Below are 115,343 nucleotides of genomic sequence, written 5' to 3' on the forward strand. Positions count from 1 at the left end.
AATGACGATCTTTTCCAAAGATTAGAAAGTATTGGAATCAAGTGTTATGAAAGTAATATTAATGAGAAAAAAATAAATCCATTTCAGTTCGCTTGTGACTGTTTACGGGCATTTAAACTATTAAACAAACTAAATCCTGACATATTACATTGCATAACTATTAAACCAGGGGTAATAAGTTGTTTATGGTGCAAAATAAGAAAGAAGCGCTTAGTATATAGCTTCGTTGGATTAGGGCGTGTCTTTGAGAATACATCCACAGTATATAGAATCTTACGCTACATAATAATTCATCTATATCGCGTACTGTTTTCTGGAATTAATTGCAAACTTACATTTGAACATAAAGCCGATCAAGATAGAATCTTGAAATTAATAAAAATGGAACCCCATAAGACAGTTATTATTGATGGTGCTGGGATTAACTTAAAACATTTCTCATATCATGAAGAAAGTAACGATTTACCGGTAAAGGTACTATTTGCTAGTCGTATGTTATGGAGCAAGGGGCTGGCAGATTTATTAAAGGTAAAAAAAATACTTGAGTTAAATGGGACCAGTTTTGAGATTCTTGTTGCTGGGATTATTGTGGAGAACGATAGTGATGCTATTAGTTTAGAACAGATTGAATCATGGAGTATTGCAGGAGATATCACTTGGTTAGGCACTCGTAGTGATATTAGTGAGCTTATACGTGCTTCAAATATAGTTGCATTGCCTTCTGTATATGCAGAAGGTATACCGCGCATCCTCCTCGAAGCGGGTTCTGTAGGGCGGGTTGCCATAACTTATAATATTGGTGGATGTAGTAGTTTAATACAAAATGGTGTAAATGGTATTGTTATTGAGAAAAAAAATATTATACAACTGGCTGAAAAACTCCAATGGCTAATAGAGAATCCAAAAGTTAGACAAGAAATGGGATTAAAAGCTAGAGCACTCATTGAATCTAAATATTCCTCAGAAATTGTGATTAAACAAACCCTGCAGCTATATTTGTTTTAAAATATATAATAAATGCAATACTAATATCATTGCTGCTTATTATCGTCTCAATATGACTCTATATCTCCAATTATTATGGATAATTACTTCCATACTTATTGAGTATTCATGCTTGATATGAGGTTTGTTGAGTTTTTTGTAACGGTATGAACAATTGTTCTTTATGAGACCTATAAATTACTGATGCTGACAATAAGATTGCTCGTAAAAAATGAATTTGTTATCTCTCCAATATATCAATTTAGACAAAATTGCACTCTGAAATTATTCTAATGTTTAGAATATATTTTTCCCTGAGTATTGGAATAGCCTTGGTTCCACGCTCTAAATAATATCTTGATAAATAATCCTATGAATGAATAAGGCTATCAAATTTCTATGTTATAAGATAATTACAATGATAAATAACGCTTCACTTGTTAAGCAACTTTTTTCAATAAAAATATAGAGATTCAATTTGGGAACGTAGGTTGCTCATTAGTGGAAACCGTTATAAATGATGAGTAATTATTTTAGAATAAATGTAAATTTAAAGAGTTCTGGTTATCCTCTGTGAAGAGCGTGCTAAAGGTTTATTCTCTGTGTCTGGATTTGGCGCGCTAATGCCACCTAGTGTTTAGGTGGTTTTTTATTAAGTTTTAACCATATTATTGAGAAGGTTAAGTATGTATCACTCTGTATTACAAAGACTTTTTTGGCCTGTTTTTAATAGTCAAGAAGAACGTGATTTATATTTTTCAGGCACAGGTTTTTCCATTCAGGAAAATAAAAAATTATTTGTCTTTAAAGGTGGCTTGGTTAATTTTAATTCATATTTTAATGCATTCCCACTCAAAGTTTTTTTGGAAAAAACTTCTATTGACGATATTGAAGTTAAATTACACTTACTTAAAGGGAAGGGCGTTTTACGCATTTTTGGCCAGAATTTGAATGGGAAAACATTAATACTGGAAAAGATGATAGATGGCGCTTTCTCAGGGGTTAATATACCTTTTGATATTATCTCTAATAAATATGCGACATTATTTGTAGAGTTTATGGCATATGAAGACTCAATAATTTCAGGGGTTGAATATGTAACATATACGGAGAAAAAAAGAGAAATATATCTTGGCATAGTCACCACAACATTTAATCGTCAAGAGCAAGTTCTAAATTTAATAAAAAAATTGTCAGATAATGATGAACTTTTATCTCACACGAAACTATATGTGATCAATAATGGAGAAGACATTCCTTTTTCAGGAAATGATTTTGTCACAGTTGTGAAAAATGAGAACACTGGCGGTAGTGGTGGATTTATGACGGGACTATTGAATAGTCAAGAAAGAAATCATACTCATACAATGTTTATAGATGATGATGCTTTATGTCATCCAGAGTCAATTGTAAAAGCAATATCATTTTTATCATACGCACTTGATCCGAATACTTCTTTGGGTGGAGCTATGCTCTATGAAAAGAAACCATATATACAGTATGAGGCCGGCGCCAAAATACAAGGTTTCAATTTAGTACCAAGAAATATGAATATGGATCTACGTTATGAATCGAATCATTTTTTCAATAACTTTGTCGAATCCGCCGATTATGGGCCTTGGTGGTTCTTTATATTTCCAAATATTCAAGGGTTGAAGTTTTCATTTCCTTTTTTTGTTCGAGGCGATGATGTTACATTCTCTCTTCGAAACAAATTTAAACCAATTATGTTGAATGGTCTTTGTTCATGGCAGGAGTCATTCGATGCAAAAATATCTCCTACGGTTGAATATTTAGCCTTTAGAAGTTTTTTAATGATAAACATTGTATATTCTGAGCGTTTGAGTAGTGCATTTTCATTATTTATAAATATTCATAAACGTATTCTTTTTGAACTACTAGGCTTTAAATATACAATCGCCTCAGCTCTTAATGAGAGCATTAAAGATGTTCTAATAGGCCCTGATTTCTGGAAAAAAAATATCAAAATGGCTACTCGGCTGAAAGAAATTTCAGATAAGGCTGGTAGCATAGAGTCTATTAGTGTTTCTGGTTATGATTTCAGGTCTTCTGGTATTGGATATGGTCTGAAAAAGAAATTTTTAGTGGCATTAACTCTTGGTGGCAACTTGCTTCCACTAGCTGTAAATAAAGGTCGAAAATATATTTATGGAATGACGGCTAATCCATATGCATCCTTAAGAACACAAGAAATAGTTTATTTCTCACCTGAACTCGAAAAAGGATTTTTAGTGAGAAGAAATAGACCTTTATTCTGGAAGCTTTTTTTAAAATCTATTTATCTTTCAGCCAAAATTACATTCAAGAGAAAAAAACTCCGCAAATTGTATCTTTCTTCTTTAACAACGTTTGAGTCAAAAGATTTCTGGGAAGGTAAGTAATGAATATTCTTTATATCAACTGGGTTCCTAGCCGCTTCTTCCATACTAAAGGTGGTGGTGTTAGTATATATCAAAAGAATCTAATTGACTCCTCGATTAATAAAGGACATAAAGTTACTTACCTCACGGCAGGGTATATTTATTCGCCTATATCACCCGGTGTGAAAATAAGGCATGTGAAATCTCCTTTATTTGAAAAGTTGGACGAGTATGAGATTATTAACTCCGAAGTCATGGCGCCAAGTTTTTATTCTTTTGATGAGGTAAATAAATATTTTTCGGAAAATAAATCGCGTGATGTATTTTTTGATTTCTTAAGAAAAAAAGGTGGATTTGATGTTATCCACTTTAATAACATGGAGGGATTCCCAGCTACTTGGCTAGATGCTAAGCATGATTGGCCAAATACCAAATTCGTTCTTAGTTTGCACAATTATTTCCCTTTTTGCGCTCAGGTTAATCTTTGGCATAAAGATAGAGAGAATTGTATTGATTTTGCTGATGGGAAAAAATGTTTAGATTGTAATATTTTTAAGGTTAACACATCTGTCATTAAAATTGAGATTATGATAGAAGATCTTCTCGGAGATAGGCCTATAACCCATAAATTGAAGCGTTTAATTTATCCTACCAAAAAAATAATGCACAAAATTATTTCTAGAAATGATATTTCTAGAAATGAGGATGTTTTATTACCGGATCATAGAATTAGACGAGAGAAGTTTGTTCATTATATCAATAATAGTTTTGATTCTGTCTTAGCAGTTTCTGAGAGAGTTAAGCAGATTGCTGTTAATATGGGGGTTAATAGCGATATTTGCCAGGTTTCTTATATCGGGACGAAGCATGCTGATAAAATGAATGATAACTATAAAGTATGCCAAAAAAACAAAGACCATTTGACTATCGCTTATTTAGGATATATGCGCTTTGATAAAGGTTTTTATTTTTTGTTAGATACATTAGAAAAAATGCCTCAAAGCTTAGCCAAAAATATTTCCTTTATCTTGGCTGCTCCGATTACTGATCCGCAGTCCTATGACAGGCTAATGAATATGAAGTCCAAATTCTATTCAATTGTCATCTATGACGGATATTCTCAGTCAGACATATCAGAAATTTTGCGGCCAGTTGATCTGGGATTAGTTCCTGTTATGTGGGAGGATAATTTACCACAAATTACTTACGAATTTGTGTCGAATGGAGTTCCTGTTCTTGCTAGCAATTTAGGTGGGGCTTCTGAGCTGAGTTCTTCTAATGATTTTATGTTCAAAGCTGGTGATTCGGATTCATTTATCAATAAAATAGAAGCACTCTTAAACTCTGATGTATCTTTACAGGATTATTGGAAGCATTTTCACCGTGATAGAGTTAAAACGATGGATGCACATGTTAATGAGCTAATTTCTAATTACTATAGTTAATTTTGATTATGCACTGTCTGCTCTGGTAGTTTATTATATAATTCTGAGAAAATAATTTACAATGATGTTTCTATTGATTTAACTTTAAACCAATATTAGCCAGTTTGGATGGCGTTTTATTATTTAATGATTTATAACTTGTGATTCCCTTGTTGTGAGGGACTTGATTTTTTCATATTAAATTGAAGAATAAATTTCTGGATGACTAACGGAATTCTCAATGAAAAAAAATAATAAGATACAAAACATAGAAGCTTTGCGTGGTTCTGCAATTGTTTTGGTAATAATCGCTCATTCTTTTTTTATTTCCCCTCTTTTTGAGTTGCAGCACTTTTTTGACTTTGGTCGAGGTGTTGACGTTTTCTTCATAATATCTGGCTTTTTGATGGGGAGTACTTATTTATCAAAAGTAGATTTACATCATTTTGATCTATTAAAAGCATACAACTTCTACGCCAGACGATTTCTGCGTTTATTCCCAGCGATGCTTTTTTGGAGTGCTGTAATATTAATTATGTCCAAATATTGGATCAATATAGGTATTTTCCAAAATATATCTGATGTTTTTAGATTTGTTTCATCAAATTTAGTATTTATGGGTAATTTCTTTAATAACAACCACCAGAATGCTCTTGGGTATTGGTGGTCCCTTGGTCTCGAAGGTCAGTTTTACTTGGCCCTTCCTATTATTATTTATTTGTCAGGGCCTTGGTTCTGGAAAATTGTTGTTAGTATATGTTTGATATTGTCGTTGTCGGCCATATGGACATTTGATTATTTTTGGATGTTTAGAATTCATGGGCTGTTTATAGGATTGGTTATGTGGAGAATTAGCCAGGAAAATGTATTCTTACTTATTAAGGATAAGATTGGATTACTTTCATCTTTGCATTTTAATATCATTGCTCTTTTCTTGATTTTTTCTGGAATCTTAATCCCAACATCAATAACATCGGCTCAACCTTTTGTAAGCCTTGTCGTAAGTATTATCTTTGGCATGGTGCTGCTATTGGCATTGTGTAATGAAAATAAGTTGTTTGGGGCCTTGAATTTTGTCTTTGTCTTCTTCGGGAAGATATCATACTCACTGTACTTATCTCATCTTCTGATATTTCATGTAGGGTTATATATTATAAATAGATATGGTTTAGTCTGGATGGAAAACCATAAAGTGAGTTTGTTGTTTATATCCATCGCAGTGGCATATCTAAGTTATAAATTTATTGAGAATCTTATCAATAAAGAAAACTATATTATTCGGTAACCCTTTTTATTTTTTTGTGTGATGCTTGAGCGTTACTTCCAAAATTTAAAAAGAACAACTCACACAACTTTTTTGTGTTTTCTTATAGGTTGTGTTTTGCTGTCAACTTTTACCGTATTGTCGGTATTCTGATTCTTACGTCTGAGTAACTGAAAGGGTAGATTGAATTACTATATAAGTTGTTAGAAAAAGCTAATGCAACAGTTATTCCAAGGGTATTATAAAACCCACCTATCTTCGATAGTGGGTTTTATAAATATAAAAAAATAATTATTTATTGAGTGGTTATTTCATCTTTGCTTCGCTTTAATTTACTTATGCCGTTCCCGCAAATTCTCAATCACCGCCGTCAAATCCAGCTCCTGATCCTGCAACAGCACCAGCAGGTGATACATCAAATCCGACGCCTCATTTTTCAGCTCAAACTTATCGTGCACCGTGGCGGCCAGCGCGGTTTCCACGCCTTCTTCGCCTACTTTCTGCGCGATACGCTTGGTGCCGCTGGCATACAGCTTAGCGGTGTACGAACTTGCCGGGTCGGCGCTTTTACGCTCAGCCAGCAGCTGCTCAAGCTGATACAGGAACAGCCACTGGTGGCTGGTGTCGCCAAAGCAGCTTGAGGTGCCTTTATGGCAAGTCGGGCCAATCGGATTGACCAGAATCAATAGGGTGTCGTTGTCGCAGTCGGGCGCGATGCTTACCACATTGAGGAAGTGGCCTGAGGTTTCACCCTTGGTCCACAGGCGCTGTTTGGTGCGCGAGAAAAAGGTCACTTTGCCCGTTTCCTGCGTTTTGGCCAGCGCTTCCTCGTTCATATAGCCCAGCATCAGCACTTCACCGGATACCGCGTGTTGGATAATGGCGGGCATCAGTCCGTCGGTTTTTTGCCAGTCCAGTTGTTCAGTTAACATACCCGAATCTCCACGCCCTGTGTTGCCAGGTACGCTTTTAGTTCACCAATATTAATAATCTGTTTGTGGAATACCGAGGCTGCCAGCGCGCCGTCAACATCGGCATCACGGAACGCTTCGAGGAAGTGTTCCATGGTCCCCGCACCGCCAGAGGCGATCAGCGGTACGCGGCAAACATCGCGCACTTTTTTCAACTGCTCCAGGTCGTAGCCGTTACGCACGCCGTCCTGGTTCATCATATTGAGGACGATCTCGCCCGCGCCGCGTTTCTGCACTTCCTGCACCCAGTCCAGCGTTTCCCATTGGGTTACGCGGGTGCGGCTTTCATCGCCGGTGTATTGATTGACGTGATATTTGCCGGTGTCTGCATCATACCAGGTATCAATCCCCACCACGATGCACTGCACGCCGAAGCGGTCCGCCAGACGGGTGATCAGCTCCGGGTCGGCTAACGCCGGGGAGTTGATGGAAATTTTATCGGCGCCGAAGGAGAGAATGCGCGCCGCATCGTCAATGGACTTAATGCCGCCCGCCACGCAGAACGGAATATCAATCACTTCGGCAACACGGGAAACCCAGCTTTTATCAACCACGCGGCCATCGCTGGAGGCGGTGATATCGTAGAACACCAGTTCATCCGCGCCTTCGTCAGCGTAGCGTTTGGCCAGCGGGACGATATCGCCGATGATCTCGTGATTGCGGAACTGCACGCCCTTAACAACCTGACCATCACGCACATCAAGACAAGGAATTATCCGTTTTGCCAGCATTGGATGGCCTCCGTTACGTTGAATTTACCTTCCAGCAGCGCGCGGCCGACAATCACGCCGCGCACGCCGGTGCCGCGTAGGGCGGCGATATCGTTAAGATCGCCAATGCCGCCGGAGGACTGGAACGCCACCTGCGGATAGCGGGCGCAGACCTCTTCATACAGCGAAACGTTGGAACCTGCCAGCGTGCCGTCGCGGGAAATATCGGTGCACAGCACGTGCTGAAGCCCCACGGGCAGATAGGTCTCAACCAGCTCTTCCAGCGTGACGCCGGAATTCTCCTGCCAGCCGCTCACCGCCACCTGTTTGGCGCCGCTATCGTCGATGCGCACGTCCAGCGCCAGCACCAGGTGCTCAGCGCCAAAGCGCTGGAACCAGCATTTCACCACTTCCGGCGATTTCACCGCCGTTGAGCCGACCACCACGCGCGCCACACCCGCGTCCAGCAGTGCCGCGACGTCATCTTCGGTGCGCACGCCGCCGCCAACCTGTACCGGCACGTTCACGCCGGCAACCAGGGTTTTCAGCAGCGGAATCTGGCGCTGTGCCGGGTCTTTCGCACCGGTTAAATCAACCAGGTGCAGCACTTCGGCACCCTGAGCCGCGTAGTCCTGTAAACGGGGAAGCGGATCGGTGCCGTAGTCGCGCTGCTGTCCGTAATCACCCTGATGCAGGCGTACCACGGTGCCGTTAATCAAATCTAAAGCCGGAATGATCATTACATCTCCAGGAAGTTTTTCAGCAGCTGTGCGCCCGCCGCGCCGGAGCGTTCGGGGTGAAACTGCACGCCGTAAAAGTTATCTTTCTGTACTGCGGCGGTAAACGCTTCACCGTAGTGGCATTGCGCGATGGTGTATTCATTGACCGGCATCGCGTAGCTGTGAACGAAGTAAAAATACGCGCCGTCCTCAATACCGCGGAACAGACGGTCGCCCGCCTTTGGATAAACGCGGTTCCAGCCCATGTGTGGCAGCGGCAAGCCGTGGTCGGTCATTTTCGGCACGTCCTGGTCAATAATTCCCAGCAGGTCGACGCCGTTTGTTTCTTCACTGCGGCGTCCCAACAGCTGCATGCCGAGGCAAATGCCCAGCACCGGCTGGGTGCAGGCTTTAATCAGCTCGACCAGGTCGCGTTCGTGAATCTGATCCATCGCCGCCTGCGCGGTGCCCACGCCGGGCAGGAACAGTTTGTCAGCGCGCAGCACCACATCCGGGTCACGGCTGACCACCGGCTCGTAGCCGTGACGGGCAATCGCCGCTTTCACCGAATTGAGGTTGGCGCAGCCGGTATCAAGGACAACCACATTCATCACAGCACTCCTTTTGAGGAGGGAAGGGCATTGCCGTCCACTCGGATCGCCTGGCGCAGCGTGCGGCCAAAGACTTTAAACAGGCTCTCCACACGGTGGTGATCGTTTTTGCCTTTGGTTTTCAGGTGCAGGGTGACGCCCATGGCATACGAGAGCGAGCGGAAGAAGTGCTCGATCATCTCGGTGCTCAGGTCGCCTACGCGCTGATAGGTAAACTCGGCTTTGTACTCGAGGTGCGGACGGCCGGAAATATCCAGCGCACAGCGGGCCAGGCATTCGTCCATCGGCAGCACGAAGCCGAAACGGTTAATGCCGCGCTTATCGCCCAGCGCGACTTTCAGCGCTTCGCCCAGCGCCAGGCCGGTATCTTCCACCGTGTGGTGATCGTCAATATAGAGGTCGCCTTTCACGGTAATGTTCATACGGAAACCGCCGTGGGTGGCGATCTGGTCCAGCATGTGGTCGAAGAAACCAACGCCGGTGTTAATTTTGCTGCCGCCTTCGCGATCCAGCCACACTTCGACATCAATCTGCGTTTCGCGGGTGTTGCGCTCAATGTGGGCGTAGCGGTCGCGGCGGGTCAACTGCTCGCCAATCGCCGCCCAGTTAAGCGTTTCGCGGTTGTAGCGCAGGCCGGTGATGCCCATATTGTTGGCCAGTTCGACGTCGGTGGCGCGGTCGCCAATCACGTAGCTGTTGGCAGCGTCCATCACGCCGTCCGCCAGCCAGGCGGTAACCATCTGCGTTTTCGGCTTGCGGCATTCGCAGTTGTCGGCCGGCAGGTGCGGGCAGATCAGCACATCGTCAAACACCACGCCCTGCGAGGTAAAGACCTGCATCATCAGGTTGTGCGGGCCGTCGAAATCCGCCTGCGGGAAGCTGTCGGTGCCCAGCCCGTCCTGGTTGGTGATCATCACCAGCTTAAAACCCGCTTTTTGCAGCTTCAGCAGTTCGGGAATGGCGTCCGGCTCGAAGGCCAGTTTATCGAAACGGTCTACCTGATAGTCGCTCGGCGGTTCGGAAATCAGGGTGCCATCGCGATCGATAAAGAGAAACTTCTGGGTCATACGGTCTCCGCTTTCAAAGCGTCAATCACGCGCTGGCTCTCTTCGCGAGTGCCGATAGTGATGCGCAAACAGCCGCTTAAAGAAGGTTGTTTATTCTGGTCACGTAAGATAATGCCTTGATCCCATAAAGATTTAAATACGCTGCTTGAGGCTTTAATACGAGCCAGTACGTAGTTGGTCTCGGAATCAAATACCTGCTCGACGCAGTCGATGGTGCGCAGCGCATCCACCAGGTACTGACGTTCATTCAGGATTTGCGCGACGCGTTCGCGCATGGCGGCGATTCCTTGCGCGCTAAGCGCCTGGGCTGCAATATCGGCAACCGGGGTCGAGAGCGGGTACGGCGCAATCACCTTCATTAATAGCGCGATCACCTCTTCATTTGCCAGCGTAAAGCCGCAGCGCAGCCCCGCTAGCGCAAAGGCTTTGGACAGCGTGCGCAGAATTACCAGATGCGGGTACTCGGCCAGCCAGCCGGCCAGCGTGGCCTGCGGGCAGAACTCAATATAGGCCTCATCGGCGACAACCAGCGCTTTGTCACGGGTCATCTCCAGCAGCGTACGGAAATCCTGTGGGTTGATAATCTGCCCGGTTGGGTTGTTCGGACTGCATACGTAAACCACTTTCACGTTGGCCAGACTGTCGGCAATCGCCGGCAGATCCAGCTGCCAGTCGGCTTTGGTCGGCACGGTGCGGCATTCGACGCCGATGGTCTCAGCGCTGACGCTGTACATGCCGTAGGTCGGCGGGCAGAACAGCACCGCATCGCGGCCCGGTTCGCAAAACGCGCGTACCAGCAGTTCAATGCCTTCATCCGCGCCGCGGCTAACCAGCACCTGCTCCGGCTTGACGCCCGCATAGGCAGCGTAATTTTCAATCACCGCTTTGGGCTGGCATTCCGGGTAGCGGTTCAGCGTTTGCTGGCTGAGTTCGAACGGCACCGCCGTCGGATATTCGTTGGCGTTCAGCCAGACGTCGCCTTTACCGCCAAGGCGGCGCGCCGACTGATACGGGGTCAGGGCGCGAACGTTGTCGCGGGCTAACTGTTCAATGCTCATGCTTGCTCCTTCAGGGCGTTCACGCGCAGGGTAACGGCATTTTTATGGGCGGTCAGCAGCTCGGCGGCGGCCAGCGTTTCAATGGTGGCGGCAATGGCCGAGAACCCGTCACGGGATAATTCCTGAACGGTCATCCGTTTCTGGAAATCCGCCAGTCCCAGGCTGGAACAGGTGGATGTGTAACCGTAGGTCGGCAGCACGTGGTTGGTGCCGGAGGCGTAGTCGCCAGCCGATTCCGGCGACCAGTCGCCAAGGAATACCGAACCGGCGCTGGTGATTTCATCAACCAGTTCACGCGCGTTGCGGGTCTGAATAATCAGGTGTTCTGGGCCGTAGGCGTTGGAGATCGCCACGCACTGCGCCAGATCGTTGGCCACAATCAGGCGGCTGGCAGAGAGGGCCTGACGCGCGGTATCGGCGCGGGAAAGCTCGGCAAGCTGGCGTTCTACGGCCTCGGCCACGCCTTCGGCAAGTTTCGCGTCCGGCGTCAGCAGAATCACCTGTGAGTCCGGGCCGTGCTCGGCCTGAGAGAGCAGGTCGGAGGCGACAAAGTCCGGCGTGGCGCCGCTGTCGGCGATGACCAGTACTTCAGACGGGCCTGCTGGCATGTCGATGGCCGCGCCGTCGAGACGCTGGCTGACCTGGCGTTTCGCTTCGGTGACGTACGCATTGCCTGGCCCGAAGATTTTATCCACCTTCGGAATAGACTCGGTGCCCAGCGCCAGCGCGGCAATGGCCTGTGCGCCGCCGACGTTAAATACCTCTTTGACGCCGCACAGCTGCGCCGCATACAGAATCTCATCGGCAATCGGCGGCGGCGAGCACAGCACCACTTTTTTACAGCCGGCGATGCGCGCCGGAGTGGCCAGCATTAATACGGTGGAGAACAGCGGCGCTGAACCACCCGGAATATAAAGCCCCACGGAGGCGATAGGGCGGGTGACCTGCTGGCAGCGCACGCCCGGTTGAGTTTCGATATCCACCGGCGGCAGAATCTGCGCGGTGTGGAAGGTATCGATGTTGCGCACCGCAGCCTGCATCGCCTGCTTCAGTTCGTCGCTCAGACGGCCTGCGGCCTGCTGAATTTCTTCCTCAGTCACGCGCAGCGCGCCAACCTCGGTTTTATCAAACTTCGCGCTGTATTCACGCAGCGCTTTATCGCCGTTATTTTTAACGTTTTCCAGAATTTCGGCCACCGTACGGGTGATGCTGTCGGAAGCGGAAATGGCCGGGCGCATTAACAGCGCCTGCTGTTCTTCGGGGCTACAGCGGTTCCAGTCAATCAGGGTATTGAAGCTCATGGCGGTTACTCCATCATCTTCTCAATCGGCAGTACCAGAATCGAGCTGGCACCCAGGGACTTCAGTTTTTCCATGGTTTCCCAGAACAGGGTTTCGCTGCTGACCATGTGCATCGCCACGCGCTGCTGGTCGCCTGCCAGCGGCAGAATGGTTGGGCGCTCGGCGCCAGGCAGCAGGGCAATCACTTCTTCCAGGCGTTCGGTTGGCGCGTGCATCATGATGTATTTCGATTCGCGCGCCTGAATCACGCCCTGAATACGGGTTAACAGACGGTCAATCAACTGCTGCTTGGCGTCGCTCATCTCGCCGTCGCGTTGAATCAGGCAGGCTTTAGAGCGGAACATCACTTCTACTTCACGCAGGCCGTTGGCTTCCAGCGTCGCGCCGGTTGATACCAGGTCGCAGATGGCGTCGGCCAGACCGGCACGCGGGGCCACTTCAACAGAGCCGTTCAGCAGGCAGGATTTAAAGCTGATGCCTTTCTGGTCGAGATAACGTTTGAGCAGGTGCGGGTAAGAGGTGGCAATACGTTTGCCGTCGAGCGCAGCCGGGCCGTTCCAGGCTTCATCCGCCGGGGTCGCCAGCGACAGACGGCAGCCGCCGAAGTCCAGACGACGCAGGGTAAAGTAGCGCGGGTCTTCGCCTTGAGCGCGGCGGCTCAGCAGCTCTTCTTCCAGCACGTTTTCACCGATAATGCCGAGATCGACCACGCCATCCATAATCAGCCCCGGAATATCGTCATCGCGAACGCGCAGGATATCGATCGGCATGTTCTCCGCCATCGCGATCAGGCGCTGGGTGTGGAGATTGATTTTGATACCACAACGGGCCAGTAATTCGCGTGAATCATCGCTCAGGCGGCCTGATTTCTGAATAGCTATGCGTAAACGGCTGTTATCTAACATTCTGTATTCCTCATTACCCTGCTGAATTTGGTTCAAAAAAAAAGCCCCCGGAAGATGATCTTCCGGGGGCTCTCTTGCGTTCATGCACCACTGGAAGATCTGAATGTCTCCCAGCACACATCGCCTGAAAGACTAGTCAGGATGATGGTGATGATGGTGGTGTTTAAATTGAACGCGGCTCATAAATTTCTCGTTGAATGACTATTCACTTGATGTCTTTTAACCTAAACCACTTTTGTCGTTGAGCGCAAGTGCTTTTTTCATTCATTAAATCAATTCATGTTACCACTATAAATTGTCAGTTTTCTCGCTGTGGCGTAGCCTTATGAGAGGAGTGCAGGATGAACCAGGAGATAGCGCAATGAAGAAGGTGGCAATTGTCGGTTTAGGGTGGCTGGGTATGCCGCTGGCGCTGTCGTTGATGGCGCGCGGCTGGCAGGTAACGGGCAGTAAAACGACAGAGGATGGCGTGGAAGCCGCACGGATGTGCGGGATTGATAGCTATCCGTTGCGGCTCGATCCGCAGCTGGTCTGTGAGGCTGATGACCTTGATGCCTTAATGAATGTTGACGCGCTGGTCATTACGCTCCCCGCGCGCCGCAGCGGCCCGGGCGAAGATTTCTATCATCAGGCGGTGCAGGAGATTGTGGACTCCGCGCTGGCGCACCAGATTCCGCGCATTATCTTTACCAGCTCCACTTCGGTCTACGGTAAAGAAGAAGGGCTGGTAAAAGAGAGCACGCCGCGTGAACCGGTTACCGCTAGCGGCAGGGTATTAAAAGAGCTGGAAGACTGGCTTCATCAATTGCCGGGGACGTCGGTGGATATTCTGCGTCTGGCGGGGCTGGTGGGGCCGGATCGGCATCCGGGACGTTTCTTCGCAGGTAAATCCGCGCCGGATGGTCAGCACGGCGTGAATCTCGTCCATCTGGAAGATGTTGTTTCTGCTATTACGCTTTTATTACAGGCGCCGAAGGGTGGACACATTTATAACATTTGTGCGCCGTTGCATCCCGCTCGCGGTATTTTCTATCCGCAAATGGCGCGCGAGCTGGGGTTAGCGGTTCCGAGCTTTAGCGACAGCGGTAATGGAAAAGGCAAAATCATCGACGGTAATCTCATTTGCCGCGAGCTCGGCTTTGAGTATCAGTATCCTGACCCGTTACGTATGCCGATGGAATAATCGCCTCTGTTTTAGCAAATAGTGCTATTGATGAGATTTATGATTCGGGAGTTGCTGAATTATCAGTCGTTTAGACGAGAAGACGTGCTGATTATGCTCTCAGCGGCTTGTCTTTTTGCTACCGTTTGGGGCAAAATATGTCGAATGTAAAAAATTGAGATTAACCGACGTGCTTGCCGCGTCGGTTATTTTTTTTACATCAAAACAACCATCAAATTAAAGAGGCCGGGCTTCGTACCGGATAGATACTTACTTAAAAAACGACAGTCGTTGTCGCTGAGGAAACAGAAAAAAAATGGGGCAATTTTTCAATTTTGCGCCGGCCATCGCCGTAATGGAGACTGACCGTGTCGCATAACGTTACTCCAAACACCTCTCGCGTGGAATTACGTAAAACGCTTACGCTTATTCCGGTTGTTATGATGGGCCTGGCCTATATGCAGCCGATGACGCTGTTTGATACGTTCGGTATCGTATCTGGCATGACCGATGGTCACGTGCCAACAGCTTATGCCTTCGCTCTGGTGGCGATTCTGTTCACCGCGCTGAGCTACGGTAAGCTGGTGCGCCGTTATCCTTCGGCGGGCTCTGCCTACACTTATGCCCAGAAATCCATTAGCCCGACCGTTGGCTTTATGGTGGGTTGGTCTTCGCTGCTCGACTATCTGTTCGCGCCGATGATCAACATTCTGCTGGCAAAAATCTATTTCGAAGCGCTGGTGCCGTCGATACCGTCATGGGTATTCGTGATTGCACTGGTTGCCTTTATGACCGCCTTTAACCTGCGCAGCATCAAATCTGTCGCCAACTTTAACACCGTGATCGTGGTGTTCCAGGTGGTACTGATTGCCGTGATCCTGGGTATGGTGATTTATGGCGTGGCGCACGGCGAAGGTGCCGGTACGCTGGCAAGCAACCGTCCGTTCTGGTCGGGTGATGCGCACGTGATCCCTATGATTACCGGGGCCACGATTCTGTGCTTCTCCTTTACCGGTTTTGACGGTATCAGCAACCTGTCCGAAGAAACCAAAGACGCTGAGCGTGTGATTCCGCGTGCTATCTTCCTGACGGCGCTGATTGGTGGCCTGATCTTTATCTTCTCCACCTATTTCCTGCAGCTCTACTTCCCGGATATCTCTCGCTTCAAAGATCCGGACGCCTCACAGCCTGAAATCATGCTGTACGTGGCGGGTAAAGCCTTCCAGGTTGGCGCGCTGATCTTCTCCACCATTACCGTGCTGGCTTCCGGTATGGCGGCGCATGCGGGTGTGGCGCGTCTGATGTACGTGATGGGTCGTGATGGCGTGTTCCCGAAAAGCTTCTTCGGCTATGTGCATCCAACCTGGCGCACCCCGGCGATGAACATCATCCTGGTTGGCGCGATTGCGCTGCTGGCGATTAACTTCGACCTGGTGATGGCAACGGCGCTGATTAACTTTGGTGCGCTGGTGGCGTTCACCTTCGTGAACCTGTCCGTTATCTCTCAGTTCTGGATCCGTGAGAAGCGTAATAAGACGCTGAAAGATCACTTCCAGTACCTGTTCCTGCCAATCTGCGGCGCGCTGACCGTTGGCGCACTGTGGGTGAACCTGGAAGAGAGCTCTATGGTTCTGGGCCTGATCTGGGCCGGTATCGGTCTGATCTACCTGGCCTGTGTGACCAAAAGCTTCCGCAACCCGGTTCCGCAGTACGAAGATGTTGCATAACTGAATTTAAAAACGATGGTTGCAAAACCGGAGGTCTGGGCCTCCGGTTTTTTTTTGTCTTACGTTTGTGGAGTGATTAAAAAATCAATATTAATAACCGTCGGGAATAATATAGAGCTTTTGGTTATTGGAGCCGTCCGGCGGGGTCAGGAATAATTTTAAGACTGATAATATTGAGTTAATTGATTCTTATGTTGCACATGATAATAAGTGGCATGATTTGCGGGGCTTTACTGGGATTCGTTATGCAGCGCGGTCGTTTCTGCCTGACGGGTGGCTTTCGCGATATGTATATCACCAAAAATAACCGCATGTTTTACGCACTGTTGATTGCTATCTGTATCCAGAGTATCGGCGTGTTCGCGCTGATCCAGCTTGGCCTGGTGCAGTACGACGCGGGCGCATTCCCGTGGCTCGGCACCGTGGTGGGCGGATTTGTTTTTGGTATCGGTATCGTTTATGCGGGAGGCTGCGCCACCGGCACCTGGTATCGTGCCGGGGAAGGGCTGATTGGCAGTTGGATTGCACTGGTCACCTATATGGTGATGAGCGCGATTATGCGTTCACCGCACGCGGCTGGGCTCAACCAATTCCTCGGTCAACACACGACAGCCCACAACGGCATTGCCGAAACCCTGAATATCTCCGTCTGGCCGATTATTGCGCTGCTAGTGGTGGTGACGCTGTGGTTTGTGCGCAAAGAGCTGCGCAAACCAAAGCTCAAGGTTGCCTCTCTGCCGCCGCGCCGCACTGGCCTGGCGCATCTGCTGTTTGAAAAGCGTTGGCATCCGTTTGTGACCGCGGTGCTGATAGGCCTTATCGCCCTGCTGGCCTGGCCGCTGAGTGAGGCCACCGGACGTATGTTTGGCCTTGGCATTACCTCGCCGACCGCCAATATCCTGCAGTTCCTGGTGGGGGGTGACAGCAAGTACCTCAACTGGGGCGTCTTCCTGGTGCTGGGGATCTTTATTGGCTCGTTTATCGCCGCGAAAGCTAGCCGCGAATTCCGCGTCCGCGCTGCCGATGCCAGCACCACGCTGCGTAGCGCCAGCGGCGGCGTGCTGATGGGCTTCGGTGCCAGCATTGCCGGCGGCTGCTCGATCGGCAACGGCCTGGTGATGACGGCGATGATGACCTGGCAGGGCTGGATTGGCCTGGTATTTATGATTCTCGGCGTGTGGTGCGCGTCGTGGATGTTGTATGTTCGCCCGCAGCGGAAAGCAAAACTGAAAACCGCGACGGCTTAAGGAGTAGAAAAAATGGTTGTGAAGAAACTGGACGTAGTCACGCAGGTTTGCCCGTTCCCGTTAATTGAAGCGAAGGCGGCGATGGCGGAACTGGCCAGCGGCGACCAGCTGGTGATTGAGTTCGACTGTACTCAGGCGACGGAAGCCATCCCGCAGTGGGCGGCGGAAGAGGGCTTTACGGTCACGGACTATCAGCAGTCTGGCGATGCGGCGTGGACCATCACCGTACAGAAATAATGCCCCAGGCATCAAGCGACGCCGGGAAGATTTTCCGGCGTCGCTGCGTTGAATTAAACAATCTCCTGCACGTACTGATACAGCGCCTTCAGCAGCGATAGCTTCTCGTTATTCCCCTCATACTGACCGTACAACATCTCCAGTTGCTGGGCGTAGGCCTGTAAAAATTCCGGGGTGAAGATCTGCCGACGGTGTTCCAGCCAGCGCTGTTGCTCGTTTTCATCCAGCGTGCCGGGGAAATTGCGCGCGCGGAAGTTAAACAGCAGCTTCTCAATACGCGGGTCGGCGAAGGTAATGTCCAGCGCCGGCAGATTGCGCGGTTCAGTCTCCAGCACGATTTTCATCGCCGCGCGGTCGGCGTCGCTAAAGAAACCGTTATATAGCTGGGCGTCGACGTTGTCCGATGCGACAAACGGCTCGGCTTCAGCAAATATCGCCACCACCTTCTCGCGCACTTGCGGGTTATCGCGCAGCAGTTTCAGGTTATCCAGGCAGTGCTGTCGGTTAATGCCTAAACGGTCGGCGTCTTCTGGCCGTAGGGTATTGGCCTGTGCCAGCACCGGGCACTTATTCAGATGCACCAGCTTAATCGGCACCGGCGAGGTGTCGCCGAGCTCGGCCTTCGGCGTATACAGACGCTCGCGCAGCGTATCGGCGTCCAGCTCGAGCAGCGGGGCAATGTCGCCCGCCAGGTCGACCATGATCACCGCATTGCGGTTATCCGGATGCCAGGCCAGCGGCGCAATCCAGCTGGTGTTTCCGCGCCAGGCGCCAAACATTCCCGAGACATGCACCAGTGGTTTCATCTGCGGGACGTCAATCAGCGTCATCAGCTTGTTTTTGCCCCGGTAGGCATACAGATAATCAAAAAGCTTCGGCTGCTGGGCCTTCACCAGCTTCGCCATGGCGATGGTCGCGTAAACGTCGGCCATCGCATCATGGGCGTTGCTGTGCTCAATGCCGTTGGCCTTGGTGAGATGTTCCAGGCGGAAGCTCGGCAGACCGTCGTCGTTTTCCGGCCAGTTGATGCCGTCCGGGCGCAGGGCATAGCAGGCGCGCATCACGTCAAGCAGATCCCAGCGCGAATTGCGGTTTTGCCAGCTCCAGGCGTAAGGATCGTAAAAGTTACGGTAGAAAATATTGCGCGTCACTTCATCATCAAAGCGGACGTTGTTGTAGCCCACCACGCAGGTTTCCGGCACCGTGAAAATATCGTGAATACGTTTGGCAAATGCCGATTCATTCTCGCCTTTGGCGCGCGCTTCCTGCGGGGTGATGCCGGTAATTAACACCGCTTCCGGCTGCGGCAGATAGTCGTCCGCCGGCTTACAGTAAAAAACCTCCGGCTCACCGATGATATTGAAGTCCTTATCGGTACGAATAGCGGCGAACTGCGCGGGTCTGTCGAGGGAAGGGCTGGTTCCGAACGTTTCATAGTCGTGAAACAGGAATCCCGGCGCGCTGGAGGTCTCTTGCATGGCGTTAACTGTGTCCGTGTATGGCATTGAATGTCCATGGTAAACGATTTAGCCTGGCATCAGAAGCGCCAGAACCGTTTCTGGAATCCGTCACGCAGGGGATTTTTTTGTGTGAAAATAGAGATATGTCATATTTTCTTGCAATTTAGCCCTGTCATGAGGCACAAACTTCCGTAAAAAGGACGGCGAATTTGTAAAAGTTGAGGATGTTCCGTTGAAAGCCCGTTTTCTTGTTGCCGTTTCTTTGCTCGCTTCGAGCGTTTCGTGTGCATTTGCCGACAATATCGCAATGCCTGCTGTCACCCCGCCCGCGATTAAAGCGGGTTCGTGGGTACTTATGGATTATACAACCGGGCAGATTTTAACCGCAGGTAATGAACATCAGCAGCGCAATCCAGCCAGTCTGACTAAGCTCATGACCGGCTACGTGGTGGATCGGGCTATTGATAGCCATCGCATCACGCCGGACGACATCGTCACCGTCGGGCGTGATGCCTGGGCGGCGGCTAACCCGGTGTTTAATGGTTCGTCGCTCATGTTCCTGAAAGCGGGCGACCGCGTTTCGGTTCGCGATCTGAGCCGTGGCCTGATAGTGGATTCCGGCAATGACGCCTGTGCGGCGCTGGCGGACTACGTGGCCGGCGGCCAACCGCAGTTTGTCAAAATGATGAATGACTACGTGCAGAAGCTGAATCTGCGCGACACGCACTTTGAAACCGTCCATGGCCTTGATGCACCGGGCCAGCACAGCTCGGCTTACGATCTGGCAGTGCTTTCGCGCGCGATTATTCACGGCGAGCCAGAGTTCTATCATATGTACAGCGAGAAGAGCCTGACGTGGAACGGTATCACCCAACAGAACCGTAACGGCCTGCTGTGGGAAAAAACCATGCACATTGACGGCCTGAAAACCGGGCATACTTCCGGTGCCGGGTTTAACCTGATCGCGTCATCGGTGGACGGCCAGCGTCGTCTGATTGCCGTCGTGATGGGCGCCGACAGCCCGAAAGGTCGTGAAGACCAGGCCCGCACGCTGCTGCGCTGGGGCCAGCAAAACTTTGATACCGTGCAGGTTCTGCAAAACGGTAAAAAGGTCGGGACCGAGCGTATCTGGTATGGCGATAAAGAAAAGATTGCTCTCGGTACCGATCAGGATTTCTGGTTAGCGCTGCCGAAAGCCGAAGTGCCGAATATTAAAGCCAAATACGTGCTGGATAAAAAAGAGCTGGAAGCGCCGCTGGCTGCTCATCAGCGGGTGGGGGAAATCCAACTGCTCGACCGCGATAAAGTGGTGGCGCAGTGGCCGCTGGTGACGCTGGAGAGCGTTGGCAAAGGTGGGCTGTTCTCGCGCTTAAGCGATTACCTGCATCACAAAGCCTGATGTAAACTCTATTTAATCGATTAGCGCCCCTTTTCAGGGGCGTTTTTGCGCTCCCGGTGGTCGTTGCCTGACGGAGCAGGTACAATTTGCCCTTTCGTTTTTTGTGGAGAGTGGGTGTGCGTCCGGATAAGTCACTCAGCCCGTTTGAAATACGCTTATATCGACACTATCGTACCGTGCACGGCGCACGCATTGCGCTGGCTTTTGTCCTGACGTTTCTTATCGTCCGCCTGCTTGGCATTCCTGACGGCTCCTGGCCGTTGATCACGCTGGTGGTGGTTATGGGGCCGATTTCGTTCTGGGGCAACGTGGTTCCACGCGCCTTCCAGCGGATTGGCGGTACGGTGCTTGGCTCCGCGCTGGGCCTGGTCGCCCTCAAGCTGGAGCTTATCTCACTGCCGCTGATGATCATCTGGTGCGCGGCGGCGATGTTCCTCTGCGGCTGGCTGGCGTTGGGTAAGAAACCGTATCAGGCGCTGTTGATTGGCATCACGTTGGGGGTGGTGGTCGGCGCGCCGCCGGGGGATATGACCACCGCGCTCTGGCGAAGCGGCGACGTGATTTTCGGCTGTCTGCTGGCGATGCTGTTTACCGGTATCTGGCCGCAGCGGGCGTTTATCCACTGGCGTATCCAGATGGCGACTTTCGTCACCCAGTTTAACCGTATCTACCAGGCGGGTCTGTCGCCTAACCTGATTGAGCGGCCGAGGCTGGAAAAACACCTGCAAACGGTGCTTAACGACGTGGTGAAAATGCGCGGTCTGATCACCCCGGCCAGCAAAGAGACGCATATTCACAAAGGCATCTTTGAGGCCATTCAGACCGTGAGCCGCAATCTGGTGTGTATGCTGGAGCTGCAAATTAACGCGCACTGGGCGACCCGCCCAAGCCATCTGTTGATGCTCAACGCCCAGACGCTGCGTGAAACTCAGACCATGACGCAGCAAACGCTGCTCTCCATCGCCCACGCGCTGTACGAAGGTAATCCGCGGCCTATTAAGGCCAACAGCGAGAAGCTCAACGACATTGTCGCCGAACTACGCCAACTGGTGAATGACTACAAGGGCGATAACCTTTCGGAAACGCCGATTCATGGTTACGTCTGGCTGAGCATGGAACTGGCGCGGCAACTGGAGCTCCTCTCCAGTCTGATGTGCCGCGCATTGCGTAAATAAAAGGCAGATGCGCAGGGTTTTTCGTCTGGTTGTTTCGATTCAGCTGGATTTAGGGTTATGATGAACTCAAAGCAAAAATGATTGTTTGCCGCAACGGTGATACGCGAAGTCATACTGGTTGAAGGGGATATCAGTAATGTGTACCTTATCGTGTAGCCGTTGTTTTAACGAATCCGACTCTCAACTATCAGGGGTATAAAAATGGAAACCACGAAACCTTCGTTTCAGGACGTACTGGAGTTTGTACGTTTGTTCCGTCGCAAGAACAAACTGCAGCGCGAAATCCAGGACGTTGAGAAAAAGATCCGTGACAACCAGAAGCGTGTCCTGCTGCTGGACAACCTCAGCGACTACATCAAACCGGGCATGAGCGTTGAAGCTATTCAGGGCATCATTGCCAGCATGAAGGGCGACTACGAAGATCGCGTTGATGACTACATCATCAAAAATGCTGAACTGTCTAAAGAACGCCGCGACATCTCTAAGAAACTGAAAGTGATGGGCGAGCAGAAAGGCGAGTAACCGTCCTTCTCGGGTGGCGGCGCTGCCGTCACCTGGCCATTGTTTTTCCTTCCCCCTAATCCCACCGCCACAACCTCAGTGACATCGCGAGCAATGCGGAGTATAAAGCTCTGTGTTTGATATATTAGCCACAGTTATGTGGGAACATATTGATATCAAAGGAACTCGCTAACAATGCAGCAACATCAGGAAGCGCAATCATGATGCTGGTGACCGGCGGCGCGCGCAGCGGCAAGAGCCGCCACGCTGAATCGTTACTCAGCCAGTACTCCCGGGTTTGCTATATCGCGACCTCGCAAGTTTTCGACGCCGAGATGGCCGAGCGCATTCAACATCATCGGGACAGTCGCCCCGCGCACTGGCGCACCGAAGAACGCTGGCAACATCTTGCCGACATCATTACACCCCACAACGATCCCTGCGAAGCCATCTTACTGGAATGCATCACGACGCTGGTGACCAACATTCTCTTTGCCTCGGGCAACCCGGACGAGATTGAGCGATGGGACTTCGACGCGCTGGAACGCGAAGTCAACGCAGAAATCGACGCGCTGATCGCCGCCTGTCGAGCATGCCCGTCACCGGTGGTGCTGGTGACCAACGAAGTGGGGATGGGCATCGTGCCCGAGAATCGTCTGGCCCGGCATTTTCGCGATATTGCCGGGCGTGTGAACCAAAAGCTGGCGCAGGCGGCGGATGACGTCTGGCTGGTGGTATCAGGGATTGGAGTCAAAATAAAATGAGCCGACTGTTTTTCGCTACCCTTTCGTTTATGAGCCGTCTGCCGGTGCCGCAGCGCTGGTCGCAGGGGCTGGATTTAGACCGCTACGTCAGCGGCGTGATCACCTTTCCGTTTATTGGCTTGCTGCTCGGGGCGCTGAGCGGCCTGGTATTTATCATCGTTCAGGCCTGGTGCGGGATCCCGCTGGCGGCGTTTTTTGCGGTACTGGCGCTGGCGCTGCTGACCGGGGGCTTTCATCTGGATGGGCTGGCGGATACCTGCGACGGTATTTTCTCTGCTCGCCGCCGTGAAAAAATGCTGGAAATTATGCGCGACAGCCGCCTGGGCACTCACGGCGGCCTGGCGCTGATCTTCGTTCTGCTGGCGAAAGTGCTGGCCGTCAGCGAACTGGCACTACGCGATACGCCGATGCTCGCCGCCATTGCCGGCGCCTGTGTTGCCGGGCGCGCGGGGTCGGTGCTGATGATGTACCGCCACCGCTATGCGCGGGAAGAGGGGCTGGGCAATCTGTTTATCGGCAAAATCAGCTTCCGCCAGACCTGGGTTACGCTGGTTATCGGCGGCGCGCTGGTTACCGCCATGCTGGGTATGCATGGCCTGCGTGCGTTGCTGGTGGCGTTTATTGGCGTCTTTATTTTAGGCCTGTTGCTGAAACGCACGCTCGGTGGACAAACCGGCGATACGCTGGGCGCGGCCATTGAGCTAGGCGAAGTGATTTTCTTGCTGGCGCTACTGTAAGCCAGCGTTTAACGGGGTAAATAATAAAATATGCAAACACTGGCTTCATTATTAGCGGCGATTCCTGACGTCGATAACGCCGCGATGGCACAATCACAGCAACATATTGATGGGCTGCTGAAACCCACCGGTAGCCTTGGGCGGCTGGAGATGCTGGCGGTGCAGTTGGCCGGTATGCCGGGGCTGCACGGTACGCCGCAGGTGGCGAAGAAAGCCATCCTCGTAATGTGCGCCGACCACGGGGTCTGGCATGAAGGGGTCGCGGTTTCGCCGCAGATTGTCACGGCAATCCAGGCGGCAAATATGACTCGCCATAACACCGGCGTCTGTGTGATGGCCGCTCAGGCCGGTGCCGACGTGCACGTGATAGATGTCGGTATTGATGCCGATCCGATTCCCGGCTTGATTGATATGAAGGTCGCGCGCAGCAGCGGCAACATTGCGCAGGGGCCGGCGATGAGCGCGGAGCAAGCGCAGTCGGTTCTGATGGCAACTATTCGCTATACGCGTCAACTGGCGGAGCAGGGCGTGACGCTGTTTGGCGTGGGCGAGTTGGGCATGGCAAATACCACCCCAGCGGCGGCGATGGTGAGCGTGCTCACCGACAGCGAGCCGGAAGCGGTGGTTGGCGTAGGGGCAAACCTGCCGCAGACGCAGCTGGGGCATAAAGTTGAGGTTGTTCGCCGCGCTATCGCTGTGAACCAGCCTAACGCCGACGATGGTCTTGATGTGCTGACGAAAGTGGGTGGTTATGATCTGCTCGGGATGACCGGCGTGATGCTCGGCGCCGCGTCCTGTGGCCTGCCGGTGGTGCTGGATGGTTTCTTATCCTATGCGTCGGCGCTGGCCGCCTGCCGGATAGCGCCGGGGGTGAAACCGTATCTGATTCCTTCCCATTTCTCCGCTGAGAAAGGGGCGCGTATCGCGCTCGCGCATCTCGAGCTTGAGCCGTATCTGCACATGGAGATGCGCCTGGGCGAGGGCAGCGGCGCGGCGATGGCGATGCATATCGTCGAGTCGGCCTGCGCCATGTATAACCGTATGGGGACGCTGGCGGGGAGCAACATCGTCCTGCCGGTATAACGGGTTATTTGGTTATCATCTGTCGCAGCAGCCATTCCCGCAGCGCCAAAATATCCTGGCGCTGCGCGGTTTCTTCGGTTGCGACCAGATAGTAGTTCGCGCCGGGCAACGTCATGTTGAACGGTGCGGTGAGCACTCCGCGTTCCAGCAGATCCCGCGCCAGCAGTTCGCTGGCAATCACCACGCCCTGGCCCGCGACTGCGGCCTGTAGCGCATGCGTTTCATCGCTAAAGGTTAATCCAGTCTGAATGTTTAATCCTTCAGGTCCATAGCGCTTTTGCCAGTTTTCCCAACTCGGTTCCGCGGCTGGAACGCGGCGATTCTCTACATGGAATAAGGTCACCGCCTGCAAATCCTCGGGTTTGCATATCTTCAGCGTCGGGCTGGCGACGACGATAAAGCGATCGGTATACAGCAGCGTGCAGTGCAGCGCCGCTTCCGGCGTCTCGCGGTAGCGAATTGCCACGTCTACGGTTCGCTGGCTGAGATCGACGCGCTCGACGCTGGTGTGCAGACGCAGGTCTATGGCTGGGAATTCCGCTTTAAAGTCCGCCAACCTGGGCACCAGCCAGTGGGTTAAAAAATTGGACGTGGTGGTGACCGTCAGCGAGGGCGGCTGCTGAGCGCGAAGTACCTGTGTTGTGGCCTCTTCGAGCGCGGCAAAGGCGCGCTGAGTGCCTGCATAAAGCACTCGGCCACTTTCCGTCAGACTCATGCCCTGCGCGCTGCGCTCGCAGACCCGGCACCCAAGCACTGACTCCAGAAGTTTGATTTGATGGCTGACTGCCGTAGCGCTCACACCCAGCGTGTCGGCAGCCCGTTTAAAACTCTGGCTTTCGGCGACTGCGTGAAACGCCCGCAGCGCGCCAAGTGGCGGGAGGCGTATTTTTTTCATACCTGAGTTTTTCTCATCTATAGCTGAAAACTATGCGTTTGTTTAAGCCATTATACAGGGCGTAGACTACCCGGCATGTAAAGCGAGAAATGAATTATTCTCATGATGATGTCGGGAGTCGAAAATGAGTACAGAGATACATAACGCTACGTTGCCGGGCGAAGCGGGTGCGCTACGCGCCATTGCGCTAGGTTCCGGGATCGCTGCGGGTGGCTTGTTGCTGAAAATGGCGACGATTGTTGGTGTGGGCATCAGCGTGATCCTGTTGACCGCTTTGGTGGCAAGTGCTGCTCTGGGCGTTGTGCTGGCGCGTCAGCGGGGGATCGCGCGTCACGGCTTTCTACTGGCCGCGATGGGCTGGCTGTTGGTATTGCTGACCACGTTGAATGCGCATCCAGGGATGGCACTGTTGCCCGGCATTCTCATCGCTGGCGTAGGGCTGGGGCTGGCCCACGGTCAGCACGCTGTCGAGAAACGGATGGGCACGATGATGAGTTGCGCCGTGGCGCTGGCGGCAGCCTTACTGATTCAGGCTTGCGCAGCACCAGGCTTGATGGGGTACGTCTTTGCGCTTGCGTTGCCTGTCGATCTCGCCTTGCTTGGCGCATTGCTGGTTCGAATTGCGGAACAGGAAAGGCGTTAAAAGCAAAAATCCCGCTTAAGTTTCCTTAAGCGGGATTTTAAAATGTGGCTCCTCTGACTGGACTCGAACCAGTGACATACGGATTAACAGTCCGCCGTTCTACCGACTGAACTACAGAGGAATCGTTGTGGAGTCGTATCTTAGCGGCGAAAAAACTTTTGTCAAACGCCAATTATCGCTTTGTGGTGCAGTTGCCTATTCCATCAACAATTTGTCGTCATTCCAGACAAAAATTAAGGAAAAATGTTTTGCAGGATCGGTGATTCTCCCTCATCATTTGAAATGGAGTTTCAACTTTCAGAACTAAGGTCCATTTTGAACGTCACCGCCGTGCTTCGCCAGGCCGTCTCGCGCACGCCCTGGTATAAAAAACGCAAAAGTTATCGAGTTCTCTTCTGGCGTGAAATCACCCCCCTTGCTGTACCCATTTTTCTGGAAAACACCTGCGTTCTGCTGATGGGCGTGCTGAGTACCTTCCTCGTCAGTTGGCTGGGAAAAGAGGCTATGGCAGGTGTCGGTCTCGCCGATAGCTTCAATATGGTGATTATGGCGTTCTTCGCCGCCATTGACCTTGGGACAACGGTGGTGGTGGCGTTTAGTCTCGGCAAGCGGGATCGCCGCAAGGCACGTGCGGCGGCGCGGCAGTCGCTGGTGATCATGACCCTGTTTGCGGCGATTCTGGCGGCGGTCATTCACTATTTTGGCGCCGGGATTATTAATATCGTTGCCGGCGACGCGACGCCAGAAGTGAAGGCGCTGGCGTTGACCTATCTCGAGTTGACCGTTCTGAGCTATCCCGCCGCCGCGATTGCGCTGATTGGCAGCGGTGCGCTGCGTGGCGCCGGGAATACGAAGATTCCGCTGATGATTAACGGCGGGATGAATATCCTCAATATTATGATCAGTAGCGTGCTGATTTACGGCGCATTTGGCTGGGACGGCCTTGGCTTTGCCGGGGCGGGGCTCGGGTTGACCATTTCACGCTACATCGGCGCGGTGATGATCATCATTGTGCTGATGGTGGGTTTCAATCCGGCCCTGCGCATTCCGCTTAAAAGCTACTTTAAGCCACTGAATTTCGCGATTATCTGGGAAGTGATGGGGATTGGGATCCCGGCCAGCGTCGAATCGGTGCTGTTTAACGGCGGCAAACTGTTGACCCAGATGTTTGTCGCCGGGATGGGGACTGATGTTATTGCCGGTAATTTTATTGCCTTCTCGGTGGCGGCGCTGATAAACCTGCCCGGTAACGCGCTGGGCTCGGCATCGACCATTATCACCGGTAAACGGCTTGGCACCGGTCAGCTCGCGCAGGCCGAACGGCAACTGCGTCACGTCTTCTGGATGTCGACCATTGTACTTACCGTGATTGCGTGGGGGACGGCGCCGTTTGCCGGGCTGTTTGCGTCGTTTTATACCCATGAAGAGGATGTCAAAGAGGTGGTGAAAATCCTGCTGTGGATGAACGCTGCCTTTATGCCCATCTGGGCGGCTTCCTGGGTGCTGCCGGCGGGCTTTAAAGGGGCGCGCGATGTGCGCTTCGCCATGTGGGTTTCCATGCTGAGCATGTGGGGCTGCCGCGTGGTGGTTGGTTACGTGCTGGGTATCCTGCTTGGCTGGGGAGTGGTTGGCGTCTGGATGGGGATGTTCCTCGACTGGGCAGCGCGTGCCGCGCTTTTCTATCGCCGTCTGGTGACCGGGCGCTGGGCGTGGAAATATGCGCCAGCCAAAAAAGAAGATGCCGCATAACGGCGAGTTGCGGGTAAAATCGGCAAAAATCGTCAGTTTTCAGCCTGATTGCAGATTAAATCAGCAAACGATTTATTTTCTGCAAATCAGGCTTTGACAACCACGGGGTACCCCGATAATATGCGCCTCGTTCACACGATTCCTCTGTAGTTCAGTCGGTAGAACGGCGGACTGTTAATCCGTATGTCACTGGTTCGAGTCCAGTCAGAGGAGCCAAATTTAGAAAAGCCTGCTTTCGAGCGGGCTTTTTGCTTTTCTGCGTTCAACCACTTCCTCGGCATCGCCGTGGCGAGCCGAGGAAAGGGGTTAACGGAACGGCGGTTCGTTGAAGGTGCGTAACTTACGTGAGTGCAGACGGTCGCCTTCAGCACGCAGCAGGTCGATGGCGCGAATGCCAATCTGCAGGTGCTCGGAAATCGCCCCTTCATAGAAGCGGTTAGCCTGACCGGGCAGTTTTATCTCTCCGTGCAGCGGCTTGTCCGACACGCATAGCAGCGTGCCGTAGGGGACGCGGAAACGATAGCCCTGCGCGGCGATCGTTGCGCTTTCCATATCAATGGCCACCGCCCGGCTAAGGTTAAAGCGCAGTGCGGATGCCGAATAACGCAATTCCCAGTTGCGGTCATCGGTGGTCACTACCGTACCGGTACGTAATCTTTGTTTTACTTCCTCTCCCGGCATGCCGCTAACCTGCTTGGTGGCGTCGTACAGGGCTCGCTGTACCTCGGCGATACTCGGGATCGGAATATCCGGGGGCAGCACGGCGTTGAGTACGTGGTCGTCACGCAGGTAGGCATGCGCCAGCACGTAGTCGCCAATCGACTGACTTTCGCGCAGGCCGCCGCAGTGACCAATCATCAGCCACACGTCCGGACGCAATACCGCCAGATGGTCGCAGATATTTTTGGCGTTGGATGGGCCGACACCAATATTAATCAACGTAATTCCCTGACCGTCTTTCGTGAGCAAATGCCAGGCCGGCATCTGGTGCTTTTTCCACGCCAGATCGGAAATCGCTTCCTCCGGCGCTTCGGTATCGGCGGTGATCCAGATCCCGCCCGCGCAGGAAAGCGATACGTACGGGCTGTCAGGATCGAGGATCTGGCTGCAACCCCAGCGCACGAACTCATCGACGTAGCGGGTGTAGTTGGTGAACAGCACAAACGGCTGGAAGTGTTCGACCGGCGTACCGGTGTAGTGACGCAGGCGCGCCAGCGAGAAGTCGACGCGGCGGGCATCGAAATGCGACAGCGGATAGAACTCAGTGGCATGGGTTAAGCCATCCGCCGTTTCATCGCCAATCTGCGACAGTTCGGTCGTCGGGAAGAAACGCGTGAGATCGGCGCTCATGGAGCGATCGAGATTGAGACCGTCTATCACGTAAGGATAAGGGATCTCGTGCTGCGACAGGCTAACTTCAATATGCGCATCGTAATCCTCATGCAGCAGCGACAATTGTTCCAGCAGATAGCTGCGAAATAGCGTTGGGTGGGTGATGGTGGTGGTGTAGCAGCCGGAGTGGGTAAAGCGGCCAAACGCGCGGGTTTTCTGCGCCTTGTGCGCGCAGCCGCTCCAGGAGACCGAGAGCTGTGGGTAGACAAATAATCCGTTGGCCCGCGCTTCGGCGCTGGGCAGTGAGCGATCGTCAATAAACAGACGGATGGCGTCACGTAATGCATTTACCGATTGATCGTACAGCGCCTGGAGTTGATCCAGCGCCTGCTCAGGGGTCAGACTCACGCCCGTATTACTCATCGTTCGCTCCTTGTGTCAGGTCTGCAGCTTTTCCCGATAGTATGTCAGCGGATGATGAAACAAAAGCGCTAGCCGGTTCCCATATAACAACTGGTTAACCTTTAACCATATTCTTCGTACGCAACGGGAATAGCAGCGCGGTGAGTGAAAAAAGCTATAATTAACCGATATCTGCCGTGAATGAGGAAAGGGAAATGGGACCTCGTGTAAAACTCTGGTGTGCGTTAATTCTGGCGACGGCTAGCCATAGCGCCCTTGCCGTAACTTATCCGCTTCCCCCGGAGGGAAGCCGTTTAGTGGGCAGCACGCTGAATATCACGGTGCCGCAGGATAACCGGCTGCCGCTGGAGGCATTTGCGGCCCAGTACGGGCAAGGGCTGAGCAATATGCTGGAAGCGAATCCGGGCGTTGACGTGTTTTTGCCGAAATCGGGATCCTCGCTGGTGATCCCGCAGCAGCTGATTTTGCCCGACACCGTGCGTCAGGGGATTGTGGTGAATGTGGCAGAAATGCGCCTTTATTATTATCCGCCGGACAGCAATACCGTTGAAGTGCTGCCGATAGGCATAGGTCAGGCCGGACGCGAAACGCCGCGTAACTGGGTGACGGCGGTGGAGCGCAAACAGGAGGGGCCAACCTGGACGCCGACGGCGAACACCCGTCGCGAGTATGCAAAGCGCGGAGAAAGTCTGCCCGCTTTTGTGCCTGCCGGGCCGGATAACCCGATGGGGCTGTATGCCATCTATATTGGGCGGCTTTATGCCATTCATGGCACCAATGCGAATTTCGGCATTGGCCTGCGCGTCAGCCAGGGCTGTATCCGTTTGCGAAACGACGATATCAAGTACCTGTTTGATAACGTGCCTGTGGGCACGCGGGTACAGATTATCGACCAGCCGGTGAAGTACACCACCGAGCCGGACGGTAGTCGCTGGGTAGAGGTGCATGAGCCGCTGTCGCGCAACCGCACAGAATATGAATCAGATAACAAAGTTCCGTTGCCAATGACGCCCGCCCTGCGTAGTTTTACTGAAGGGCAGGGAGTAGATGTGAATCGCGCAAAATCGGTACTCGAGCGACGCTCGGGTATGCCAGTGAATATTAGCGTCTCACATAACACCCTTTAAGCGAGCAATACATATCGTCAGGCACGCTTCGTGCGGGCTTTTTGCTGGGTATTTCCAGGGAGAATGAGATGAGCACCGTCGTGAATTGGGGCGTACTGGGCTATGCCCGAATCGCCAAAAATTCGGTTATTCCGGCCATTGCCCGCGCGGATAATGCGCGGCTGTACGGCGTAGCATCACGCAACCAGGCCGACCTGCCAACCGGTGAATGGGAACAGAGCTACGGCGATTATGCCGCGCTGCTTGCCGATCCGGCCATTCAGGCCGTTTATATCCCGTTGCCAAACTCGCTGCATAAGGAGTGGGTACTTCGCGCGCTCGAAGCGGGTAAGCACGTGCTGTGTGAAAAACCGATTGGCCTGACGGCCGCCGAAGCGCAGGAGATGCAGCAGGCCGCGGTACAGCATAACCGCCTGCTGATGGAGGCGTTTATGTATCAGTACACCGACCGCGTACGGGTGATCAAACAGGTACTGGAAAGCAGCGCGCTGGGTGAACTTCGACATATTAACGTCTCGTTCCGTTTCTTGCTGGATCGTCCAAATACCATCAAAATGCAGCCTGCGCTGGGCGGCGGGGCGCTGTACGACGTGGGCTGTTATCCGGTGAACTTTATCGGCATGGTGACCGGACGCTTGCCGGTACGCTGCAAAGCGCTGTGCGAAACGGACCAGGGCGTTGATACCAATCTCTCGGCATTGCTTCAGTATGAAGATGGGCTGATTGCGAATATTCACTGCGGTTTTAACGCTTATGGCCGCAATTACGCGGAAATTATCGGCACGAAAGGCATGCTGATTGTTGATAAACCGTTCCTCGACGATGCCGGCGCGCTGCACCTGCATACCGCTGAAGGCGTGCGTGAACTGCCGGTTAGCGAGTCTGACCGCTATCAGGCCGAAATTCGCCATTTCTCCAGCGCGGTGCTCAACCAGCCTTCGCGGCTGATTCCGCTGGATGAGACCGTCCGCAATATGCAAGTGCTGGATATGATTCACGCCGCGCTGTAATCCCGTCTCGCGACGCTGGGCGTTCCCGGCGTCGCGTTATCGCGCAAACCGCCGCGACCCGATCACACACAAAATCACGCCGAGCGTCACCATCATCATCTGCGGGCTTATCGCCTCGTGAAGCAGGATGGCCGAGAGCAGCAAACCTAAAAATGGCTGTAATAGCTGTAGCTGTCCCACGGCGGCGATCCCGCCCGCCGCCAGCCCCTTGTACCAGAAAATAAAACCAATCAGCATGCTGAATAACGAGACGTAGCCCACTGCTGTCCAGGTCGAAAGGGAAAATGCATCCAGCACGGGTGGTCGGGTGATAAAGGCGGCGAGCAACATGGCTGGCAATGATATCACCAGCGCCCAGCCGATGACCTGCCAGCCGCCCAGTTCACGCGTTAGCGTTGCGCCTTCCGCATAACCCAGGCCGCAGGCCAGAACGGCGGCAAGCATCAGCACATCACCGGTCAGAGATAGCGTTGCGCTTTGCCAGAGCGCAAACCCGGCCACCAGCAGGCTGCCGAGCAGTGAGAAGATCCAGAAGGCGATACGTGGCCGTTCGCCGCCACGCAGGACGCCGAAAATCGCTGTCGCCAGCGGAAGTAGCCCGATAAATACAATGGAATGGGCGGCGGTGACGTAGCGCAGTGCAAGCGCGGTCAGCAGCGGAAAGCCAATAATCACCCCCAGAGAAACAATGAGCAACGGCAGGATTTGCCCGCGATGTGGCCTGGGCTGACGAAATACCTTCAGCAGCGTGACGGCGACCAACCCTGCGATAGAGGCGCGTAAAAAAGTCAGAAAGAACGGATCCATTTCCAGCACCGCTATCCGCGTTGCCGGTAGCGAGCCGCTGAAAATAATCACCCCCAGCAACCCGTTGAGCCACCCGGAATGCGCCTGCTGTTTTGCGTCTACGATATTCATCCCTTGCTCCTTGTCGTTGAGTCATTGTCGCGGCGATGGTAGTTTCTTCTATTCGGTACAATCAAATTATTGTCATGGATACATTGCATGAAGGCGCGATACAAAACGCTGGTTGACGCCTATGCTCAGGCTATTCGCAGCGGGAAACTGATGGCGGGTAGCCGTTTACCCACGCATCGGCAGCTGGCCGCCGAGCATCATATTTCGCTGGCGACGGCGACCCGGGTGTATGCCGAGCTGGAGGCGATGGGGTTAGTGAGTGGGGAGACCGGGCGCGGCACCTTTGTACGAGAAATCGCGCTCGCCGTGGGGCACGGTATCGATCAACAGGCGATCGCCGCAGATGTGCTCGATCTTAACTTCAACTATCCTGCGTTGCCGGGGCAGGGCGATCGGTTACGTGAAGGGTTGCGGCAACTGGCTAACGTTGGCGATATTGAATCGCATCTCCGTTATCAGCCCCACGCCGGGAGGCTGGGAGACAGGGACATTATTGCCCATCACCTCAGCGCTCAGGGGCTGGCCACGCGGGCAGAGAACGTGTTGATTGTTAACGGTGCTCAGCATGGGCTGGCCGTTTCGGTCATGGGGTTGCTGCGTCCCGGTGATGTGGTGGCCGTCGATGCCTTAACTTATCCGGGCTTCAAAGCGCTAGCCGCACTGTATCAGCTGGAGCTGCTCGCCATTCCGGTTGGCGATGAAGGCCCCGATCTCGACGTGCTTGCCCGTCTATGTCAGATACGTCACGTGCGCGCTGTCTATACCATGCCAACGTTACACAACCCTCTCGGCTGGGTGCTGAGTAGCCGTCAGCGCCGGCGGTTGGCTTCTATCGCCCGCCAGTACGACCTGCTGGTGATTGAAGACGCAGCCTACGCTTATCTGGCTGCACGTGCGCCGTCACCGGTAGCCAGTTATGCGCCGGAAAGAACGGTTTATGTGAGCGGTTTTTCAAAAGATGTCGCCACCGGAATCCGCGTGGGGATGGTGGTCTGCCCCGATGCCTGGCGTCCTGCGCTTGAACGTGCCATACGGGCAACTACGTGGAATACCCCTTCGGTGATGAGCGCGCTGGTTTGCCAGTGGATTGTGGACGGAACCGTCTCAAAGCTGGCGACGCAAAAAAGGCGTGATGCTCGTCTTCGCCAGCGTCTCGCCCGCGATATGCTGGGGCCGCAGCCCTGCATCAGCCACCCGGACTCGTGGTTTCTCTGGCTGCCTCTGGCTGAGGAGAGTCGGGCCGATCGGGTGGCGAAATTACTGATGGATCGACAGATTTCTGTCTCAACCGCCGAACCCTTTTGCGTGACACCTAATGTTCCGCAGGCCATTCGTGTGGCGCTGGGTTCGGTTTCGATGGAGCAGCTTAGCGTTGCGCTGGCGGCAGTACGCGCAGCGATTGAATATGAGCAGAGCCGGTAGCAGAAAGTAGAAAAGCAAAAAGCCTGCTCGAAAGCAGGCTTTTCTAAATTTGGCTCCTCTGACTGGACTCGAACCAGTGACATACGGATTAACAGTCCGCCGTTCTACCGACTGAACTACAGAGGAATCGTGTGAACGGGGCGCATATTATCGATGTCCCTACGGCTTGTCAAAGGGTGAAAAGCGCGAATAAGTTCGTTTGCTGACAATTTCAGCAATTTAGGTTTTATTGCTCATTTTCTCCGCAGCTTGCACCGTGAAAGTGCATATTTACCCCTTATGGGGCATAGGGCAATCTTCTGACCGGGGCAAAAAAGGGCGCCAGCGATAGGATTACCCGGTTTCAGCACGATTTTTAAAACTGGCAAGCATCTTGCAACTCCTCCGATTACTTAACGCCAGCGTGGCAGTGGATCTCGTACCGGAGGCAAAAATGAACTTAAGACGGCTGAAATACTTCGTGAAAATCGTCGATATCGGCAGCCTGACTCAGGCGGCTGAAGTGTTGCATATCGCGCAGCCTGCACTGAGCCAGCAGGTCGCAACGCTGGAAGGTGAACTTGACCAACAGCTGCTTATTCGCACCAAGCGCGGCGTGACGCCAACCGAGGCTGGAAAGGTTCTGTATACGCATGCCCGCACGATTCTGCGTCAGTGTGAACAGGCGCAACTGGCGGTGAACAATGTCGGTCAAACGCTCAGTGGCACCGTTTCAATCGGGCTTGCGCCGGGAACGGCGGCCTCGTCAATTACCATGCCGCTGCTGCAGGCGGTGCGTAACGAACTGCCGGATGTGCTGGTGTATCTGCATGAAAACAGCGGCACCGTGCTGAATGACAAGCTACTCAACGGCCAACTGGATATGGCGGTGCTGTACGATCGCGCGCCGCTGGCGGGGATTATGAGCCAGCCGTTACTGAAAGAAGATCTTTATCTGGTGGGCACCCGCGATTGCCCGGGGCAGAGCGTGGATCTGACCGCCGTTGCTGAAATGAACCTGTTTTTACCCCGCGACTATAGCGCCGTCCGCGCCCGCGTTGACGAAGCTTTTTCGCTGCGCCGCTTAACGGCAAAGATCATCGGTGAAATTGAGTCAATCTCAACGCTGACCGCCGCCATCGCCAGCGGTATGGGGGTGACTGTTCTGCCGGAGTCGGCGGCTCGATCGCTATGCGCCGCGGCGAACGGTTGGATGGCGCGCATTACGACGCCATCGATGAGTCTGCCTTTATCGCTCAACGTTTCGGCGCGAGGCCAGTTATCGCCGCAGGCGCAGGCGGTGAAAGAGATTTTGATGTCGCTGGTGAGTCGGCCAATGCTGGATAACCGTGAATTGCAGCTTGTGAGCTAAGCTTATATTCCATTCAGGAATATGTTGCTGGTTTTTATTATTTGTTTGTCAGGTCGACAAACTTTAACAATAGCGTCATATCTGACTGAATCGGGGTGACGCGTGAACTTCCAGCAACTTAAAATTATTCGCGAAGCGGCACGGCAGGATTACAACCTGACCGAAGTCGCCAATATGCTCTACACATCGCAGTCTGGCGTAAGTCGACATATTCGCGAGCTTGAGGAAGAGTTAGGGATTGAGATCTTCATTCGTCGCGGGAAGCGCTTATTAGGTATGACCGAGCCGGGCAAAGCCCTGTTGGTGATTGCCGAACGTATTCTGAATGAGGCCAGCAACGTTCGCCGTCTGGCCGACCTCTTTACCAATGATGCCTCCGGCGTACTGACCATCGCCACCACCCACACTCAGGCGCGCTATAGCCTGCCGCCGGTGATCAAAGCCTTTCGTGAGATCTTCAAAGATGTGCGCCTGGAGTTGATTCAGGGCACGCCGCAGGAAATCGACGCGTTGTTGCACAGCGGCGGCGCCGATATCGGTATCGCCAGCGAACGGCTGAGCAACGATGCCACGCTGGTGGCTTTCCCATGGTTCCGCTGGCATCACAGCCTGCTTGTTCCCACCGATCACCCGCTCACTCAGACCACGCCGCTGACGCTGGAAGCGATTGCCCGCTGGCCGCTGATTACCTATCGTCAGGGAATTACCGGGCGCTCGCGCATTGATGAAGCGTTTAACCGTAAGGGGCTGACGCCGGATATCGTGCTCAGCGCGCAGGATTCGGATGTCATCAAAACTTACGTCGAGCTGGGGCTGGGAATTGGGCTGGTGGCCGAGCAGTCGGGCGATGCGCAGGAGTCCGGTAGCCTGGTGCGGTTGGATACCCATCATTTGTTTGATGCCAATACCGTCTGGCTGGGGCTTAAACGTGGTCAGCTACAGCGGAACTACGTGTGGCGCTTTATCGAACTGTGCAATGCCGGATTGTCGCTGGAAGAGATCAAACGCCAGGCGATGGATCTGGAAGAGACGGTGCTGGATTACCAGATTTGATGGTGTGTCGTTTGGCGATTTTGCGATGGAGTGTCGCAGAAAGCCTGCTTTTAAGCAGGCTTTCTGCCTGGCGAGGCTCAGCCATTAGCTGTTTGACAGGCAATCGCAATTAAGAACTCCAGGGTATCATCGTCGCCAGATTAACCACGATAATCAGCAGTCATACTGTGAAAGATCGCTGATTCACGTTATTACCAGGAGCACCATTTACAGGGGGTCGTATGCATCCAATCAGAACTTAGCGGGGAGTTTATTCAAACTGATGAGGAATCCGCGATGGATTTCAATATAGCCTCCCGCTTTGAGATAGGTGAGAATGCGCATGATGCCACTCCGTGAGAGGTGTGTTTTTCCCTGAATATAATTTACCACTGTAATGGATTTCCTGTAGGTCTCATTTTCAGACATCAGCTGCAACAGGATGAACTTAATTAATTCATACGAGGTGGGAGCGCTCATTTGCTCATTGATAATATACAATTTACTGGACAACACCATCATATGCTGCGCTACAGCTTTCCATAGGTGATGTTCTTCAATGATTTCAATGGCTTTGTCCAGGGACATGATGCCAATGGTGGCAGGGGTTAACGTTTTGATATAGGTGATAATATTTTCGCTGGCGATATAGTTTAGACCAAAAAGGGTAGGCGCGGTGGCTGTCAAAACCGCAATGTCATTTTTATCACGGTGGTATGTCACATATCCTTTCAACAGAAGATAACAGTAATATTTACCCCCTGACTTTGGATAAAGACGTTTACGGGGGGATATATTTTTTATTTCACAGTATGGTTCTAATTTTTCGATAATACACTCAGTAAAAGGAGACGGTGTCATTAATTTTGTGGCCCAAAAACTATCGCTCATGTTCCTGTCCAGAATTGTGTTGATTTGTCCTTATATTATAGCGTATGAATAAATAGTCTAACCTACAATGGGTTATTGCCAATAAATTGTTATGAATCAATATCTTGGCGGTAATTGCTTAAGTTCAATTAGTACACCTTTTTCCATAGAAAGTAATCCTGCACTTTTAAGGTCACTGATGATACGCATGATACTGCTTCTGGAAAGATAAGTTCGCTCTTTTATATAAGTAGCCGCAGTAATGTTGGTACGAAAGCTGGGTGATTCATTCATTAATTGGTTTAGCTGAAATTTCACGATGTCATAAGAAGACATTTTCGCAATCATTGTGCAATGTTCAAAAATGCGTGATGATGTGTAAATAAGTAAAGCACAGGTACTTTCCCAAAGAGCATATTTTTGCACTAACAGATTAAATCTTTCCAGCGGTAAGCGGGTTAATTCTGATTTCTCCAGGGCCCGAACGTAAAGTCGATCGCCGTAAGCAGACTGGTTGCTGACGCCCATGATAAAAGGGGACTTTTCACTGTTCAAAACCATACCGTCCCCCCTTCTGTTTAAGCTAATGCTGCCGCTCTCCAATAGATAACAGTAGCGCTTTCCATTGACCTGGTAGCGTAAAACCTCGCCTTTTACTGGCGTGATTTTTTCACCATATGGAGCAATTGAATCCATTAGGGTTTTAATGTGTTCCAGTGGTTTTTTAGCCAGCGTAGAATTTAAATAGTCCAAAGGCAGGCCTTTAATATCATTTGAAGTCAATTTCTTATCTCTGCTAAGAGTAATTGGAAAAATCTTAGTAAAACTTAGTATGAGATTGCTTTTTTATATTTAGAATATAAAAAGATGTTCTTTTTGGACTCAATGAGTAACATATTTTTAATAAATTTAATTGAGAATCATTTCTGTTGATGAAGTTCTACGAGAAGATATGATGATTGACGGAAAGGCGAGCTTACTGTGTTAATTTAGTGTTAATAACAGAATCCAGGAAAAACAAATATAAGAATTGCCACATTAAAATTGTTTCTATAAATTGCCGTTTAGCAAGTGTGTTATTTCACCAGGGAAACAGTAAGACTCAGGAAAACGCGATAAAAGTATACTCATAGTAATGCTTCTACAGGTTAGTGATATTTGTATAAGAGCAGCGTACGGCCAATGTTTTATGACATGAGTCATCCCGGATGTCACTCGCTAAAATAAGCGTTGAGTTTTTTATTAAGGAATAAATAGTATGAATAATAAATTGATAGCTGTCGCTTTTACCACCGCCGCCGTATTAGGTACTGTTTCTACTACCGTAAATGCGGATAATACTATTAAGTTTCAGGGTGAAGTTGCCGATCAAACCTGTACTGTAAATGTGAATGGTAATGCGTCTTCTCCTCTGGTCTTATTGCCAACGGTTCCTGCCTCATCTTTAGCCACAGCGGGAACAACGGCAGGCACGACTAATTTCACAATTGATATTTCAGGATGTACGGCTTCAACTTCCGATACGGCGATTAAAACTATTTTTGTCGGTAATAACCTGACCAGCAATGGTCGTATGGGAAATACGGGTTCCGCGACAAATGTCTCTTTACAACTGGTCGACCCGGCGACGCCATCGACTCCGCTTGATTTGACAGGGCAGACCGGTGCACCGGGTTTAAATCTGGTCGCAAACGCCACGTCTGCCTCTCACGATTTTGCCGTGCAGTACTACTCAGAAGGCACTGCAACGGCGGGTTCTGTACTGGGTAGTGTTCAGTACGCTATTTCTTACCAGTAATGCTGTCACCCCTTCCGAACTCTCGGAAGGGGGGTTTACCAAGAGTAATTTAAAATGACTACAAGAGCATTTTGCCGACTTATTATTTTTATCCCGGTTTGCATCCTGATGCTCTGTTCACCGGTGATGGCTAGCGTGGTGATGCTGAATACCAGGGTTATTTATCCGGCAGATACTCAATCTCAAACACTCCAGTTTTCTAATAATGACAATATTCCATATGTAATGCAGGTATGGTCAGATGTGAACAATCCCGCTTCAACGCCAGATACTACCGATGCGCCCTTTATGTCGGTTCCGGCACTGTTCCGTATTGAGCCACATACCGGACAGTCTGTCAGACTGATCTTTACGGGTAAAGATTTACCAAAGGATCGGGAGTCCTTATTTTATCTTAACTCAGTGCAGATCCCTCCAAAAAATGCGATTAAGGGAAATCAGAATCAAATGTCTGTCATTCTGCGTAATCGCTTAAAAATATTTTATCGACCTAAAGATATTGTTGGTAACCCGGATGGTGTTGCCCAACAGATCCATTTCTCTTTAAAAGAAAATAATGGGCATTGGGGACTGGTTGCAGAAAATACATCTGGATATTATGCCTCTGTCATTAGCGCTTCTCTCGTATCCGGCACGCAAATCATACCGTTTCAGACCAGCATGATCCCGCCAAAGACAACGGTAACCTGGCCAATGAATAAGAAAGGACAGTCAATATCAGCGGCTAGCAAAGTGAAGTTTATATTAATAAATGATTATGGCGGCCAGACTCACGCGCAGGCGGAACTCGGCAGATAAGATTTACCCTGATAAAAATATTGCTTAGGATTTTTATATGCAGGGGATAGGGATGAATATGATTAATAAAATACCCCCTCAGAAATTTTTTATTGAAAACAAAAATATCGTTAATTTTGGACTGCCTTTAGAGTGTAAGACCCGGCTTAAACCTTTGGTATTGCTTTTGTGGATGATGACACCACTTATGGTTTCAGCGTCGAATATGCCTGCTCCTGCGGAAACAGAACCATTTGAGTTTGATAACAGTATGTTGATCGGTGCGGCTAAAAACCAGAATATTCTTGCTCGTTTTGATAAAGCGGATTCGGTTGCGCCTGGAGAGTATCAGGTAGATATTTTCATCAACGGAAATTTTTATAATCGTCAGGCGGTATTGTTTTCTGCAGATAAACAAAACAAGGTTTCTCCCTGTTTTTCGCGCGAGCAGCTTATTGCTATTGGCATTATGCCAGGGAGCATTCAGGCCAAAGATGATCATGATACCTGCTTGCGGGTGACTGAACAGGTTCAGGGGACCAGCGCTCAATTTGATTTTTCCCAGCTGCGCCTGAATATACTTATTCCGCAGGCGCAGATGATGCATACGGCGCGCGGGGCGGTGCCTCTGGAGAGTCTTACTGCCGGTGATAGCGTATTTTTTACCAACTATGACACCAACTTTTATCGCACCCAGGCAAGCGGTAATTACAACAGCGATTCGACTTATCTTGGGCTTAACTCCGGGATAAATATGGGGTTATGGCAACTTCGCCAGCTATCAAATTATACCCGCTATTCCACGAACAATGGCCCGGACAGCAGTCATTGGAAATCGGTCAGAACCTATGTTCAGCATCCCATCCCGGCAATCAATAGTGAATTGACGTTGGGTGACAGCTACACCTCCGGCAACTTTTTCAGCAGTCTTGGCTTTCTTGGCATCCAACTGGAAACCGACGATCGCATGATTCCGGAATCTCAACGTGGCTATGCGCCGACAATTCGTGGTATTGCCTCGACAACGGCTAAGGTCACGGTTAGCCAGTCGGGCACGCAAATTTATCAGACAACTGTCGCACCTGGTGCCTTTGTTATCGACGATCTTTATCCGACCAGCTACGAAGGTGATTTGGTGGTCGAAGTTCAGGAAGCGGATGGCCGCGTGTCGTCATTTACTGTTCCCTTCGCGGCCGTACCCGGCTCAATGCGGCCTGGTCGTTCGCACGTCAGTCTGTCGGCAGGCCAGGTGCGAGATATTGGCGATAGCGACGATATGTTCGCCGATGCCACCTGGCAGACCGGCCTGACTAACGCCATCACCGCTAACTCGGGGGTGCGTATTTCCGATGGCTATCAGGCTTTACTGGGCGGCGCTGTCTTTGCGAGTGAACTCGGGGCGTTTGGTGTCAACGCCGTTTATTCCCGGGCCAATATGTTTGGCAACTACCTGACAGGTTGGCGATTTGGTGCCAACTATAGCCGTACGTTTGTACCGACATCCACAACGCTGGCCCTGGCGGGTTATCGATATTCAACTGAAGGATATCGCGACTTAACCGACGTATTGGGGGTTCGTAGTGCGGCGAATAGCGACAGTACCTGGACGTCAAGCACCTACGAACAGAGAAACCAGTTCGTTGTGACATTAAGTCAGGGGCTTGGTCAGCTAGGGCAGACCTATATTTCAGGTTCAACCACTACCTACCATGGCGGGCGTGGTCGCGATACGCAGTATCAGGTGGGTTATTCCAATCATTATAACTCGCTCAGTTACAACCTTTCGTTGAGTCGGCAGCAGACAGGACGTACGCGGTATGGTGTACAAAGTACAGACGTTAATGATGGCGGTGGTGTCAGTAACAGTCGCACTGAGAATGTCTACATGTTTTCTGTCTCTCTCCCGTTGGGGGCGGGATCGCGTTCACCGATTCTGACGTCAGGATATAGCCATCAGTCAGACAATGGCGGCCACGATAGCTATCAATCGTCGCTGACGGGTACCCTTGGGGAGTCGCAAAACACCGCTTATAGCCTTAATGCCGCTTACGATAACGGCGGTAGCAGCGCGGGCGCCAGTCTCACTCAGCAACTGCCTTTTGCAACCATCGGAGGGAGTCTCTCGCACGGCAAAGATTACACCCAGTATGGCGCGAGCGCGCGTGGCGCGGTGGTGGCTCACGCGGGCGGCGTAACGCCGGGGCCATATTTATCCGATACCTTTGCATTAGTTGAAGCGAAGGGGGCCAGCGGTGCCCTGGTGGGGGGAGGAATGGGAGCGACGATTAACGACTCCGGTTATGCGCTTGTTCCTTCGGTGATTCCCTACACCTTTAACGATATTACCCTGGATGCCAAAGGGATCAGTAATCCCAACGCCGAACTGGTCGACAACCAGCAACGTGTAGCGCCTTATTCTGGAGCAATGGTGAAAGTGCACTTCAGAACGCTTGAAGGCTATGCCCTTTTAATCAAACTTGCGCCGGGAGGAGGGGAACCGTTACCGCTTGGTGCAGAGGTTTACGATAGCAAAAATCGGGTTATTGGCCTTGTGGGGCAGGGTAATCAAATTTATGCGCGAGCATCCAGCCGACAAGGCACGTTAAAGATCAAATTGGGAGATGCCGCTGGCGGGCAGTGCCTTTTGAACTACGACCTTCGTGGCCAGGAAATGAATAAGTCAATGTATCACCTGACGCTGCCGTGTCGCCGGAATTAATGTGAGTAACAGCGAATGAAAAAGTATCTCTCTATACCAATACTGCTGGTCGTTGGGATTGGCTTGCCGCAGCTCTCCTGGGCAATGTGCTACCGTATTACCGGGACGAACACAAACTCGGCCTCAAACTATTATACCGAGCCGGGGAAAGGGACGGCGGCCTCCTGGGATGGGATGCCGGATGGCGCTGGCTCTATAGGGACGCTGCCTACCGTGGTGAATATCAATAACAGCGCTTTTCAGCCAGACGGCACGCTGTTAGCCACGGGGATTGTTCCGATGGTCGGGAACCAGGTCTATAACCCGGAACAGATCCTGTTTCGCTGCCAGGCTGCTGATATTAATAATCTTTATGAATATTACGCGACCAACGGTGATTCAACTTATGCGGGTCACGTGGAGGTAGGGACGGCTGCGGGTTTACCGCAAAGCTACCAGACTTATGTCCCCGGAATGGCGCTGCGCGCAACCAATATGCTGACGGGGGAGTATTACAGCCGTTACTGGAAGGCTCGGCAGCTTACCAATCTTGATACAGATTCGCAGGGTTGGCTTTTAGTGAAAGCGAAGAATTTCAGTAATACCAAAGTGGAGCTGTTTCGCCTCAGCACCAGCGCTGGCGGGTGGGGAGCCACCAGTACCGGCATTTATCCCCAATCGCAACCGGCTACTTATATCGCTTTTAAGGGGCCGGGATTTTCTAACGGTTTGAGCGTAGGCGCTGATTCTAACTCGCAATATGATGGCTGGTATGGCTACTGGCCGGGGGGCGTTAACCTCTATAACCGTCTGTATATCCGCCGCTCTGCGACCTGTGTTGTCAATAATGTGACGCCATTAGTCCTCTTCCCGACGATTTCTGTTTCCCAACTGCAGGCGGGGGCAACAGTACGACAGCCCATTAATATTTCATTTAATTGCCAGACAGGGAGCCCGGCTAACAGCGGGGTGACATCATTCACGAGTGGTGTCGCGGTAAATCAGACCGCAATGGGTATTCTGGTTAATCCGGGTAATGCCGCGACGGCAACGTCATTAGGCCTGACAACAGGCTCTGGCGTCACTTATTTGGTTTCAGATAACTACGGTACGGATCCTTCGGTCGCTACCGGGGTAGGGATTCAGATAAGCAGAACCAACGGAACGCCGCTTAATTTACTCAGTTCGTTAAGTGGTTCGGTATTGGGTGGAAACGCGGCGGGCTGGTATCCGCTTCTGGATGATGCCGTAGGCGGGAGTGTGGTGAGCGGCGTGACGACCTATTCCAAAACGTTAAATGCGACCCTAAAAGCGTTACCTGGAAAGACGGTTACCGCAGGTAAAGTGAGCGCAACCGCGCAAGTAATTATTCAGGTGCAGTAATGAACAAAATAAGTATAACGGTTGCGGGGGTGTTGCTGCTATTGCTGAGTCAGCTGGCGTTAGCCGGCGTGATGGTGGAATCGTCTCGGGTGGTCTTTTCCGCTGCTGACCCTGAGCGTTCGCTGATGCTATTCAATAGTAATGCATACCCGGTTATCGTCCAGAGCTGGGTTGATGATGGCTCACCAGACGGTACGCCAGAAAAAGCGGTCAACTCACCGGTTATGCCGCTGCCCGGTATTTTTCGTCTCGAGCCTGGAGAGAGGAAAAGTCTACGATTACTGGCGACACAGATGCCGTTACCTACCGACCGTGAGGTGTTGTACTGGCTTAATATCTATGAAATTCCGCCAGCGGATGCCCACCTGCCGAAAGAGGCGATGTTGGTAAAAGTTGCGGTACGCTTACAGTTGAAACTGTTCTGCCGTCCCGCTCATCTCGAATTGTCCGTCGATGATGTGGCGGAGAAGCAGCAGTTCAGCCTTATCCGACAACCCGGCTCGCTGGCGCTGAAAGTGATAAATCCTACGCCGTATTACGCTACTTTTGACCGCGCCGAGGTGACAGATGGCACCAAATCACAGCAGGTAAATATTGGTATGTTGGCGCCCTTTGCCAGTAAAACGCTGCTGCTCAATGGGAATCTGATCGCCTTGCCAAAAAGAATCCATTTTCTACTGATAAATGATGATGGGAATCGTGTAGAGAGGAATGACTCCCTATGAGAGATGCTTTTGTTGTATCGCATATCTCTAGGTTTTTTACGCGTTGTTAAAGAATCGACTGTGGCCACTCTGATTGGATACAGAGTAATCATGTCCTGATGAAGATTGAATACTCTATTGTCGTCGAATATTCATTCGACTCGGCGATATAAAAAAGACGCTCGCGGGTTGAGGATTCAACTCTGCTGAGGATGGGTTTAATTAAGTTTTGGCATAAGTAATGATTAATATTGTTATCAAAGATTCAGATGTGTTATTTCAGCGTGGGCTGACCTGGTTTTTCAGTGATTTCTTTTCCAATGAGCAGATGAAAATTGAATTCAATTATAGCCTCACGTCCGAAAGTGTTAAAGTGGCTGACATCATTGTCCTTTCCTTGTGTCCCGGAGAGTGTTTTATTTGTTTACCTGAATTACAGCTACGCAAAAAGGGGATTGTGATTGGCTTTATTGATGATGAAACACGAGTTTCAGCTCAGCGTTCCTGTTTTCAGGATATTATCTTTATTCCTCGCCGGGCGCCCGTGACGCAGGTACGCACAGCATTCAATTCGGCCTGGCGGAGAGTACAGCATGAAGGCTATCGCCAGTCATCGGTCTCATGTTTTGACTGTCGGCAGCAAACCCTAACCGCTCAGCAACTTCGTATCATGATCGGTTTATACAAGGGGATGTCGGTTATGCAAATTGCAGGCGAGTTAGTGATTAGCGATAAAACAGTATTCACGCATAAATATCGCGCTATGCGGAAATTTAATTTGCGCAGCGATTACGAGTTAATGCGACTACTTGATGAAATGGGAAACAGGAATGATTGGCAAAATATGTCCATGAATATATAAAACGATCGTATAAAGAGAGTAGTAGGTTGCCGTTGAGTTTTTCGCTTAGGGCTATAATGCGGTTGTTGTCGGGAGTATCAGTAAGCCGAGAGAGGGGATGGAGAGGCGTTGTACTTCGGATTCGGATGTCGGTAACGGCGATAGAGGGGGGCTTCTATACACTTTCCCTCCCAAATCCACACGCCAGGAAGTCGTTTTCCAGACAAACCCGCTGAATCAAAAGCAAAAAGCCTGCTGAGTTTCCTGAGCAGGCTTTTCTAAATTTGGCTCCTCTGACTGGGAGCGCCTTAGCCATTAACTGGCTGACGATTAAGCTAAATCATAAATCTGGTTCTGTCAAGACCACCAAAATGACCACCTATTTTGATCATGTAAGCATTCAATTAGTTAGCTTAATAGGTTCAAAGATTCTATGTATTCTTAGCATGACAAGACTTGTTCTGGTATACAGACTGATACTATTGTAATGACTGTATAAGATACTATATTTGGGCCTTTCCTGTTTTGTCTGAATGATGTACGATATGTAAATATATTTTTAATATTGTAACACTCTCTCTGAAGAATAAACCGAAGTTTTTAAAATATATGGTTAACAAAATAATAGTTTCTTATGAGTATTGCTGTTGCTATGGGTATTTGTAGCAACAGCTTCGTTATAGTAAATATTAATGTCACTATTGAGTTAAATCGCAAATATTCCAACCTGCAAGCTCATGCTTTGAAATATGTTCAGCCGGAAACCCTGATTTATTCATTGCAATACACAATAAGTATTTAGGTCTTGTGAGTGCAACATATATTTGCTTCATAAATTTCTTTTTTCTGGCTTCTGTCGGTTGTGTTAGATTTTCTAAAAGAATGTAGTCAATTAAGGTTGTTATATCATTAGTATGATATTTTGTTTCTAGAAGTAAAGTTGCAGCATGCGTCTCCCCTTTTACAGAATGAATTGTTGCAATTTGATTCTCTATAACCCTTCCCTCAATTTCAAAAGAGATAATATTTCTAGTTGGACTATCAAGGGTTTCATTTATTAGATTACGCTCAAAAGATAAAAAGATGTGATTTCGATTAGATATATTAATACCTAAGTAAGACAATAACAAGACAACAGAATCCCCCCAAGTTTCTTCAGATATTTCATTAGTCATTAAGCTCATAACTAACAAATTGAAATCAACAAAAAGTGAAGATAATTTAAGGTGCTTTTTTATGTTTGCAACTGATATATCAGATTGTGAACCATCTTGCATTGTGATCTTAACATTAGATACTCTCCCAAAATGAATAATGCCATCAAGGATTGTACGGTAAGATTCACTGTTACGATTTTGTTGGCGGGCAACATATATATATTGAATTAACTTAGTATTTTTGAATCCTACCGTAGAATCAGTTTTTTCAAAACTCTCATAATAACTGCAAATCGTTAAAGAGTTTTCACTTCTTTTACCAATTGCACCAACAGATTTTATTGGATATTCACAGTTAATCGGAACTGCTTGCGAGCATAAATTAGCGAAACGCTCAAATACATTAGTGCGAGAACTATCATCAACAAGAAATATTGTATGTAGTGATTGATTAGGATGAGAGATTTCTGATGTTAAATTTATGCGATTATAACTTAGATTTCTAGCAATTGATGCGATAGCGCTATTAAAGCGATGACTATTCTGTACTTTTTCTAACTCTGCTTGATTATAGGTTTGGTTCTCTTCCTCATTAGTCCCATAAATAGCTTGGTCAGGATCGCCAAATCGTTGCATCTTAACTTGAATATTATCATTTCTAAATATCGTGTTTAAAAATTCATCTTGAAATTTTTGGGTGTCTTGCATTTCGTCGATAAAAACGATGGGGAAACGAGATTGAATCGCTTTTATAATATCAGAGTTATGGTAGATATACTCTTTTGATATTTCATACATTTCGTGATAAAAGAAATAACCTTCTGCCATAAGTGTATTTTTTACATTTATCAAATCTTGATAGCTGTTCGACTGTGATTCTCTACGGAAACCAGGGATGTTAAGCTCAAGACATCCATCTATAAATTTATATTGCATATCTTGAATGGATGTTATTCTATTTCTTTCAAGGTAATTTTTCGTTCCTCTATTAAGAAAACTCCAGCCCCTTGCACAACATATTTCATCATCGATATGAGTTATTTTAAATCCTTGAGAACGAAGATAAGGTATTGCAAGAAATTTATTAACGAACTCTTGAATAGTGCCGATGAAATGTGGTGAAGTTAACAACTTTCCACCATGTATACTTGTTTGGAGACGCTCTATAATTTCTTTTTTAGCTACATTAGTATGCGTTAGGACGCATACACCTTGATGTAAACTCATCCATTTTTTTGCAATGATTAACAACTTGGCTGCTACCATTGTTGTTTTTCCGCTACCAGGACAAGCCTGGACATCATTATATGATTGTATTATCTCTCGTCTGGCATCATCAAATGACAAGTTTAACTCTTGCTCTATATCGTTGATGTCCCTTTCACTAATTTCAATGTTCATTCGGCATCTCCTCGTCATCAGAGAACTCTTCGGTCACGTATTCGATGGCTTCTATAATATAAGGAGGTAGCTTAGATCTTAACTCTGAAGGTCGTCCACTATATTTCGATAAGATCTTTGCAAGAAGATAACTCACTTCGCTTTTTCCATCACCTTTATTTTCGATTTGTCCATATAATTGAACAGCCTTTATTTGTGCATTAGTACTAAGATTTTCATAGCCAATAAGGTCACCATGAAGGGCCTCATATAATTCTTCACTTAACCCATATTTGGCAAGGCAAAATTCAAATGTCCAGTCATTTGATATAAATGTTTTAACAAGCTCTCCATCAAACTCGGCTTTACTATTTTTTTTCTGGTTTATTTGTTCTGGCGTCAACTCACTCAGCCAATGTTGAAGGTTTCCCCCTCGGCCGGTGGTTTCATTAGGCTGTATTTTTTGTTTAAACCCATAACTGTTTGAGGTTGTTACCTCCGCTTCATCTGGCCATAGGTCTAAATCAGTAACACACCCAACTTTAATTGGGAGATAAGAAGGGGCCGTTGAAGCGGCGTTAGAACGATAAACTTTAGCGTACCTCTTTCTGGATAAACCATTGACATTAACCAATGACACGGCATAGTCTTCTAGGGGGCGTCCTAGTAATTCAGCTATTTTAGGTATTAACACCATCTCTGCAATACCCTCAACAATCAATATACCTCTTGCAAAAAACATATTTGCCTTAGTTGAGTCTAAGAATTTCTCAAGAAATATATAGTCATCACCACTTAGAGCGGTGCATTCCTTTCTTAAAGGAAATGCCTTTCCATCTTGCATTAAAATTAAGCTTTCCAATGGGGCTTTTGATGAAAGCACTGGACTGTGAGTGGATAGAATACATTGCAGTTTACTATTTTCAGTTCTGAGGTAATTAATGAATTTCAACTGTAGTTGGGGATGAAGATGAGCCTCTGGTTCCTCAACCAGTAAAAGTGAATACTGTTCTTCCTCCTGACGAATTAACATTAGTTCTGTAGCCATAAACAATAGACTGTTGTAACCTAATCCATGCTTAATTCCTGAAGTGTTGAGTTCAAGTGATAATTTCTCTAAAATGGATTTGAGAGCAAACGCTTTCTCCGGGGTGCTCATTTCAGTATACTCTTTACTCCCCAATAAACTTAAAAAAGGTGTAAAGGTATTGGATTTGAATGTTAAAGAGTTCAAGAGAGTTGAAATTTTCTCTTGAGTCATTTGAATAGAAGAGTCATTTTGAATTGCCTGTGTGGCGTGAATTAATAACTCAATAATCCGCTGGGTCGCCTCTTCATCTCCAGCTAAACTGACATTGCTCCCTAAAATCTGGGAGAGCCTTGAGGTTCGCCCTGCTGATAGTTCAACCTCAGCATCGCGTAGCGGTTTTAAATATGTTGTAGCAAGATATTCTCTGATATCTCTTTCTATGATAGGGCCATCATTACTCAAACCAGATCGAATATCCGTCTTGATAAATTGAGTTTTTTTGAATGGATTAATTGTTATGCTTGCTGAGAGATTTACATATAAACAGCTCTTGTTAACATCAGTTGTTACTTCTTCGTTGGTTAAATATTCTAGAAATAACCCTAACTCACGAGTTGACAGATCTTCAAATTTTAATTGAATATATAGTTCATTCTTGCCGCTAAGGAAATCAGTGCTTTTTATACTCACCCATTCTACAGACGTAGTATCAAGAACAATCCGGACTGCATCAATGACGGAACTCTTTCCTGCATTATTTTCACCAACAAGTAGATTAAGTCCTTTATTTAACTTTAAGGAAAAATCTTCGAATTGTCTGAAGTTGTTTATTTTTAGATTTGATAAATACATATTCCCCACCAATGTGTTTTAACTGTGTATAATTTAACTTGCTTTCGGAGTAATCCGTTTTTATATATTGAGATATACGAAAAGATAGCACTGAGAACTGAATCGTCGCAATGTCGAAGATTCAGTTGAGATCAGTTTATCAGCTTTAGTTCTTTGTCAGTTATTCCAGCCGCAACCTCTCCCTAAGTTCTTTCACCAGTGACACATCATCAAGCTCTGCGCTAATCTCATGACGAATAGCATTACTGAACTGTTCACTACGCTCGCAACTATCATGATAACCATGTGACAGCCAGTTCCAGCTCCCGAGAACAATGTAGCGGCCATCGATCATCAGCACCTTTTCATGAGTACCTTCGGTCAGGCGGATAACATTGTCTTTTCCCAGTTGTTCGCGGTACTCAGCAATCAGAGTTTCATCATTATCCTCTGCACGGTCCAGACGTTGATGGTAATACCCGTAATAGACTTTAACGCTGACACCACGCCGCTGTGTTGCCACCAGTTGTGCCAGTTCCGGCCTTTGATATTGTTTACCGCCCCGACGGATCCATGGAGTGATAATAACCAGCTCCTGTTCACACTGGCTCGCCAGAGCACTGAATGCGGCGATATGTTCGCAGTCGCGGTAATAACGCTGCAAACGTGGTGTCTGGCTCAGGCTGGCGAAATTTGGATGCTGACTGCCCTGTTCAAGAATGAAATCTTCAGCAACAGTGTCCGCAAGAACTTTCAGGTATCCACCTGCCTGCCGTAACCGGTGGTGGTTTCCTACTACGATAAACTGCTGTTTTGCGCGCGAAACCACGACATTCAGCATGTTTGGCGCACCGTTCTGAAAATTTGGATTATCAAGGGGATGAAAAATTACCGGGCTGTAAATGATGACCTCAAAGCCCACACCCTGGAACTGATGCACTGTACCAATGCAGTTTTTCTGCCAGTGATTCATACGCTGGGCAAGGCGCTTGATCAGTAATGATTTCTGGTTGCTATAGGGAGTGACGATGCCCACATCGGCAGTCAGATTGTAACCAGCTTCTTCCAGCTTATTCAGCAGTTGCTCAATAGCATCGACTTCATCCAGATTGGTGTTAACCATATCGCCTTTCTGGCCCTCGACGCTGTAGAACATCAAATGATGCCCACCAGACTTCTCAAAGGCGCTGGCAATGCGGTCGGAAGGGGAGGCCGTTTCCACGCTGACGCCTTGATAGCCCGCCAGCCGGATAAAGAGATCGGCAATGGGTTTCTGGCACCGACGATGCTCATCGAGAATAATACCGTTGCCGGTATCATCCACTCGTCCAGAAAGTGTACCTGCCGCGCGGTGCCAGCCTGTAACGCTTGCAGGTGAAACCCGCTCATATAACGTATTATTGTCAGCAAAATGACGTTCGCGCAGTTGTGTTTGCAGGTTTTCTGACAGGTTTCTGATGGGTTCGATTTGCAGAGGATCGCCGACGATCATCGCTTTCTCGCTACGACTCAATAGTGGCACCAGGGATTCAAGCGAAATCATGCCTGCTTCATCGCACAGTGCCAGATGCCAGGGTTTGTGCCCCTTGAGTTCATCAAGTTTACGATAACCCGCCACTTTCCACGCGGAGACCAGTGTGGTTGCCATTACCGGATACACTAGTGACAGTGCACGATAGAATTCATCCAGCTTATCCAGCCAGCGGTAGTAGCCTGCACTGCGGCGATTACTCATCAGAGCCCGCCAGTGAGTCAGCACCTCTTCCAGCTCAATTTTTCGCTTCAGTTGTTCCTGCCAGAGATAGCCGATAGCAGCTTCAAACATTTCCCGGTGCTGCCTGATGAAGCGTTTACGCAAAATGTCACACCAGTTACCTTCGGGGTAATGCTGTTGATACTGCGCTGTAACCTGTTGTGCCCGGATGACCCGCTGCCATTGTTTCCGGAGCGTTGCGATATCAGCACACAGGCTCACCAGATTGTCTTCCTGCTGCTCATCGGGTTCGTCCTGCATGAGCAGTTCCAGCAGGGCCAGATTGTCTGGCTGATGTGACAGCATCTCTCCCGCATCAGCCAGAGCCGCTAGCTGGCGATGGGGCAGGGAAGAAAGACTGAAATGCTGAAAGTCCTCCGGTGCAGCAAGATTCATTTGTTGCAGCCGTGCCGGATATTTTCCCTCGAACAGTCGGGCCAGATGACGCTTTATCCCTTTACGCGGATAGTCGCGGTAATGCAGTTCCAGAGCGGGGCGTAGTGGTGAATCCATCCAGCGCAGTATCTGCGGCAGATTATGTTGCTGTGGCCATGTCGCCTGCAATGTCTGATAAATTCTGCTGGCCTGTAGACGCTGTGCTTTTATCCCGCGAAGTTCCTGCAGGCGTTGTTCCAGCAGGCAGGTTAAGTTGTCCAGGTCGTCGGGATGATGCAGTGAAACGTCAATCCCCAACTGCTGTGCCTGAGCGGCTACCGCGGGCATTTTTGCCATAAAACGAGCCGGGAGCTCTTCTGCGTTTGTGGTGTTCAGATCACAATCCACAACAGACTGTATCGCGGTTGCCTTTTCATTCAGATACGCCCGGTAACAGGCGTTCAACTTGTCGCGATGCCTGAGCAGAACAGCTAAAAAATCGCGCTGGTGTTGTTCGTCATAGCTTTCCTGCCGCCAGCGGCTGATCAGTTGCTCAAGCCGGGTAAGCTCATGCTGAACCTGTTCGTTCGAGCCGCTATGAAACCATAACCAGTCAAGATCCTGGGTTGCAGGGTCACTTCGCAGATCGTCAATGATATTCTCCACCGCTTTTATTGCCGTGGACGTTACCAGCATGCCGAAGTTCTGATCCTTTCCATCAGCAATTGCCAGCGCTCTGGCAACCAGCTGTTGTGCAATGAGTGACTTGAACAGTGTTGTTTTACCCGTACCTGGTGCGCCCTGCACGGCAATCAGGCGCTCATCCTGATTAATGGCCTGTATTGCCGCCATCTGTCCATGACCCAGCGGGTATTGTGTTTCAAACAAGCCACCGGTTACCACTTCGTATATGTCAGGGGCATTCCCGTCATGGTGAATATGGTTGAGATACTGCTCCAGCAGAGGGAAGTCACCAGACGCGTTATTGCACAACCAAGTGAAGTCTTCCGCATCCCGCTTGAGGTTGTAATCCTCATTATGCAACGGAGCAACCAGGGCGTTAAATGCAGTTTCCAGTCCCTGATATTTACGGTTTGATTGCTGAGCAACCCATACCTGGAGAGCCTCAAACGCCTCAAGGAAGGTGTCATATTTACGCCCGGTGAGAGCACTAACGATACTCATCATATGGCGGTTCTCACCCAGTTCATCCAGCTGGATGCCAAACATTTCGCGAAAAGCGAAGGGGAATGCGCTGACCAGTTGTCCGTCTTTAACGGGAACCAACAGTGAGGTATTGCCCTGTTCAAAGAAGGATTTGGGGAGTGGAAAAGAGAACAGTGGCAGGTATTTTACGCTGGCCTTGCCACGCTCATTCTCGATACAGCGCAACACCGGAAACAGCAGATTGACAGGTTCGATATGAGTAATCTCACCCTTTTCACCATACTTAACGAAACGCCTGCGCCAGTTTTCGCGCATTTCTGGCGTAACGCGGAGCACTACGCCGCTCTGGTTTTCTTCACAGTTATCTTCACCGAGCATAAGTTGATGGTGCTCATGCACCTGGCTGGCCGGTATTTTACTCTTTTCCGCACCGCTGAATTTCAAATAATCCTGCCATGCACAGAGGATATCGTTAGAGGAATTTTTCATTATTCTGATAGTGCCTTGCTTAGCTCAACTCCCTGAAATTAATGACAACAGGATAACACAGGCTTGATGGTTTTAACCTGGGCCATATGTCCTTCTCTGTATAGAAATACGATTTTAGTTACAACATCCATGATGGTATATTTGTTCCTAACAGGTCTTTCAGCCTCCAATAGGTAAAGATGCTAAGTCAGGATGAATCAGGGGACGCCACAACATGATTTGGTTATGGTTATCTCTGACCCCAGAGAATCATTACTCGTGTTATCGGTGAACTAATCGGGTATGAAGAATAATTGAGCACCTTGATCTGAACGATGTTTTGCACTTAGCTGACAGCTCAGTGCATTGTCCATAAGGCATCTCTTTAGCAATTTCTTCTTTATCCATTTTTGAGAGTGTAAAAAAACACATAAGACCTCATTGAGTCGGGTAGGTTTTATCTTTATCATCAGTATTTCATCCTCGGCGGAATACCCATTTCTTTGCGGACAGGGTTCTCATGTTTTTTGACATTATTCATTTGCCCTGGTCCGTTATCTTTTTCGCCCATTGCATGCCCCATTTTATGGACGATAACTACACTTAATGGTGTAGGTGTCAGTTTACATACTTTACCTTTTCCTTGATATTGGCATGAGGCATGGTCAGAATCTTTTTCAATATAGAAAATATATTTGGAGGGATCATAGCACGTATGCTCCATAACCAGTTCAGGTGGGAAGGTCACGTTCGCTTCCTGCTGAAATTTCTCCGCCAGCGTGGGGCGAACTGTTTTTGTCAGCCCTATGGTTTCTATTTTGGAATAATTCATTTTGATATTTTTATTCAATAGAATCGGCCCATTTTTTTTCCCTGATACTCATTTCTATCATATGCAATGTAATAGGGCGGTAATTTGCATATATTCCATCCACTTTCTCTTTTATATTTAGAAAATGTTTTCTTGCAATAGCATTAAATTTAAAGAATAATAATGTGTTAAGCTTGTCTATGTGTTTGACATCTTGGGAATATTCAGTAGGGAAGTATTTGTCGAATTTAAAAGATGACATGTCAACATTAAATTCTCTTTGAAGAATTTCTAAAATATTTTCAGCAGTGTCGCCAAATAAATCCAAGTCATGAAATAATCTTGTGTCATATGTAAGTAGAGCGATCTCCTTTTCAGAAAATCTGGCTGTTTTTAAAAAATAGATTATTATCGGACCGAGTTGTCTTGAATGCGGATTCATAATTTGTATCTCATTCATCTCGTGCACTTAATCATCGCAATTACTAGCATCATAAAACTGATATAGAGTAATAGCAGTTCCCACATATGGTATTGCTTTAGCTACTCGTCTTCCTCCATTGCGGAGAACTCTTGTGGTCTCCTTATTGATAACTTTGTTTTTATAAGCATTATGAACCGTCTTGCTGTAAACGGATGTTTTATTTCCTGATGGCCCACCACCGGCGATACCACCACGAGGTCTATTCTCAAACCCACCAAAAGTTCCAACTGCTGCTCCACTTGCTGCATTTCCTGCTTGGCCAAACGCAGTATCTGCGTCAGGGTCTTTACAGTGTTCTTCTTTCCATTGATCTAATGCATAATCGAATACTAAACCACATGCTAATCCAACCAAAATAGGAACGAATAACCCCAATGGGTCAATATCAGTTATCGGATCTAACGGATACTGATATAAATTCCACCCGCCCAGCAATCCAATTGGGTCCTGCGTGGTATACCTACCCTGTAACGGATCATAGTAACGATGGCGGTTATAATACAGACCCGTTTCTGCATCATATTGCAGCCCCGGCAGACGAATGAGCTGTTTCAGATTGTGCGGGTTATTCTCACTGAGCATATTACCCCATGCATCATATTCTGCTGACCAGTCGATTTTTCCGTCGCTGTAATTCATCTGCCAGTCGTTGTTTTCCCCGGTTTCCATCCCGGTAATGATGCCGTGGAGATAGCGCTGTGGGGTGTTACCCTGCCAGATGGTCAGCGTGGCGTTTTTCTCGAGAAAACTGACGGCGGTGAGGCCGGACCGGTCGCTGGCAATATCAACACTGAGAAGAAAAGGCGTGGAGAGATTCTGGTAGAGGGTAAAGCTGACGACAGCTGTTGCCGTCGGCGTTAATCCGTCCACATCCAGCGTAAAACGCAGGCCTTTTTGAGACATAAATCCCCCTCTTATACGTGACAATACTGCCAGTGAATGCCAGAACAGAAATGGTAGATATATAAGTAATATGAAACATTAGAGGTTTTTTTTAACTGATTTTTTTTGACGAAAGTCTCTTTTATTAAAAGGCGTTATAAATTAATTATTATTTTCCAAATAATTAATATTTACCGTGGATGACTTTGCTGGCATAAATAAAATTTACTAATGATACATCCGTTATTTTGCTGCTCTCATAGAGTGGCAATAGTCTGTTAATTTGAAAAATAGATGTTGGGATGGCTACGCTGATCACTCACAGAGGAAATATGGAGTGGTAATTCATTAAAAATGACAAAATTTTCAAAGCAAAATTCAGTTTCTTCTTTCAGTATTCGCATACAGAATGTAATTTCCTGCCTGCATTCTGTTGTCTGCGGACGACGCCCTTTGCTTCATGGCCTGAAAGAAGCACCTGAATTATTCAGGATGGCTATTCCCTTTACCGGTGCAAACCTCGTAACACGCCGGGTCACAGAAAGTGTGGCAGAGGTCATTTCTTCACTTCTGATGACCGCCCTACCAGGCGGGCTGCGGGCTGCATTGCCGTCAGGCTTTGCTGCCGCGTGGCCGTAAACCTGCACCAGACCCGTGCGTCACTTTAACCGCGCAAAGCGGGAAAGTGACGCACGCAGCCCTTTAGCTCTGGGCCAGAGAAATCCACTGCACCAGCCCATCGCGGGATTCTGACACCGCCTTTTCAGGCCATTTCACGCATTAAGGAGAACACAAACCGATATCGAGGAGGATCAGGACGATCCGGGGGATGACCCGCTCAGGCGGGCGGCTGCTCAGAGAGCACAACCGACACCCCACAACACCTCAACGGCTGCCGCCCCGGCGCTCAGGTATCGTTCGCAGCCCCGACAAAACTCAGGGGCTACTGGCCTGCGCGCCGGGGAAAGCTGTATCAGTGTTGGGTTATGGATTTGAGGCATCATTAAAAGGGGAAAATATGGGGGTTCTGGTGCAGGAAATGACGCGGCTGGCGAAACTGGCGGGCGGCAGTCACAAGACCGTTCACGACCGTATCGCGCTGGCGCAGCGTTTTTGTGAGCGTCTGGCGATGGCGCAGAATGTGCAGGTCCGTCGGGTGGAGCACCTGAAAGCGCGGCATATTGAAAGCTACGTCCGTGAACGGCTGGCGCAGGGCATTACTAAACGTTCCCTGCAAAACGAGATGGCCGCGATCCGCTGCATGTTGAAACAGGCCGGGCGTGGCAAACTGGCAGACAGTGAGCGGATAAGCAATTGCTCGCTGGGGCTGCGTTCGCAGGAAGCGGTACAGAGCGCGCAGTCGCTGAAGACATGGCGGAAGGCTCTGGAGCGCGAAGAACCCCGGTTAACGGTGGTGTTTGGCACCAAAGGCGGACGTCCGCGGGAAACCGTTATTCTGGATGTTGTGGCGGTCAGAAAGGCACTCGATAAGGCATTATCTGTCGCAGAAAACCGTCATGACAGGCTGCTCGATAAACCGGATCTCAGAAGTGCGATGAAATACTGGCACAGCCAGGCGTCACGTATTGGTTTAAGGGGCGTGTATTCCGGGTAGTTTCTGGTGCAGATAAACGATGATATTGAACTGGTGCAGCTATTGCGTTCCAGCAAGTCGGTTGCTGGTGCTGATTGTCTGACAGTTGTTGCGCAATGTAAAAGCAGATCCGGATTAAAGCAGGATCTGCTTTTTCATTTTCAACAAAATATGCAGTCTCTGGCTCAGGCCGCTTTATGCCGCCGCGCACAGATATAGGGTGCAACGTACCCCTCGCGGCTTACGTCAAGATAGTCTGACCACCACTGCATCATGTCCTTGCGTGCATCGAGATGTTCAGCACGGTGGATATATGCTGCCCGCACGCTGTTGCGTTCCTGGTGACTCATCTGCCGCTCCACTGCATCCCGCGACCAGAGTTCAGATTCCACCAGTGCGCTACAGGCCATTGCCCGGAAGCCATGTCCGCAGACGTCGGTTTTGGTATCGTAGCCCATCAGACGCAGCGCCCGGTTGATGGTATTTTCACTCATTGGTTTATACGGATTATGGTCGCCGGGGAACACCAGTTCCAGATGGCCGGAGATTTCCTTTATCTGCTTCAGAATGGCAAGCGCCTGATGAGATAGCGGGACAATATGCGGGGTACGCATTTTTGCGCCACGGCCCGAGAAACGAACTTTCTCTATCGTTTCCCTTGTGGAGGGGATGGTCCAAATTTTGTGTCTGAAATCAATCTCGCTCCAGCGGCAGGGCGGGATAGTGATTTTTAACCGGCGGTGCGGTGACGCCTTCCAGATGCTGCGCTGGGTTGCTTTCGGTCAGCCCCTGCTGCACGGCGTAGCGCATGATGGAGCAGAGCTGCTGCCGGGTACGGGATGCGACTTCCAGAAAACCTTTATCCTCGATAACTCTCAGCAGTGCCGTGAAATGCTGCGTTTTCAGCATCGTGACGGGCAGATGACCAATTGCCGGAAAGATATGATTTTTCATACTGGCAAGAATGCGTTCTGCATAGTCAGCCGACCATTTCTTGTTGGTTTTATGCCATGCCACCGCAACGGCCTCAAAGCATTTTTCCGGTGATGCGGCAGCTTTTTCAGTCATGCGTTGTTGTGCTGGATTGATATTCTGTGCCAGTAGCTTACGGATATCGTCGCGCTGCTGGCGGGCGTCGGAAAGCGAGACTTGCGGATAGGCACCTAAGGCAATGCGGGATTCTTTTCGGTTGAAGCGATATTTGAGATACCAGAGGCGTGAACCGCCCGGATTGACAAGTAGATACAGACCATGAGAATCGGTCAGTTTAAAGGGTTTATCAGAAGGCTTGATAGTGCAGTTTTTCGCGTCGGACAGGGACATATGGTGGTCACTCCATTATCGAACTGAAATGACCCCAAATCAGACCACCAATTTTGCCGGATGCTCAGGGAAAACCAGATACGCATCGGGAAATATTTTCACGCTAACTTATTGAAACCTAATTAAATAGGAACCTATAAGCACGCCTGAAAACAGGAATTTGGCTCCTCTGACTGGACTCGAACCAGTGACATACGGATTAACAGTCCGCCGTTCTACCGACTGAACTACAGAGGAATCGTGTGAACGAGGCGCATAGTACTGGGCACGAATATTTGTGTCAACACTAAATTTAACTTGCTGATTCAATTGGCTGAATTTAGCACAAGGTGTTGTTTTAGTGTACTGCCGGGGGATTTTCATCCTGCTGGCTATTATCTCGCAACCGCTGTAATGGGTCCTGTCCATAGAAACCGCAAAAACGTTGCCACAGCGCCGGGAAGCGTGGAGCGAAAAGTTCAGGCGCGCTGAAAAAGTACTCCGAAAGCACCGCAAAACATTCTGCCGGGTCGGTCGCGGCGTAGGCATCGATGCTGGCGGCGTTTTCGCCAACTAAATCAATCTCATCCTGGATATTATTCATGGCGGCATGCAGGTCGTGTTCCCAACCCGCCACTTCACGCAGCGGAATAAACGGCACGCCGCTGGCTCGGTCACCGTTGCGCGTATCGAGCTTATGCGCGACTTCATGAATAATCAGGTTAAAACCGGAGGCATCGAAGGAATCCTGAATATCGAGCCAGTTGAGTACGATAGGCCCCTGTTGCCAGCTTTGCCCGGACTGAACTATCCGCTGGTTGTGCACCAGCCCAATATCATCCTCCCATTCGTCGTCGACAATAAACGGGGCGGGGTAAATAAGAATTTCATGGAAACCGTCGAGCCACTCTAAGCCAAGCTCCATGACCGGCAGGCAGAACAGCAGCGCAATACGCGCTTCGGTGATCGGTTCAACGGTTAGCCCCTGTAAAAACACCATCCGCTTTTGCTGGAGGAAACGATCGGCAAGCTGGACCAGCTTCACCTGCTCGTCCGTAGACAGATTGGCTAACAGCGGGATCGCCAGGGCCTGCGCCCACGGCAAATCAGCTTTATCGGCAGTGTCACTCGCTTTCCAGGGCCATTTAATCATCATTCTGCTCGTAAACTCGTCACTTGAACGTAATTGAAGAGACTGGGTCTGTTAAAATGCCAAAATTCCTGGCATGATGGCAACCATCAAAACGGAGAGATGCCGGAGCGGCTGAACGGACCGGTCTCGAAAACCGGAGTAGGGGCAACTCTACCGGGGGTTCAAATCCCCCTCTCTCCGCCACTATTCAAGCACTTACGTCGTTTCATTTCAGTGACTGAAATCCCACTGAGAAAATCCTTCGAGAAAACAATGCACCGGAAATGGCTTCCGGCGTGTATCTATTTTACCCCTTTTTGTTCGATGTCGGGCTGATCTCACCGTACGAGCATACACTCATAAGTGCCTTCCTGAATGGAAACAGAACATTGGGGGCGAGGTTAATACGGATTGCGTTTTAAATGAGCTAATAAAAAGCTGCCCGTAGGCAGCTTTTTACACAGCGGGGATTACGGCGTGACGATATTGAACCAGAATTCAAATTTGTCCATGTAGCCCAGCATCTCATCAAGCTTAGCACCGTTGCCGGTGACCTTAACTTCACCTTTCTCTTCAGCCTGCTTGAGCGTTTCTTCTTTCAGGATGATCTTATTTAGCGTCGCGCGGTCGAGCGCGATGGTCGCATCGGCATCTTTCGCTTCTGCGTTCGCCGTGTGGTTCAGCACGCCGTTTTCCAGCTCCAGCTTGTATTTACCGCCATCGCTGCCAAGATCAATGTTAAACACCGACTTCGCTGTGCCGGCTTTCTCGCCGTTAATATGGACCGCCAGATAGTCGAAGAACATCTCTGGTGTCATCGCGCGCACGGTATCCGGACTGGCCGTATTTGGCGTAGGTCCTTTCACCACGCCGTTACGCAATTCCTGCGCGCCGGTCAGGTAGAAGTTACGCCACGGGCCTGATTCTGCCTGATAACCCAGCTGTTCCAGCGCATCCGCTTCAAGATTACGCGCGTCCTGGTTATTCGGGTCGGCAAACACAATTTTGCTGACAACCTGAGCCACCCAACGGTAGTTGCCCTGATCGTAGTCCTCTTTGGCCTTCTTCATGATGGCGTCTGCACCGCCCATATAATCAACGAACTTCTTCGCCGCTTCTTCAGGTGGCAGTTCATCGAGGGTGGCCGGGTTGCCATCGAACCAGCCAAGGTACAGCACATAGGTCGCCTTCACGTCATGACTCACGGAGCCATAGTAACCACGGTTTGCCCAGGTGTGTGCCAGGCTATCCGGCAGCTTGAAGTTGGCGGCAATTTCATCACGGGTCAGGCCCTGGTTAGCCATGCGTAACGTCTGGTCGTTGATATAACGATAGAGGTCTCGCTGGCTCTTCAGCAGGTTAACCACATTTTCGTTGCCCCAGGTCGGCCAGTGGTGTTGGGCCATAATGATTTCAGCTTTGTCGCCCCAGCGAACAATCGCTTCGTTGATGTACTTAGACCACGGCAACGGCTCACGAATTTTCGCGCCGCGCAGAGAGTAAGTGTTGTGCAGGGTGTGGGTTACGTCTTCCGCAGACTCGATGAGTTTTTTCTCTTCGATATACCACAACATTTCAGACGGAGCTTCAGAACCCGGCGCCAGCATGAAGTCGTAGGTCAGGCCATCAATCACTTCTTTCTGGCCGTCTTTGTCGATGATATTGGTGGGGGCAATCAGGGTAACCGTACCCGCTGAGGTCGTGGTACCAAGACCCGCGCCAACCTGTCCCTTCGCGTCAGGTTTCAGCAGGTTGCCGTACATGTAGCTGGCACGACGGCTCATAACGTTACCGGCCATGATATTTTCCGCCACCGCGGCTTCCATAAAGCCTGCCGGCGCATACACCTTCACTTTACCGGATTTCACATCGGCTTCATCCACCACGCCGCGTACGCCACCATAGTGGTCAACGTGGCTGTGGGTATAAATAATCGCGACAACCGGTTTTTTACCGCGATTTTTGTAGTACAGGTCCATCCCGACTTTGGCGGTTTCGGCAGAAACCAGCGGGTCAACGACCGTAACGCCTTCTTTACCTTCAATGATGGTCATATTGGAGAGGTCGAGGTTACGGATCTGGTAGACGCCGTCGGTGACTTCAAACAGGCCGCTGATGTTGATCAGCTGAGACTGGCGCCACAGACTTGGGTTGACGGTATCGGGGGCCTTTTCACCTTCTTTGATAAACGCATACTGCTGGGGATTCCAGATGACGTTACCCTGTTCGCCCTTGATAACGTCAGCAGGCAGAGCGGCAATAAATCCCTTATGCGCATTAGTAAAATCGGTATTGTCAGAGAATGGTAATTGGTTATACAGCGCGTCGTTGGCTTTTTTGGTGGTGTCGGTTGCCTCTTTGGGGGTGATATCAGCATAAGCCGGCAGAATGACCGTTGACATCAGCCCGGCAAGCGCCAGACTTTTGACAATAAGCTTCAGTTTCATTGGAACCCTCTTTGACTTGTTGGACCGGATAATACATTTACGACACTAACTTCTTAATACATCTACAGATATTTATGTTTAAACATAACCTTATTTTTACATTTGGCAATGTGAAGCCATTAAAAACTTGCCTTAACGTGATAGTAATATTGTTTTTTTGAAGTAAATAGTCGGCTTCTTTTTAAGTGATTGAAATTTATGTATTTTATTTTTAATTTTACATTATATTTGAATTTGACTAATTATGTTTTTTCTACTAGCAATGCGCGTTTATAAAGTTCGGAAATAATGAGTAAATTCCGTGAAATTAATGAGTTGTTAACAAGTTATTGGGTTTTGTGAGTGTGTCTCAAGAAAAGATGTATCGGAAACAGGCTCCATAACGTTATTTCACAAAAGAGACTGTTAACCATACTGTTAATTTAGTGGTGGTATTATTCTGAATCAGAAGGGATAGCTGCCGTTCGTGCTGGTGGCGCAGTCCGACATTTTTGCTCTGCTCATCGCTTTTGCCCGCTGATTTTGTTCGTGGCAGATTTTCTTTGCTAAGATTTTTGGGCTGCGGATTTCTGATGCCGCGGTCATCGAACGAAACGTTTAAAGTAACCTATGGTCGGGTGAGCAAAGATGAAGTACATCATTCTGCTGATAATTATTATTTCCGTGCTCTATGTGCATTTCCGGGGAAAGGTGCGGTTTCGCTTCTGGCGCCAGCTTTCCGATCATTCGACGTTCACGGCACCGTTGAATGGTTTTATGTATCTTTTCTCGCGCGTCGACAATACGCCATATCTCCGCCCAGACGCTTTTCCCGAGCTTGCTGTGTTACAGGAACACTGGGAAGTGATTCGTGACGAAGGGGTCCATCTGCAAAATATGGAGAAAATTAAAGCGGCCGAAAAATACAACGACGCTGGCTTTAACTCATTTTTTAAAACCGGATGGAAACGTTTCTACCTGAAATGGTATGAGGAAGCGCATCCGTCGGCCAGCACACTGTGCCCGAGAACCACCGAACTGTTGCGTAGCATTCCCTCAGTGAAGGCGGCGATGTTTGCTACGCTGCCTGACGGTAGTCGCTTACCGCGTCATCGTGACCCTTATGCAGGCTCATTGCGTTTCCACCTGGGTCTGTTGACGCCCAATGACGATCGTTGCTTTATTGAGGTCGACGGCGAACGCTATAGCTGGCGTGATGGTGAAGGGGTTCTGTTTGATGAAACCTATATACACTACGCAGAAAATACAAGCGGTGAGAATCGCCTGATTTTGTTCTGCGATATTGAGCGCCCTATGCGTTACCGCTGGGCGCAAAGGGTAAACCATTGGCTGGGACGCAATTTAATGAGTGCGGCGGTAGCGCCGAATGACGTCGGCGACCGTATCGGCGGCATTAATCGTAGTTTTCGTTATATTTATCAGATTCGTATTGTGGGAAAACGGCTGAAAAAATGGAATAAGGCGGTGTACTACATCGTTAAATGGGCGCTATTTGCGGGGATCGCGGTACTTATCTGGCGAGCATTTTGAGTCGGCGACCCTGGTCGCCGTTTCTATAATGATAGGCCAGGGAATTGCTTACTTTGTTTAGATTTAAACAAAGTTGCGGTTTATCGCGGGTTCGGGATATGCGTAAATGCTTAATTGTGCAATTTTTACGGACATCCTGTTGCGCTCTATAATCGTAAGGAATGGAACTAATCAGGTATTTCTATGCATATTTTACCGCCTATCCGCCCGGAACAAAGTATCCAGCGTTTGACGGCACTGCTTGAGCCGATTGCCGAAAAAATGAAGGTTGTGCCGCGAAAGCGCATGACCTGGACATACAAAAACCAGCCCCAGCTGTACCTGTTTCAGCAAGGTGAGCTGTCAATCCTCAGGGCTTCCGACGGGCTCTTGATTGTCTCCGTTTATGACCCGCACCTGTTTGGCATTGCCGAAATGATCCAGCCCGTACGGGGCCATTTGCTGCGTGCCGAAACCGAGTCCACGATCCTGCGCGTCGATGCAAACACCGCGATGGAGATGTTTCGTCAGCACGGGGTGTGGGAAGACGTTGCCGCGCTGCTGTCTTACCACACTGCCTATCTTTTTTATCGCGATGCGCTGGTGGTTCAGCAGCGGACCTACTCGGTGATTCGTAACCATTTGCTGGATATGAGCCAACTGCCGGAAGAGATGCGCATGCGCGTATCGATTCTTGATTATATTCAGGAACGTACGCACCTGTCGCGCAGTAGCATATTAAACGTGCTATCAGCATTGAAGAGCGGCCACTATATAACGTTTAAACGTGGCGGCTATCTTACGGAACTGCATAATTTACCGGAACGCTTTTAATAAAACGTTCCTCCTAAAGATTAAAGGCTACCGCCTCAGACGGTAGCCTTTAATCATACCTCGGTAAGAGGTCGAAGGACCTCATTGACTTGCTGTAATCCAGCCGCGTTCTGCTCCTTCAAATAGAGGTTGTTCATCAGTCGAATTTGATCAAGTTTTGATAGAGAGATATAAACCTGATGCGCCTGACTGTGCTCGTCAAATATTTCCGCCGTTTTCACATTCAGCAGATAGTCCGTCTTCAGATTCAGCGTTGTATTATCAAGAATCGATTTATTCTGCTGATAGAGTGAACTCATTGCAGCAACGTCAGCTGATGGCGAGCCATTTTGTACGACAGGAATTTGGATCGCGTCAATTTTCGTCAGCATGGCGGGAGGTTGTGAAGTGCAGCCCGCTAGCCAGAATGTCAACACCATAAGCAGCAGTTTACGCATTAGTTTTCCTGAGATAAATGAATATGCTGCTCATTATCTTTTTTCGCTGCGATATCGCGAGTGTTGATTTATCCATTTTTAAATGATACGAAGTCTTGACGTCCAAATTTAAATTTAAATGACTTATCTTTTCCTCTGTATCTCTGCCGGTGCTAGCTTAATGCCATTGTTATTTTCGTTAGATGTCACCTGCCGCTGATTATTTATATCAATATTTTCTTTCCTGTGCGGCGAAATGTAAAAACAGAGGTTTTATGAAACTGAATAAAATGGTTGGCTGGATGGCTATTGCCGGCGTGTGCTCAACATCCCTGATTTCTCTGCCTGTTATGGCACAGGAAATGGGAAACGATGCCACGGTACAGACCAAAACGAGCAATGACGCGCTGTACAAAACCCTGCCGTTCGCCGACCAGACCGACTTTATGAATGCGCATAAGGGTTTTATTGCTCCACTGCCACAGGAGTTGATTAAAGGCGCAGCCGGCAACGTGGTATGGAATCCTCAGCAGTACAACTTCATCAAAGAGGGAGAGAAAGCACCGGATACTGTCAACCCGAGCCTGTGGCGTCAGTCTCAGTTGATCAACATCGGCGGCCTGTTTGAAGTCACCGACGGCGTCTACCAGATCCGTAACCTCGACCTCTCCAATATGACCATCATGGAAGGCAAAGAGGGGATCACGGTCATTGATCCATTAGTTTCCGCCGAAACGGCGAAAGTCGGGATGGACCTGTACTACAAAAATCGCGGTAAGAAGCCCGTTGTTGCGATTATCTATACCCACAGCCATGTGGATCACTACGGCGGCGTACGTGGCGTGGTGGATGAGGCCGACGTGAAATCCGGTAAGGTAAAAGTTTACGCGCCCGCAGGCTTTATGCAGGAAGCCGTGTCGGAAAACATTATGGCCGGCAATGCCATGAGTCGGCGTGCCAGCTATATGTACGGCAACCTGCTGAAGCCGGGGGCCAAAGGTCAGGTGGGCGCAGGGCTGGGAACCACCACGTCCGCAGGGACCGTGACGTTAATTGAGCCGACTGATTACATTACCCACACCGGGCAAAAAGAGGTCATCGATGGCCTGACCTATGACTTTATGATGGCGCCAGGTTCGGAAGCACCTTCAGAAATGCTGTGGTATGTGGAAGAGAAGGGGATGATCGAAGCGGCGGAAGACGTAACCCACACCCTCCACAACACTTACTCTCTGCGCGGCGCGAAAATTCGTGATCCGCTGGCGTGGTCGAAGTATGTCAATGATGTGATTGATCGCTGGGGCGGTAAGGCGAAAATTATTATCGCTCAGCACCACTGGCCGACCTGGGGCAATGAAAACGTCGTTAAGTTGATGAAAAGTCAACGCGATATGTATCGTTATATCAACGACCAGACGTTACGTTTGGCTAACCAGGGCCTGACCCGCGATGAAATTGCCGCTAACTTCAAGCTGCCGTCGGGCCTGGCAAACTCATGGGCCAGCCGCGGTTATTATGGCTCCGTGAGTCATGACGTGAAGGCGACTTACGTGTTTTACCTCGGTTGGTTTAATGGCAACCCGGCCACCCTCGACGAGCTGGCACCGACCGATGCCGCGAAGAAATATGTCGATTATATGGGCGGTGCGGATGCCATTATGCAAAAAGCGAAAGCTGACTACGCGCAGGGGCACTATCGCTGGGTGGCGCAGGTCACCAACCAAATCGTCTTCGCTGATCCGAGTAACCAGGCGGCACGTAATCTGGAGGCAGATGCGCTGGAACAGCTGGGTTATCAAGCTGAGTCAGGCCCGTGGCGTAACTTCTACCTGACCGGCGCGCAGGAACTGCGTAACGGCGTGGTGAAAGGACCTACGCCAAATACGGCCAGCCCGGATACCGTCAAGGCGATGTCGCCGGAGATGTTCTTCGACTATCTGGCGGTGCATATTAACGGCGAAAAGGCGGCGAACGCGAAAGCGGTGTTTAACGTCGATCTCGGCGGCGAGGGGGGCAAATACAAGCTGGAGCTGGAAAACGGCGTGCTGAACCATAGCGCGAACGTTCAGGCCAGCAACCCGGACGCCACCATTGTGCTTAACCGCGAAACCCTCAACAAAATTATCCTGAAGCAAGAATCGTTGCAGCAGGCGGAAGCGCAGGGAGACGTACGCGTCACCGGCAATCATGCGAAGCTGGACGAGATGCTAAGCTATATGGATAAATTCGAATTCTGGTTCAATATGGTGACGCCATAAGCGTTCAGGAGAGCCCGGACGAGGCGAGAACGCTGAGCCGGGCATTGACGATAGTCCGTTACGCGCCAGAGCTGGCGCGTACCACCAGTTCTACCGGCAGCAGAATGTTGGTTTCCATTTGCCCGGACAACAATACCGCCAGCGCTTCGCGCCCCAATCGCTGCTTATCGACCGCAATGGTGGTTAACGGCGGCTGCGACCATGCCGCAGGTTCAATATCATCAAACCCCACCAATGCAATGTCTTGTGGCACGCGTAGCCCACGTTCGGCGCACACCGCTAACACCAGCAGCGCGGTGGCATCGTTGTAGGCAAAAATCGCATCCGGCGGCTCGGCGAGATCGAAAAGCTCGTGAATGGCGCGCACCAGGGATTGCTCGGTATCAAGTTGCGGTAGCGCGATGGCCTCGTACTCCGGAGGCATCAGCAGCTGAGCCTCATACAGCGCCTGGCGATAGCCTTTTTCACGCTGACGGATACTGTAGTGTGACAGCGTGCTGGCGAGAAAAGCGATGCGCTTACGGCCCAGCGACAACAAATGACGGGTGGCAAGGTAGCCGCCCTGCATATTATCGGGGTTGATGCAGGGCAGACCCGGCGACCAGAGATCGACCAGGACCAGCGGCAGCTTTAGCTGTTCCAGCAGGGCTATTAGCTCTGGCTCAAAAAAACCGGCGCAGATTAGCGCATCAGGCCGGTGAAGCATCACCTGTTCAGCCAGCGCGTCACCGGGGCCGGTTGCCAGAAAACTCAAGGCGATACCCTGTTCACGACACTCGGCCTCAATGGCCAAAAACAGCGGCGAATAGAAGGGCAGCGCGCGGTTGATATTGTGTTGCCGATGGAGCAAAAACAGAACGCGTTTTATTTTATCGCTGCGCAGGCGCGAAAAATCGTAACCCTGCTGCTCGGCAGCGGCGATGATGCGCTGCCGGGTTTCCTCGCGCAGGCCGGGTTGACCTTTCAGTGCGCGGGATACCGCTCCTGGCGATACGCCGCACGCGGCGGCAATATCGCGAATTCTGACTGCTTTAGCCATCTCTCTCTCGATGTGTGTTATCGACGTTGCGCCCCAAGCCAGGCTGCGCCACGCACGCCGCTGCTGTCACCATGGCGCGCCTGTACGACAGGGGTACAGCATTGCTTACCAAAGACATACTGCGCAATGCGTTCCTGCAGGCCGGTATACAGCTGTGGAATATTCGACACCCCGCCGCCAAGCACGATGGCATCCGGATCGAGGGTATTCACGATTCCCGCTAGCGCGCGCGCCACCTGGTCCTGATAGCGATCCCATAGCGCGGCAATCACCGTATTCCCCGCATTCAGCTGAGCAATAATTTCCGGTACCTTATCATGTTTACTAAATATCTGGAAATATTGCCTTTCCAGGCCGCTACCGGAGATAAAACTCTCGATACAGTTGGTTTGCCCGCAGTAGCAAACCTCGCTGGCACCGTCTTTCTCGGGGTGATAGTGAGGAAGCGCGTTGTGCCCCCATTCGCCAGCACAGGCATTGGGCCCGGTAATCAAACGGTTGTCGACGCACAGACCGCCACCGCACCCGGTGCCTAAGATAACGCCGAAGACGACGTCGTAGTCTTTACCTGCGCCGTCGATGGCTTCCGATAAGGTAAAGCAGTTAGCGTCATTGGTTACGGCAACGGGCATGGCAAGCTGCTGCTCGAGGTGCTGGACAAATGGCTGCTGATTTAGCACCAGGATGTTCGAATTTTTGATTAAACCGTCGCGGCCTGCGGCGCCCGGTATTCCCAGACCTATGGAGATATTGTGTTGTGTGGCGTCGCGCGCAGCATGAATGGCGCTGATGACAGCCTGCAAGAAATCCTCATAGCGCTGTTTTGGCGTAGCGTAGCGCTGCCGATAGATGATTTCCCCCCCATCATCTAATACCACTGCCTCTATCTTTGTCCCGCCGATATCCAGTCCTAATCTCATGGTTGCTGTCCTGTTGTTGGAAACGATGGCGGAAGTGTAGAGCTTTTGTTTACTATACAAAATGTGTAATGCGGAAAAATGTGAGATGGAGAGGTTGGAAAGGCGACAAATTAACAGGATGAAGTGAGAGTACGTATAGTGGACAAGCTGGGAGGGTATAAAAAAGGCCCTGAAGAGTCAGGGCCTGAAGAGTGATTAGAAGTGGTAACTTACGCCTGCCTGGACGCTGGCATCGTTATCCACATCGCCGGTACCGAAGTACACGCCGGTATTCAGAGAGAAATCTTTACCGATGGTGGTATTAATCCCTGCGCCGAAGATACCCATGGTGGCGTTATGACCGTTGGTGTTGTGATAGTCCGCCGCTTTGATATCGGAGTTATCGCTAAACTCGGTTTGATAGCGCGCATCCAGCCATGGATACAGCTCAACGTTTTTATTGAGATCCGCCAGTTTGGTGGTCACCCGCATACCGATGCCGGTGTTCCATTCCGATACCTGGCTGTCGCCGAAGGTGATGGCCTGGTCAGAGAAGCCGTCTTCTTGCGCTTTATCCCAGCCGAGGGTTGCGTAAGGCTGGATAACGGTTTCACCTGGCAGTACGACGTTAACGCCCGCCCGCGCTTGGGTGGTGTACAGATTGCCGTCGGAAGACCCGTCCAGAGCCTGGGTCATGCCGGTCGTGGCGTTGCTAACGTTGTTGGCTGAAGTGGAATAGCGCATATCGCCATAGCTGAAGCTGCCGTCAACGAACATGCCCCACAGGTTGTCATGCAGCGACTGTTGCCAGCCACCGTACACGCTGTAGTAGTTACCATAGACGCTGTCGTTAAAGTTGTTGCTACCGCCGTTGGTGCTGCGGTCACGGCTGCGGGTCCAGCCCAGTGCGATACCGCCGGTCAGGCTGTCGCCATTGTTCAGATGCGTGGTCCAGTCCACACCGCCCTGTACGCCCTGAGTAATATCTTTATAGTCAACGTCATCGCTGTAATCGCCGTTCTGGTAGAGGAAATCACCCCAGACCTGCGCACCATCAACGCCGTGGCCGAACAGATTCTGCAAGTGTACCTGGGTCAGGCGGTTCGCCAGATCGTCGGTGATCATGCGGCCGGCTTGTTTGGCGGCATCCAGACCGGCGATCATCCCCTGCACGTCGCTGGCGAGGTCGCCGCGAGAGCTGCTGAACATGACGTTGTACACGGTATCGTTGTTGGCTTGCAGCAGGCCGTTGGACACCGTGCTCGGCTGCGCTTGCTGCGTCAGGCTGTTGTTGTAGTTGTAAGCCCCGTTGCGGCTCTCAACCTGCTGTGCGCCGTTGCTGAAGGCGACGGAGACGGCATTCGATGGGTTGCTGGCGCTGGTGGTATAGGTAGCAATCGCCAGATTCTGCTGGTTTGCGGTGCTCATCGAGGTGTTGCTGACCACCAGATTGCTGTTCGCTGTCGCGCCAACGGTGCCTAAGTTCACCAGGCTGTCGGAAGACATATTGACCTGTACGTTACTACCGGTGGTGTTGGTTACAAACAGCGTAGAACCGGATTGGATATTCCAGGTGGTGTTATCTTCAATGGTATCAACGGTCAGGCTGTTATTACCTGCGGTGTTGACGGTTTCGAACTGAGCGATAGACCCATCAACTGAGCTCCCCGCATCCAGGGAAAGCGTATCGGCGCCCGTACCGCCGTCGACAGTGCCAGTCACATGTGAATTATTCGCTAATGTGATGGAATCATTACCCGTGCCGGTGGTGATATTGCCATTGACCGTCGCGTTGTTCAGTGCGACAGCGGTGTTGCCTTCATTCGTCGCATCAATGTTGCCGGTTAATGTGCTGTCGCTCATTGATACGGTTGCGGCGCTGTGATCGGCGAGGATGATATCGCCAGTAACGTTGCTGTTTCCGCTCAGGTTTAGGCTTGCAGTGGAACTGCTGCCGGTGCCTACCATGGCAATATCACCGGTAACTTTACTATTGCTCAGCGCAACGCTTGAAGCCTGAGTGCCGGATACGCCCATGGCGATGGTGCTACCGTTCAGCAGATTATCAATGGTGGACGCATTGCTATTGCCAGAGATATTATCTTCAAAATATTTTAAAAGAGTTTTGTCTGTCGGTTCGCTGGCCGAGCCAACGACAGTACTATTCTCCAGAGTAATGGTATTATTGCCGCCATTACTCATAGCATAAATGGCTCCCGTTGAACCATTTGTACCGCCGATCGAGCTGTCGGACATCGAGATATTATTATCCCCGCCCGTGACAGCATACACAGAGCCCATTAGCGAGCTGCCATTTTTGATGCTGATATTATTGGTACCAGCGTTAGATCCGGAATCGACAAAGAGTGCCGCGCCGTCCATGTAAGCTTTGTTACCCTGGGCTGGTTTGTAACCATATGCCGTGCTGTCGTCTTCGCCGTTTAAGGTCGAGTTATTAATTGCCAGGTTAACGTTTGTAGAATCGCCGCTGGTATTATTACCAGCTTCAATCATATCGGTGGTGGCATTATTCAGAGTGATATTTTTGGTGCCAATATAACCACCTTGAATATATGTTCCGGACATATCGGTACCATTTACCGTTAAGGACTGCGTATCTCCGGCTGTCTGATCCCACAGATATATCGCGTTGCTATTCTGGGCGTCACTCATAATGGCAGAGCCATTATTGTTTACAAAAATCAATGAGGTGCCGTTTGGTCCTGTGCTGGTTTTATCCTGAAAGCCACAGGTCGTTGTTGATGTACCGGTGCAGGGATCGGTTTGGTCAGCGAGCGCAGAACCTGAGATTGCCGAAAGAGACAGAAGAATGCACTGGGAAAGCAGTGTCAATCGAGCTGTATGACGCATTTTAAAAGTCCTTCATATTGTTTTGTGATAATGACGGACAGAGTATTATTTGAATTAACGATTTTATTAATTCGATAAATGTAATGTTATGTATTGAGTAGGTTGTTATTTTTAATGTTTATTCTTCAGGTGAATAGGACGTTAGCCCTAATCCTATATTTACTCAATGAATGTATTTGATCAATAAATGAGCGCAATCGCGTATTCTGGTCGAATTTCCTGAGGTTTAATTATAAATAAATCATGGCTTGCGTTTAATTGACGTTAATTGATAAATGCATTACGTTTCGTTTTTAGATGTATTGTACAGAATTGAAATATTTTCTTACCGCCATAAAAAAAGCTAGCATTGAATAAATGCTAGCTTGATATCAGAAAAAGATATTAATCAAGGCAGAGCGATAGATTATCGCTGCGCACACCCCGCGCACTGCTTGTTCTGTATCTGCTGGAAGAAATCATTCCCTTTATCATCCACCAGAATAAACGCCGGGAAGTTCTCTACCTCAATTTTCCAGATGGCCTCCATACCCAGTTCCGGGTAGGCCACGCATTCCAGGCTCTTGATGCTGGTTTGCGCTAACACGGCGGCCGGGCCGCCGATGCTGCCAAGGTAGAAACCCCCGTGCTTGTGACAGGCGTCAGTCACCTGCTGGCTACGGTTACCTTTCGCCAGCATCACCATGCTGGCACCGTGAGACTGCAGCAGGTCAACATAGGAGTCCATACGGCCTGCGGTGGTTGGGCCTAAGGAGCCGGAGGCATAACCTTCTGGCGTTTTTGCCGGGCCGGCGTAGTAAACAGGATGGTCTTTGACGTATTGCGGCAGCGGTTCACCGTTATCCAGTAGCTCTTTGAGTTTCGCGTGCGCAATGTCACGGGCCACGATAATGGTGCCGTTCAGCGACAGACGGGTAGAGACCGGGTGAGCGGACAACTGGGCCAGAATATCGCTCATTGGCTGGTTGAGGTTGATGCTGACCGCATCGCCTTCACCCTGCTGACGCAGCGCCTCGGGAATATACTGCGCGGGATTGTGCTCCAGTTTTTCAATCCAGATACCGTCACGGTTGATTTTAGCCTTAATGTTACGGTCGGCAGAGCAGGAGACGCCCATCCCAATCGGACATGATGCGCCGTGACGCGGCAGGCGGATTACGCGGATATCATGGGCGAAATATTTACCGCCAAATTGCGCGCCAAGACCGAGGTTACGCGCTTCTTCCATAAGCTCCTGTTCCAGCTTCACGTCGCGGAACGCCTGACCGTGTTCGTTACCTTCGGTCGGCAGACCGTCGTAGTAGCGAGTGGAGGCCAGCTTGACGGTTTTCAGCGTTGATTCCGCCGACGTCCCGCCGATAACAAACGCAATGTGATACGGCGGGCAGGCTGCTGTCCCCAGCGTACGCATCTTCTCAACCAGGTAATTTTTCAGTTTTGCCGGGGTGATCAGCGCCTTGGTTTCCTGATACAGATACGTTTTGTTCGCGGAACCGCCGCCTTTGGCGATACACAGGAATTTATATTCGTCGCCATCCACGCTGTAGAGGTCAATCTGTGCCGGCAGGTTAGTGCCGGTATTCACTTCTTTATACATGTCCAGCGCGGCATTCTGCGAATAGCGCAGGTTGTCGGAGATATAGGTGTTATACACGCCCTGCGACAGCGCGGCTTCATCGCCACCCCCGGTCCATACGCGCTGGCCCTTTTTACCCATGATGATCGCGGTGCCGGTGTCCTGGCAGGTCGGCAGCACGCCTTTCGCGGCGATGTCGGAGTTACGCAGGAACTGCAGCGCCACGTATTTATCGTTTTCACTGGCTTCCGGGTCGCTGAGAATGGCAGCAACCTGCTGCTGATGAGAAGGGCGCAGCATAAAAGCCGCATCGTGGAACGCCTGCTGGGCCAACAGCGTTAACGCTTCTGGCTCAACCTTGAGAACATCCTGACCGTCAAACTGGGCAACGGAGACGTGTTCACGGCTCAGCAGATAGTATTCGGTATCGTCATGAGACAGTGGGAAGGGGTCCTGGTAGACAAACGGTTTGTTCGACATAGCTCTTCACTCCATAAAAATAAAACCGCCGGAGGTTGCCCGCCGACGGTTATGAATCAGAACATCATAGACATCCACGGGTAGCCGATGACCAGCAGGGCGACCAGGAAGATGCCGCCAAAGATGGTGCCAAGGCGCCAGTAGTCTTTGGTTGGCAGATAGCCGCTGCCGTAGTAAATCGGGCTTGGGCCGGTGCCGTATGGGGTGATGATCCCCATGATACCCAGCGAGGTCACCATCAGCAGCACGAACACTTCCATATTCATACCCGGAATGGTCGAGGCAATGGTGAGCATTGCTGGCAGTAGCGCAGTGGTGTGCGCGGTGGTGCTGGCAAACAGGTAGTGCAGCAGATAGAACGCCAGCAGCAGTATGATGGTCGCTACGCCCGGCGAGATACCGCTCATCAGCATACCGCCTTCTTTACCCAGCCAGCCGATAAAGCCGGTGGAAGAGAGGCCGTCGGCCAGGGCCACAAGGGTAGCGAACCACACGAAAGTGTTCCACGCGGCTTTGTTGCCGGTAATGTCGTTCCACTCCAGCACACCGGTCCACAGCATCAGGCCGATGATCAGCAGGGCGGCCATTGCCGGTTCAATCCACGCCGCGGCGAAGATCCACATCATCAGCGCACAGCAGACAAACACCAGCAGCAGAATTTCATTGCGAGACAGTTTACCCAGTTTCTCCAGCTCACGAGCGGCCCACAGCGGCACCTCATCGTTCACCTTCACTTCCGGTGGGTAGAACCAGTAGGCCAGCAGCGGCATGGTGAGGATAAGCAGCACGCCGAGCGGCAGGAAGGCGATAAACCAGGTACCCCAGGAAATGTTGATACCGACAATGCTTTTCACCAGCGCCAGCGCCAGCAGGTTAGGGGCGAGGGCTGAGAGGAACATCGAGCTGGTAATACAAGCGGCGGTGATAGCCACCCACATCAGGTATGAGCCGATTTTGCGAGCGCTCGGATCGTTCGGTTTGGAGCCATACAGCGGCGGCAGGTTGGCGATAATCGGGTAGATGGTCCCGCCGCTGCGCGCGGTGTTAGAGGGAGTAAACGGCGCCAGAAGCAGGTCCGCCAGCGTGATGGCATAGCCAAGCGTCAGGCTGCGGCGGCCCAGATATTTCACCAGAATCAGCGCCAGTCGGCGGCCAAAGCGGGTCTTATCGTAGCCGGCGGCAAACATAAAGGCGCCAAAGATCAGCCACACGGTAGAGTTACCAAAACCGCTGACCGCCCATTTAAAGGACGCACCCGCCAGATGGAATTTATCGGCAGCCATCTGTTCCGGGCTAAACAGCACCCATTGGCTGCACAGCGCGATGGCGACGACGCCAGTCAGGCCAATCACGGCGCCCGGGAGCGGTTCGAAGATAAGACCCACGATCACGCCGACGAAGATAGCAAAGTAGTGCCAGGCATAAGGAGGAAGCCCGTCAGGAACCGGGACGAAAAGTAACAGCACGGCCACGATAATGGGCAGGGCCATCATCACAAGACGGTTTTTCTTGCCGTCTTTCGGTTTACTCACCGGCGTCGGCGAGTGCGATGTCGCAGATTTCTCGTTCATATTACGCTTCTATAAGTAGTTAATAATTCGATTCGCAAAAACTGCCGGCTGCTTTTTTTAGTTTTTTTACTTTATTTATGTTTCAAAAGTACTGCGGGCAATTTCGAGTATAGGTAATTAACGCTATTTTATTTAGCGCCAATCTGAAAAATTCTTATATTCATATAATGCGCTTTTAAAGGCTATTGCAATTGATCGCGATCAAAAAAAGACAATCATGGTGTTATTTTTATGCTGCGACGAATAACCCTATTAGATTATAGGTTATTAACGACTCATGAAGGCGGTGAAAATTATATATTGAGTGTTTTTAATGCCTTTGTTAATTATTATGTGATTGATTTTGTTGTGTTTTATTCTGCATTCTAAGTGGTTTGTCCACTGATTTTGAAGTGGTATTTAGCACGGCTTATATTAAATAATTGTGAACGAATTATATTGTAATTAGTAACACCATGGAGGTATTCCTGTTATTCGAGGGATTAAATAGTTTTATAACTAACGTAATGACTTTAGTAACTAAAATTATCGCTATATTAATATCATGATATCGGCATAACAAATAACTCAAATGCAGCCCGATCCCGAATTCTTGAATTTAAATCTTTTAAAGTTTGGAGTTTATTCTTATGAACAGTGATCATCGCGTACTTAGCTCCTTTACCTTGCCCAATGGCACAGAGCTGAAAAACCGTCTGTTTATGGCGCCTATGACGACGTGTTCGGGTTATTTCGATGGCTCAGTTAGCAGCGAACTGGTGGAGTACTACCGTGCTCGTGCCGGGCGTATCGGTACCATCATCGTCGAATGCTGTTTTGTTGATGACTTAGGCCTGGCTTTCCCAGGGGCGCTGGGTATCGACAGCGACGATAAAATTGCCGGGCTGGCGAAAATTGCCGAAGCCATCAAATCCCAGGGTTCCAAAGCGCTGCTGCAAATTTATCACGGTGGCCGTATGGTTGATCCGAAGCTGATCGGTGGGCGTACACCGGTCGGGCCAAGCGCCGTGGCCGCACCGCGCGAAGGCGCTGCGACACCGGTTGCGTTGACCACGGCAGAAGTGGAAGGCATGGTGGGTAAATTTGGTGAAGCGGTGCGCCGCGCTATCCAGGCCGGTTTCGACGGTGTGGAACTGCACGGTGCTAATACCTATCTGATTCAGCAATTCTATTCCCCAAACTCCAACCAACGCGACGACGAGTGGGGCGGCAGCCGTGACAACCGCGCCAAATTCCCGCTGGCGGTGCTGGAGATCACCCACAAAATGGTGCGCCAGTATGCGGATGATGCCTTTATTATCGGCTATCGCTTCTCGCCGGAAGAGATGGAAGTCCCGGGGATCCGCTTCGACGACACAATGTATCTGCTGGAAAAACTGGCCGCACGTGGCCTGGACTACCTGCACTTCTCCGTTGGCGCGACCCTGCGCCCGTCTATCGTTGAGACCAATGACCCGACGCCGCTGATTGAAAAATATGTGGCCATGCGCTCTGAAACGCTGGCGCAGGTACCGGTCATGGGCGTTGGCGGCGTGGTAAACGACAACGACATCGAGAGCGCAATGGAACACGGTTACGACCTGGTGGCCGTCGGCCGTGCCTGCATTGCATATCCGGACTGGGCGGACCGTATTGCGGATGGCCAGACGCTGGATCTGTTTATTGACAGCACCCAGCGTGAAGCGCTGAACATTCCGGAACCGTTGTGGCGCTTCTCGCTGGTGGAAGCGATGATCCGCGATATGAGCATGACGGTGTCAAAATTTAAGCCGGGCGTGTTTGTGGAGACCGTTCAGGATGATGCCGGTGAACTGGTCATTAACGTAAGCCTGGAAACCGACCGAATTGCCGATATCGAGCTGACCGGTGGCGTCGATCAAGACGTTGAGTTCGTCACCAGCTTTGAAGAGATTCGTTCCCGTATTCTCGACGCGAATACACCACATGTTGACGCCATTTCCGGTGCAACCAGCCAGAGCGAGGCGGTGAAAAAAGCGGTCTCCAAAGCGATGGTGAAATCCAGTAAAGCGCTGGCGGCGGAAGAGGGCGGCGATGCCGCTGCGCCAAAAGCCTACGACGTGGTTGTCGTTGGCAGCGGTGGCGCCGGTCTGGCGGCGGCAATTCAGGCTCATGATGATGGCGCGAGCGTGCTGATCGTCGAAAAAATGCCGACTATCGGTGGTAACACCATTAAAGCCTCTGCCGGGATGAACGCGGCGGAAACCCGCTTCCAGCGCGTGAAAGGTATTCAGGATAGTAAAGAACTGTTCTACGCCGAAACGCTGAAGGGCGGTAAAAACAAAAACAACCCGGCGCTGTTGCATCGCTTTGTGGAAAATGCACCGCAGGCGATCGAATGGCTGGCGGATCGCGGCATCATGCTGAACGATATCACCACCACCGGTGGCATGAGTATTGACCGTACTCACCGCCCGAAAGACGGTTCTGCCGTTGGTGGTTATCTCATCAGTGGCCTTGTGCGTAACGTCACGAAACGTGGAATTGATGTCATGCTCGACACTTCGGTGGTCGATATTGTAATGGAAGGCGGCGAAGTGGCGGCGGTGCGTCTGCTGACCGACGAGCAGGAAAGCGTCACCATTCCGACTCGTAGCATCATCGTGGCGACCGGCGGTTTCAGTGCTAACAGCGAGATGGTGGTGAAATACCGTCCGGATCTGGCGGGCTTCGTAACCACCAACCACAAAGGCGCAACCGGCGGCGGCATTGCATTGCTGGAGCGTATTGGTGCTGGCACGGTGGATATGGGCGAAATCCAGATTCACCCGACGGTGGAACAGAAAACCTCTTATCTGGTCTCGGAATCCATCCGCGGCGGCGGCGCAATTCTGGTGAGCCAGCAAGGCAACCGCTTCTTTAACGAAATGGAGACCCGCGATAAAGTCTCTGCGGCGATCATTGCGCTGCCGGAACATTACGCCTATATCGTCTTTGACGAACACGTCCGTAGCAAAAATAAAGCAGCGGATGAGTATATCGCCAAAGGTCTGGTGACCAGCGCCAGCACGGCGAGTGAACTGGCGGCTAAACTCGGATTAGACGAAGAGACTTTCCTGGCAACGCTTGCCCGCTATAACGATGCCGTGGCGAAACAGGACGACGAAGAGTTTGGTCGTAAAACCGCGCTGCGTGCGCCGATTAATGAAGGGCCGTTCCACGCGATTCAGATTGCGCCGGGCGTACACCACACCATGGGTGGGGTAACCATTAATACCGAAACTCACGTGCTGAATGCGCAAAAACAGGTGATTCCAGGCGCTTATGCTGCCGGTGAAGTGGTCGGTGGTATTCACGGTGGCAACCGTATTGGCGGAAACGCCGTTGCTGATATTATTATCTTTGGTACGCTCGCCGGCCATCAGGCTGCGTTGCGCGCGCAGCAGGTACCCTGGGCCATGCTGGAATCAGCATAACGAACGGATGGCACAGTCCCATAGCCCGGCGTTGCCGGGCTATTTCAACTGAAGTGAAGGGGGATTTTGATGTCAGATACCACTCGGGTATACAGTTATTCCGCGATTCTGATGGGCTCGCCCATCCTGCTAAAACTCTTCGTCCACGACGAGGCGCTCGCCTCCCGCGTGTTCCGTCTGATTAAACAGTATGAAGATCTGCTGACCGTAAACCGTGCTCAGTCGCAGGTGATGGATATCAATCATGCGGCGGGCCAACGTGCGGTGAAGGTCAGTAGCCCGGTTTACGCCCTGATCAAATGCGCAAAAGCGGCAAGCGAGCTACCACAGAGCGCTTTTAACCTGGCTATTGGGCCGTTGGTGAAGCGCTGGCGGATTGGCTTTAAGGGCGACAGCGTGCCGCCAGCGGATGAAATTACGCATCTGCTGACGCTGACCAGGCACGAGCAGGTCATCCTCAACGACGACGATGAGAGCGTTTTTCTGGCGCAGCCGGGAATGGAGATCGATCTCGGTGCGATCGCCAAAGGGTATATTGCCGACCGTGTGCGCGATTTTTTACGTCAGGAAGGCGTGGCGCAGGGGCTTATCAATCTTGGCGGTAACGTACAAACGCTGGGCATGCCGGAGGGCGGGTGGTCAATTGGCCTGAAAAAACCGTTCTCTACCGCAGGCGCGATGATTGGCACGCTCGACGTCGAAAACAAGTCGGTCGTGACCTCCGGTGTTTATGAGCGATTTTTTGAACAAGACGGCCAGCTGTATCACCATATTCTCGACCCGCGTACCGGCTACCCACTGAATAATGAACTCAATAGCGTGACGATCGTCAGCGCAAACTCCATCGATGGTGATATCTGGACCACGCTGATGTATGGCATGGGGGTCGAAAAGGGCTGTGCGGCGCTGCGCGCAAGGCCGGATATTGAGGCGATTTTTGTGACGAAAAAGAAAGAGGTGGTCCTGTCATCGGCCCACCTCTATCGTTTCACGCTGTTGGATAACGAGTATCGCCTTACTGACAGTACTGTTTGAGCAGGCCGTATTGTTCCGGCTGCAGGCGATAGCGATAGACCGGACGGCCTGTCGCCCCGTAGTGAATACTGGTAAAGAGAATGTTGATTTGGGCAAGCCAGATCAGATATTTACGGCATGACACGCGGGAAATATTCACCGCCTGCGCCAGATCGTCGGTGGAAAACTCCGTTTCCGGATGCGCATCAATCCACTGGCACAGCGTGCGCAGGGTCTGTGGCGTCAACCCTTTCGGCAGCCGTTTGGTGTCTGCCAGTTCGGGCGAGCCACCGTGCAGCAGGCGGTCGACATCGGCCTGTTCATAGTAGGCGTGACTCCCCATCAGCTGCTTTTTCTCGCGCCAGCTCAGCAGCGCTTCTTCAAAACGCGGGAACTGGAAAGGCTTAATCAGATAGTCCACCACGCCGTAGCGCAGCGAAGTCTGAACGGTGGCGGCATCGGAGGCGGAGGAGATCATGATAACGTCAATCGCGCGTCCTGCGTTACGCACCTCAGGCAGCAGATCCAGCCCGTTGTCCTGCTGCATATAAACATCCAGCAGGATCAGGTCGATAGACAGCGCAGGATCCAGCAGCTTGTCTCGCGCCTGCTGGAGTGTTGAAGCGATACCGCAGCAGGCAAAACCGTCCACCCTCTCGATATAGCAACGATTCAGGTCGGCCACCATGGCATCATCATCGACTATTAACACATTAATCACGCCTGTTCCTCTCGCTATCCCACGGAATATGTACAAAAAATTGCGTAAATACGCCAGGCTCTGACTCGACGGAAAGCGTTCCGCCAAGGTTCTCCGTCTGCTGACGGGCCAGGAACAGCCCGACGCCGCGGTTTTCGCCTTTGGTTGAAAATCCTTTATTGAAAATAGCGTCGATGCGCACCGGGTCAATCCCCGGGCCATCGTCGCTGACTTCGGCGCTCAGCCAGCCATTCTGGTAGTGTAGCAGCAGGCCAATTTCACCTTCGCCCTGGCCGGCCATGGCGTCCAGGGCGTTCTCAATCAGGTTGCCAAGCACGGTCACCAGAACCGCCACCTGTTCTTCGTTTGGATTATCGGGCACCAGACTCTCTTCGGCCAGCGTCAAATTCACCCCCACGTCGCCCGCGCGGTTGATTTTACCCAGCAGGAAACCGGCAATAATCGGTGATTTTATTTTATGCTGCAGCGTACCAATATCCGCCTGATAGTTCTGAGCGGTTTGCAGAATGTAGTCTTCGAGCTTGTCGTAGCGCTTCATGTGCAGTAACCCAAGAATGACGTGCAGTTTGTTCATAAATTCATGGGAATGGGCACGCAGGGCGTCGATATAGTTGACCAGCCCATCCATACGCTGCATCAACTGGCTAACCTCGGTTTTATCGCGGAAAGTGCCGATGGCGCCAATGACGCGCTTGTTGTTGCGCAGCGGAACGATGTTACACAGCAGCAGACGGCCGTTGCAGCCCATTTCACGGTCGGTCACCGGCGAGCCGCTGGCGAGCACTTCTTTGAGGTTAGTGAGCAGCGGCGCGTGTTGCTCAGCGCCTAAAGCATGGGCATCGGCAGAAAAAAGAATGTGACGCGCAGCCTGATTAATCAGGGTCACACGGCCTTTGTCGTCAACGGCTATAACGCCTTCGCGCATGGATTGCAGCATGGCCTGGCGCTGCTCGAACATCCTGGAAATCTCATGCGGCTCGAAGCCAAACAGGATATTTTTCAGCACGCGCACCAGCCCCCAGATCCCCAGCGTGCCAACGACCGCGCTAAACAAGACGAACCAGATAGCGGTCCACCGCGCTGCGCTAATTTGTTCGTCCACTTTCTGAAGTGAGATACCGACGATAGCCACGCCAATTTGCTGGTGTTGGTCATTGTAGATGGGCGAAAAGACGCGTAGCGCCTCGGCCAGCACGCCGTGGTTAATGGACAGATTCTCATGGCCTTTGAGCGCAGGCTGGAGATCGGCGCCGATAAAGTGCTGGCCAATCAGATGGGTGTTGGGGTGCGAGTAGCGCACCGCATCCATGTTGGTGATAACGGCATACAGCAGGCCATTGCGCTGCTGTACCGCTGTCGCAATCGGCTGAATGATATTGTGTTCAGGCGACCCGGTGAGCCCGCGTTTGATCTCCGGTGAATCAGCCAGCGTGCGGGCGATGGCAAAGGCCTTGTCCTGCAGGCCGGTGCGAGTCGCTTTAGTGATCTGCATGAAATAGAAGGCGTAAACCACCAAAAGGACGGAAATAATCACGCTGCACACCATCAGCGTCACCAGCGTACTGAGCTTCATCGGGCGCTTAGCCTGAGGTGGCTGTTGTGGCATATTGCGCATGAAAACCTTCTATTATCAACGGCAAAAAATCATTATCGCCGATGTATCCCTTTTCTTAAAGCCATCGTGTCCTGACAAAACCAAACCTTTCTTTGTGACCGTACTCGCAGAGCTTTCCATACAAAACACTTTAGTATTGTTGAAGAACCCATAATAAGGAGTCCGTTTATGAGCATTAAGCTTGCAGGTTCAGTCATGGAAAGACGCAGTTCGACGACCGCTGAAATTGACCGACTGTCCACTCACGATATGTTAAGTCTTATTAATCAAGATGATAAGATAGTTTCAGATGCTGTCGCCTCCTGTCTTGATGAACTTACACGTCTGGTCGACCGCGCGGTGGCAACCTTAAGCCACGGTGGCCGGGTGGTGATTGTCGGCGCGGGCGCTTCGGGCCGGAACGCGGTGCTGGCCGCTAATGAGTACGCGCCGGATGAAAAACATCCGCTGGTGGGGCTGATCGCGGGCGGGGCGCTGGCGATGCTGCACGACATGCGCGAGGCGGGGCAGGACTATAACCGCGGTGTGCTGGATCTGCAGGCCATCGGGTTTACGCAAAAAGACATGCTGATCGGGCTCTCCGTTCGCGGCAAAACACCGTGGTTATGGGGCGCCATGCGCCATGCCTGGTCATTGGGGGCGACAAGGGCGCTGATTACCCGCAACGTGCACAGCGAAGCCGCCGAGCTCGCCGATATCGTCATTGCGCCGCAAACCGGCGCGGAAGTGGTGGCGGGCTATGGTAATCCGAAGGCGATTCTCGCGCAGAAGCATGTGCTCAATATGTTGACCACTGCGTTGGCCGTCCGTACTGGCCGGGTCTACAGCAATATGCGTGTTGATATTCGCGGCAACACGACGCAGATGATGGAACGGCAGATTGCGATTGTGATGGAGGCGGGCGGCTGCACGCGCGCGGCGGCGAAAGCGGCGCTGGAAAGTTGTGACCATAACTGTAAAACTGCGGTACTGATGGTGCTTACCGGGATGGATGCCTGGAAAGCCCATGAACTGCTGGCGCAAAATAACGGCTTTGTGCGTCTGGCGCTGCAGGAAGCGCCGTAATCTGAAATCAGTAAAAAGCCCGCAAAATAATGCGGGCTTTGCTTGTCGCGTACAGCTTAGAACTGGTAGGTCATGCCTACACCAACGATATCGTCGGTAGAGATGCCGTTGGCGCTGTAGAACTGTGAATCTTCATCCAGCAGGTTAATTTTGTAATCAACATAGGTGGAGAAGTTCTTGTTGAAGTAGTAGGTTGCACCCAGGTCAACATAGTTCACCAGATCCTGGTCGGTCAGGTAAGAACCGTTGCTGTTGGTGTGAACACCAACGTCTACGCCACGGGAGTAAACCCACGCCAGAGACGGACGCAGACCGAAGTCGAACTGATACTGTGCGGTGACTTCGAAGTTTTGTGTTTTGTTGGCAATACCATCATCGCCAAACGGCGTCATGTTGCGGGTTTCCGCATACATCATTGCCAGATAAACGTTGTAGGCGTCGTATTTCGCACCAACGGTCCAGACGTCAGCTTTATCGCCGCCGGCGCTTACACTACCGTTTTTACCGTTACCATAGCGATTGTTAACACCAGCATAGGCAACCTGATCGTTGGTACGATCGGATGTTGCGTAGGCTGCGCCAATGCTTAAACCCTGTAATTCAGGGACCGCATCAGCGAAATCAAACGTTGTGGACATGCTGTAGCCATCACCGTTCTGGAAACGAACGCTGTTATGACCATTTTTCGTCCCTTCCTGGTTGTTTGAACCGCTTTCGTTAGCGCCCTGATACTGCAGCGCAAAGTTCCAGCCGTTGACCAGACCGAAGAAATCGCTGTTACGGTAGGTTGCTACGCCGTTGGTACGGCCAACCATAAAGTTGTCGGTCCAGGTGTAAGAGTCGCCGCCGAATACCGGCAGCATATCGGTCCAGCCTTCAATGTCGTATACGGTACCGTAGTTACGGCCATAATCGAAGGAACCAAAGTTGGCAAACTTCAGGCCAGCAAACGCCAGGCGGTTGAAGGATTTGTCACCAGCGCCTTCGGTGTCGTTAGCGTAGGTTTTGTATTCCCACTGGCCGTAGCCAGTCAGGTCGTTGGTAATCTGGGTTTCGCCTTTGAAACCGATTTGCACGTAGGTTTCATCGCCGTCATCGCCAGCGTTGTCGGAAAATGTGTGACGTGCGTCGATCTTACCGTACAGATCAACTTTATTGCCGTCTTTATTATACATTTCCGCCGCATTTACCGCGCCTGCCATTAATAAGGCAGGAACCAGCAGTGCCAGTGCTTTAATTTTCATTATACTTTCCTTTGCATGATAACGCATGTGAATATAGTAACGTCATCCGGCGTTACGTGTTCGAATACTATATTGAGAGTTCAATTTATTTCAGGATATAAATGAAACAAAGTTATATTAAATATTTCAAAATATTTCTTTTATAATTAAAGTAATATATATGATGTTTTTTGTATTTTAAATTACCATGAAATTCATTTGTTTATGTGTTTTGCTGATGTGTGTTGATGTAATTATTAATGTTGAGTATGTTTTTATTGAAGGGCGCTACAGGCAAAAAAAATCCCGACTGCACTGGCATACAGTCGGGAAGGTCATAAAAAACTTCTTGATGCATAAACAAAAGGCTAATAACAAGCATGATAATGGCACGATAAAAATGAAAAATAAAGTCTTAGCGTTTCTTTTTTAATATAGAAATGATGAATTTAATTATGATTAATAAATACTATTTTGTATGAGAACAGAATAAATAGTGGCGATTAACAATAAAGATACTGAGATTGTCCCTGTGTGCCGATACGGCGATGGCGGCACAGGCAGCGCAAACTTGCCAGAGATCAAGGTGGCGGCACTTCGTGGCCCACAGGTCGATCTGGAGACTATCTCGCGGCACGCAAATTGTTATAATGTGATTTGCGTCACATCATAAATGTGACGACCGTTTGAATGAATTGCATGACGAGAGTGTTTTTATGGAAGAAAGGACGAGCCGCGGACCAGGCGGTAAGCTGGCGCTGTGGGTCTTTTACGCGTTTTGCGGCTACTTTATCTGGGCAATGGGTCATTATATTTGGGTCATCAGCGATGTGCAGAGCATTCCCGGCGCCACCCTTGAGGGGGAAATGGGCTCGACCAGCGGCAAATGGCTTGGCGCGTTGTTGGGCTTTCTGGTTCTGAGCATTGTCGGCGGCCTGCTGGGCGGCATTGCGTGGTACACGCGCCCTCGTCGCTACGGGCAGGAAGAACGTCTGTAATCTTGCTATGCTGGGGGAAAATATTCACTCAGGCGACACCCAAAATGGATTTAACCGCATGGCAGCAGGACGTTGAGTTCTGGTTTGAACAACATGAGTTTCACGGCGATGCTTCACATGATATCGCCCATTTTCGCCGGGTGTGGCATACCGCCCGGCAGATAGCGGAAGGGCGGCCGGTCGATTTGCTCGTCATTCTGCTGGCCAGTTATTTTCACGACCTGGTGAGTCTACCGAAAAATCACCCTGATCGTGCGCAATCCTCACAGCTGGCGGCGCAGCGAACTTTAGACGTTCTGCGCCGCGATTTCCCCCATTTCCCCAGCGAACGTTATAGCGCTGTCGCTCATGCGATAGCGGCGCACAGCTTCAGCGCCAGGATCCCACCGCAAACGGAAGAAGCGCGAATTGTCCAGGATGCCGACCGGCTTGAGGCGCTGGGTGCCATCGGGCTGGCTCGCGTGTTTGCTGTCTCGGGTTCGATGAATACGGCGCTGTTCGATGCTGACGATCCCTTTGCCGATCGCCGGCCGTTAGATGACAAAACCTACGCGCTGGACCATTTCCAGACCAAACTGCTGCGCCTGCCTGCGACGATGCAAACTGAGAAAGGGCGGGAATTAGCGCAAAAGAATGCTGATTTCCTGGTGCACTTTATGGCAAAACTGAGCGCCGAACTGGCGGGCGACCCGCTGTCGCTGGATGCGGATGTGCTGCGGCGATTCGCGCCACAAGAATCCAGCAAACTGTGATAATCTCGCCTTTATTTGCGCTTTCTTTTTCCTTTTCTGTATCTGGTCAAATTTATGCAACAACGAGTCTTATCAAACGAGGTAGCGTTACCCGACGAGCCGGACGCTCAGGCGCTGCTGGAGCATATCCTGGAGATTTACGATCTTAAGACCGTTGTCGCCGAGCTGGTTGCCGTAGGGGAACAGCACTGGAGCCCGGCTATTGTTAAACGTGTCGTCACGTTGGGGCGTGCCAATACCCGACTCAGCGAAAACGAGCAGGCGCATCTTGCTGGGTTGCTGCCGAAGCCGCCCGCTCATCATCCGCATTATGCATTCCGCTTTGTCGACCTTTTTGCCGGTATTGGTGGAATTCGCAATGGCTTTGAGGCGATTGGCGGCCAGTGCGTGTTCACCAGCGAGTGGAACAAACATGCGGTGCGTACCTATAAGGCGAACTGGTACTGCGATCCGCATGAGCACCAGTTCAACGCCGACATTCGCGATGTCACGCTCAGTGCTCGCACCGACGTCAGCGACGCTGAGGCGCAGGCGCATATTCGCCAATGCATTCCGCAACATGATGTTCTGCTCGCAGGCTTTCCCTGCCAGCCGTTTTCGCTTGCCGGGGTATCGAAAAAAAATGCCCTGGGCCGTGCGCACGGGTTTGCCTGTGATACGCAAGGCACGCTGTTTTTTGACGTAGTACGAATTATTGACGCACGCAGGCCGCCCATCTTTGTGCTGGAAAACGTCAAGAATCTCAAGAGTCACGATGGCGGGAAAACCTTCCGCATTATCATGCAAACCCTGGACGAGCTGGGCTATGAAGTTGCCGATGCTGCGGATATGGGGGCCGATGATCCGAAGATTATCGACGGTCAGCACTTCCTGCCGCAGCACCGCGAACGTATTGTGCTGGTTGGCTTCCGCCGGGATTTAGGCCTGCATCAGGGCTTCACCCTGCGCGATATTCCCGCGCTTTACCCTGCGCGTCGTCCGACGTTTGGCGAGCTGTTAGAGCCGAATGTCGATGCCAAATTTATCCTGACGCCGGTGCTGTGGAAGTACCTCTATCGCTATGCGCGTAAGCATCAGGAAAAGGGCAACGGATTCGGTTATGGCCTGGTTGACCCAACGCGAGCCAGCAGCGTGGCGCGTACGTTGTCGGCACGCTATTACAAAGACGGCGCGGAGATCCTCATCGATCGCGGCTGGGATCGCGCGTTGGGCGAAAAACATTTTGACGATCCACAGAATCAGTTACGTCGACCGCGTCGCCTGACGCCGCGCGAGTGCGCGCGGTTGATGGGCTTTGAATCGCCGCAGGGCTACCGCTTTCGCATTCCGGTCTCGGATACCCAGGCCTATCGCCAGTTTGGTAACTCGGTGATCGTGCCGGTATTTGCCGCCGTGGCCAGGCTGCTGGAGTCGCGTATCCTGCAAGCGGTACAAAAGCGGGATGCGGAGAAGAAGAATGGCGGACGTTCACGATAGGGCCACTCGCAGCAAAAATATGCGTGCTATCGGTACGCAGAATACCGCCATTGAAAAAAGGATGGCGTCCTTGCTCGAGCAGTTGGGCCTGCGCTGGCGGGCTCAGGACACACGTTTGCCGGGACGGCCAGATTTTACGCTCGACGACTATCGTTGCGTCATTTTTACCCACGGCTGTTTCTGGCATCAACACGATTGCTATTTGTTTAAGGTGCCCGCCACGCGAACCGAGTTCTGGCTGGCGAAAATTGGCGCTAATGCGACTCGCGATCGACGGGATATCGGCCTGCTGGTCGAACAGGGCTGGCGAGTGCTGGTGGTATGGGAGTGCGCGCTACGCGGACGACAGAAGCTAAGCGATAGCGCGCTGAGCGAACGGCTGGAAGAGTGGATCTGCGGCGGCGAAGGCAGCGCGCAGATCGGGATTCAGGGGATCACGAATCTAAACCTGCTTTCTTCGTCGGGCAGGGAGTAGCCGATGCTTTCGCCGGGAACAGGTATTTGCCTAAGGTCACCAGGACAACCGCCGCAATGATAATCGCCAGCGCCAGCCACTCAGTCGCAGAGAGATGCTCGCCATTAAAACCGGTGCCCAACAGCACGGCGACCACCGGGTTGACGTAAGCGTAGCTGGTGGCCACGGCGGGGGTAACATTACGAATCAGATACATATAGGCATTAATGGCGATGATAGACCCGAAAATCGCCAGGTAACCTACCGCCAGAAAACCGTGCAGATCCGGTAACGTCGTCAAGCGTTCACCGCTGAGCAGCGAGGCCAGCATCAACACAATACCGGCGGCCAGCATTTCAATTGCCCCGGCCATCATGCCGGTTGGCAGCGTGATACGTGATCCATACACCGAACCAAACGCCCAGCTCAGCGAACCAATCAGAATCAGCAGCGCTCCCCACGGGTTGCCGCTAAGGTTGCCGCCGCTGTTTAACAGCACGATGCCCGCCAGACCGATGGCGATCCCCAGCCATTCCAGCTTACGGGTGGCGATGCCGAAAAAGCGGCTAAAGCACAGCGTAAACAGCGGTACGGTCGCCACCATGACGGCGGCAATCCCCGAAGGCACATGCTGATGTTCCGCCACCGTCACCATGCCGTTCCCCACGGCCAGCAGCAGTACGCCAATCAGCGCCGCGTTGAGCAGCGGCCCACGCGGCGGCAGCCGGTGCCCGGTCGCCAGCAGATACATCATCAGCACCACGCCCGCCGACAGGAAGCGCACGCCCGCCATCATCAGCGGGGGCCAGCTGGCAACGCCAATGCTGATGGCAAAATAGGTCGACCCCCAGATGATATACAGCGCGAACAGCGCGCCAACCAGGGGTAACAGTTGTTTAATACGCATACTTCCTCACGGCAAAATAGCAAGCAGGCTGATAGTAAACGCGAAAACGAGTTCGCTGGCGAGTGCTTTAATTAAGGGGTTGATGTTATTTTTATGTTATAAATATGTATCTCTTACACCCCGCGATATTTTGCTTCATACTTTACTCTCAATAACAAAAAGGAAGGATGTCGCTTGTGGCGGGAAGTAGTTTATTAACCTTATTAGATGATATCGCGACTTTACTCGACGATATCTCGATGATGGGCAAACTGGCGGCGAAAAAAACCGCCGGTGTGCTGGGCGATGATTTATCGCTGAATGCCCAGCAGGTGTCAGGCGTGCGCGCTAACCGCGAATTGCCGGTGGTGTGGAGCGTGGCCAAGGGGTCGCTGCTCAATAAGGTGATTCTGGTACCGCTGGCGCTGCTGATCAGCGCCTTTATCCCCTGGGCGGTGACGCCGTTGCTGATGATCGGCGGGGCCTATCTGTGCTTTGAAGGCGTGGAGAAGGTGCTGCATAGCCTGCATGCGCGTAAGCACAAGGGCGATGAAGCTGCCCGTCAGAAGCGTCTGGAGACGATTGCGCAGCAGGATCCGGCTATCTATGAGCGCGATAAAGTTAAAGGGGCGATTCGTACCGACTTTATTCTGTCGGCGGAAATCGTGGCAATTACGTTGGGCATTGTGGCACAAGCGCCGTTGCTCAATCAGGTACTGATTTTATCCGGCATCGCGCTGTTGGTGACCGTGGGCGTCTACGGCATTGTTGGGGTGATCGTCAAGCTGGATGATATGGGTTACTGGCTGGCCGAGAAGCGCAGCGTGCTGGCGCAAGGGCTGGGAAAAGGCTTGCTGGTGGTAGCACCGTGGCTGATGAAAACGCTCTCGGTGGTGGGAACGCTGGCGATGTTTCTGGTGGGCGGCGGCATTGTGGTTCACGGCGTAGCGCCGTTGCATCATGCCATTGAAGGTTTTGCCCAGCAGCAGTCGGCGTGGTTGGCCATGGCGTTGCCAACGCTGGCAAACCTGGTATTGGGATTTATCATTGGCGCCGTGGTGTTGGCCGCGGTGAATCTCATTGCCCGTTTGCGTAAAAAGTCGGCATAAATAATCCAATTCCGCTACGCAAAGAGGGCGTGACCAGGCTAATGTAAAACTGTTTCACCCTGATACCGGAGGCAATAATGGTCTTTTTGGTCAGTGATGAAGTCCGGCCCAAAAACGGTGGGCCGCGGATGGTGGTAACCGGTTATGCCAGCGGTATGGTGGAGTGTCGTTGGTATGATGGTTTCGGCGTCAAACGGGAAGCATTCCGTGAAGATGAGCTGATTCCCGGCGCCATCCATCAGCAAGAACAGGCATCATAACCGTGTTTACGCCCGGCATTTGCCGGGCGTTTTAGACCCGATCTTATCGGGCTCTTTGTCGTAGAGCAGTGTAATGGAGCAGCATGAATTTTCAGCAACGCAGTAGTGGGATGTGGGATGGGTCTGTGAGTATCAGGAGGCCAATGTGCGTCCCTTGACCGCCACCACGGCGGCTTCGTCAGGATGGTGGGCGCGGCTCACGCGTCGGGTTAGCCCCGAACGTGTAGTGAATATCTGCTTTCTGGTGGTGCTGTTCTTCTCCACGTTGCTGACCTGGCGCGAAACCATCGTGCTGGAGGATGCGTATATCTCCAGCCAGCGCAATAACCTGAAAAACGTCGCCAACGACATGGACGCGCAGCTGCAGTTCAACACTGACCGCTTGCTGTTTTTTCGCAACGGTATGGAGTCCGCGCTTCAGGTGCCTCTGGCCTTTGAAGTGTTGCGCACCGCTGAGCAGGAGTTTGAGCGCAAGCGTGCGTTCGCCGACTGGCGGATCTCGCTAAACAACAACCGTACGTTGCCGCTGAACGGCGTCTCGGATAACTTCGTCAAACATACCAATCTCCTGTCGCGTGATAACTCGCTGCTGGGCAATGAGTTTATGGCCGCCATTGAACTGGGCTATCTGCTACGCCTCTCTGCCATTACGCGTCAGCATCTTTCCCGTTTTGAAACCCATATGCTGTATGTTTCGCGCGCCGGGTTCTACCTCAGCACCGAACAGAATCAGGGCAATGGCATCACCGAGTACTATTACAGCCTGGCGACCAGCCCGTGGTTTATCCAGCAGTCACAGCGAGATAACCCGGGGCGCGGTGTGAAATGGCACACCAGCTTCACCCGCGATAAAGTGCCGGTAGCCCAGATGGTCACCGCCTCTGTACCGCTCGATTACGATCACTACTGGTTTGGCGTGTTGGCCATTCAGCTGTCGGTTAACGAAATGACCCAGTTCCTGATGCAGTCTGTCGAAGGGGAGGAAGAGGGGGAATATCAGCTCTACGATCGCCGAATGAATCTGATTGCTTCATCCGAAGAGGAGCCGCAAAAACGCACGCAGCTTTCGCAAGAGATTCAGGCGCAGCTGGCATATGCCTACGAGCACGATAACGAGGGGAGCGTGCGCCAGCTTTCCCGCTACATCAGCTGGGAAAAACTGCGCAATTTCGACGGCGTGTTGTTGCGCATTCACAGTCTGGAGGAAGGGATCCGCGGCGACTTTGGCAGCATCAGTATCGCGCTAACCCTTTTGTGGATACTGTTTACCTCCATGCTGCTTATCTCCTGGGCCGTCATCCGCCGCATGGTACGCAATATGTCGTCGCTACAGGATTCGCTGGAGTGGCGCGCCTGGCACGATATGTTGACCCGGCTGTATAACCGTGCCGCGCTGTTTGAGCGAGCAGGTAAAGCGCTTGCCGTCAGCCAGCAACGAGGGGCGCCGATGTCGGTGATTCAGCTGGATCTGGACCACTTCAAGCGTATCAACGATCAATATGGTCATCAGGCCGGAGATCGGGTGCTTACCCATATTGGCCGGGTGATTATCAATAAAATTCGCAAATCGGATATTGCCGGACGCGTCGGCGGCGAAGAGTTCTGTATCGTGCTGCCGGAAACATCGCTGGAACAGGCGGTGGTTATCGCTGAACGCATTCGTGAGAGCATCTATAGCCGTGAAATTCTCATCAGCCGCAATCAGACGCTGCGGGTGAGCGCTTCGTTGGGAGTGTGCAGTAGCGAAGAGCTACAGCGCTATGATTTCCAGCACCTTCAGTCGATCGCTGACGGTCGGCTGTATCAGGCTAAACAGGGCGGGCGTAATCGGGTGTGTGCGGAAGGCTGATTACGTAGGCCATAGCAGCGAAAATCATAAATTTAGCTTATGGATAAGTATTGTAATCAGAATAATCCCAAAACATTATCAATGATTCCGGTTAGAGGAAGTTGCCATCTTATTGATTTATATCGATGTTCTTAAAAGAAGAAACAATGTGTGACGGAGAGGTCATATATATTTATTAGGTGAATAATTCTTGTCATTCAACATAAACAACGATAATGTTTCACCACGTCAGGTTTCCTGATGTAACGAATATTTCAATGCTTCTTGCTTCGGCAAGGTTGATCCCGACGCAGATGTGTCGGGATTTTTTTGCCTTCAACGCGTCACTTCTGTCACGCTGAAGTCGTGAACATCCAGCTCGAAAGCTTCCGCCAGTTCTCGCCAGGTATGGTATTCACGACCGTCGACGCTCACGTGGTGTGGATCGTTCGACGAACGGTGGATTTCGCTTTCGCTGATTTCGTTGATAGCTGCCAGTAGCGCATCAACGTTGATGTCACGAGGATCGATCGCTGATTTCATCACAGATACCCTTTTTACCGCTCCCTGTATAATTATACATGCGTCGTATAATGTTGCTCACTTTTTGCTCAATTTTTGTTATTGGTGGATATTTAGCCAGTTGGTTGTCAAGGCCGCTGTCAGCATGACAATTTTGTTCTACACTGGGAAAAACCAATCAGGAGAGGCGTTTATGCAAGTTAACGATCGTGTGACGGTCAAAACCGATGGGGGGCCGCGTCGCTCCGGAGTGGTGCTGGCCATTGAACAGTTCAATGAAGGGACGATGTATCTGGTCGCGCTGGAAGACTATCCGCTGGGGATCTGGTTTTTCAACGAAGTGGGCCATCCTGATGGAATTTTTGTTGAGAAAAGCGAATCGTAATCGATCATCTGGCGGTAGCCCTACCGCCAGTTTCCCTGCCTGGATATCCTAGCGCATATTGACGAAAATGCCCGAGGTGACATTTTCCGCCAGGCGCACAACATGATAAATAACCTGTTTGTTATGCGTTTTTATTTTCTTCTTAATATTACCCTTATGTGACGATACGGTTTTTGCTTTAATATTCATCTGATCGGAAATCTGAATCGTTCCCTGTCCCGACATCCACATTTTCAGCATGCTTGATTCTGTCCTGCTTAATGACAGAGTAGACATATTAGTTTGCTTTACGTCTGATTTTTCTTTTTTCAGATAATTCCCCAGAATGCTATCCAGGGTTTCCGGTTTTATCGATTTGGAACTTATTAGCAGATTACTCCGCACCATCAGGTATTCGTCAAAATGAATATTGGCAATAGCCATAAAAACAATGAACAAAGTCCTGGGATGTTGATTAATGATCTGCTTGATATGCAAGCTACTCTGCACATCGTGGATGAAGCAGTCCTCATTAATGAACACGACAGATGGATGACGAGTCGCGCAAACTTCTGTAAGTGCTTCTACGCTCTCAACATTGTCAATATCTCGTTTCTTCACTCCACGACTGGCCAGGTATCCGGTTAACCCTAGCCGCGTATAACTGCATAGATCCATAATAATCGTTGACATGGCATACCCTCACTCAATGCGTAACGATAATTAACCCATTACCCTCGAACTTCATCGTCGCAGCGAACCTAATGAAAATAAAAAATTGAGAATGAAGACGATCAGGCGGCATCAACTATCCCGTAAAGTTACGTATAATTTGCCAGGAATCATCTCAAAGTAAAGTAAATGTTAGGTTATGTGAAAGACGTAAAAACAAATAACCCGCGCCAGCGATATGCTGGTAGATGTTTTTGCAAATTTACTTTAGGAATTTCCTCATAATAACCTGGAGGGTACTATGGAGAATTTATACGTGGTAACTCACTGATAATATCAGCTAATAGATCAAATATTTCGCTAAATAAGTGTTCACAGAAGGGGGCCACTAATGGCATTAACGCCGCCATCAGCATAATGCCGACGGTCAGGGTGATGGGGAAGCCGATAACAAACACCGACAGCTGCGGGGTCATGCGGTTCAGCATCCCGAGCGCCAGGTTAACGGTCAGCAGTAGGGTAATGATCGGCAGCGCAAGCATGAGACCGTTGAGGAAAATCATGCCGCCCGCCCGGGCGAGCGCGAGAAACGCATTGCTGTTAATGGGCTCACCGCCGATAGGCAACGTGTGGAAAGTGTCGACCAGCAGTGAAATCAGCCACAGATGGCCGTTGAAGACCAGGAACAGCAGCATGGCCAGCATATCGAGAATGCGCGCCAGTACCGGCATGTTGAGATTGCTGCCCGGATCGACAAAGGTCGCGAACGAGAGACCCATTTGCAGGCCCACAATCTCGCCGCAGGTTCGTACGGCGGCAAAGGCAAACTGCATCGTAAAGCCCAGCGCGATACCGATGAGGATTTGTTGTAACGCCAGCCAGAGCGCGTTGGCGGAAAAAATCGGCACATCGACCGGCGGCAGCGAAGGGGCAATGACGAAGGTGATAATAATCCCCAAACCGACTTTCACCCGTTTAGGCACAGAGCGTTCACTGAGTATCGGCGCGGTGGTGATCAGCGCCAGCACGCGCAGCAACGGCCAGAAGTAGAGGCCGAGCCATGAAACCCACTGGTCGCTGGTCATGTGAAGCATAATGCTTAACCGATGATGTAGGGCAGGTTGCTGAACAACGTGCGTACATAGTCAAGCAGCAGATTCAGCATCCACGGCCCGGCGACGATGATCGCGATAAACACGGCGATAATTTTGGGGATAAACGACAGCGTCATTTCGTTGATCTGTGTGGCCGCTTGCAGAATACTGATAATCAGACCGGTGACCAGCGAGACCAAAAGCAGCGGTGCCGCCAGCGCCAGCGCCACTTTCATCGCCTCGATGCCCATCATCATGACGGATTCAGGGGTCATGGGTACTCCTTAACTGTAAAAACTCTGCGCCAACGAACCGACCAATAACTGCCAACCATCGACCAACACAAACAGCATCAGCTTGAAGGGCAGGGCAATGGTCGCGGGCGGTACCATCATCATCCCCAGCGCCATCAGCACACTGGCAATGACCAGGTCGATAATCAGAAACGGTATAAAAATAGTGAAGCCAATCTGGAAAGCGGTTTTCAACTCGCTGGTGACGTAGGCGGGCAGCAGAATGCGCATCGGCACGGCTTCCGGGCCTTGAATCGGTGCGCTGTTGGCCAGCCGGGCAAACAGCGCCAGGTCGGCTTCGCGTGTCTGGCGCAGCATAAATTCACGCAGCGGTTGCGCGCCTTTATCTAACGCCTCCTGCATGGTGATTTTATCTTCGCTAAACGGCTGGTAGGCGTCGGTATAAACTTTATCAATCACCGGCGACATAATAAAAAAGGTGAGAAACAGCGCCAGCCCCAGCAGCACCTGGTTAGGCGGCGCGGACGGCGTACCCAGCGCGCTGCGGAGCAGGCCGAAGACGATGATGATGCGCGTAAAGCTGGTCATCATGAGCAAAATCGCCGGGATAAAGGTCAGCGAGGTGATAAACACCAGCGTTTGGATCGGCAACGACCAGCTCTGCCCGCCGTTGGCCAGCGGCTGGCTGATTAAACCCGGAAGCTGAGCAAAGGCGGAAGGCGAAAGCAATAGCAGCCCGCCCAGCGCGAGGGAATAAATACGGCGCATCAGGATCTCCCGGGACGCTTAAGCATGTTTTTCATCAGTGAAGCAAATTCCGGCGCGTTAGCCTGCGGCGGCGGGTTTTCCGGCGGCGCTGGCGGCAGGGTATGCAGCAGCGTTACCTGCTGGGCGGTGACGCCCAGCACCAGCCGCGCATCCTCGACGTTCACAATCACCACCCGCTCACGCGCCCCTAACGATGCGCTGGCGCTCACCTTCAGGCCGCTGCTGCTTCGGCCCTGCACCGTACCGGGCAGAACGCGTTTAATGACCCACGCGGCGGCCAGAATCAGCACGATAATGCCCAGTAGTGCGCCGCTCACCTGAATCAGCGGTGAAGTCGTCGGTTCATTGGCGTGCGCCACCGTCACCGGCGTGGTGGTGTGGCTCGCCGGCGCAGCGTGCGATGGTGTTACTACAGGCGCGGAGTGGGTTGCGCTCATATCAGCGGCTCAGACGGCGCATGCGTTCTGACGGCGTGATGATGTCGGTAATGCGAACGCCGTATTTATCGGCAACCACCACCACTTCACCTTGCGCTATCAAATAGCCGTTAATCAGAATATCCAGCGGTTCACCGGCCAGACCGTCCAGCGCCACCACCGAACCTTGCGTCAGACGCAGCAGCTCTTTGATGGTCATGCGCGTGCGGCCTAACTCCACGGTCAGCTTGACCGGGATATCCATAATCAGGTCGATATCCTGCAACGTACCGCTGACATCACCGCCGCCCAACTGTTGGAAGACCGCGTCGGTGGCGCTTTTTCCGGAGGTGGATTTTTGCTCGTTCAGCGCTTCAGCCCACAGATCGTCCACGGATCCGCTGTTGTCATCGGGTGGAGTATTCATATCACTCATTTGGGCTGTTCCTCGTTCAGCGAATTCAAAATCGGGTTGATCAAATGTTCTACGCGCAGCGCATACTGGCCGTTCACGGTGCCGTACTGGCTGGTTAACACCGGTACGCCGTCGACGTGAGCAATAATGCGGTCTGGCTTGTCAATCGGCAGAACGTCACCGGGTTTAAGTTTGAGTATCTGTGACAAACGCAGCGAGATATCGGCGAAATTCGCCACCAGTTCCAGCTCGGAATGCTGCACCTGGCGTACCAGGTTCTCGCGCCAGTTTTGGTCCTCGTGGCGTGAGTTTTCCAGCGGCGGGTTGACCAGCAGTTCGCGCAGCGGTTCAATCATGCTGAACGGCAGGCAAATGTTAAATTCGCCGGTCAGGTTGCCGATTTCCACGTGGAATGGCGTGTTCACCACGATATCGTTCGGTGAGGTGGTAATGTTGGTGAACTTCACCTGCATCTCCGAACGGACGTACTCCACCTCCAGCGGGTTAATCGCTTTCCAGGCATCGCTATAGCCTTCCAGCGCCAGCTTGAGCATGCGGTTAATCACCCGCTGCTCGGTATGGGTGAATTCACGTCCCTCAACCTTGGTCGGGAAGCGACCGTCGCCGCCGAACAGGTTGTCCACCGCGATAAACACCAGGCTTGGCGAGAACACCACCAGGCCGGTACCGCGCAGCGGCTTAAGGTGAATCAGGTTGAGGTTGGTCGGCACCGGCAGGTTACGGGCAAACTCGTGGTAGGGCTGAATGCGGATCGCCCCCACGGTAATGTCCGGGCTACGACGCAGCAGGTTGAATAACCCCATACGGAAGTGGCGGGCGAAACGCTCGTTAATAATCTCCAGCGCCTGCAGTCGCTCACGGACCACGCGGCGCTGGGTATTGGGGTCGTAGGGGCGAATGTCATCTTCGCCCGTCGCGCCCGCCAGCGGTTCACTTGATTTGTCGCTGTCGCCGTTTAACAGCGCATCGATTTCGGCCTGAGAAAGAATACTGTCGCCCATGGCTCTACCGCAGAATAAAGGCAGTGTACAGAACGTCGGTAACGTTCTGTTTCGGCTGACCGGCAATTAACGGCGCGCTCAGCGTCTCTTTAATATCGTTTGCGAGCTGTTTTTTGCCATCGTCTGTTGCCAGTTTAGTCGCATCCTGACGCGACAGCAGCAGCAGCATGCGGCTGCGCACTTCCGGCAGATAGTCGTTCAGACGGGCGCGGTCAGCTTCGGATTTCATGCGCAGCGTGATGCCCACGTACAGCACGCGATCGGCATCGCCCAGGTTGACGGTGAAGGTATCCAGCGGGAAAAAGACCGGTGCGGCCAGCGGCGGCGCTTCTTTTGGCGCGGCCGGGGCGTTCTGATGCTCAATGCGCCAGTAGCTGTAACCTGCTGTGGCGCAGGCGGCGAGCGTTACCAGCACCAAAAGTGGGATCCAGAGCGAGCGTTTGCTCTTTTTATTGATAGCGGTGTCAGTCATCTGATGCGGTCTTCCTTTTTACTACTGCTTATCCAATGATTATCCCGCCTCCCGCGCCGGTCAAAGCGTGGAAAAGACGGGAATAATCGTGTTACCTCTGGCGTTTAAGCGAAGATATCTACCGCGTTATCGCCGCGAGAGGCGGCGTGCAGGGCGGCAGGGACGGCCAGCATCTCAGCGTCGTCCTGAGCATCGCTGGCGTTGGCGTCAGCGCGCGAGGCGAACGATTGCTGGGAAGAGGGCTGCTGTTGCTGGCCCGCAAAGCCGTCGCTGCTGATATTGCTCTGGCCCAGTTGGATTCCGTTGTCTTCCAGTTGGCTGCGCAGCACTGGCAGAGCGGCTTCCAACGCCGCGCGTACGTGGCTGTGCGGCGAGGCCATCTGGATCTGCGCGAGGTTATCTTCCACCTTCAGCGTAATGTGTACCTGGCCTAACGACTCGGGGTGCAGGCGCAGTTCGGCGGTTTGCTGGCCCTGACGGGTAAACAGCGTGATGTGCTGGCTGACGTTCTGCTGCCAGTCCGGAGTACCAAGCTGGGCATGGACGTTGGCGCTGGCGGCCATCGGGGCGGCCAGTGAACTGCTGCTCTGTGGCGAAATCGGCGACACCGTCGCCGTTGGCGCGGTTGGGCTTGGCGTGCTTTCCGCTTCTGCTTTCTGCGCCGGGATCACAAAGGCGGCGTCGGCGGATAGCGCACGGGCATCGGTTTGCGGTTGCGAGGCCGGAGTGCTTTTCACATCGATAAAACCGTCGGCTTTTGCTGAGTCACGTTTGAGTGGCGCGTTTAACGCGTTCAGCGTATCGCTGGTGGCGCTGGCGGTCGAGTTCACTGCCGTCTGCGGGGCTTGCGGCGGCGTGGGCAGCATGGCCATCAACGCATTCAGGCTGCCCTGTTCGTCGTCGCTGAGTTTGTCCTCGTCGCTCTCTTTATCGCTGAGCTTATCCTTACCTGACGCTATTTCGCCTTTCAGGTGTGCCGCCAGCGAACTGAGCAGTGTTTGCGCGTCGCTTTGTTCGCTGATATCTGTCGCTTCACCAATCTCAGCGGTGGCGCGTGTCGCTTCCTGCTGTACCAGCCATTCGGTGATGGATTGACCTTTCGCTTTGACATCGCGCAGCGCCGCCGCGTCCTCGCCGGACAGTTGGGCGATTTTGCCCGCGTTTGTTGCATCGCCGGCTTGCGTTAATGCACCCGCCAGCAGAGCCAGAAAATCCTCGGCGCCGCCTGCGGTTTTGGCTGCGGTATCGGCCCCTGCGAGGCTTGCATCGCTGATGGCCAGGTTAGGCAGAGTGATCATTCTGGTTTCCTCATGGTTGCTCGTTGGGCAAATTCATCCATCTTTTTCTGATCCAGACGGTTTTCCGCCAGCAGCTCCGCAGAGGCCTGCCGGTCCTGTAGCGTTTGCCATGCCTGCAAGCGCTGTTTTTTCTCGCGCCAGAAGTTCAGCGCTTGTTCGACTTTGTTGTTCCACTGAATAAGCTGCTGACGATGCTGGTCAATGGCTTTTTCCAGTGTCTGAATAAACTGCTGGTAGTTTTGCCAGCGCAGGCTCGCGATCCCCTGCGTCATGTCGTTATTCAGGCTGTTCTGGTATTCAAGCTGATAGTCCATCAACATTTTGAGTTGTTCTTCCGCCTGCTGGCAGCCGCGTCGCATCTCGCCCAACACCAGGGCGGCGTTATCGACATCGGTTTCTGCCAGTTCTTTAAGCGTTGCTAATGCACCGTGCTGCGCCATATTGGTGATCCTCTTGCTTCACTATGACGTTGGGAAAATCAATTCCAGCGCCTGGATTGATGATTCCCAGTCTGCTTTTTCAAGAATGCCTTGCTGTAAAAATGCTTCCAGGTGCGGCCAGAGCGTGATGGCTTTGTCCAGCATCGGATCGCTGCCTTTGGCGTACGCGCCGACGCTAATCAGGTCGCGGTTACGCTGAAAACTGGAAAGCAGCTGTTTAAAATTGCGCACTCGCGCGTAGTGTTGCTCGCTAATCAGCGCGGTCATGGCACGGCTGATAGAGGCTTCAATATCAATTGCCGGGTAATGACCGGCCTCGGCCAGCCGTCGCGACAGCACGATATGGCCGTCGAGAATGGCGCGGGCGGAGTCGGCGATCGGATCCTGCTGATCGTCGCCTTCGGTTAACACGGTATAAAACGCGGTGATCGAACCGCCGCCGCTGATGCCATTCCCGGCGCGTTCAACCAGCGCGGGCAGCTTGGCAAAGACCGAAGGCGGGTAGCCTTTGGTGGCCGGTGGTTCGCCGATCGCCAACGCAATTTCACGCTGCGCCATCGCGTAACGGGTCAGTGAATCCATGATCAACAGCACATGCTGTCCGCGATCGCGGAAATCTTCCGCCACGCGGGTGGCGTAAGCGGCGCCCTGCATACGCAGTAGAGGAGAAACGTCGGCGGGCGCGGCAATCACCACGGAACGTGCGCGGCCTTCGGTGCCGAGAATATTCTCGATGAAATCTTTCACCTCGCGACCACGCTCACCGATAAGACCGACGACGATGACGTCAGCGCGGGTATAGCGCGCCATCATGCCGAGCAGTACGCTCTTACCGACGCCGGAGCCGGCAAACAGCCCCATACGCTGGCCGCGACCCACGGTGAGCAGGGCATTGATTGGCCGCACGCCGGTATCCAGCACGTGCTCAATCGGCGTACGCTGGAGTGGGTTGAACGGCGGCGTGATCAGCGCGCCGGTTTCCGTGGTATCCGGCGCGGGCAGGCCGTCGAGCGGTTTGCCGCTGCCGTCGAGTACGCGGCCAAGCAGCGCCGGGCCGAGCGGAAGCTGTTTACCGCTTTGCAGTCCGTCGCCGACGGCGCTACGGGCATAAACCCGCGCGCCGGGTAAAATGCCTTCAACTTCTTCAAGCGGCATTAAAAACAGGCGATGACCGTTGAAGCCGACCACTTCGGCTTCCACTTCCTGCATCTCTGTACCCTGTTGACGCTCAATAATGCAGGTTGCGCCAAGCGGCAACTGCAGCCCGGTGGCTTCCAGCACCAGCCCGGTGGCCCGGGTCAGGCGGCCGTAACGGCGCACGGCGGGAAGCTGGGCAATGCGGGCCTCAAAGTTGTCGAGCGTGTTCAGCCAGCGGGTCAGGCGCACGGTCATTAGCAGGCTCCCGGTGCCGCCAGGCGGCACAGTTCCTGCCAGCGCGTGGCCACGCTGGCGTCGAGATCGCCCTCATCTGCGGAGACCTTACAGCCGCCGGGGTGCAGCGTTGGGTCGCCGCGCAGCCGCCAGCCGTGAAGATTCAGCGTGGCGCCCAGCATCTCCTCGACGCGCGGTAAATCTTCCGGGCTGACCCGCAGCTGCGGCTTGCCGCTGAACAGAGGCTCTTGCTGCAGCAGCGATTGAATCTGTTTGATCAGCGCGGTGTTATCGACCACCGGCATCTGGCCGACAATCTGTCGCGCAGCCTCCAGCGCCATCTGCATCAGACGTGAGGCGATCACGCTGTCGAGGGTATCCAGGGTGTGCTGAAATTCGCTCGCCAGCTGCTGCATGCGGGCATGAATAGGGGCCTGATCCTGTTTGGCTTGTGCCAGGCCCTGTTCGAGCCCCTGCGCCAGACCTTCCTGATAGCCCTGTTGTTGACCGGCGGCGTGGCCTTCACGCAGCCCGGCCTGATAGCCCTGTTCATGAGCCTGGATCTGTAGCTGAGCCAACTGCTGTTGCTGCAACTGCTCGGCAGAAATTTCTTCCTGCACGGCGTCCGGTTCGTCGAGGGTGAGGGGAGTAAACTCCACCTCCACCGGCGGCGAGAGATCGTCAGGCTGCCAGACTTTCCACGGCGTGGTATCAGACATAGGTGTCGTCTCCGCTGCCAATCACCATCTCGCCGGTTTCGGCCAGACGACGCACAATAAGCAGAATGGCTTTCTGTTCGTTCTCGACCTGCGACAGACGTACCGGGCCACGGTTGGCGAGGTCGTCGCGCAGAATGTCGGCAGCACGCTGGGACATATTGCGCAGGAACTTCTCGCGTAGCGGCGGCTCGGAACCTTTGAGCGCGATAAGCAACGATTCGGAATCCACTTCCTGCAGCAGGCGCTGGATACTGCGATCGTCGACCTCGACCAGGTTTTCGAACAGGAACATTTCGTCGATAATTTTTTGCGCCAGCTCGCCGTCGAATTCGCGTACCGCGGTAATAACCGCTTCTTCCTGCTGCGTTTTCATCAGGTTGATAATTTCTGCCGCCGTTCTCACGCCGCCCATTTTGCTGCGCTTGAGGTTCTGGCCGTCGAGCAGACCGTTCAACACCTCTGTCAGTTCCGCCAGCGCGGCCGGCTGCACGCCGCCGAAGGTGGCGATACGCAGCATGACGTCGTGTCGCAGACGTTCATCGAACAGCGCCAGAATATCGGCCGCCTGACCACGCTTGAGGTGGACCAGAATGGTGGCGATGATCTGCGGATGCTCGTCACGGATAATATCGGCGGCGCTCTGCGGTTCCATAAAGTTGAGCGTCTCGATCCCGCTGGTGGTTTCGCGGGTTTCGAGAATGTCCTCCAGCAGGCTGGAGGCGCGCTCTTCGCCCAGTGCTTTAACCAGCACCGAGCGCAGATATTCATTGGCGTTAACGCTCAGCGCCGCGAACTGCTCGGCCTCTTGCTCAAACTCGGCCAGCACGTCGGTCAGCTGTTTATTCGAGATCTGTTTGATGCCCGCCATGGCGGTACTGAGCTGCTGTACTTCGCGGGTGCTGAGATGCTTAAACACCTCGGCGGCGCGATCTTCGCCAATCGTCATCAGCAAAATGACGCTTTTGTCGATTCCGGTAAGATTACTCATGGTCGTTATTCATCCATTGGCGAATGACCAGCGCCACGACGCGCGGATCGTTATCAGACATTTCGCGAATACGCTGGCTCATCACCTCGGCGCTCAGGCGCTGGTTGGCACGGCGTTGCTGGGTCTGTTCATCTTTGCTGAGGCGAACCTCAACGGCTTCCTGAATTTCCTGCTGCGCTTTGGCTTTTTCCACTTCGGCCTGGGCGGCCTGTTCACGGCGCACAAGCTGCGGTTTAATCGCTTTACGCCACAGCAGCCAGGCAACAATCAGCACCAGCAGCCAGCGACCGGCGGACATCAGCTGATCGATAAACGACTGCTGCTTCCAGAACGGCAGTTCACCACCGCTGTCATCGCTGCTGTTAAACGGCGAGTTGACCACGTTCAGGGTATCGCCGCGCTGGCTGGAGAAGCCCATCGCCTCGCGGGTTAAATCTTCAATCTGTTTCATCTGATCGCTGGTCAGCGGCAGCGGCTTACCGTCTGGCAGATTGCGATAGTTGACCACCACGGCGACCGACAGACGTTGAACATCGCCAACGTTCTTTTTGGTGTGCGAAATGGTGCGATCGAGTTCGAAGTTGCTGGTTTCGCTACGCTGGGTATTGCGTGGACCGGTGGTGGCGGTTGTGCGGGTATTGGCATTCTGCGCGTTGGCCTGATTCGCCGGCGGGTTGGCAATCGGCGCCGACGGCGCCGGTGCCGGGGTGTTCGACAGCGCGCCAGGAACGCCGCCCGGATACGGGCTACCGACCTGATCGTTTTCGCTCACCTGACGCGAACGAATGGCGGCCTGGTTAGGATCGCCGTTCGGGCGATACTGTTCGTCGGTTTGCTCTTTATTATCGAAGTTTACCTGCGCGGTGACCTGCGCATGCACGTTACCGTTACCGACGATCGGTCCAAGAATCGCTTCAATGCGGCGCTGAACGCGGCCTTCAACGTCGGCGGTGTATTTCAGCTGCGCGTCATTCAGGTCACGAGCGCTGGTATTGGACTGGGTCAGCAGATGGCCGCCCTGATCGACCACGGTGACGTTGCCCGGCGGTAAACCCGCTACGGCGCTGGAGACCAGATGGACCACCGCGGAGATTTGCCCTTCATCAAGCGCGCGGCCTGGTTCGAGGTTGACGGTAATGGAGGCAGAAGGGGATTTCTGCTCGCGTACGAACAGCGAAGGTTTTGGCATCGCTAAGTGCACGCGGGCGCTTTTGACCGGACCGAGGGTTTCGATGGTACGCGACAGTTCACCTTCCAGCGCGCGCTGGTAGTTCACCTGCTCGCTGAACTGGCTGATGCCGAATTTTTCCTGATCGAGCAGTTCAAAACCTACCGCGCCGCCTTTCGGCAGGCCGAGCTGGGCCAGTCGTAGGCGCAGTTCATGCACTTTGTCAGCGGGCACTTCCAGCGCGCCGCCGTTATCGGCGAAACGATAGGGGACGTTCATCTGGGTCAGTTGGGTCACGATGGCCCCCCCGTCCTGATCGGACAGGTTACTGAACAGCGTGCGATAGTCCGGGGATTTGGCCCACAGTACCATTGCCACGAGAATAGCCACCGCGGCGGCACTGGCCACCATCAGTGGAATTTTTGGATTAGCGCGCAGGCGATTGACCCATTCTACAGTTTTATTTTGTGGCGTAGCCGTAGCACTCGCGCTCATTGCGCACCTCGTCGATCCTGATCAATGGCGTTAAACGTAAACGAAAACAAAGCAGACTCCCTGGCGCAAAACACATAAAGACAGCTATGCCATTATTTGATGCTTCGGGAAATTTGATGGGCCAAATAACCCGTTTTTATAGCGCTATTTAGCGCCTTTATCTTATTGACAAACTGATAAGCTCGTTCCCAGGTTAAACACAATCTGGGAGTCAACATGGCGATTCAGGGTATTGAGGGCGTGCTGTCGCAGATGCAGGCAACGGCATCAATGGCGCGCAGTCAAAGCGTGGATACACAGCCAACCATCAGCTTTGCCGGGCAGCTGCACGCGGCGCTCGACCGTATCAGCGATACGCAAAATAGCGCCAAAGCGCAGGCGGAGAAGTTCTCACTGGGAGAACCTGGCATCGCGTTGAACGATGTGATGACCGATCTGCAAAAAGCATCCGTTTCATTGCAGATGGGGATTCAGGTGCGAAATAAACTGGTGAGCGCCTATCAGGAAGTGATGGGGATGCAGGTGTAATCAATCTAACTCATTGTTTATACTTCTTTAATCACATCCAATCCTACGGGCTGGGGCATGAGTGGGACAAACTGATTTAATTTCTGGTTCAGAATGAGTATCTGTTCCTGATTGTTTTCATACATCCTGGTCCGTAAACCAGACAGACTATTTGTGCATTAGTATGGCTTATTCACTATCCTCCAGCGCCTGAGGAACTGCATGCGTAAGTATGTCTTGATTGGTGTGTCCTTCGATAGCGCACACCAACTCGCCCCCTATCTCTATTTTGCCATAAAAATCTTTTGAGCTTTGCGGTGTTTCGAGCATAGTTATTCAGTAATAAACTCAACTGAGAGATAACAATGAAAGTACTAATGCTGATAGCCTCCGCGTGCATTCTCGCTGCATGCTCCACATCCCAGGAAATAAAACGTCCAGATGGTTCCAGTGAGTACGACATCCAATGTGGTGCCGCGACGGGTTGGGATGTTTGCTATTCAAAAGCAAATGAGGTTTGTCCTGGTGGTTATCAGGATCTATCAAAAGAAGGCGGTTTTAATCGCAAGGAATTGCACATTCTCTGTAAGAAATAATTCGTATCACCATCATCATGGGGCTGTCCATGATGATGGCTATCTAAAACCGTCCACAGCAGTTCAAGAATGAGGATATTCATTGTCATGCACCTCGCAGAGGAGCTTTGGCATAGGCTACTATTGTGTTCGTCCGGATTACCCTCTACGCACCGTCTTTTCCGTGAAACCCCCATAGGTTTAACGCTATAATGTTTCTGTTTTTTTCTCCCGGAACAGGATGAATAATGAAAAAATTAGCCATTGTGGCAGCGCTGATGACGCTGGCGGGCTGTGCGCAGATTGAAAACTACTCAACCGTGGTGAAATCGCCTGCTCCGGCGGGGCTGGCGGGCTACTGGCAGACCATGGGGCCGCAGCGCGCGCTGGTCAGCCCGGAGGCGATAGCCAGCCTGATTGTCACTCGCGACGGCGACACGCTGGACTGCCGCCAGTGGCAACGGGTGATTGCGCTGCCGGGTAAACTCACTCTGCGCGATAGCGATGTCTACAATGTGACCAACAAGCTTGATGTTTATGCGGTGGAGCGCGATGGCAATTTGCTGAAATACGATGGCATGACATTGCAGCGGGTTGAGCGGCCCACGGTAGAATGCGCCAACGCATTGACTAAAGCGCCGCTGCCGTCGGTATTGCCGTAAGATTTGGTCGCTCCGACATGGTTGATGTCGGAGCGCTATTTATCAGTGATTCAGGTCTACATTATCCTGCGGAACCAGTACGTGACCGCCCTGATTACCGTAGGTCGTCATCACCGTTTTCTGGATTGACGATTGTCCCACCAGTTTCGCCAGTTCGTCCATACGGGCCTGCAACAGGCGCTTTACGGTATTTTCGTTATCAAGCACTTTACGCAGCATCGGGCGAAGTTGTTCCTGAAGCGGTTCCGTTGGCTGGCTCTCTCGCGTCAGTTGAGCAATCTTTTGCACCGCATTGACGTACTCCATTTCGCTGGCGATTAATTCGTCCCACAGTCCCTCCGTGGCAAGCCGTAGCATCAGATTGCTTTTTTCAACCAGCTTTTGGTACGACAGATAAAGGTGCGGTGCATGGCTCATTAGACGGCGTCCTGAATCAAGTTAGGCGTAAGAAGAGATTCCTTCCAGGCATCAGCGATGTTGCGCATTAACGCCTCAACTTCCTCAATGGCGCTCACATCATTGTGCAGGTTGGCTTGCAGAAGGCGTCTGACCATATAGGCATACAGCGACAGCAGGTTCTGCGTCAGCTCGTCGCGGCTGTCCTCATCCAGGCCAATTTTCAGCCCGTTTTCGATAATGTTGATGGCTTTCGACAGGGAAAGACCTTTCCCTTGCTGGTTGCCGTCCTGCATAAACAGGCGGGCGCGGATCAGCGCGCTGAGCGCGCCGTCAAACAGCATGGTGACAAGCTGCTGTTGACTGGCGCTCATGACGGCGCTTTCCACTCCAATCTGTGCGTAGGCCTGCGTACCTTTTGCCCCGTACATGATGTCTCTCCCGATCAAAAGTGATTACTTGGAATTGCTGGTCGATTCAAACTGCTGCGTCAAGTAGCTGCTGGTACTGTTCAGCGAGGTCATTAACACATCCAGCTGGGTAAACTGTTCTTTGTAGCGCGCAACCTGCGCATCGATACGATCGCTGGCGGCGTTGTAGTCTTTGGTTAATTTGTTCAGCGTTTTGCTGACGCCATCGGTGGCGGCCTTGATGATGCCGGTGGTGGAAAGCCAGCTGGTCAGGTTGGTGCCGATGGTGGTGGTAATACCGGTTTTTTTGCCGTCGCCGACGATCAAAGTACCGACGCCGGTTGCGTCTTTTTTCAGCGCGGCGGTGAGTTTGTCGGCATCCAGCTCAAGCTGGCCGGTACTCGGGTCGGTAGAGATACCGATCTGCGCCAGCGTTTTGAACTGTGAGGAGCTGGCGCTGTTGCTCAGCATGCTTTTGAGCTGAGTCTGAATCGTGCGCAGCGTCGAGTCGCCGAGCAGGGCGCCGTTGTTTGCGCTCTGGCTATCGGAACCCGGATCTACGGCGGTGTATTTTGTCAGGCTGCTAAAGGTGTCCAGCAGCGAGTTATAGGCGGTGACCCAGTCGCTGATGGCCTTTTGCGCCTTGGTGGTGTCCTGAGTGATGGTCAGCGTCTGGTTGCCGGTGGTGACATCGTTCAGGTTCAGGGTGATGTTTTCCAGCGCATCGCTGATGGTGTTGCTGCTGTTCTCAATGGCGACGTTGTTGACGGTCAACTGGGCGTTCTGCGCAATAACCGAGACATCCATCCCGTTGCTGCTGGCATTGGCGTCATAACCCATAAAGCTTTGCAGCGCGTCGTCGCCTTTGACGGTCAACGTCATGGCGTTATCGCTACCGGTGTCATTTGCGGTCACCGACAGACGATATTCGCCGTTACCAACGTTGATGATACTGGCGCTGACGCCCGCTTTCGCGTTGTTGATGGCATCGCGAATACCGCTCAGCGAGGAGTTGGCCGCGCTGATATCGATGGTGATCGGATCTTTACCGCCGCCTTGCTGAATGGTCAGCGTGCTGTCGCTGGTGGCGATTGCGGTTTTGGTATCGCTTTTGGTGGTGCTGGTGGTCAGCGTTTGCGCCTGCGCCAGATGGCTGATGCTGATGGTGTATTTCCCGACAATCGCATTCCCTGACGTAGTGGCGCTAAACGCGGTGCTGCTGCTGGTAGTGGTGGTGGCGGAAAACAGGTCAGCCTTCGACAACGCGGTGTTAGCGGTCTGGAACGTGGTCAGCGCGCTTTTCAGCGTCCCGTAGGCGCTCAGCTTTGCGGTATAAGACGTCTGCTGTTTAGAGATAGGCGTCAGCGTCGCCTTCTGGGCGGCGGTGAGGCTATCAAGAATGCTGCTTAAATCCAGGCCCGACCCGACTCCCAGCGATGAAATACTTGCCATGTGATTTCCTTTTATCTGTCGACACGTAGAACGAATACCGGGGTTATCGGCCTGAATGTCACAAAGTTTACGCTTAATTCTAAATTTTTAATGGCAGGAATAAGGGCAAGAGAAAAGAGTATTTCGGCGGCTAAAAAAATGCGTGATTGCGAAAAAAAATTCTAAAGGTTGTTTAACGGCAGACGATAACAAGTTTGACGGCGATTGAGCCGACGGGTGGAAACCCATTACGTAATCAACGACTTGCAATATAGGATAACGAATCATGGCACAAGTCATTAATACCAACAGCCTCTCGCTGATCACTCAGAACAATATCAACAAGAACCAGTCTGCTCTGTCCAGTTCTATCGAGCGTCTGTCTTCTGGCTTGCGTATCAACAGCGCGAAGGATGACGCAGCGGGTCAGGCGATTGCTAACCGTTTCACCTCTAACATTAAAGGCCTGACTCAGGCGGCACGTAACGCCAACGACGGTATCTCCGTTGCGCAGACCACTGAAGGCGCGCTGTCAGAAATCAACAACAACTTACAGCGTGTACGTGAACTGACCGTTCAGGCAACTACCGGTACCAACTCCCAGTCCGACCTGGACTCTATCCAGGACGAAATCAAATCCCGTCTGGACGAAATTGACCGCGTATCCGGTCAGACCCAGTTCAACGGCGTGAACGTACTGGCAAAAGACGGTTCCATGAAAATTCAGGTTGGTGCGAACGATGGCCAGACCATCACTATCGACCTGAAGAAGATTGACTCTGATACCTTGGGACTGAACGGTTTTAACGTGAATGGTAAAGGTACCATTGCTAATAAAGCAGCTACTGTTAGTGATTTGACCGCGGCGGGTGCAACGGGTTCTGGTCCGTATACAGTCACTACGACTTTCAATGCACTTGATGCAACGTCTGCGTTCAGTAAGCTGAATGATGGGGATACTGTAACAATTGCTACCGGTGCAAACGCTGGCTCTTATACTTACGACGCAACGGCTAAAAACTTTACTACAACTAAAACTGAAACCACTGGCGCAAATACCACAACCTTGGGTGCTGGTCTGAAAGCTCCGGCAGGTCAGACCTCAACTGGAACATATACTTCTGCAACCGGTAAAGTAACATTTGAAGCAGATGCTAGCGGCAATATTACTATTGGTGGCCAAGCGGCCTATCTGGTAAATGGTGCCCTGACGACCAACAACCCAACAGGTTCTTCCACTGCTGCAACAATGAGTTCCTTGTTTACTGCTGCAGATACTAACAATAATGCTGGCGCAGCTATTAAATCCACAGTTGATTTTGGTGGTAAAACCTACAGCTTTGCAGGCAATGGTGCAGGCGTATCTTACAAAGATACAGTCGCATCTGATGCTCTGCTGGCGAATGTTAACGCTGATACTACTGCTGGTGATGTAACTATCAAGTTCAACAACGGTCCTTTGACTTACACTGCTACCTTTGGTAGCGGTACGTCCTCAGACACCTTCGTTGACAATGATGGTGAGTTAACTAAAACTCAGACCTTCACTACGACTTATAATGTTGATAAAGATACCGGTTCTGTCACTGTTGCGAGCGGAACTGGTGCTGGTAAATATGCTGCTAATGTAGGTGCTCAAGCTTATGTTAGTGCTGATGGCAAACTTACTACCAATACTACCAGTGCTGGCACTTCAACCAAAAATCCTTTGGCATCCCTCGACGACGCCATCAGCCAGATCGACAAATTCCGTTCTTCCCTGGGTGCTATCCAGAACCGTCTGGATTCCGCGGTAACCAACCTGAACAACACCACCACCAACCTGTCTGAAGCGCAGTCCCGTATTCAGGACGCCGACTATGCGACCGAAGTGTCCAACATGTCTAAAGCGCAGATCATCCAGCAGGCCGGTAACTCCGTGCTGGCGAAAGCCAACCAGGTACCGCAGCAGGTTCTGTCTCTGCTGCAGGGCTAATCGCTCTCAACCTGACCCAACCCCGCCTCGGCGGGGTTTTTTTGTTACTGAAATTTCACTTTACTGCGCAAATAACCCCACATTTCTCCCACTGTTCCACCGATTAAAACGGCTATAGAAACGGATAATCGTGCCGATAACTCATATTAATGCAGGGCTGTTTATCGTGAATTCAATGTATACCGCTGAAGGTGTAATGGATAAACACTCGCTATGGCAACGCTATGTGCCGTTGGTGCGCCATGAAGCGCTGCGCCTCCAGGTGCGTTTGCCGGCGAGCGTGGAACTGGACGATCTGCTCCAGGCGGGCGGTATCGGCTTATTGAACGCTGTTGAACGCTATGACGCTCTGCAAGGTACGGCATTTACCACTTACGCAGTGCAACGCATCCGTGGGGCGATGCTGGACGAATTACGCAGCCGTGACTGGGTGCCGCGTAGCGTCCGGCGGAACGCGCGTGAAGTTGCGCAAACGCTGGGTCAACTGGAGCAAGAGCTGGGACGAAACGCGACGGAAACCGAAGTCGCGCAGCGATTGGGGATTGCGGTTGAGGAATACCGTCAGGTGCTGTTAGATACCAATAACAGCCAGCTTTTTTCCTACGACGAGTGGCGAGAAGAGTATGGCGACAGCATTGAACTGGTGACGGAAGAGAATCAGCACGAAAATCCTCTGCATCAACTGTTGGAAGGCGATCTTCGCCAGCGCGTGATGGAGGCGATTGAAGCCTTACCGGAACGTGAGAAGTTGGTGCTAACCCTCTATTACCAGGAAGAGCTCAATCTCAAAGAGATTGGCGCGGTGCTGGAAGTGGGGGAATCGCGCGTCAGCCAGTTGCACAGTCAGGCGATCAAGCGTCTGCGCATCAAGCTGGGTAAGCTGTAGGTTGGTATAACGTTACGTTCAACCAAAGAATGCCGCATTAATCAATGAAAACCCGGAGTTATCATGATGATGCAGGTAAAAAGACGGCCGTTAAGCCGCTATTTGAAAGACTTCAAACACAGCCAAACACACTGCGCGCACTGTCATAAACTGCTCGACCGCATCACGCTGGTCCGGCAGGGGGAGATAGTCAATAAAATCGCGATATCCCGTCTCGATACCCTGATGGACGACGCGGCCTGGCAGCAGGAACGCGATGCGTGGTCGGCGCTGTGCCGGTTCTGCGGCGATCTGCACTGCAAAGAGCAGAGCGCCTTCTTCAATATCATCGGCTTCAAACAATACCTCCTCGAACACACGGACATGAGCGCCGGTACCGTGCGTGAATACGTCGTGCGTTTGCGTCGTCTGGGCAACCACTTTTCCGCACAACAGGTGCCGCACTCGCTGCTGCTGGAGCGCCAGGCTGACGTCAAGCTGGAGGCGTGGCTGCCGGATACCAGCACCAACAATTATCGTATTGCACTACGTAAATACCTGCGATTTCATCACCAGCAGGCGCTGAACAACGCACAAAACTTCGCAGACCGTGAAACCTCTGATATATATTAAATTGGAATAACATGGATCTTATGGGTGTTTGTCATTGATGATGAACGGTTTACACTACGGAAAAATAATGTTTTTCGGGGGTATAATGAAACTGAAGTTTCTGGGTCGTCAGGCGCTGATGGGCGTAATGGCCGTTGCGCTGGTTGCGGGAGCAAGCGTGCAAGCCTTTGCTGCCGAAAATTTATTAAACCAGGTTAAAGAACGCGGCACGCTGCGCGTTGGGCTGGAAGGGACCTATCCTCCGTTTAGTTTCCAGGGTGATGACGGCAAACTGACCGGTTTTGAAGTCGATTTCGCGAATGAACTGGCTAAACACCTTGGCGTTAAGGCCGATCTGAAACCGACCAAATGGGACGGTATGCTGGCGTCGCTGGACTCCAAACGTATCGACGTGGTGATTAACCAGGTCACCATTTCGCCGGAACGTCAGAAAAAATATGACTTCTCCACCCCTTACACCATTTCCGGTATTCAGGCGCTGGTGAAGAAGGGCAGTGAAGACTCCATCAAAACCGCGGCGGACCTGAAAGGTAAAAAAGTCGGCGTCGGTCTGGGCACCAACTATGAAGAGTGGCTGCGTCAGAACGTGCAGGGCGTGGACATCCGGACTTACGACGATGACCCGACCAAATATCAGGATCTGCGCGTTGGCCGTATCAACGCCATTCTGGTTGACCGTCTGGCGGCGCTGGATCTGGTGAAGAAAACCAACAATACGCTGGCGGTGGCCGGTGATGCGTTCTCCCGCCAGGAGTCAGGCGTTGCGTTGCGTAAAGGCAACGACGATCTGCTCAAAGCAGTGGATAGCGCTATTGACGCCATGAAGAAAGACGGTAGCCTGAAGGCGCTGTCCGAAAAATGGTTTGGAGCTGACGTTACGCAGTAATCGCTCTGAAGGAAAAAAGGCGCTGAAAGGGCGCCTTTTTTATTTACGGCGCATAATAAAAACGAGACTAAGGAGATGCTATGTCACTGCAAAATTTAACCCGTTTTCCGCGCCTGGAGTTTATTGGCGCGCCGACGCCGTTGGAATACCTGCCGCGCTTTTCCGACTACATCGGGCGCGACATTTTTATCAAACGCGATGACGTCACGCCGCTGGCGATGGGCGGAAACAAACTGCGTAAACTGGAGTTTCTCGCTGCCGACGCGCTACGCGAAGGGGCCGACACGCTGGTGACCGCTGGCGCGATTCAATCTAACCACGTGCGCCAGACGGCGGCGGTGGCGGCAAAATTGGGGCTGCACTGCGTGGCGCTGCTGGAAAACCCGATGGGGACGAAGGCAGAAAACTATCTCAGCAACGGCAACCGTCTGCTGCTGGATCTGTTTAACACCCAGGTCGAGATCTGCGAGGCATTAACCGACCCGAACGCGCAGCTGGCTGAACTGGCGACGCGTCTCGAAGCGCAGGGCTTTCGTCCTTATGTGATTCCGGTTGGCGGTTCAAACGCGCTGGGTGCGCTGGGTTACGTGGAGAGCGCGCTGGAAATCGCGCAGCAGTGCGAAGGTGCGGTGTCGATTTCCTCCGTGGTGGTCGCTTCCGGCAGCGCAGGAACGCATGCCGGTCTGGCCGTGGGGCTCGAACAGGTGATGCCGGAAGCCGAGCTGATTGGCGTCACCGTTTCCCGCAAGGTGGCCGATCAACTGCCGAAAGTGGTCACGCTTCAGCAGGAGATTGCGCGCAGTCTTGAACTGACGGCTACTGCCGGAATCACGCTGTGGGACGACTATTTCGCCCCGGCTTACGGTATTCCGAACGACGACGGCATGGAAGCGGTGAAACTGCTCGCGCGTCTGGAAGGCATTCTTCTCGATCCGGTCTATACCGGCAAAGCGATGGCCGGGCTTATCGACGGCATCAGCCAGAAACGCTTCAAAGATGAAGGGCCTATTCTGTTCGTCCATACCGGCGGCGCGCCTGCGCTGTTCGCCTATCATCCTCACATTTAAATAGAACGCGCTCATGCAAGAAAGTATCCAATTAGTGATCGACTCCGCGCCGTATCTGCTCAAAGGCGCGGTCTTTACCCTCCAGCTCAGTATTGGCGGGATGTTCTTTGGGCTGGTTCTGGGCTTTATTCTCGCATTGATGCGCCTGTCGCCCATTGCGCCGGTGCGCTGGCTGGCACGTTGCTATATCTCTATTTTTCGCGGCACGCCGCTGATTGCCCAGCTATTTATGATCTACTACGGTCTGCCGCAGTTTGGCATCGAACTGGATCCGATTCCGTCGGCGATGATCGGCCTGTCGCTGAATACCGCGGCCTATGCTGCCGAAACGCTGCGTGCGGCGATTTCGTCGATCGATAAAGGCCAGTGGGAAGCGGCGGCGAGTATCGGTATGACCCCGTGGCAGACGATGCGCCGGGCGATTCTGCCGCAGGCGGCGCGCGTGGCGCTACCGCCGTTATCGAACAGTTTTATCAGCCTGGTGAAGGATACCTCGC

The 115,343-nt window shown here is 51.6% G+C and carries 101 protein-coding genes, 5 tRNA genes, 4 pseudogenes and 1 other annotated feature (2 of these 111 only partly in view); of the genes and pseudogenes, 54 read left to right on the forward strand and 56 right to left on the reverse strand.

Annotated elements, in window-relative coordinates; genetic code table 11:
• The 4 genes from GY169_RS08480 to GY169_RS08495 form a co-directional block, all read left to right on the forward strand.
• Positions 1–1,005, forward strand: partial view of a glycosyltransferase family 4 protein gene (locus tag GY169_RS08480; RefSeq protein WP_167575483.1) — the 3' portion only. Its footprint begins 123 nt before the window's first position; only the last 1,005 of its 1,128 coding nucleotides appear in the window; the start codon falls outside the window, past its left edge; its stop codon occupies positions 1,003–1,005.
• Between the two features lie 665 nt (positions 1,006–1,670).
• Positions 1,671–3,386: a glycosyltransferase gene (locus GY169_RS08485; protein ID WP_167575484.1), complete on the forward strand. Its 1,716-nt coding sequence runs from the start codon at positions 1,671–1,673 to the stop codon at positions 3,384–3,386.
• Positions 3,386–4,810 carry a glycosyltransferase gene (locus GY169_RS08490; protein ID WP_167575485.1) on the forward strand — a complete coding sequence of 475 codons (1,425 nt, stop codon included), beginning with the start codon at positions 3,386–3,388 and terminating at the stop codon, positions 4,808–4,810. Before GY169_RS08485 ends, GY169_RS08490 begins: the two co-directional genes overlap by 1 nt.
• Positions 4,811–5,030: 220 nt before the next feature.
• Complete coding sequence (locus tag GY169_RS08495) at positions 5,031–6,074, forward strand: acyltransferase family protein (RefSeq protein WP_167575486.1); 1,044 nt, start codon at positions 5,031–5,033, stop codon at positions 6,072–6,074.
• Between the two features lie 311 nt (positions 6,075–6,385).
• On the opposite strand, the gene hisIE is transcribed toward GY169_RS08495, so the two are convergent.
• From hisIE to hisL, 9 genes are all read right to left on the reverse strand, one after another.
• On the reverse strand, positions 6,386–6,985 hold the full coding sequence (gene hisIE / locus GY169_RS08500; RefSeq protein WP_167575487.1) for a bifunctional phosphoribosyl-AMP cyclohydrolase/phosphoribosyl-ATP diphosphatase HisIE: 600 nt from the start codon (positions 6,983–6,985) through the stop codon (positions 6,386–6,388).
• Positions 6,979–7,755, reverse strand: coding sequence for an imidazole glycerol phosphate synthase subunit HisF (gene hisF, locus GY169_RS08505; RefSeq protein WP_001575887.1), 777 nt, complete (start codon positions 7,753–7,755; stop codon positions 6,979–6,981). The genes hisIE and hisF overlap by 7 nt, the downstream gene beginning before the upstream one ends.
• On the reverse strand, positions 7,737–8,474 hold the full coding sequence (hisA, locus tag GY169_RS08510) for a 1-(5-phosphoribosyl)-5-[(5-phosphoribosylamino)methylideneamino]imidazole-4-carboxamide isomerase (protein ID WP_167575488.1): 738 nt from the start codon (positions 8,472–8,474) through the stop codon (positions 7,737–7,739). Before hisA ends, hisF begins: the two co-directional genes overlap by 19 nt.
• Complete coding sequence (hisH, locus tag GY169_RS08515) at positions 8,474–9,064, reverse strand: imidazole glycerol phosphate synthase subunit HisH (RefSeq protein ID WP_001575883.1); 591 nt, start codon at positions 9,062–9,064, stop codon at positions 8,474–8,476. The genes hisA and hisH overlap by 1 nt, the downstream gene beginning before the upstream one ends.
• Entirely contained in the window at positions 9,064–10,131 is a 1,068-nt protein-coding gene (gene hisB, locus GY169_RS08520; protein ID WP_167575489.1) for a bifunctional histidinol-phosphatase/imidazoleglycerol-phosphate dehydratase HisB, read from the reverse strand. The genes hisH and hisB overlap by 1 nt, the downstream gene beginning before the upstream one ends.
• Positions 10,128–11,189, reverse strand: a complete 1,062-nt coding sequence (hisC, locus tag GY169_RS08525) for a histidinol-phosphate transaminase (protein ID WP_167575490.1) — start codon at positions 11,187–11,189, stop codon at positions 10,128–10,130. The genes hisB and hisC overlap by 4 nt, the downstream gene beginning before the upstream one ends.
• On the reverse strand, positions 11,186–12,490 hold the full coding sequence (gene hisD, locus GY169_RS08530; protein ID WP_167575491.1) for a histidinol dehydrogenase: 1,305 nt from the start codon (positions 12,488–12,490) through the stop codon (positions 11,186–11,188). The genes hisC and hisD overlap by 4 nt, the downstream gene beginning before the upstream one ends.
• Before the next feature lie 5 nt (positions 12,491–12,495).
• Positions 12,496–13,395 carry an ATP phosphoribosyltransferase gene (gene hisG / locus GY169_RS08535; RefSeq protein ID WP_001575878.1) on the reverse strand — a complete coding sequence of 300 codons (900 nt, stop codon included), beginning with the start codon at positions 13,393–13,395 and terminating at the stop codon, positions 12,496–12,498.
• A gap of 35 nt (positions 13,396–13,430) precedes the next feature.
• Positions 13,431–13,552 (reverse strand) — a sequence feature (His leader region).
• On the reverse strand, positions 13,528–13,578 hold the full coding sequence (hisL, locus tag GY169_RS08540; protein ID WP_071594744.1) for a his operon leader peptide: 51 nt from the start codon (positions 13,576–13,578) through the stop codon (positions 13,528–13,530). (Overlaps the previous feature by 25 nt.)
• A 178-nt stretch (positions 13,579–13,756) precedes the next feature.
• Between hisL and GY169_RS08545 the strand changes: the two genes are divergently transcribed.
• The 4 genes from GY169_RS08545 (at position 13,757) to tsuB (ending at position 17,768) form a co-directional block, all read left to right on the forward strand.
• Positions 13,757–14,578, forward strand: coding sequence for an SDR family oxidoreductase (locus GY169_RS08545; RefSeq protein ID WP_115203819.1), 822 nt, complete (start codon positions 13,757–13,759; stop codon positions 14,576–14,578).
• Between the two features lie 347 nt (positions 14,579–14,925).
• The gene (gene plaP / locus GY169_RS08550) at positions 14,926–16,284 is read left to right on the forward strand and encodes a putrescine/proton symporter PlaP (protein ID WP_001575875.1); all 1,359 of its coding nucleotides are present in this window, start codon (positions 14,926–14,928) and stop codon (positions 16,282–16,284) included.
• Positions 16,285–16,475: 191 nt separating this feature from the next.
• Positions 16,476–17,531, forward strand: coding sequence for a thiosulfate utilization transporter TsuA/YeeE (gene tsuA, locus GY169_RS08555; RefSeq protein ID WP_167575492.1), 1,056 nt, complete (start codon positions 16,476–16,478; stop codon positions 17,529–17,531).
• Positions 17,532–17,543: 12 nt separating this feature from the next.
• A complete protein-coding gene (gene tsuB, locus GY169_RS08560) occupies positions 17,544–17,768 on the forward strand; it encodes a thiosulfate utilization sulfurtransferase TsuB/YeeD (RefSeq protein WP_001575873.1) in 225 nt (74 codons plus the stop codon).
• A 53-nt stretch (positions 17,769–17,821) separates the two neighbouring features.
• On the opposite strand, the gene sbcB is transcribed toward tsuB, so the two are convergent.
• On the reverse strand, positions 17,822–19,246 hold the full coding sequence (gene sbcB / locus GY169_RS08565; protein ID WP_167577263.1) for an exodeoxyribonuclease I: 1,425 nt from the start codon (positions 19,244–19,246) through the stop codon (positions 17,822–17,824).
• Between the two features lie 214 nt (positions 19,247–19,460).
• On the opposite strand from sbcB, the gene dacD reads away from it, so the two are divergent.
• The 6 genes from dacD to cobT all read left to right on the forward strand — a co-directional run bounded on the left by dacD (position 19,461) and on the right by cobT (position 24,887).
• A complete protein-coding gene (gene dacD / locus GY169_RS08570) occupies positions 19,461–20,627 on the forward strand; it encodes a serine-type D-Ala-D-Ala carboxypeptidase DacD (RefSeq protein ID WP_167575493.1) in 1,167 nt (388 codons plus the stop codon).
• A 116-nt stretch (positions 20,628–20,743) separates the two neighbouring features.
• Entirely contained in the window at positions 20,744–21,802 is a 1,059-nt protein-coding gene (locus GY169_RS08575) for an FUSC family protein (RefSeq protein ID WP_064544396.1), read from the forward strand.
• Between the two features lie 201 nt (positions 21,803–22,003).
• The gene (locus GY169_RS08580) at positions 22,004–22,324 is read left to right on the forward strand and encodes a DUF496 family protein (RefSeq protein WP_035894853.1); all 321 of its coding nucleotides are present in this window, start codon (positions 22,004–22,006) and stop codon (positions 22,322–22,324) included.
• Between the two features lie 197 nt (positions 22,325–22,521).
• Complete coding sequence (cobU, locus tag GY169_RS08585; RefSeq protein WP_167577264.1) at positions 22,522–23,067, forward strand: bifunctional adenosylcobinamide kinase/adenosylcobinamide-phosphate guanylyltransferase; 546 nt, start codon at positions 22,522–22,524, stop codon at positions 23,065–23,067.
• Positions 23,064–23,804, forward strand: a complete 741-nt coding sequence (gene cobS, locus GY169_RS08590) for an adenosylcobinamide-GDP ribazoletransferase (RefSeq protein WP_167575494.1) — start codon at positions 23,064–23,066, stop codon at positions 23,802–23,804. Before cobU ends, cobS begins: the two co-directional genes overlap by 4 nt.
• 30 nt (positions 23,805–23,834) lie before the next feature.
• Complete coding sequence (cobT, locus tag GY169_RS08595) at positions 23,835–24,887, forward strand: nicotinate-nucleotide--dimethylbenzimidazole phosphoribosyltransferase (RefSeq protein ID WP_167575495.1); 1,053 nt, start codon at positions 23,835–23,837, stop codon at positions 24,885–24,887.
• Positions 24,888–24,891: 4 nt separating this feature from the next.
• Here the strand turns inward: cobT and GY169_RS08600 are convergent, their stop codons facing one another.
• Positions 24,892–25,782 carry a LysR substrate-binding domain-containing protein gene (locus GY169_RS08600; protein WP_167575496.1) on the reverse strand — a complete coding sequence of 297 codons (891 nt, stop codon included), beginning with the start codon at positions 25,780–25,782 and terminating at the stop codon, positions 24,892–24,894.
• 124 nt (positions 25,783–25,906) lie between these two features.
• On the opposite strand from GY169_RS08600, the gene GY169_RS08605 reads away from it, so the two are divergent.
• Positions 25,907–26,425 carry a hypothetical protein gene (locus GY169_RS08605; protein ID WP_167575497.1) on the forward strand — a complete coding sequence of 173 codons (519 nt, stop codon included), beginning with the start codon at positions 25,907–25,909 and terminating at the stop codon, positions 26,423–26,425.
• Between the two features lie 45 nt (positions 26,426–26,470).
• Here the strand turns inward: GY169_RS08605 and GY169_RS08610 are convergent.
• A tRNA-Asn gene (locus GY169_RS08610) sits at positions 26,471–26,546 on the reverse strand.
• 6 nt (positions 26,547–26,552) lie between these two features.
• Here GY169_RS08610 and GY169_RS23610 point away from each other — a divergent pair.
• The 3 genes from GY169_RS23610 (at position 26,553) to GY169_RS08620 (ending at position 28,390) form a co-directional block, all read left to right on the forward strand.
• The gene (locus GY169_RS23610) at positions 26,553–26,732 is read left to right on the forward strand and encodes a DUF5951 family protein (protein ID WP_223802931.1); all 180 of its coding nucleotides are present in this window, start codon (positions 26,553–26,555) and stop codon (positions 26,730–26,732) included.
• Positions 26,708–28,174, forward strand: a complete 1,467-nt coding sequence (locus GY169_RS08615) for an EmmdR/YeeO family multidrug/toxin efflux MATE transporter (RefSeq protein ID WP_167575498.1) — start codon at positions 26,708–26,710, stop codon at positions 28,172–28,174. The genes GY169_RS23610 and GY169_RS08615 overlap by 25 nt, the downstream gene beginning before the upstream one ends.
• A 140-nt stretch (positions 28,175–28,314) precedes the next feature.
• Positions 28,315–28,390, forward strand: a tRNA-Asn gene (locus tag GY169_RS08620).
• A gap of 90 nt (positions 28,391–28,480) precedes the next feature.
• On the opposite strand, the gene GY169_RS08625 is transcribed toward GY169_RS08620, so the two are convergent.
• Positions 28,481–29,929, reverse strand: coding sequence for an AMP nucleosidase (locus GY169_RS08625; RefSeq protein ID WP_167575499.1), 1,449 nt, complete (start codon positions 29,927–29,929; stop codon positions 28,481–28,483).
• 194 nt (positions 29,930–30,123) lie between these two features.
• On the opposite strand from GY169_RS08625, the gene ldtA reads away from it, so the two are divergent.
• Positions 30,124–31,056: a L,D-transpeptidase gene (ldtA, locus tag GY169_RS08630; protein WP_163448872.1), complete on the forward strand. Its 933-nt coding sequence runs from the start codon at positions 30,124–30,126 to the stop codon at positions 31,054–31,056.
• 68 nt (positions 31,057–31,124) lie between these two features.
• Complete coding sequence (locus GY169_RS08635; protein WP_167575500.1) at positions 31,125–32,066, forward strand: Gfo/Idh/MocA family protein; 942 nt, start codon at positions 31,125–31,127, stop codon at positions 32,064–32,066.
• Between the two features lie 36 nt (positions 32,067–32,102).
• Here GY169_RS08635 and GY169_RS08640 read toward each other — a convergent pair whose 3' ends face one another.
• Complete coding sequence (locus tag GY169_RS08640; RefSeq protein WP_167575501.1) at positions 32,103–32,984, reverse strand: DMT family transporter; 882 nt, start codon at positions 32,982–32,984, stop codon at positions 32,103–32,105.
• Positions 32,985–33,071: 87 nt separating this feature from the next.
• On the opposite strand from GY169_RS08640, the gene GY169_RS08645 reads away from it, so the two are divergent.
• Complete coding sequence (locus GY169_RS08645; RefSeq protein ID WP_167575502.1) at positions 33,072–34,406, forward strand: PLP-dependent aminotransferase family protein; 1,335 nt, start codon at positions 33,072–33,074, stop codon at positions 34,404–34,406.
• Between the two features lie 50 nt (positions 34,407–34,456).
• Here the strand turns inward: GY169_RS08645 and GY169_RS08650 are convergent.
• A tRNA-Asn gene (locus GY169_RS08650) sits at positions 34,457–34,532 on the reverse strand.
• Between the two features lie 307 nt (positions 34,533–34,839).
• Here GY169_RS08650 and nac point away from each other — a divergent pair.
• Together nac and cbl are read left to right on the forward strand one after the other, a co-directional pair.
• Positions 34,840–35,757 carry a nitrogen assimilation transcriptional regulator NAC gene (gene nac, locus GY169_RS08655; RefSeq protein ID WP_167575503.1) on the forward strand — a complete coding sequence of 306 codons (918 nt, stop codon included), beginning with the start codon at positions 34,840–34,842 and terminating at the stop codon, positions 35,755–35,757.
• A gap of 102 nt (positions 35,758–35,859) precedes the next feature.
• Positions 35,860–36,810, forward strand: coding sequence for an HTH-type transcriptional regulator Cbl (gene cbl / locus GY169_RS08660; protein WP_065357644.1), 951 nt, complete (start codon positions 35,860–35,862; stop codon positions 36,808–36,810).
• Between the two features lie 231 nt (positions 36,811–37,041).
• Here cbl and GY169_RS08665 read toward each other — a convergent pair whose 3' ends face one another.
• Together GY169_RS08665 and GY169_RS08670 are read right to left on the reverse strand one after the other, a co-directional pair.
• Positions 37,042–37,680 (reverse strand): winged helix-turn-helix transcriptional regulator, encoded by a 639-nt coding sequence (locus GY169_RS08665; protein WP_167575504.1) that lies wholly within the window; start codon positions 37,678–37,680, stop codon positions 37,042–37,044.
• Between the two features lie 96 nt (positions 37,681–37,776).
• Positions 37,777–38,442 (reverse strand): helix-turn-helix domain-containing protein, encoded by a 666-nt coding sequence (locus GY169_RS08670; protein WP_223802925.1) that lies wholly within the window; start codon positions 38,440–38,442, stop codon positions 37,777–37,779.
• Positions 38,443–38,917: 475 nt separating this feature from the next.
• Between GY169_RS08670 and GY169_RS08675 the strand changes: the two genes are divergently transcribed.
• The 6 genes from GY169_RS08675 to GY169_RS08700 all read left to right on the forward strand — a co-directional run bounded on the left by GY169_RS08675 (position 38,918) and on the right by GY169_RS08700 (position 45,881).
• Positions 38,918–39,457 carry a fimbrial protein gene (locus GY169_RS08675; RefSeq protein ID WP_163448865.1) on the forward strand — a complete coding sequence of 180 codons (540 nt, stop codon included), beginning with the start codon at positions 38,918–38,920 and terminating at the stop codon, positions 39,455–39,457.
• A gap of 54 nt (positions 39,458–39,511) precedes the next feature.
• Positions 39,512–40,255: a molecular chaperone gene (locus GY169_RS08680; protein ID WP_223882153.1), complete on the forward strand. Its 744-nt coding sequence runs from the start codon at positions 39,512–39,514 to the stop codon at positions 40,253–40,255.
• Between the two features lie 52 nt (positions 40,256–40,307).
• The gene (locus GY169_RS08685) at positions 40,308–42,953 is read left to right on the forward strand and encodes a fimbria/pilus outer membrane usher protein (protein WP_223882154.1); all 2,646 of its coding nucleotides are present in this window, start codon (positions 40,308–40,310) and stop codon (positions 42,951–42,953) included.
• A 15-nt stretch (positions 42,954–42,968) separates the two neighbouring features.
• On the forward strand, positions 42,969–44,315 hold the full coding sequence (locus GY169_RS08690) for a fimbrial protein (protein ID WP_223802922.1): 1,347 nt from the start codon (positions 42,969–42,971) through the stop codon (positions 44,313–44,315).
• Positions 44,315–45,040, forward strand: a complete 726-nt coding sequence (locus GY169_RS08695; RefSeq protein ID WP_167575505.1) for a molecular chaperone — start codon at positions 44,315–44,317, stop codon at positions 45,038–45,040. Before GY169_RS08690 ends, GY169_RS08695 begins: the two co-directional genes overlap by 1 nt.
• A gap of 220 nt (positions 45,041–45,260) precedes the next feature.
• Positions 45,261–45,881, forward strand: a complete 621-nt coding sequence (locus GY169_RS08700; RefSeq protein WP_167575506.1) for a helix-turn-helix transcriptional regulator — start codon at positions 45,261–45,263, stop codon at positions 45,879–45,881.
• Between the two features lie 154 nt (positions 45,882–46,035).
• Here the strand turns inward: GY169_RS08700 and GY169_RS23410 are convergent.
• The 7 genes and pseudogenes from GY169_RS23410 to GY169_RS23615 form a co-directional block, all read right to left on the reverse strand.
• Positions 46,036–46,239 (reverse strand): annotated as a pseudogene (locus GY169_RS23410) (hypothetical protein).
• Between the two features lie 319 nt (positions 46,240–46,558).
• On the reverse strand, positions 46,559–48,418 hold the full coding sequence (locus GY169_RS08710; protein WP_167575507.1) for a UvrD-helicase domain-containing protein: 1,860 nt from the start codon (positions 48,416–48,418) through the stop codon (positions 46,559–46,561).
• Positions 48,408–50,279, reverse strand: a complete 1,872-nt coding sequence (locus GY169_RS08715) for an ATP-dependent nuclease (RefSeq protein WP_167575508.1) — start codon at positions 50,277–50,279, stop codon at positions 48,408–48,410. The genes GY169_RS08710 and GY169_RS08715 overlap by 11 nt, the downstream gene beginning before the upstream one ends.
• Before the next feature lie 160 nt (positions 50,280–50,439).
• Positions 50,440–54,042 (reverse strand): AAA domain-containing protein, encoded by a 3,603-nt coding sequence (locus GY169_RS08720; RefSeq protein ID WP_167575509.1) that lies wholly within the window; start codon positions 54,040–54,042, stop codon positions 50,440–50,442.
• A 448-nt stretch (positions 54,043–54,490) separates the two neighbouring features.
• Positions 54,491–54,871: a hypothetical protein gene (locus GY169_RS08725; protein ID WP_223882155.1), complete on the reverse strand. Its 381-nt coding sequence runs from the start codon at positions 54,869–54,871 to the stop codon at positions 54,491–54,493.
• On the reverse strand, positions 54,864–55,274 hold the full coding sequence (locus GY169_RS08730) for a DUF1493 family protein (RefSeq protein ID WP_167575510.1): 411 nt from the start codon (positions 55,272–55,274) through the stop codon (positions 54,864–54,866). The genes GY169_RS08725 and GY169_RS08730 overlap by 8 nt, the downstream gene beginning before the upstream one ends.
• 408 nt (positions 55,275–55,682) lie before the next feature.
• A pseudogene (locus tag GY169_RS23615) lies at positions 55,683–56,219 on the reverse strand (RHS repeat-associated core domain-containing protein); the annotation flags it as partial.
• 333 nt (positions 56,220–56,552) lie between these two features.
• Here GY169_RS23615 and GY169_RS08740 point away from each other — a divergent pair.
• A complete protein-coding gene (locus tag GY169_RS08740; protein ID WP_163449321.1) occupies positions 56,553–56,837 on the forward strand; it encodes a hypothetical protein in 285 nt (94 codons plus the stop codon).
• Between the two features lie 379 nt (positions 56,838–57,216).
• Positions 57,217–57,807, forward strand: a pseudogene (locus GY169_RS08745) (integrase domain-containing protein); the annotation flags it as partial.
• 170 nt (positions 57,808–57,977) lie between these two features.
• Here the strand turns inward: GY169_RS08745 and GY169_RS08750 are convergent.
• The 3 genes and pseudogenes from GY169_RS08750 to mtfA form a co-directional block, all read right to left on the reverse strand.
• Positions 57,978–59,115, reverse strand: a pseudogene (locus GY169_RS08750) (tyrosine-type recombinase/integrase).
• Between the two features lie 161 nt (positions 59,116–59,276).
• Positions 59,277–59,352 (reverse strand) — tRNA-Asn (locus GY169_RS08755).
• A 100-nt stretch (positions 59,353–59,452) separates the two neighbouring features.
• Entirely contained in the window at positions 59,453–60,250 is a 798-nt protein-coding gene (gene mtfA, locus GY169_RS08760; protein ID WP_167575511.1) for a DgsA anti-repressor MtfA, read from the reverse strand.
• 90 nt (positions 60,251–60,340) lie between these two features.
• Between mtfA and GY169_RS08765 the strand changes: the two genes are divergently transcribed.
• A tRNA-Ser gene (locus tag GY169_RS08765) sits at positions 60,341–60,430 on the forward strand.
• A gap of 266 nt (positions 60,431–60,696) precedes the next feature.
• On the opposite strand, the gene GY169_RS08770 is transcribed toward GY169_RS08765, so the two are convergent.
• The gene (locus GY169_RS08770) at positions 60,697–62,673 is read right to left on the reverse strand and encodes an alkyl/aryl-sulfatase (RefSeq protein WP_167575512.1); all 1,977 of its coding nucleotides are present in this window, start codon (positions 62,671–62,673) and stop codon (positions 60,697–60,699) included.
• Between the two features lie 627 nt (positions 62,674–63,300).
• Here GY169_RS08770 and lpxO point away from each other — a divergent pair.
• Both lpxO and GY169_RS08780 read left to right on the forward strand, forming a co-directional pair.
• Positions 63,301–64,203 (forward strand): lipid A hydroxylase LpxO, encoded by a 903-nt coding sequence (gene lpxO / locus GY169_RS08775; protein ID WP_167575513.1) that lies wholly within the window; start codon positions 63,301–63,303, stop codon positions 64,201–64,203.
• A 183-nt stretch (positions 64,204–64,386) separates the two neighbouring features.
• Entirely contained in the window at positions 64,387–65,016 is a 630-nt protein-coding gene (locus GY169_RS08780) for a winged helix-turn-helix transcriptional regulator (RefSeq protein ID WP_167575514.1), read from the forward strand.
• A gap of 53 nt (positions 65,017–65,069) precedes the next feature.
• Here GY169_RS08780 and GY169_RS08785 read toward each other — a convergent pair whose 3' ends face one another.
• Positions 65,070–65,453, reverse strand: coding sequence for a hypothetical protein (locus GY169_RS08785; RefSeq protein WP_167575515.1), 384 nt, complete (start codon positions 65,451–65,453; stop codon positions 65,070–65,072).
• Positions 65,454–65,707: 254 nt separating this feature from the next.
• Between GY169_RS08785 and GY169_RS08790 the strand changes: the two genes are divergently transcribed.
• Positions 65,708–67,690: an alkyl/aryl-sulfatase gene (locus tag GY169_RS08790; protein WP_167575516.1), complete on the forward strand. Its 1,983-nt coding sequence runs from the start codon at positions 65,708–65,710 to the stop codon at positions 67,688–67,690.
• 58 nt (positions 67,691–67,748) lie between these two features.
• On the opposite strand, the gene GY169_RS08795 is transcribed toward GY169_RS08790, so the two are convergent.
• The 5 genes from GY169_RS08795 to GY169_RS08815 form a co-directional block, all read right to left on the reverse strand.
• Positions 67,749–68,729, reverse strand: coding sequence for a LacI family DNA-binding transcriptional regulator (locus GY169_RS08795; protein WP_167575517.1), 981 nt, complete (start codon positions 68,727–68,729; stop codon positions 67,749–67,751).
• A gap of 17 nt (positions 68,730–68,746) precedes the next feature.
• The gene (locus GY169_RS08800) at positions 68,747–69,649 is read right to left on the reverse strand and encodes an ROK family protein (RefSeq protein WP_163449329.1); all 903 of its coding nucleotides are present in this window, start codon (positions 69,647–69,649) and stop codon (positions 68,747–68,749) included.
• A gap of 195 nt (positions 69,650–69,844) precedes the next feature.
• Positions 69,845–72,214 (reverse strand): autotransporter domain-containing protein, encoded by a 2,370-nt coding sequence (locus GY169_RS08805; protein WP_223882156.1) that lies wholly within the window; start codon positions 72,212–72,214, stop codon positions 69,845–69,847.
• A 691-nt stretch (positions 72,215–72,905) separates the two neighbouring features.
• The gene (gene fumA / locus GY169_RS08810) at positions 72,906–74,555 is read right to left on the reverse strand and encodes a class I fumarate hydratase FumA (protein WP_163449331.1); all 1,650 of its coding nucleotides are present in this window, start codon (positions 74,553–74,555) and stop codon (positions 72,906–72,908) included.
• Between the two features lie 56 nt (positions 74,556–74,611).
• Positions 74,612–76,126 carry an anion permease gene (locus GY169_RS08815; protein WP_191091024.1) on the reverse strand — a complete coding sequence of 505 codons (1,515 nt, stop codon included), beginning with the start codon at positions 76,124–76,126 and terminating at the stop codon, positions 74,612–74,614.
• A gap of 629 nt (positions 76,127–76,755) precedes the next feature.
• Between GY169_RS08815 and GY169_RS08820 the strand changes: the two genes are divergently transcribed.
• Positions 76,756–79,560, forward strand: coding sequence for a flavocytochrome c (locus GY169_RS08820; RefSeq protein WP_167575519.1), 2,805 nt, complete (start codon positions 76,756–76,758; stop codon positions 79,558–79,560).
• Between the two features lie 69 nt (positions 79,561–79,629).
• A complete protein-coding gene (locus tag GY169_RS08825; protein WP_167575520.1) occupies positions 79,630–80,595 on the forward strand; it encodes an FAD:protein FMN transferase in 966 nt (321 codons plus the stop codon).
• On the opposite strand, the gene dcuR is transcribed toward GY169_RS08825, so the two are convergent.
• Both dcuR and GY169_RS08835 read right to left on the reverse strand, forming a co-directional pair.
• Positions 80,576–81,295: a two-component system response regulator DcuR gene (dcuR, locus tag GY169_RS08830; protein ID WP_163448941.1), complete on the reverse strand. Its 720-nt coding sequence runs from the start codon at positions 81,293–81,295 to the stop codon at positions 80,576–80,578. The two genes, GY169_RS08825 and dcuR, sit on opposite strands and share 20 nt — an antisense overlap.
• Positions 81,288–82,910 carry a sensor histidine kinase gene (locus tag GY169_RS08835; RefSeq protein WP_167575521.1) on the reverse strand — a complete coding sequence of 541 codons (1,623 nt, stop codon included), beginning with the start codon at positions 82,908–82,910 and terminating at the stop codon, positions 81,288–81,290. The genes dcuR and GY169_RS08835 overlap by 8 nt, the downstream gene beginning before the upstream one ends.
• A gap of 168 nt (positions 82,911–83,078) precedes the next feature.
• Between GY169_RS08835 and GY169_RS08840 the strand changes: the two genes are divergently transcribed.
• Positions 83,079–83,975, forward strand: coding sequence for an N-acetylmuramic acid 6-phosphate etherase (locus tag GY169_RS08840; RefSeq protein ID WP_167575522.1), 897 nt, complete (start codon positions 83,079–83,081; stop codon positions 83,973–83,975).
• Between the two features lie 56 nt (positions 83,976–84,031).
• Here the strand turns inward: GY169_RS08840 and ompC are convergent, their stop codons facing one another.
• Positions 84,032–85,219 (reverse strand): porin OmpC, encoded by a 1,188-nt coding sequence (ompC, locus tag GY169_RS08845; protein ID WP_163448944.1) that lies wholly within the window; start codon positions 85,217–85,219, stop codon positions 84,032–84,034.
• A gap of 695 nt (positions 85,220–85,914) precedes the next feature.
• Here ompC and drpB point away from each other — a divergent pair.
• From drpB to GY169_RS08865, 4 genes are read left to right on the forward strand one after another with little or no spacing between them, the layout of a single operon-like run.
• On the forward strand, positions 85,915–86,196 hold the full coding sequence (drpB, locus tag GY169_RS08850; protein ID WP_163448945.1) for a cell division protein DrpB: 282 nt from the start codon (positions 85,915–85,917) through the stop codon (positions 86,194–86,196).
• Between the two features lie 44 nt (positions 86,197–86,240).
• Positions 86,241–86,948: a phosphohydrolase gene (locus tag GY169_RS08855; RefSeq protein WP_163448946.1), complete on the forward strand. Its 708-nt coding sequence runs from the start codon at positions 86,241–86,243 to the stop codon at positions 86,946–86,948.
• Between the two features lie 54 nt (positions 86,949–87,002).
• On the forward strand, positions 87,003–88,424 hold the full coding sequence (locus tag GY169_RS08860; protein WP_167575523.1) for a DNA cytosine methyltransferase: 1,422 nt from the start codon (positions 87,003–87,005) through the stop codon (positions 88,422–88,424).
• Positions 88,405–88,899, forward strand: a complete 495-nt coding sequence (locus tag GY169_RS08865) for a very short patch repair endonuclease (RefSeq protein WP_167575524.1) — start codon at positions 88,405–88,407, stop codon at positions 88,897–88,899. The genes GY169_RS08860 and GY169_RS08865 overlap by 20 nt, the downstream gene beginning before the upstream one ends.
• On the opposite strand, the gene yedA is transcribed toward GY169_RS08865, so the two are convergent.
• A complete protein-coding gene (gene yedA, locus GY169_RS08870) occupies positions 88,859–89,785 on the reverse strand; it encodes a drug/metabolite exporter YedA (RefSeq protein ID WP_167575525.1) in 927 nt (308 codons plus the stop codon). The two genes, GY169_RS08865 and yedA, sit on opposite strands and share 41 nt — an antisense overlap.
• Positions 89,786–89,961: 176 nt before the next feature.
• Between yedA and GY169_RS08875 the strand changes: the two genes are divergently transcribed.
• The 3 genes from GY169_RS08875 to dgcQ all read left to right on the forward strand — a co-directional run bounded on the left by GY169_RS08875 (position 89,962) and on the right by dgcQ (position 92,982).
• Positions 89,962–90,873, forward strand: a complete 912-nt coding sequence (locus tag GY169_RS08875; protein WP_167575526.1) for a DUF808 family protein — start codon at positions 89,962–89,964, stop codon at positions 90,871–90,873.
• Positions 90,874–90,950: 77 nt separating this feature from the next.
• Positions 90,951–91,133 (forward strand): YodC family protein, encoded by a 183-nt coding sequence (locus GY169_RS08880; protein WP_163448950.1) that lies wholly within the window; start codon positions 90,951–90,953, stop codon positions 91,131–91,133.
• A gap of 145 nt (positions 91,134–91,278) precedes the next feature.
• Positions 91,279–92,982: a cellulose biosynthesis regulator diguanylate cyclase DgcQ gene (gene dgcQ / locus GY169_RS08885; RefSeq protein WP_411908110.1), complete on the forward strand. Its 1,704-nt coding sequence runs from the start codon at positions 91,279–91,281 to the stop codon at positions 92,980–92,982.
• Between the two features lie 315 nt (positions 92,983–93,297).
• On the opposite strand, the gene GY169_RS08890 is transcribed toward dgcQ, so the two are convergent.
• The gene (locus GY169_RS08890) at positions 93,298–93,504 is read right to left on the reverse strand and encodes a DUF2525 domain-containing protein (protein WP_167575527.1); all 207 of its coding nucleotides are present in this window, start codon (positions 93,502–93,504) and stop codon (positions 93,298–93,300) included.
• Positions 93,505–93,676: 172 nt separating this feature from the next.
• Between GY169_RS08890 and dsrB the strand changes: the two genes are divergently transcribed.
• The gene (gene dsrB, locus GY169_RS08895; RefSeq protein ID WP_064544524.1) at positions 93,677–93,868 is read left to right on the forward strand and encodes a protein DsrB; all 192 of its coding nucleotides are present in this window, start codon (positions 93,677–93,679) and stop codon (positions 93,866–93,868) included.
• A 48-nt stretch (positions 93,869–93,916) separates the two neighbouring features.
• Here dsrB and rcsA read toward each other — a convergent pair whose 3' ends face one another.
• From rcsA to fliF, 14 genes are all read right to left on the reverse strand, one after another.
• Positions 93,917–94,540, reverse strand: coding sequence for a transcriptional regulator RcsA (gene rcsA / locus GY169_RS08900; RefSeq protein ID WP_163448953.1), 624 nt, complete (start codon positions 94,538–94,540; stop codon positions 93,917–93,919).
• 278 nt (positions 94,541–94,818) lie between these two features.
• Entirely contained in the window at positions 94,819–95,613 is a 795-nt protein-coding gene (gene fliR, locus GY169_RS08905) for a flagellar biosynthetic protein FliR (RefSeq protein ID WP_163448954.1), read from the reverse strand.
• Between the two features lie 5 nt (positions 95,614–95,618).
• Positions 95,619–95,888: a flagellar biosynthesis protein FliQ gene (fliQ, locus tag GY169_RS08910; protein ID WP_167575528.1), complete on the reverse strand. Its 270-nt coding sequence runs from the start codon at positions 95,886–95,888 to the stop codon at positions 95,619–95,621.
• 9 nt (positions 95,889–95,897) lie between these two features.
• Positions 95,898–96,635 carry a flagellar type III secretion system pore protein FliP gene (gene fliP / locus GY169_RS08915; protein WP_163448955.1) on the reverse strand — a complete coding sequence of 246 codons (738 nt, stop codon included), beginning with the start codon at positions 96,633–96,635 and terminating at the stop codon, positions 95,898–95,900.
• The gene (gene fliO, locus GY169_RS08920; protein WP_167575529.1) at positions 96,635–97,072 is read right to left on the reverse strand and encodes a flagellar biosynthetic protein FliO; all 438 of its coding nucleotides are present in this window, start codon (positions 97,070–97,072) and stop codon (positions 96,635–96,637) included. The genes fliP and fliO overlap by 1 nt, the downstream gene beginning before the upstream one ends.
• 1 nt (position 97,073) lies before the next feature.
• Positions 97,074–97,487 (reverse strand): flagellar motor switch protein FliN, encoded by a 414-nt coding sequence (gene fliN / locus GY169_RS08925; protein ID WP_167575530.1) that lies wholly within the window; start codon positions 97,485–97,487, stop codon positions 97,074–97,076.
• Positions 97,484–98,488, reverse strand: coding sequence for a flagellar motor switch protein FliM (fliM, locus tag GY169_RS08930; RefSeq protein WP_064544532.1), 1,005 nt, complete (start codon positions 98,486–98,488; stop codon positions 97,484–97,486). The genes fliN and fliM overlap by 4 nt, the downstream gene beginning before the upstream one ends.
• A 4-nt stretch (positions 98,489–98,492) precedes the next feature.
• A complete protein-coding gene (fliL, locus tag GY169_RS08935; protein ID WP_167575531.1) occupies positions 98,493–98,960 on the reverse strand; it encodes a flagellar basal body-associated protein FliL in 468 nt (155 codons plus the stop codon).
• Between the two features lie 104 nt (positions 98,961–99,064).
• Positions 99,065–100,258, reverse strand: coding sequence for a flagellar hook-length control protein FliK (locus GY169_RS08940; protein ID WP_167575532.1), 1,194 nt, complete (start codon positions 100,256–100,258; stop codon positions 99,065–99,067).
• Positions 100,255–100,698, reverse strand: a complete 444-nt coding sequence (gene fliJ, locus GY169_RS08945) for a flagellar export protein FliJ (RefSeq protein WP_064544537.1) — start codon at positions 100,696–100,698, stop codon at positions 100,255–100,257. The genes GY169_RS08940 and fliJ overlap by 4 nt, the downstream gene beginning before the upstream one ends.
• A gap of 21 nt (positions 100,699–100,719) precedes the next feature.
• Positions 100,720–102,090 carry a flagellar protein export ATPase FliI gene (gene fliI / locus GY169_RS08950; protein WP_163448967.1) on the reverse strand — a complete coding sequence of 457 codons (1,371 nt, stop codon included), beginning with the start codon at positions 102,088–102,090 and terminating at the stop codon, positions 100,720–100,722.
• Positions 102,090–102,788, reverse strand: coding sequence for a flagellar assembly protein FliH (gene fliH / locus GY169_RS08955; RefSeq protein ID WP_163448959.1), 699 nt, complete (start codon positions 102,786–102,788; stop codon positions 102,090–102,092). The genes fliI and fliH overlap by 1 nt, the downstream gene beginning before the upstream one ends.
• On the reverse strand, positions 102,781–103,776 hold the full coding sequence (gene fliG, locus GY169_RS08960) for a flagellar motor switch protein FliG (protein WP_163448960.1): 996 nt from the start codon (positions 103,774–103,776) through the stop codon (positions 102,781–102,783). The genes fliH and fliG overlap by 8 nt, the downstream gene beginning before the upstream one ends.
• A complete protein-coding gene (gene fliF, locus GY169_RS08965; RefSeq protein ID WP_167575533.1) occupies positions 103,769–105,439 on the reverse strand; it encodes a flagellar basal-body MS-ring/collar protein FliF in 1,671 nt (556 codons plus the stop codon). Before fliF ends, fliG begins: the two co-directional genes overlap by 8 nt.
• Before the next feature lie 216 nt (positions 105,440–105,655).
• Here fliF and fliE point away from each other — a divergent pair, with 216 nt between their 5' ends.
• The gene (fliE, locus tag GY169_RS08970) at positions 105,656–105,967 is read left to right on the forward strand and encodes a flagellar hook-basal body complex protein FliE (RefSeq protein WP_163448962.1); all 312 of its coding nucleotides are present in this window, start codon (positions 105,656–105,658) and stop codon (positions 105,965–105,967) included.
• Positions 105,968–106,769: 802 nt separating this feature from the next.
• A complete protein-coding gene (gene yedD, locus GY169_RS08975; RefSeq protein ID WP_167575534.1) occupies positions 106,770–107,183 on the forward strand; it encodes a lipoprotein YedD in 414 nt (137 codons plus the stop codon).
• A gap of 42 nt (positions 107,184–107,225) precedes the next feature.
• Here yedD and fliT read toward each other — a convergent pair whose 3' ends face one another.
• The 3 genes from fliT to fliD are packed head-to-tail and all read right to left on the reverse strand — an operon-like array spanning position 107,226 to position 109,441.
• Positions 107,226–107,600 carry a flagella biosynthesis regulatory protein FliT gene (fliT, locus tag GY169_RS08980; RefSeq protein ID WP_163449009.1) on the reverse strand — a complete coding sequence of 125 codons (375 nt, stop codon included), beginning with the start codon at positions 107,598–107,600 and terminating at the stop codon, positions 107,226–107,228.
• Positions 107,600–108,010 (reverse strand): flagellar export chaperone FliS, encoded by a 411-nt coding sequence (gene fliS, locus GY169_RS08985; RefSeq protein ID WP_064544546.1) that lies wholly within the window; start codon positions 108,008–108,010, stop codon positions 107,600–107,602. The genes fliT and fliS overlap by 1 nt, the downstream gene beginning before the upstream one ends.
• Positions 108,011–108,034: 24 nt before the next feature.
• A complete protein-coding gene (fliD, locus tag GY169_RS08990) occupies positions 108,035–109,441 on the reverse strand; it encodes a flagellar filament capping protein FliD (RefSeq protein ID WP_167575535.1) in 1,407 nt (468 codons plus the stop codon).
• Between the two features lie 265 nt (positions 109,442–109,706).
• On the opposite strand from fliD, the gene GY169_RS08995 reads away from it, so the two are divergent.
• From GY169_RS08995 to tcyL, 6 genes are all read left to right on the forward strand, one after another.
• Entirely contained in the window at positions 109,707–111,395 is a 1,689-nt protein-coding gene (locus GY169_RS08995) for a FliC/FljB family flagellin (RefSeq protein WP_167575536.1), read from the forward strand.
• A gap of 166 nt (positions 111,396–111,561) precedes the next feature.
• Complete coding sequence (locus tag GY169_RS09000; protein ID WP_064544586.1) at positions 111,562–112,281, forward strand: RNA polymerase sigma factor FliA; 720 nt, start codon at positions 111,562–111,564, stop codon at positions 112,279–112,281.
• A gap of 60 nt (positions 112,282–112,341) precedes the next feature.
• Positions 112,342–112,893: a flagella biosynthesis regulatory protein FliZ gene (fliZ, locus tag GY169_RS09005; RefSeq protein ID WP_411908124.1), complete on the forward strand. Its 552-nt coding sequence runs from the start codon at positions 112,342–112,344 to the stop codon at positions 112,891–112,893.
• A gap of 85 nt (positions 112,894–112,978) precedes the next feature.
• Complete coding sequence (gene tcyJ, locus GY169_RS09010) at positions 112,979–113,779, forward strand: cystine ABC transporter substrate-binding protein (RefSeq protein ID WP_163449006.1); 801 nt, start codon at positions 112,979–112,981, stop codon at positions 113,777–113,779.
• A gap of 80 nt (positions 113,780–113,859) precedes the next feature.
• The gene (gene dcyD, locus GY169_RS09015; RefSeq protein WP_167575537.1) at positions 113,860–114,846 is read left to right on the forward strand and encodes a D-cysteine desulfhydrase; all 987 of its coding nucleotides are present in this window, start codon (positions 113,860–113,862) and stop codon (positions 114,844–114,846) included.
• Between the two features lie 13 nt (positions 114,847–114,859).
• Positions 114,860–115,343, forward strand: the 5' portion of a protein-coding gene (tcyL, locus tag GY169_RS09020; protein ID WP_064544553.1) for a cystine ABC transporter permease. It continues 185 nt past the right edge of the window; 484 of the gene's 669 nt are visible here — the first part of the coding sequence; it begins with the start codon at positions 114,860–114,862; its stop codon lies off the right edge, out of view.

It is taken from the genome of Kluyvera genomosp. 3 (assembly GCF_011765685.1).
Lineage (GTDB): Bacteria > Pseudomonadota > Gammaproteobacteria > Enterobacterales > Enterobacteriaceae > Kluyvera > Kluyvera georgiana_A.

Bases quoted from the DNA above. Each gene is read 5' to 3' on its own strand.
- GY169_RS08785 (WP_167575515.1), bottom strand. From the start codon at position 65,453: ATGCGTAAACTGCTGCTTATGGTGTTGACATTCTGGCTAGCGGGCTGC.
- GY169_RS08890 (WP_167575527.1), bottom strand. From the start codon at position 93,504: ATGAAATCAGCGATCGATCCTCGTGACATCAACGTTGATGCGCTACTG.
- fliS (WP_064544546.1), bottom strand. From the start codon at position 108,010: ATGTACGGGGCAAAAGGTACGCAGGCCTACGCACAGATTGGAGTGGAA.
- GY169_RS08855 (WP_163448946.1), top strand. From the start codon at position 86,241: ATGGATTTAACCGCATGGCAGCAGGACGTTGAGTTCTGGTTTGAACAA.
- GY169_RS08720 (WP_167575509.1), bottom strand. From the start codon at position 54,042: ATGAAAAATTCCTCTAACGATATCCTCTGTGCATGGCAGGATTATTTG.
- GY169_RS08730 (WP_167575510.1), bottom strand. From the start codon at position 55,274: ATGAATCCGCATTCAAGACAACTCGGTCCGATAATAATCTATTTTTTA.
- GY169_RS08770 (WP_167575512.1), bottom strand. From the start codon at position 62,673: ATGAAACTGAAGCTTATTGTCAAAAGTCTGGCGCTTGCCGGGCTGATG.
- tsuB (WP_001575873.1), top strand. From the start codon at position 17,544: ATGGTTGTGAAGAAACTGGACGTAGTCACGCAGGTTTGCCCGTTCCCG.
- GY169_RS08995 (WP_167575536.1), top strand. From the start codon at position 109,707: ATGGCACAAGTCATTAATACCAACAGCCTCTCGCTGATCACTCAGAAC.
- fliR (WP_163448954.1), bottom strand. From the start codon at position 95,613: ATGCTTCACATGACCAGCGACCAGTGGGTTTCATGGCTCGGCCTCTAC.
- GY169_RS08820 (WP_167575519.1), top strand. From the start codon at position 76,756: ATGAACAGTGATCATCGCGTACTTAGCTCCTTTACCTTGCCCAATGGC.
- fliH (WP_163448959.1), bottom strand. From the start codon at position 102,788: ATGTCTGATACCACGCCGTGGAAAGTCTGGCAGCCTGACGATCTCTCG.
- nac (WP_167575503.1), top strand. From the start codon at position 34,840: ATGAACTTAAGACGGCTGAAATACTTCGTGAAAATCGTCGATATCGGC.
- GY169_RS08665 (WP_167575504.1), bottom strand. From the start codon at position 37,680: ATGAGCGATAGTTTTTGGGCCACAAAATTAATGACACCGTCTCCTTTT.
- hisC (WP_167575490.1), bottom strand. From the start codon at position 11,189: ATGAGCATTGAACAGTTAGCCCGCGACAACGTTCGCGCCCTGACCCCG.
- GY169_RS08790 (WP_167575516.1), top strand. From the start codon at position 65,708: ATGAAACTGAATAAAATGGTTGGCTGGATGGCTATTGCCGGCGTGTGC.
- hisIE (WP_167575487.1), bottom strand. From the start codon at position 6,985: ATGTTAACTGAACAACTGGACTGGCAAAAAACCGACGGACTGATGCCC.
- GY169_RS08675 (WP_163448865.1), top strand. From the start codon at position 38,918: ATGAATAATAAATTGATAGCTGTCGCTTTTACCACCGCCGCCGTATTA.
- rcsA (WP_163448953.1), bottom strand. From the start codon at position 94,540: ATGTCAACGATTATTATGGATCTATGCAGTTATACGCGGCTAGGGTTA.
- GY169_RS08645 (WP_167575502.1), top strand. From the start codon at position 33,072: ATGAAGGCGCGATACAAAACGCTGGTTGACGCCTATGCTCAGGCTATT.
- drpB (WP_163448945.1), top strand. From the start codon at position 85,915: ATGGAAGAAAGGACGAGCCGCGGACCAGGCGGTAAGCTGGCGCTGTGG.
- GY169_RS08695 (WP_167575505.1), top strand. From the start codon at position 44,315: ATGAACAAAATAAGTATAACGGTTGCGGGGGTGTTGCTGCTATTGCTG.
- GY169_RS08860 (WP_167575523.1), top strand. From the start codon at position 87,003: ATGCAACAACGAGTCTTATCAAACGAGGTAGCGTTACCCGACGAGCCG.
- GY169_RS08490 (WP_167575485.1), top strand. From the start codon at position 3,386: ATGAATATTCTTTATATCAACTGGGTTCCTAGCCGCTTCTTCCATACT.
- lpxO (WP_167575513.1), top strand. From the start codon at position 63,301: ATGAAGTACATCATTCTGCTGATAATTATTATTTCCGTGCTCTATGTG.
- cobT (WP_167575495.1), top strand. From the start codon at position 23,835: ATGCAAACACTGGCTTCATTATTAGCGGCGATTCCTGACGTCGATAAC.
- GY169_RS08835 (WP_167575521.1), bottom strand. From the start codon at position 82,910: ATGCGCAATATGCCACAACAGCCACCTCAGGCTAAGCGCCCGATGAAG.
- GY169_RS08825 (WP_167575520.1), top strand. From the start codon at position 79,630: ATGTCAGATACCACTCGGGTATACAGTTATTCCGCGATTCTGATGGGC.
- GY169_RS08815 (WP_191091024.1), bottom strand. From the start codon at position 76,126: ATGAACGAGAAATCTGCGACATCGCACTCGCCGACGCCGGTGAGTAAA.
- fumA (WP_163449331.1), bottom strand. From the start codon at position 74,555: ATGTCGAACAAACCGTTTGTCTACCAGGACCCCTTCCCACTGTCTCAT.
- fliO (WP_167575529.1), bottom strand. From the start codon at position 97,072: ATGAGCGCAACCCACTCCGCGCCTGTAGTAACACCATCGCACGCTGCG.
- ldtA (WP_163448872.1), top strand. From the start codon at position 30,124: ATGGGACCTCGTGTAAAACTCTGGTGTGCGTTAATTCTGGCGACGGCT.
- hisB (WP_167575489.1), bottom strand. From the start codon at position 10,131: ATGACCCAGAAGTTTCTCTTTATCGATCGCGATGGCACCCTGATTTCC.
- GY169_RS08640 (WP_167575501.1), bottom strand. From the start codon at position 32,984: ATGAATATCGTAGACGCAAAACAGCAGGCGCATTCCGGGTGGCTCAAC.
- cobS (WP_167575494.1), top strand. From the start codon at position 23,064: ATGAGCCGACTGTTTTTCGCTACCCTTTCGTTTATGAGCCGTCTGCCG.
- dsrB (WP_064544524.1), top strand. From the start codon at position 93,677: ATGCAAGTTAACGATCGTGTGACGGTCAAAACCGATGGGGGGCCGCGT.
- yedD (WP_167575534.1), top strand. From the start codon at position 106,770: ATGAAAAAATTAGCCATTGTGGCAGCGCTGATGACGCTGGCGGGCTGT.
- fliI (WP_163448967.1), bottom strand. From the start codon at position 102,090: ATGACCGTGCGCCTGACCCGCTGGCTGAACACGCTCGACAACTTTGAG.
- GY169_RS08865 (WP_167575524.1), top strand. From the start codon at position 88,405: ATGGCGGACGTTCACGATAGGGCCACTCGCAGCAAAAATATGCGTGCT.
- sbcB (WP_167577263.1), bottom strand. From the start codon at position 19,246: ATGCAAGAGACCTCCAGCGCGCCGGGATTCCTGTTTCACGACTATGAA.
- GY169_RS08800 (WP_163449329.1), bottom strand. From the start codon at position 69,649: ATGAGATTAGGACTGGATATCGGCGGGACAAAGATAGAGGCAGTGGTA.
- GY169_RS08700 (WP_167575506.1), top strand. From the start codon at position 45,261: ATGATTAATATTGTTATCAAAGATTCAGATGTGTTATTTCAGCGTGGG.
- GY169_RS08545 (WP_115203819.1), top strand. From the start codon at position 13,757: ATGAAGAAGGTGGCAATTGTCGGTTTAGGGTGGCTGGGTATGCCGCTG.
- fliP (WP_163448955.1), bottom strand. From the start codon at position 96,635: ATGCGCCGTATTTATTCCCTCGCGCTGGGCGGGCTGCTATTGCTTTCG.
- GY169_RS08690 (WP_223802922.1), top strand. From the start codon at position 42,969: ATGAAAAAGTATCTCTCTATACCAATACTGCTGGTCGTTGGGATTGGC.
- hisD (WP_167575491.1), bottom strand. From the start codon at position 12,490: ATGAGCTTCAATACCCTGATTGACTGGAACCGCTGTAGCCCCGAAGAA.
- hisA (WP_167575488.1), bottom strand. From the start codon at position 8,474: ATGATCATTCCGGCTTTAGATTTGATTAACGGCACCGTGGTACGCCTG.
- tsuA (WP_167575492.1), top strand. From the start codon at position 16,476: ATGTTGCACATGATAATAAGTGGCATGATTTGCGGGGCTTTACTGGGA.
- fliN (WP_167575530.1), bottom strand. From the start codon at position 97,487: ATGAGTGATATGAATACTCCACCCGATGACAACAGCGGATCCGTGGAC.
- GY169_RS08615 (WP_167575498.1), top strand. From the start codon at position 26,708: ATGGAGTTTCAACTTTCAGAACTAAGGTCCATTTTGAACGTCACCGCC.
- GY169_RS08495 (WP_167575486.1), top strand. From the start codon at position 5,031: ATGAAAAAAAATAATAAGATACAAAACATAGAAGCTTTGCGTGGTTCT.
- GY169_RS08880 (WP_163448950.1), top strand. From the start codon at position 90,951: ATGGTCTTTTTGGTCAGTGATGAAGTCCGGCCCAAAAACGGTGGGCCG.
- GY169_RS08680 (WP_223882153.1), top strand. From the start codon at position 39,512: ATGACTACAAGAGCATTTTGCCGACTTATTATTTTTATCCCGGTTTGC.
- hisF (WP_001575887.1), bottom strand. From the start codon at position 7,755: ATGCTGGCAAAACGGATAATTCCTTGTCTTGATGTGCGTGATGGTCAG.
- GY169_RS08605 (WP_167575497.1), top strand. From the start codon at position 25,907: ATGAGTACAGAGATACATAACGCTACGTTGCCGGGCGAAGCGGGTGCG.
- fliJ (WP_064544537.1), bottom strand. From the start codon at position 100,698: ATGGCGCAGCACGGTGCATTAGCAACGCTTAAAGAACTGGCAGAAACC.
- tcyJ (WP_163449006.1), top strand. From the start codon at position 112,979: ATGAAACTGAAGTTTCTGGGTCGTCAGGCGCTGATGGGCGTAATGGCC.
- fliF (WP_167575533.1), bottom strand. From the start codon at position 105,439: ATGAGCGCGAGTGCTACGGCTACGCCACAAAATAAAACTGTAGAATGG.
- fliD (WP_167575535.1), bottom strand. From the start codon at position 109,441: ATGGCAAGTATTTCATCGCTGGGAGTCGGGTCGGGCCTGGATTTAAGC.
- GY169_RS08805 (WP_223882156.1), bottom strand. From the start codon at position 72,214: ATGTCCGGAACATATATTCAAGGTGGTTATATTGGCACCAAAAATATC.
- GY169_RS08580 (WP_035894853.1), top strand. From the start codon at position 22,004: ATGGAAACCACGAAACCTTCGTTTCAGGACGTACTGGAGTTTGTACGT.
- fliL (WP_167575531.1), bottom strand. From the start codon at position 98,960: ATGACTGACACCGCTATCAATAAAAAGAGCAAACGCTCGCTCTGGATC.
- GY169_RS08795 (WP_167575517.1), bottom strand. From the start codon at position 68,729: ATGGCTAAAGCAGTCAGAATTCGCGATATTGCCGCCGCGTGCGGCGTA.
- fliE (WP_163448962.1), top strand. From the start codon at position 105,656: ATGGCGATTCAGGGTATTGAGGGCGTGCTGTCGCAGATGCAGGCAACG.
- GY169_RS08715 (WP_167575508.1), bottom strand. From the start codon at position 50,279: ATGTATTTATCAAATCTAAAAATAAACAACTTCAGACAATTCGAAGAT.
- GY169_RS08600 (WP_167575496.1), bottom strand. From the start codon at position 25,782: ATGAAAAAAATACGCCTCCCGCCACTTGGCGCGCTGCGGGCGTTTCAC.
- GY169_RS08635 (WP_167575500.1), top strand. From the start codon at position 31,125: ATGAGCACCGTCGTGAATTGGGGCGTACTGGGCTATGCCCGAATCGCC.
- fliM (WP_064544532.1), bottom strand. From the start codon at position 98,488: ATGGGCGACAGTATTCTTTCTCAGGCCGAAATCGATGCGCTGTTAAAC.
- fliQ (WP_167575528.1), bottom strand. From the start codon at position 95,888: ATGACCCCTGAATCCGTCATGATGATGGGCATCGAGGCGATGAAAGTG.
- GY169_RS08710 (WP_167575507.1), bottom strand. From the start codon at position 48,418: ATGAACATTGAAATTAGTGAAAGGGACATCAACGATATAGAGCAAGAG.
- yedA (WP_167575525.1), bottom strand. From the start codon at position 89,785: ATGCGTATTAAACAACTGTTACCCCTGGTTGGCGCGCTGTTCGCGCTG.
- hisG (WP_001575878.1), bottom strand. From the start codon at position 13,395: ATGTTAGATAACAGCCGTTTACGCATAGCTATTCAGAAATCAGGCCGC.
- fliT (WP_163449009.1), bottom strand. From the start codon at position 107,600: ATGAGCCATGCACCGCACCTTTATCTGTCGTACCAAAAGCTGGTTGAA.
- GY169_RS08685 (WP_223882154.1), top strand. From the start codon at position 40,308: ATGAATATGATTAATAAAATACCCCCTCAGAAATTTTTTATTGAAAAC.
- GY169_RS08840 (WP_167575522.1), top strand. From the start codon at position 83,079: ATGAGCATTAAGCTTGCAGGTTCAGTCATGGAAAGACGCAGTTCGACG.
- ompC (WP_163448944.1), bottom strand. From the start codon at position 85,219: ATGAAAATTAAAGCACTGGCACTGCTGGTTCCTGCCTTATTAATGGCA.
- mtfA (WP_167575511.1), bottom strand. From the start codon at position 60,250: ATGATGATTAAATGGCCCTGGAAAGCGAGTGACACTGCCGATAAAGCT.
- GY169_RS08740 (WP_163449321.1), top strand. From the start codon at position 56,553: ATGACAAAATTTTCAAAGCAAAATTCAGTTTCTTCTTTCAGTATTCGC.
- GY169_RS08485 (WP_167575484.1), top strand. From the start codon at position 1,671: ATGTATCACTCTGTATTACAAAGACTTTTTTGGCCTGTTTTTAATAGT.
- hisH (WP_001575883.1), bottom strand. From the start codon at position 9,064: ATGAATGTGGTTGTCCTTGATACCGGCTGCGCCAACCTCAATTCGGTG.
- GY169_RS08940 (WP_167575532.1), bottom strand. From the start codon at position 100,258: ATGATCACTCTGCCTAACCTGGCCATCAGCGATGCAAGCCTCGCAGGG.
- GY169_RS08780 (WP_167575514.1), top strand. From the start codon at position 64,387: ATGCATATTTTACCGCCTATCCGCCCGGAACAAAGTATCCAGCGTTTG.
- fliG (WP_163448960.1), bottom strand. From the start codon at position 103,776: ATGAGTAATCTTACCGGAATCGACAAAAGCGTCATTTTGCTGATGACG.
- GY169_RS08625 (WP_167575499.1), bottom strand. From the start codon at position 29,929: ATGAGTAATACGGGCGTGAGTCTGACCCCTGAGCAGGCGCTGGATCAA.
- dcyD (WP_167575537.1), top strand. From the start codon at position 113,860: ATGTCACTGCAAAATTTAACCCGTTTTCCGCGCCTGGAGTTTATTGGC.